The following is a 113,363-nucleotide window of genomic DNA, read 5'->3' as shown; positions in this document are numbered from 1 at the left end:
GATATTCTTCAACATCTGGGCCAGGATCTTCATGTCGCCCTTGTGGACCATGCACGATCCGATGAAGCCCAGATCCACCTTCTTGGTGCCGCCATAATAGGAAACCGGGCGGATGGTGTCATGGGTGTAGCGCTTCGACACGTCGGCATTGTTGACGTCCGGGTCGGCGATCATCGGTTCGTCGATCTGGTCGAGGTCGACGACGACTTCGGCATAATATTTGGCGTTGGCGTCGGGCGACAAAGCGGGCTTCTCGCCCGAGCGGATCTCGGCGATGCGCTTGTCGGCGAGGGCGATCAGGCCCTTGAGCGTGCCGGCGGCATTTTCCATGCCCTTGTCGATCATGATCTGGATGCGCGACTTGGCGATTTCCAGCGACTCGATCAGCGTTTCGTCCTGCGAGATGCAGATCGACGCCTTCGCCTTCATCTCGGCGGTCCAGTCGGTGAAGGTGAAGGCCTGGTCGGCCAGCAGCGTGCCGATATGGACTTCGATGATGCGGCCCTGGAACACATTCTCGCCAGCGAACTGGTGGAGCATCTGCGCCTGGGTGGCGTGGACGACGTCGCGGAAGTCCATATAGGGCGCCATCTGGCCCTTGAAGGTGACCTTGACCGACTGCGGGATCGGCATGGTGGCTTCACCGGTGGCCAGCGCCAGCGCAACCGTGCCCGAGTCCGCGCCGAAGGCGACGCCCTTCGACATGCGGGTGTGGCTGTCGCCGCCGATGATGATCGCCCAGTCGTCCACCGTGATGTCGTTCAGCACCTTGTGGATGACGTCGGTCATCGCGTGATAGACGCCCTTGGGGTCGCGCGCGGTGATCAGGCCGAAATTGTTCATGAAGCTCATGAGCTTGGGAATGTTGGCCTGGGCCTTCTTGTCCCACACCGACGCGGTGTGGCAGCCCGACTGATAGGCGCCATCGACCAGCGGCGAGATGACGGTGGCGGCCATCGCCTCCAGTTCCTGCGCGGTCATGAGGCCGGTGGTGTCCTGCGAGCCGACGATGTTGACCTTCACGCGCACGTCCGAACCGGCATGCAGCACCTTGCCCGGCGTCACGCCCACGGCGTTGCGGTTGAAGATCTTCTCCACGGCGGTCAGGCCCTGGTCGTCGACCGTGATTTCCTTGTTCGGCGCGAACACCTTGGGTGCTTCGATGCCCAGCGTTTCGGCGGCGAAGGTCTGGAGCTTCTTGCCGAAGACGATGGCGTAGCTGCTGCCCGCCTTCATGAATTCCATCTTCTGGGGCGTGAAGGCGGCGGCGACGTCGACCAGTTCCTTGCCGGCCTCGTCGGTCAGCTTCTTGTTCTTGACGTCGATCTTCAGCACCGTGCCGGTCGCGACCGAGAAGGCCTCCTCCAGCACCGGATTGCCGTCATTGTTGATGATCGCCTTGCCCTCGCCATCGGTCTTCTTGACCCAGTTCTTGAGGTTGAGGCCGATGCCGCCGGTCACGTCCACGGTGGTCGCGAAGATCGGCGAGATGCCGTTGGTGCCGGCGACCACGGGCGCATAGTTGACGAAGGGGACATAGGGGCTCTGCTGCTTGCCGGCCCACAGCGCCACATTGTTGACGCCCGACATGCGCGAGGAGCCGACGCCCATCGTGCCCTTTTCGGCGATCAGCATGACGCGCGCGTCGGGATGCTGGGCCTTCAGGGCAACGATTTCCTGCTGCGCTTCGGGCGAGATCATGCACAGGCCGTGCAGTTCGCGGTCCGAACGCGAGTGCGCCTGGTTGCCCGGCGAGAGAAGGTCGGTCGAGATATCGCCTTCGCCGGCGATGAAGGTCACGACCTTGATCTCGTCCTCGACCTCGGGAAGCTTGGTGAAGAATTCGGCCTTGGCATAGCTTTCCAGCACGTCCTTGGCGACGGCATTGCCGGCGGCGAAGGCGTCGCGCAGGCGGAACATGTCGGCGTCGTAGAGGAAGACCTGGGTTTTCAGGACGTCGCCCGCCTGAACCGCCAGCGCGGCGTCATCGCCGAGCGCGATGTCGAGCAGCACGGCGATCGAGGGGCCGCCCTTCATGTGGCTGAGCAGTTCCAGCGCGAAAGCGGAGGTGATTTCCGCGACGGTGACGTCGCCCAGCACGATCTTCTTGAGGAAGTCGGCCTTCACGCCGGCGGCGCTGGTGGTGCCGGGCAGGGTGTTATAGATGAAGAATTTGAGCGCATCGGCGCGATGTTCGCTGCCGGCATCCTGGATCAGGGTGATGAGTTCGGCGACGAGGGCGCCGTCGTCGATCGGCTTGGGTGCGAGCCCCTGGACTTTCCTGCTGTCGATTTCGGCCAGATAATCCAGGTAGATGCTCATTATAAATCCAATGCCATAAAGTGTATGAATCCGGGCGTGGCACCACCGGACGGCTTTATGGACCGACCTGGGGCGGTGACGGGTCGCGCGTAGGCCAAGATCGCCCGGCTTGCAAGCTGCCCGATAGGCCCGGATGCACCGATCCGGATCGCCCCGGCGCTCGCTGCGCGGGGAGCGGCGGCGATCCGTAGCGGCGGACGAGTGTCGAAGCGGATATTGGGTGCCACCATGATGTCTGCAACCCTTCCTATGTTGCCCAGGCGGCTCCAACATGTCCCGTAAAGAAAAGGCCTGCGCTCCGCCGGTGTCGCGATTGTGAGAAATTGTTGCGCAGGCGGCTGGGCATATCATCATTGATTGACCGCCACCTTCTTCCTCCACATCAGCCCGTGAAATTCTAATGCGACTAAGTCGCACTATTATTTCAATGGGGGTCTGAAATGCCATTTCCTGCAATCTTCTCGCCGCGTGCCCATCTGCTGGCGGGCGCTGCCCTGATCGGTGCGCTCGCACTGCCCGTCGCCGCCCAGGCGCAGGCGCCCGATGCCGACGCCGATGCGCAGTCGAGCGCGATCGTCGTCACCGCGGCCGGCTATGAACAGAATATCATCGAGGCGCCGGCCAGCATCACCGTGCTGGGCCGCGAGGAATTGCAGGAAAAGCGGTTCGGCAGCCTGGCCGAAGCACTGCAGGATGTGCAGGGCGTCGATGTCGGCGGCGAAGCGGGCAAGACCGGCGGCCTCAACATCTCGATCCGCGGCATGCCCAGCGACTATACGCTGGTGCTGATCGACGGCCGGCGCCAGAATGCGCCCGGCGGCGTCACGCCCAACGGCTTTGGCGAAACCTCCACCAGCTTCTTGCCACCCTTCTCCGCGATCGACCGGATCGAGGTGGTGCGCGGCCCGATGTCCACCCTCTACGGCTCGGATGCGATGGGCGGCGTCGTCAACATCATCACCCGCAAGGTCGGCGATCGCTGGGTCGGCACCGCCAGCGCCGAAAGCACGATCCAGGGCGATGATCGCTTCGGCAATATCCAGTCGGTCAACGGCTTTGCCCAGGGGCCGATCATCAAGGGGCTGGCCGGCCTGACCCTGCGTGGCAGCGTCTTCCACCGCGCCGGCTCCGATATCGAGATCCCCGGCGATCCGGCGCTGACCTTGGGCCGCAACCCGGTGGAATCGGACATCTATAATTATGGCGGCCGGCTGACGCTGACGCCCCATGCCGATCATGACCTGTGGTTCGAATATGATCGCAACGAACAAAGCTATGACAATAGCCGGGGCCAATTGGGCACGCTGGGATCGGGCGGCTATGCCCCCGAACAGCGGTTCAATCGCAGCAATTATGTGATCGCGCACAGCTGGCGCATGGGCTTCGGCCAGCTCGACACCACCCTGACCCGCAACGAGACCGAGACGATCGGCCGCCTGATCCCCAATGGCACGCCGGGCGCGGTGCCGGGCAGCCCGCGCACGCTGGAGGCGCGCAACGACATCATCGATTCCCGCTTTGCCGGCAAGGCGGGCGCGCTGGCCTTCACCGTCGGCGGCCAATATTGGAAGGCGCGGATGGTCGAGGGCGTGGCCCCCGAGCCGTTCAAGTTCACCCAATGGGCGGGCTTTGCCGAAGCGACGCTGACCGTCGTCGACGGCTTCAACATCACCGGCGGCGCGCGCTACGACAATCACTCGACCTTCGGCGACAAATGGTCGCCGCGCGCCTATGCGGTGTGGAACATCAATGATGTGCTGACCCTGAAGGGCGGTGTCAGCCGCGGTTTCAAGACGCCACGCGTCGAACAGATTGCCGAGGGCATCATCGGCTTCGGCAGTCAGGGGCGGGTGCCGCTGCTGGGATCGCCGGGCCTGACGCCGGAAACCAGCACCAGCTATGAAGCGGGCCTCTATTATGACGGCGACGGCTTCTTCAGCGGCAATGTCACCCTGTTCAACAATGACTTCACCGACAAGATCGCCAGCGGGCCGGGGGTGCCCAATTGCCAGTTCTCGGCCGCGCCCAACCTGCCGGGCTGCGTCGATGTCGGCAATTTCCCCAATGTCGAGATGTTCAGCCAGTCGATCAACATCGACAAGGCCCGCACCCGCGGCGTCGAGGTGGCAACCCGTTTCGCCCTGACCTCCACCCTGTCGCTGACGGCCAACTATACCTATACCGAGACCGAGCAGCTGAGCGGCGCGGAAGAGGGGCTGCCGCTGATCGGCATGCCCAAGCATATGCTGAACGGCAATCTGCGCTGGAAGCTGGGCGACAAGACCAGCGTCTGGGCACGGGCGGAAGTGCGGTCGAGCCGTTATCGCGGCGCCAATGTCCAGCAGACGGCCGTGGGCGACTTCCGCAGCTATGAAGTCTTCCACCTGGGCGGTTCCTACCAGATCGCGCCGGCCTTCCGCCTGTCGGCGACGCTCTACAACATCCTCGACACCGACTATGCGGTCTATGTGCCCTATCAGACTGCGGCCAATGTGACCGCCTGGACCCCGGCCTATTCGATCAACCAGGAAGGGCGCCGCCTCTGGCTCTCGGCCACGGTCGACTTCTGACGGGAGAAGGGCCCCGCCCTGCGCACCAGGCGCGGGGCGGTGTCATAGTTGCCTTGCGGGGCGGACGTTGCGAACGCCCACCCCGCTGGCGGCAAATCACTCAGCGCGGCTGAAATATGTGCGCCGCCTGGGGCATCGCCTTCAGCCCCAGGGGCGTTCGCGATACCATTTGGTGATGACATGCTTGACGCCGCTGCGGACCTTCATGCCGTGGTGGAGGCTGGCGGGGTTGAAGCGATCCGGGGTGATGCGGTTGTTCCAGGCGAGCAGCTTGCCGGTTTCGGGCTGCACCGTCTTGCCGATCTTCGTGAAGCGGGTGGCGCCACCGGCGGCCGGTTCGTTGAGATAGACCATCAAGGTCCAGGTGCGGTTACCCGCGACCGCGCAGAATCTGTCATAGTCCGCGCCCTTGGGTTCGAAATAATCGGTATGCGCCTTGAATTCCTGGCCGACGCCATAGCGCTGGCCCTGGATCGGTTCGCCATATTGGGTGGCGATGCCGGCAAAACCGTCGAGGCGGGCGTTGATGGCGGCGACGAACGGGTCGCCATGGTCGAGGTCGCAGGTCTCGCTGGTGCGGAAATAGCCGTCACCATTGGCGTCGGCGATGGTCGAGGGGCGACGGTCCGCATCGATCCGCGCGATCACCTGCGCGCATTCGTCAAGACTCAGGAAATCACGCTGGATGAAGAGGGTGAGATCCTTGCTGGGCACCCGCTGGACGCGCGGATGGCTGGCGATCCAGGCCGGATCGGCGTCGGGTGCGGCGGGCGGTGACAGGATCGGGTCGGACAAGGTCATGGGCATTTCCGCGAATGACGGCGCTGCAGGCCGGTTTCCGTGGCCCTAGCTATCGTTGACCCTGCGAAATGCAAGCATCGTCGCGGCCCCATTGCTACCTGTCATATTATGGTAACATAAACGTCATCTGGCAGTAAGAAGAGTTGCCTAGCAGGCGGGCGAACCAAGGGGGACATTTCGGCTCATGCGTGTGCCGTTCGGCGACAAGTTGCAAGGGTGGCGGCGCTATGCGCGGCCGGTCGACTGGCTGGGGCTGGTCGAGAAGCTGTTGCTGGCAGTGCTGGCATTGCAGCTCGCCCGGCTGGTGTGGGTGTTGCTGACGCCGGTCGGCGCCTTCGGCCCCTGGGAAGGGCGCCAGGCGCAGGTGCTTTCCGCCAGTGCGCGGCAGGCGCTGTTCGCCAGTTTCGATCCCTTTTTCCGCACCGGCGCGCAGCAGGCGGGCAATGGCGTCGTCACTTCGCTGGCGCTGACGCTCTATGGCGTGCGGCTGAACGAGGGGACGGGGCAGGGATCGGCGATCCTGGCGACGCCCGACGGCATCCAGAACAGCTATGCCGTGGGCGACGAGATCATGCCCGGCGTGGTGCTCAAGGCGGTATTGTTCGACCATGTGACGATCGATCGCGGCGGGGCGGAGGAGCAGGTGTTCCTCGACCAGTCCCAGCCGGCGTCAGCGGCCGGTGGGCCGGCCGGTGGACCGGGCGGCGCGCCCGAGGGGGATATGGCGCCGGGCGAAGGCGCGCCCTCGCCGGTGCCGGGCCGCGATGCGCCGAGCGCCGATGCGGTGAAGCGCGACATCGGCTTTTCCCCGCGCACCCAGAATGGCCGGGTGACGGGGCTGGTGCTGAGCCCCAAGGGGCCGGGCTTTCAGAATGCCGGTTTCCAGGCCGGCGACATCGTGACCCAGATCAACGGCCAGCCGATCGGATCGGCCGGTGACCTGGCATCATTGCAGAACCAGATCGTGCCCGGCGCACGCCTGTCCCTGACCGTGGAGCGCGGCGCCGTCACCGTGCCGATCAACCTGATATTGCAAGGCCAATGACCAGACATATCCTCAAATATTCCGCCGCGCTCGCGCTGGTCCTGGCTGCCCCGGTCCCCGGTTATGCGCAGCAGACGCTGAATGTGCGCGATGCCGATATCCGCGCCTTCATCCAGGATGCCGCGCGCGTCACCGGCCGCACCTTCATCATCGACAACCGGGTGCAGGGCAAGGTGTCGGTGGTGACCGACCGGCCGCTGTCCAAGTCGGAATATTTCGAGATCGTGCTGTCGACGCTGCGCGCCAATGGCCTGGTCGCGGTGCCGGCGCCCGGTGGCGCCTATCGCATCCAGCCGGCGGACGGCGCGGCCGGCCAGCCCAGCGCGGTGGGCCGGGCAGCGACCCGCAACAGCTTCGTCACAGAAGTCTTCCGCCTGCGCTCAGTCGACGCGGCGAGCGTGCTGGAAACGCTGCGCCCGCTGATCAGCAAGGAAGGCACGGTCACGGCCAATCGCGCCGGCAACAGCATCGTCGTCGCCGACTATGCCGACAATGTCGCGCGCATCCGTCAGGTGATTGCGCGGGTCGATCGCGACACCAGCTCGACCCAGATGGTGATGCTGAAAAATGCCGGCGCGCGCGAGATCGCGACATCGCTGCAGGCGCTGGTGCAAAGTGGCGGCGGCGAGAATGGCGCGCCGGCGGCCGCCAGCGTGGTGCCGATCGACAGCAGCAATGCGATCGCCATTCGCGGCGATGTGAACACCGTCACGCGCCTGGCCAATATGGCGCGCGAGCTGGATCGTCAGGCGGCGAGCGGCACGGAAATCCGCGTTTACTGGCTGGAACATGCCGATGCGGAGAAGCTGTTGCCAGTGTTGCAGCAGCTGATCGGCCAGTCGAGCAGCTCGCCCGTTACCTCGTCGGTCCCGGCGGCTGGTGCCAGCGGCGGTGCTGGCGGCGGTGCGGCCCCGGCCAGCGCGGCGGCGGCGCCGGTCGCGGCAGCCTCGACCGGATCAAGCGGCAGCGGCATTTCGACCCGCGGCCCGGCGATCGTCACCCGCTATGAAGGCGCCAATGCGATCATCGTTGCCGCCAACAGCGACGTGCAGCGCATGCTGGGCGAGACCATCCGCCAGATCGACACCCGCCGCGAGCAGGTGCTGGTGGAGGCGATCATCGTCGAGATCAGCGATGCGGCGGCCAAGAAGCTGGGCGTGCAGTTCCTGCTCGGCAGCACATCGACCGGCTTTGCCGCGACCAATTACAGCAATGCCTCGCCCAGCCTGATCACCATTGCCGGTGCCTATGGCGCGACCAAGCTGGGCACCACCAAGACGACGGTGGTGGCGGCCGACGGCACGACCACGACGACCGAAACGCAGACCAACAGCGACCTGGCCAGCAGCCTGACCCAGGCGGCAGTCGACAGCCTGGCCAGCGCGACCGGCATCGTCGGGGGCCTGGGCACGCAGATCGGCAAGAACGGCATTTTCGGCGCGATCATCAATGCGGTGAAGTCGGATACCGAGAGCAACCTGCTGTCGACGCCTTCGGTGATGACGCTGGACAATCAGAAGGCGTCGATCCTGGTCGGCCAGCAGGTGCCGGTGACCACCGGCGAGGCACTGAGCCAGAATTTCGACAACCAGTTCCGCACCGTCCAGCGCCAGGATGTCGGCATCAAGCTAGAGGTGAAGCCGCAGATCAACACCGGCGGGGCGATCAAGCTGTTCCTGAAGCAGGAAGTGTCGAGCGTGGCCGGCCCGGTCAGCAATTCGAGCAGCGACCTGATCATCAACAAGCGCGAGATCGAGACCACGGTCACGGTCGATGACGGCGAAATCCTGGCGCTGGGCGGCCTGCTGGACGATAATGAGCGCAAGACGATCGAGCGCATCCCGCTGCTGTCCGACATTCCGGGCATTGGCGAGCTGTTCAAGTCGCGCAGCAAGAGCCGGACCAAGACCAACCTCATGGTCTTCATCCGGCCGACCATCCTGCGCACCAAGGAAGATGCGCAACGCCTGACCCAGCAGCGCTATGGCTATGTGCGCGGCATGCAGTTGCAGCGCAGCCCCGACAGCGAGCCGACCATCGACGAGCTGGTGCGCGACTATATGGGCGCGCAGCCGCCGATCGCGCCGCAGCCCGGCGACATGCTGGTCGAGCCGCAGGCCGGTGCCGCCGCGCCGGCGACATCGCCGGCACCGGGACAGGTCCAGGTCATCGAACCCACGGTGCGGCAGTCGAGCGGCGTCGTCCGCCCGGTCGACCTGCCGCCAAGCGGAGAGCAGAAGTGAGCGAACAGGAGCATGTGACGGTAATGCCGTCGGTTCTTCCGCCACGGCCCGTCGATATCCCCTATGGCTTTGCCCGCAAGCATGGCGTGGTGATGTTGCCGCAGGATGGCGAGCGACTGTCGATCGCGGTGCGCGAGGGCAGTGATCCGCGCGTGCTGCTGGAGGTGCGCCGTCATCTCGCCCGCAGCTTCGACGTGCGCTTCGTCGAAGCGCCGCAGTTCGACCGGCATCTGTCCGATCATTATGCGATGGAGGGCAGCGCCGCCGCCATGGCCGGGTCGATCGACGTCGGCGCGGACGAGCTGGACATATTGGCCGCCGACATTCCGACCGCCGACGATCTGCTCGATAGCGCAGACGACGCGCCGGCGATCCGCCTGATCAATGGCATCATTGCCGAGGCCGCGCGCCAGGGCGTGTCGGACATTCATATCGAACCCTATGAGACGGGCCTGATCGTGCGGATGCGCGTGGACGGCGTGCTGCGTGAGACGCTGCGCATGCCGCCGCATGTCGCGCCGGTGGTGGTCAGCCGCATCAAGGTGATGGCGCGGCTCGACATTGCCGAACGGCGCGTGCCGCAGGATGGCCGTATCGGCCTGACCTTGGGCGGCAAGCTGCTCGACGTGCGCGTATCGACCCTGCCGAGCCGGGCGGGCGAGCGGGTGGTGCTGCGTATCCTGGACAAGGAAAATGCCGGCATCACGCTCGACCTGCTGGGCATGACCGGCGCGCCCGACCGCATCTTCCGCGAGGGGCTGAGCGAGCCCAACGGCATCATCCTGGTCACCGGGCCGACCGGTTCGGGCAAGACCACGACGCTCTATGCCGGCCTGCGCAATCTGAACGATGGCAGCCGCAATATCCTGACCGTCGAAGACCCGGTCGAATATGCGATGGAGGGCGTGGGCCAGACCCAGGTCAATGCCAAGGTCGGGCTGACCTTTGCCGCCGGCTTGCGCGCGATTTTGCGGCAGGATCCGGACGTGGTGATGGTGGGCGAAATCCGTGACCGCGAGACCGCCGAGATCGCGGTGCAGGCCTCGCTGACCGGTCATCTCGTGCTGTCCACCGTCCACACCAATGACGCGGTCGGCGCGATCACCCGTATGCGCGACATGCGGGTCGAACCCTTCCTGCTTGCCTCGACGCTGCGCGCCGTCGTCGCCCAGCGGCTGGTGCGGCGGCTGTGCCAGCATTGCCGCGAGCCGGTGCAGGCCGACAAGTCGGCAAGCGCGCTGCTGGGCTTTGACCCCGGCACGATCATCTACCGGGCGCGTGGCTGCGACGAATGCAATGGCACCGGCTATAAGGGCCGGATCGGCGTGTTCGAGGCGATCCGCGTCGACGACACGATCCGCCGCCTGATCAACGATGGCGGCGACGAGTCGCTGATCGCCCGTCATGCCTTCCTGAACGCGCCGAACCTGGGGTCGGCCGCGCGCGCGCTGGTGCGCGACGGCCAGACCACGGCCGAGGAAGCGATCCGCGTGTCGCGCCGCGATGCGACCGAGGTGGAAACCATTGCCGATGGCTGATTTCGACTATGTCGCGATCGACCCGGCGGGCAAGGAACGCAAGGGCAGCGTCAAAGCGGACAGCCTGGACGAGGCGCGGGTCAAGCTGGATGCGCGCAAGCTGTTCGTCGTCCGGCTGGAGCCGGGCGCGGTGTCAGTCGCGCGCAAGCGGGCCGGCCTGTCGCTGCGCGCGCCCAAGCTGTCGGCCAAGGAACTGACGCTCTTCACCCGGCAGTTGTCGACCCTGATCCAGGTGAGCCCGCTGGAGGAATCGCTGCGCACGATCAGCCGGCAGAGCGAGCAGGATCATGTCCGCGCGATCGTCGGCAAGGTCCATTCGGGCGTGCTGGAGGGACGGCGGCTGGCCGATGCGCTGGGCGCGGAGCCGAAAAGCTTTCCCGCCCTCTATCGTGCGATGGTGTCGGCCGGCGAAAGCTCGGGTAGCCTGCCGACCATCATGGAGCGTCTGTCGGAACTGATGGAGCGGCAGGCGATCATGCGCTCCAAGGTGCTGACCGCGATCGCCTATCCTTCCGTGCTGGCGACCTTTGCCGTGTTCGTGGTCGCGGCGCTGATGATCTTCGTCGTGCCCAAGGTGGTTGAGCAGTTCGACACGGTGGGGCAGCAATTGCCGTTGCTCACGCGCATGGTGATGGGCATTTCCGCCTTTCTGGCGGGCTATTGGTGGTTGTTGCTGATCCTGATCGGGCTTGGCGCCTTCGGCTTCTGGCGCGCGCTCAAGATCGACAGCTTCCGCTTTCGCTTCGACGCGATGCTGCTGGGCCTGCCGGTGCTGGGCCGGCTGATCCGCGACCTGCACGCCGCGCGGATGGCGCGCACGCTCTCGACCATGGTGGCGAGCCGGCTGCCGCTGATGGAGGGGCTGTCGCTGACCGCCAACACGGTGCATAATCGGGTGCTGCGCAAGGCGTCGGACGAGATTGTCGAGGCGATCCGGGGCGGTGGCAGCCTGTCGGCGGCGTTGAAGCGGGCAGGGGTGTTTCCCCCGTTGCTGGTCTATCTGGCGGCGAGCGGCGAGAGTGCCGGGCGGCTCGACACGATGCTGGAACGCGCGGCCGATTATCTGGAGCGCGAGTTCGACGCCTTCACCTCGGCCGCGCTCGCCATGCTGGAGCCGATCATCATCATATTGATGGGCGGCATCGTCGCCGTCATCATCCTGTCCATCCTGCTGCCGATCCTGCAGCTGCAAAGCCTGACCGGGGCTTGAAGGAGTAGAATATGCTGAAGTTGAACAAGATCCGGGCCGCGCTGATCGAACGGGAGGCGCAGCTTGCCGCCCGCCGTTCCGCCGAACACGGCTTCACGCTGGTCGAACTGATGGTCGTCATCGTCATCATCGGCCTGCTGGCGACGATCGTGGCGATCAACGTCATCCCCGCGACCGATACCGCCCGCGTCGAAAAGGCCAAGGCGGATATTTCGACCATCGAGCAGGCGCTGGAGCAATATCGCCTCGACAACCTGACCTATCCGGCCGCGTCGGACGGGCTGCAGGCGCTGCTCAACCCGCCCGCCTCGCTGGCGCAGCCGCAGCGCTACCGCCGGGGCGGCTATATCAAGAAGCTGCCGCAGGACCCGTGGGGCCGCGCCTATATCTACACCGTGCCGGGCAAGAAGGGCGCGTTCGACATCAGCTCGCTGGGCGCCGATGGCCAGCCGGGCGGCGAGAATGAGAATGCGGACATCTATTCCAGCGAAATGTGATGCCGCACGTCGAGCGGAGCGAGGTGCCTCGCTCTGCTCGGCAGGGGGCTTCGACAGGCTCAGCCCGAACGGTGGTGGGGCATCGGCTCCGCCACGCAACGGCTTTACGCCTTTGTCGCGTTCCGCCCAACAGGGCTTTACCCTCATAGAGCTGATGGTCGTGCTGACGATCATCGGCTTCATTTCGGCTGCCGTGGTGATCGCCATTCCCGATCCGCGCGGCCGGATCGTTGACGATGCCGACCGCTTTGCCGCGCGCGTTGCCGCCGCGCGCGACGAAGCGGTCGTCACCGCGCGCCCGATGGGCGTGTGGGTCTCCGCCTCGGGCTATGGGTTCCAGCGCCGTGAGGGCAGCCAGTGGGTGCCGATGGAGGAAAAGCCCTTCGTCAGCGCCAACTGGAAGACCGGCACGCGCGCATTGGTGGGGCAGGACGGCCGACAACAGATCGCCTTTGACGGCACCGGCCTGCCCACCGATCCGCTGACCATCACTCTGGCGCGCGAGGCGGAGCGGGTGCAGGTGAGCGTCGACATGGCCGGAAAGGTCGTGGTCGGTGGCTGATCGGCGGTCCTTTTCTTCCGTCATCCTGACGAAAGTCAGGATCCATTCGGCGCTGCGCTTTGAAGCGTTCCACCCAACAGGGCTTCACCTCTTCTATGGCTTCCGCCCAACAGGGCTCCACGCCCGGCGATGGAGTGCCGAATGGATCCCGGATCAAGTCCGGGATGACGGCAGTGAGAGGGGCAGGCGTTCCGCCCCGCAGGGCTTCACGCCTTTGAAGCGTTCCGCTGAAATCGGCTTCATGTCTTCGTCGCGTTCCGCCCAACAGGGCTTTACGCTGCTCGAAATGCTGGTCGCGCTGGCGGTGTTCAGCCTGGCGGCACTGGCGCTGGTGCGGTTGCAGGGGGTGACGCTGCGCACCGCCGCGGATCTCGACAGCAAGGCGCTGGGCCAGATCGTCGCTCGCAACCTGATGGTCGAGGTGCAGAGCGATGTCGCCCCGCCCTCGGTCGGCGAGGAGGATGGCGAGGTCGAGAATGGCGGCCGCCGCTGGCACTGGACCCGCACCGTCAAGGCGACCGAGGACAAGCGCCTGTTGCAGGTCGATCTGGTGGTCGACGGCCAGCCGGGCGCCTCGCCGGTGGTGCTCAGCTTCCTGCGGGAGATGGAGTGATGAGGCCAGAGAAGCCGGAAGGCGGACGGGGTGAACAAGGTTTTACCCTCATCGAGCTGCTCGTCGCGCTGATGATCTTTGCGATGCTGGCGGCGGCGGGCGTGCTGTTGCTGGGCAACAGCGTGTCGGCGCAGGCGCAGGTCAAGGCGCGGCTGGATGACATGGCGGCGATCCAGCGGGCCGCGGGCGCGTTGTCGGCCGATCTTGGCCAGGCGGTGCCGCGCATCAGCCGCACCGAGGCGGGGACGCTGGCGCCAGCCTTCTGGGCGCATCGCGACGGCGAGGAACAGCCGGTGATGCAGTTCGTGCGCGGCGGATGGGATAATCTGGGCGACCTGCCCCGGCCGTCCTTGCAGAAGGTGGAATATTGGGTGCGGCAGGGCCGGCTGGAACGGCGCGGCTATGCCCAGATCGACGGCGCGGCGGGCGATGAGCCGGCGGCGCTGCTCGACCATGTCGAGGAGGTGACGCTGCGCTTCCGCGACATTCAGGGCGAGTGGCGCGAGGAGTGGACGCCAGGCCAGCCCGACCTGATGCCGCGCGCGGTGGAGATGGTGGTCAAGCGCACCGGCGAGCCGCCGGTCACGCTGCGCTTCCTGGTGGCGCCCGGTCCCAAGGAAGCGCCGCTTGACGATCAGGAGGCGTCCAATGCGGCAGCCTGATCCCAACCGGCCCGAAGAGCGCGGCGCCGCGCTGCTGACCGTATTGCTGCTGGTCGCGGTGATGGCGGTGGTGGCGGCCACGGCGCTGGAACGGGTAGCGCTGGCGACGCGGATGACCGGCAATGGCGGCGCGGTCGATCAGGGGCGGGCCTTCGCCGATGCCGGCATGGTGATCGCGCGCCTCAAGATCGGCGATCTGGTCGCGGCCAGTCCCGGCAAGACGACCCTGGCGGGCAACTGGATGGGCACGCCGCAGGCGATCCCGGTGCCCGGCGGTATGGCGACGGCGCGGGTGACCGATGGCAGCAACTGCTTCAATCTCAACAGCGTGGTCGCCGGCAATAATGAGAACAGCCTGAAGGTCCGGCCAGTGGCGGTGTCGCAGTTCCAGGCGTTGTTGCAGGCGCTGGGCGTCGATGTGCGCCAGGCGCAGGTCGCCGCCGCCTCGCTTGCCGACTGGATCGACACCGACAGCGTGCCCCAACCGGCTGGGGCGGAGGACGAGACCTATGCCCGCGCGGCGCGGCCCTATCGCACCGCCAACCGCTTCATGGTCGACGCCAGCGAGCTGCGGGCGGTGAACGGCATCACGCCGGCGGTCTATGATCTGGTCCGGCCCTGGGTCTGCGCGCTGCCGGTGTCGGACATGTCGCCGATCAATATCAATACCTTGCTGCCCGATCAGGCGCCTCTGTTCGCTATGCTGCTGCCGGGGCAACTGAGCGTGGCGCAGGCACGGCAATTGCTGGCGCAACGGCCGGCGGAAGGCTACGGCAGCATACCGCAATTCTGGCAGGCACCCTCTCTGGTCGGGCTCAGCCCGCTCACCGAGGTGGCCGAGCAGGTCAAGTTGACGACGGGATTTTTCAGAGTGGACGTGTCGGTGAATGTAGGGGGAACGCAAGTGGTGGAGCGCGGGCTGATCGATGCCCGGCAACCGCCGATCCGGCTGGTGCGGCGCGATTGGGGGGCGGGCGCATGAGCGCAGCCGATGCCCTGATCATTGCCCTGCCCGAGGGGGCGGAGGACGCGCCGACATGGATGCGCGTGGTGGATGGCGCGGTCGTCCAGACCGGCGCAGGCGCCAACTGGCTGGCCGCCTGTGGCCTGGCCGCGCTGCCCGACAAGGCGCGGGTGATGCTGGTGCCGCCGGCCGCGCTGGTGGCGCTGCACTGGGTGTCGCATCCCGACCTGCCGGCGCGGCAGGGGCGCGCAGCGGCGCGGCTGGGCGCGCTGGCCGGCGCCATCCTGCCGTCCGACCAGTTGTTCGCCGCCGCTGACGAGAATGACGATCCCGCCCGCCTGCATATCGTGGCGGTCGCGGCGCGCAGTGACATGCAGCATTGGTTGCTCTGGGCGCAGCATCATGGGCTGGACCCCGACATCATCGTGCCGGCGGCGCTGCTGTTGCCGGAAAGCGATGATGGTTTCGTATCCGGAATGATTTGTGGGGCGTCCGTATTGCGCGGCCCTGACATGGCGCTGACCGCCGATATGGCGCTGCCTGAACTGATCGGCGATGCGCCGGTGCGGGAGGTTGGGGCGGACGAGATCGAAGCGCGGCTCGTTGCCGCACTCGATGCGCCGCCGATCGACCTGCGCCAGGGTGATTTCGCCAAGCGGGTGCGGCGGCAGATCGATACGCGGGCGCTGGGCCGGATCGTGATCTGGTGCGGCCTGATCCTGCTGGCCAGCCTGCTCATCAGCCTGGTGACCCTGGTGCGGCAGAATGTCGCCGCCAGCCAGGTCGATGGCGAGAGCCTGGCGCTGGCACGGCAGGTGCTGCCGGAGGCGAGTGACGTGATGCAGGTCGAAGCGGAGATGGACCGGCAACTCGCCGCGCGCGGGGCCGGAGCCTATGCCTTCACCGCGCCGGTTGCCGGCCTGATGAGCGCGATGCAGGATGCGCCGGGCGTGTCGCTGACGGCGCTGTCGCGCGACCCCGACGGGATGCTGCGGGCTACGCTGGCCGCCGCCAAGGCGGATGACATCAACATCGTGCTGCTGGCGCTGCAGGCGGCCGGTTACACGATCACGGCGACCCCGTCCCAGGATCCGGGCGGGCGCACGCTGGCAGATATTACGGTGCGGTCATGATGGACAGGATGAAGGCCTATTGGATCGAACGGTCGCCGCGCGAGCAATGGATGCTGGGCGTGATGTTCGCGCTGCTGGCGGTGGTCATATTATGGCTGGGCGTGGCCCGGCCGCTGACCCATGCGCAGCGTTCCGCCCGCGATGCCCTGCGCGAAGCGACCGATCGCAACGCGGCGATCCGCGCCAAGGTGAAGCTGCTGAAGCATCTGCCGCGCAGGCCCGTGCCGACCGGCCCGGCCGTCCCGATCGAACAATTTGTCGGCCAGAGTGCCGGTGAGGCCGGGCTGACGCTGGAACGGGCGCAGCCGCAGGGCAATGACCGGATGGAGATCGCCATCGCCTCGGTCCGACCGGTGGCGATGATGAGCTGGATCGCGGGGCTGGAGGCGCAGGGGATTCGCGTCGAGACGATGAGCGCGCGGCCTTCGCCGACGGCGGGCAGCGTGTCGGTGCAGGCGGTGCTGGTGCGGGGAGGTGGCCAGTGAAAGGGCTGATCCTGTCGCGTCGGATGCGCATCATCCTGATTGCGCTGTTCGTGTTTGGCCTGATCCTCTTCATTCCGATGCGGGTGGCGCTGGGGCTGGCGCAGCTCGACCGGCTGGGTCTGGCCGCGCGCGAGATACGCGGCAGCGTGTGGAGCGGGCGGATCGACCAGCTGATGCTGGGCGAGATGCCGATGGGGTCTGTGCGCGCCGGCCTGTCGCCGCTATCGCTGCTGGTCGGCCGGGCGCGGTTCGACATCGCCCGACATCGCGGCCAGCCGGACGACATCCAAGGGGCGCTGACCGTCGGGCTCGACCGGATCGGCATCGATGATGTGACCGGTTCGGTGCCGTTGGGTCGCACCTTCGCGCCGCTGCCGGTCAGCGGGCTGATGATGGAGGATGTCAGCGGCTATTATCGCGGTGATGTCTGCGGCCATGCCGAAGGCCGGGTGCGGGCGCGGATGGCGACGCAGATTGCCGGGCTGAACCTGTCGCAGGGGCTGTCGGGCACGGTCGCCTGTGATGGTGATGCGCTGCTGCTGCCGCTGGTCAGCCAGTCGGGGATGGAAAAGATCAATCTGCGTATCTGGCGGTCGGGCCGCTATACCGCCGAAATGCGGATGGAAACCGCCGACCCGGCGCTGGCCGGGACGCTGGGGCAGGCGGGCTTTGCCACCGTCGGCAACGCCTATGTGCTGAAGGTCGAAGGGACGTTGTGATCGATCCCTGGGCGGCCCTGGTCGGCGCGGTCGCGGGTGCGATCGCGGGCAGTTTCCTTGCCACCCTGATCCTGCGCTGGCCGCAGGGGCGTGGCGTGATGCGCGGCCGGTCGGCCTGCGACGGTTGTGGCCGGCTACTGGGGCCGATCGACCTGGTCCCGATGCTGAGCGCGCTGGTGCAGCGCGGCCGATGCCGAACCTGCGGCGCGGCGATCGATCCGCTCCATGGCCGGGTGGAGGCGGGCTGCGCGATCATCGGCGCGCTGGCGCTGGGCTTCGTGCCGGATCTGGGCGGGATCGGCTGGGCGCTGCTCGGCTGGCTGCTGCTGACCCTAGCGGCGCTGGACTGGCGCCATTTCTGGCTGCCCGATGCGCTGACCCTGCCGCTGGCCTTCTTCGGCTTCACGCTGGGGCTGTGGACCACCGATGTTGCGTTGATCGATCGGGTGATCGGCGCGGCGGCGGGCTATCTGGGGCTGCTGGCGATCGCGCTTGGCTATCGCGCGCTGCGCGGGCGTGAAGGGCTGGGGCTGGGCGACGCCAAGCTGCTCGGCGCGATCGGCGCCTGGCTGGGCTGGCAGGCGCTGCCCTTCATCCTGCTGATCGCGGCGTCGCTGGGGCTGGTAGGGGCGCTGATCGCGCTGGCGCTGGGCCGGGCGGTGCAGGGGCAGAGCCGGGTGCCATTGGGGACGTTGCTGGCGATCGCGACGCTGCCGGGCTGGATCGTGCGAGGGCTGATCTAGCGGGGCCGTGAGGGCAAATTTGGGCGGGCAGGAAGCGACCAGAAGTGGACATTCCTCCCCGGCACGGGGAGGTGGCAGCGCGAAGCGCTGACGGAGGGGCAGGTGCCTCTTAGCGCTGCGCTATCCGGCCTGTGCCCCTCCACCACTCGCTACGCGAGCGGTCCCCCTCCCCGTGACGGGGAGGAATGTCTTGTTCCCACCCCTTTCGTCCATTTGACAGGCACCCGATTTTCCCCTGCGGCCTATTCCTCCAACTGCCTGGCCACCAATGGTGCGACCTTGGCGGTGATGCGCTGGACGCCTTGCGGGTTGGGGTGGATGCCGTCGGGCAGCAGCAAGCTGCGCTCGCCGATCACGCCGTCGAGGAAGAAGGGGTAGAGCGGCACGCCGTGCTTCTTCGCCAGGTCGGGGTAGATGGGGTTGAAGGCTGCGGCATAGTCCGGCCCCATGTTGGGCGAGGCCATCATGCCGGTCAGCATCGCGGGAATGCCGCGCTTGGCGAGCTCGGTCAGGATGGCGTCGATATTGGTCCGGGTCGCCTGCGGACTGAGGCCACGCAACATGTCGTTGCCGCCAAGGCCGACGAGGACCAGGTCGGGCTTGCGCGGCAGGCCGTCGAGACCGAAGGCGAGGCGGGCGAGGCCGTCGGCGCTGGTGTCGCCCGACACGCCGGCATTGACGACATGGGCCTTGATCTCCTGTTTTGACAGGGCTTGTTCAAGGATGGGTGCAAAGCCCTGATCCTGCTGCAGATTATAGCCGGCATAGAGGCTGTCGCCGAACACGACGACCAGCTTGCCATCGGCGATTGGCTGTGTCGCCTTCGCTGTCATGTTCGCGGCGCCATTGTCAGCGGCGGGAAGCGCTTGCTCCTTCGTTGGGGAACAGGCGGCGAGCAGTTGGACAAGCAGCAGCGAGAACCCATATAGCCGGAAACCGTTCGCCAAGGAGCCTTCCTTCTTCATGCATGCGACCATCGATGCCCCCCATATCGCGATCCAGGCGCGCAATGTCACCCTCTCGCTCGGCAACACGCAGATATTGAAGGGCATCGACCTGGATATTCGTCGCGGCGAGAGCCTGGCGATCTTGGGGGCGTCGGGATCGGGCAAGTCATCGCTGATGGCGATCCTGTCCGGGCTGGAACAGGCGAGCGGCGGCACGGTCAGCGTGGCGGGCGTCAATTATCGCGCGCTCGACGAGGATGGGCTGGCGCGGGCGCGACGCGGGCGGATCGGCATCATCCTGCAATCCTTTCACCTGTTGCCGACGATGACGGCGCTGGAAAATGTCGCCGTGCCGCTGGAACTGGCGGGGCTGGCCGATCCGTTCGGGCGGGCAGCGCAGGAATTGAAGGCGGTGGGCCTGGGCCATCGCCTGTCCCATTATCCCGCCCAGCTATCGGGTGGCGAGCAGCAGCGTGTGGCGATCGCGCGGGCCATGGCGCCCGATCCGGCGATATTGTTCGCGGATGAACCCACCGGCAATCTGGACCAGTCGACCGGCACGGCGATCATCGACCTGCTGTTCGCCCGGCAGCAGGCGAGCGGCGCGACCCTGCTGATCATCACCCATGATCCGGCGCTGGCGGCGCGGTGCGACCGGACCGTCGAGATGCGGGACGGCCAGTTGAGCGGCGAGGTCGCCGCGTGACGACATTGGGGTGGGGGGCAAGCTGGCGGATCGCGCGGCGCGACCTGCATGCCGGATTCCGCGGCTTGCGGCTGCTGTTCGTCTGCCTGTTCCTGGGCGTGATGACGCTGGCGGCGATCGGCAGCCTGACCAGCGCGATCACCGGCGAGATTTCGGCGCGGGGGCAGATGATCCTGGGCGGCGATGTCGAGATAGCCATGACCCAGCGGGTGATGGACGCGCGCGACCAGCAGGCGATCGCGCGGCTGGGCCGGATGAGCGAGACGGTGCGGCTGCGCGCGATGGTCCACAAAAGCGGCGCGGGCGCGGCGGCGCCGCTGCTGACCGAGCTGAAAGGCGTGGACGATGCCTATCCGCTCTATGGCACGCTGGCGCTGCAGCATGGCCGCTATGCGCCGCTGGCCGCCGACAGCATCCTGATCAGCCCGGCCCTGGCCGAGCGGATGGCGATCGGCGTCGGTGACGCGCTGCGCTATGGCACGGCCGATTTCACCGTCGCCGCCATCATCGCCGACGAGCCGGACCGGGTGGGCGAGGGCTTTACCCTGGGCCCGGTGGCGATCGTGTCGATGGACGGGCTGGACCGCACCGGACTGATCCAGCCGGGCAGTCTCTACCGCGCCAAATATCGGCTGCGCCTGCCCGCCGGGGCGGATGCGCAGGCGCTGCGCGAGCGGCTGGAGAAGCGCTATGTCGAGCAGGGCTGGGAATTTAAGGACCGTGAACGGGCGGCGCCGGGCACCAACCGCTTCATCGAGAATATGGGCCAGTTCCTGTCGCTGATCGGCCTCGCCGCGCTGGTGATTGCCGGGATCGGCGTCAGCAATGGCGTCGCGTCCTATCTGGCGATCAAGCGCGGCGCGCTGGCGACCTTCAAGGTGCTGGGGGCGACGTCGGCCGATATCCAGCGCATCTATCTGCTCCAGATCGGGGTGGTTGCGGGGCTGGCCATATTGGCCGGGCTGGTGGCGGGCGCGCTGTCGCCGCCAGTGCTGGTCTGGGCTGCAAGCGACATGCTGCCGGTGGCGCCGGGCTTCCATCTCTATCCGCTGCCGCTGGCGACGAGTGCGGCCTATGGCCTGCTGATCGCGCTGATCTTCACCCTGCCGCCGCTGGCCCGTGCGCGGACCGAGCCGGTGGCGGCGATCCTGCGCACTCTGGTCGACGGGCGGCGGCGGATCGACCGGCGCACACTGGCGCTTGTTGGCGGGGCGATCGCGCTGCTGGTTGCGGTCGTGCTGCTGACGGCGCGTACGCCGATGTTCGCAGCGGCGATGCTGGGCGCCATTACGGCGACCCTGTTGCTGCTGCTGGCGATGGGGCAGGGGATCAGACTGCTGGCGCGGCGCATGCCCCATGCGCGGCGGCCGCTGCTGCGGCTGGCGCTCGCCAACCTGCATCGGCCCGGCGCGCAGACGGCGGCGCTGACCGTGGCATTGGGGCTGGCGCTGACCCTGTTCGTCACGCTGGCGGCGATCCAGACCAGCATCCAGGCGGAGATCGGCCGGACCGTGCCGAAACAGGCGCCCAACCTGTTCATACTCGACATGCCGGCTGGGGCGGAGGCGCAGTTTCGCGCTTTGATGGCCAGGCGCGTGCCGGCGGCGAAGCTGAATGTCGTGCCGATCCTGCGTGGCACGGTGACCGGCTATTCGGGCAAGCGCGTCGCCGACCTGAAGGAAAAGCCCGAAGGGGCGTGGATCCTGCGCGGCGAGCGCGGCGTCACCTATAGCGCGACCCTGCCGGAAGGCAGCGAGATCGTCGAGGGACGCTGGTGGCCGCGCGATTATGTCGGGCCGCCGCTGGTGTCGCTGGACGCCGACCAGGCCAGGGCGCTGGACATCTGGGTCGGCGATCGCATTACCGTGTCAATCCTGGGCCGCGAGATCGAGGCGCGTGTCGCGTCGCTGCGCAAGATCAACTGGGACACGATGGGCTTCAACTATGTGATGGTCTTTTCGCCCAGCACGCTGGCGTCGGCGCCGCACAGCCTGACCGCGACGATCAGCCTGCCCGACAAGACCCAGGAGCAGGCCGTGACGAGCGCTTTGCTGGCGACTTTCCCCGGCGCGTCGGTGATCGAGGTGGGGCAGGTGATCAGCCAGGTGTCTGGCCTGCTGGACCAGATGTCGGGCGCGATCCTGGCGGCGGCATCGGTGACTGTGCTGGCGGGGGTCGCGGTGCTGATCGGGGCGATCGCGGCCGGGCGGCAGAGCCGCAGCTATGACAGCGTGGTGCTGAAGCTGCTGGGCGCCACGCGCGGCCAGATATTGGGCGCGCAGGCGCTGGAATATGGCGTGCTGGCCGGACTACTGGCGCTGGTGGCGCTGCTGCTGGGCGGGGCGGCCGCCTGGTATGTGGTGGTGCAGCTGTTCAGCTTTGGCTGGGTGCCGGACTGGGGTGTGGTGCTGGCGACGCTGGCGGGCGGAGCGGTGCTGACGCTGGGGATCGGCCTCGCCGGATCGATCCCGCTGATGTCGGTGCGGCCCGCGCAGGCGCTACGCCAGCTATAGGCGAAGATGCCCCGGCGCTATTGCGGGGGCATTTTCATGTAGAGCGGCAGGGTGAGGCTGAGGAAGAATGCCTCGCCCTTCAGCCGGTTGGTGGCGTCGAGTTCCTTGAAGGCGCGCAGGCGGAAGGTCGCGGGCGAGCGGCCCATCACGACGTTGAGCGCGGCCGTGCCGCCGACGCCGACCACCTCGCCCCGAAAGGCACCGAGCAGGGCGCCGCTGCTCTTGTCGTCGCTGATCTGCTTCAGCCAATAGCCCTGTGCACCGATGGAGAATTTCTTCGACAGCGCCTTTTCCACCGATCCTTCGAGATGGAATTCGTTGCCGCTGTCATATTCCGTATAGTCATTCTTGCCATTGAAGGTGACGCCGGCCTTGCCGGTCAGATCCCAGCCGCTCTCATCATCATGCAGGCTGAGCGCGAGCGAGGTATCGACCGCCCAGCGATGCAGCGCCAGATTGGCCAGTTGGTCCTCGCGATAATGGCCGACCGGGATGTTGACCATGCTACTCGCCTGGATGTGGAGCTTGCCCGCCTTCCAGCCGAGCATGGTGTTGAACACAGGATCGCCGACCACCAGCGCGGAATCATGGACGTTGAGGCTGCGCAGATTGCCGAACGGGCCGGTGACGACGGCATTGGCGTCGAGCATCGGCGCGCCGACCGGCAGGGTGACGCCCATGGACAATGTTCCGCCGAGGAAGTTGGTGGAGGGCACGACCAGGGTGGTCAGGAAATCGGCGACGATCGTCGCGTCGAGGCCGGCGACGACATTGCCGCCGACGACGAATTCCTTGCTGGCGCTGGCGCTGCCATTGTAGATGTAGATGGTGTCATCGAAATAGACACCCTCCAGCGGCGGCATCACGGCGGTCGCGGGGCCGCCGGTGCCCGGAACATAGAGACTGGCGGCGCCCTCGACCGCCTGGGCCGGGGTGCTGATGGCGGCGGCCAGTGGCAGGATGGCGCCCAGCAGGCAGGTCTTCATGTTACGCATCATTCGTCCCCATTGTCCCTGAAGGGCGGAAAGCCCGGCGCCATCATCCATCGACGCGTCGGGTGGGGCCATCGGGATAATCCCCGAGCCGATTGGGGAAGGCTTGCATCGCCGGAAACCCTGTACTTGGCGCTAAGATAACGAAAAGGCGTGATATTTGCGCTTTGCTCTCGCCAAGAGTGACAGGGCATGGCAGATTTCGATCCGCTATCGATCGTCCCGGAGAGGGCGAGGGGGCGGATATGCGGTCGCTTTGTGCGTGGTCAGGGCAATATCGGCCGATGCGGGGGAAAACCCTCATTGTTTCGGGCCGCCATGCCGCAATGATAGATAGGCTCATCATGGGCGCCATCGGGAGTGGACAGGGGTAAGGGATGAGCAAGCCATTGACGCGGATATTGATTGCCGACGATCATCAGGCCTTGCGCCAGGGGGGTCGGACTTTCCTCGAAACCCAGGATCGCTGGCAGATCGTCGCCGAGGCGTCGGACGGGCATGACGCGCTGAAGGCGGCGCGCGAGACCCAGCCGGACATCGCGATCCTGGATTATTCGCTGCCGCTGATGAACGGGCTGGAGCTGACCCGCGCGCTCAAGCAGGAATTCCCGCGGATCGAGATTTTGATCTACACCATGCATGATCGGGAGGATCTGCTGGTCGAGGTGCTGCGCGCGGGCGCGCGTGGCTATGTGCTCAAGTCCGACAGCGGCCAGCATCTGCAGTCGGCGGTCGAGGCGCTGTCGCTGCGCAAGCCCTATTTCTCGGCGGCGATCTCCGAAACATTGCTCGACCATTATGTGAAAAGCAGCGTGGCCGGCAGCAATGTCGCCACGCTGACCCCGCGCGAGCGCGAGATCGTCCAGTTGATCGCGGAGGGGAAGATCAACAAGCAGATTGCCCATCTGCTCGATATCAGCGTGAAGACGGTCGAAACCCACCGTGCGGCGGCGATGCACAAGCTGAAGCTGGGAACGACGGCGGAACTGGTGCGCTATGCGGTGCGCAATAATATCGTCGAACCCTGATCGGCGGGCGATCGGCGGGCGGGCCTGATCCTGCGTCGCCGATCAGGCGAGGTCAGTCGGTCTGGCGGCGGCGCGGTATGGTCGCGGTGACGAGCGTTCCGGCGCCGGTGCGGCGGACTTCCAACTGGCCGGCGAGGGCCGCGACCCGCTCCCGCATTCCCGACAGGCCGACGCCGACGATGTCGCGGCCCTGGCCGTTGAGGATATGTTCGGGCACGCCCCGGCCATCATCCTCTATTTCCAGGGTGAAGCTGGTCTGGGTCCGTCGCAGGCGGACGACGGCGTGGCGGGCATCGGCATGTTTGTAGACATTGGCCAGTGCTTCCTGCGCGACGCGATAGAAGGCGATCTCCATGTCCGGGTCGCGCTTGATCGGTCCCGAAAGGCAGCGAAATTCGACCTGGAGCCCGGACCGGCGGGCGAAGCCGCGGGTGAAATGGGCGAGGGCCGCCTCGATACCATCCTCCGCCAGTTCGGGCGGATGGAGCAGATAGCTGAGCGTCCGCACCTGGTCCTGGATCGCCTTGAGCGCGCTTTCCATGGCCTGATAGGCGTCGTTGGCCTGGGGGCTCATGTCGCTGTTGCGCAGCGTCATGAGGTTGAACTGCATCAGGGCCAGTTGCTGCGCCGTTTCGTCATGCAGTTCACGGGCGATCCGCTTGCGCTCCTCTTCCTCCGCCTGCAGCATCGAGAGGTGGTAGCGACGGGGATTGGCGGTTTCGCTTTCCGGATCTTCATCGTCGAGATGGCTGAGGATGAACAGATCCTCGGCGCCCGGCAGGCGTTCGCCATGGACGACCATGCGGATGTCCTGCCCGGCGAGCGGGAAGCTGAGGGTCTGGCTGAAGGGCGTGCTGTGCTGGCAGAGGGCGGCGACATGTTCGCTTACGCTGCGGGCATCCTGCGGCGGCGCGGCGAAACGCGCCTTGACGGCATAGTAGCTCTGGCCTGCCACGAGATGCAGGTCGAGGCCAACGGCGCGGAGATAGGGCTGGCAGGCGCCATTGATGGCCACGATGCAGGCATCGCGATCCACCACCACGATCTTGACCGGAATGCTGTTGATCAGGCGCTGCAGCTCTGCACGGGATGTTGTATGGGACGGACTCGGCGGAACCAGATAGATCGGCACGGGAACTGTGGCACTGCCACGTTCGTCACCGAAAAACTCCGGATAATAGGGTGCCCCCGCTTGATGTAGTTCGAGCATGACGTCTCCCTCACCAGCTAAAAATGCCCTGTATCATTCGACCGGGGCGAAAGTCCCGGCGCGTAAAGATTATCTGCGCGGCAAATGCCGCGTGAAAATGGACTAACTAACGAGCGACCCTGTTATCGGTAAGTATACCGGTGGTGATTCTATGTAGCAATGGTCAAGCCTGTGTAAAAAGCAGAGTTTTTCCTGGCCTTTCGACGCTTTCTGCATTGATGGATGTTTGACCGGTTGCTGCCACGAAACCTATGTGAAATGGGCGTTTAACAGCGTTAATGGACCAAAGTATGACATTGTATACTTTGAAGAAATGTGGGTTTTATGTATAATTTTAGGTCTAAGGAAATATACCTAGCGTGGCGCGCCGAAGTTGGTCGGCAGCCTGCTCGCCGCTCCTGAGTCGCGCATGCCGGATGGATGGTTGAGAGGCCCGATCTGATGACCGGGTATTTACCCGGAGAGGGGGGATCGGCCTGCACGACATTTTCCGGCCGCATTACAGGCCAATGGTGATGACGGCATCGGGTTTACCCCGGCAACATTCTCCGCGCTCCTAGGCAATGACCCCGATGCCCAAGCTCTACGCAAGGGCGCACAAGGGGGCAGGCGGCATGGTCACCGTATCTAATGAGCGGCCGCCGGCCGAAGGGAGGACGAAATGGCGCGTCACAGCATCAGGCTTGGCGGCATTTGTGTCGTGATGATGGGTACGGTTGCAGCGCCCGCGCATGCGCAATCGCTCGACGACAAATATTGGGTCGAAGTGGGGGCCTATTGGCCGTCGGTCAGTTCCCATGTCCGGGTCGCGCCAGCCTCCAACCCGGATGGCGGCACGAATATCGACCTGGAATCCGACCTCGATCTCGACAAGCGCAAGGTGCTGCCGCAGGTCGCGGCGGGAATAAGATTGGGCGACAACTGGTCGGTGATGGGCGAATATTATTCGCTGAGCCGCAACGGGTCCAAGACGGTGGCGCGCGATATCACATTTGACGATGTTACCTATCCGGCCGGAGTGCGGGTGGAGAGCGGCTTCGATAGCGATGTCTACCGGCTGACCTTCGGCTATGCGTTCGTGAGCACGCCCGACACGCGGGTCGGCGCGGCGCTGGGGCTGCATGCGACCGATTTCACCCTGACGCTCAAGGGCGACGCGAGATTGGGCGAAACGCAGGTGAGCGGGACGCAACGTCGTCGCAAGGCGCTGGCCCCGCTGCCGACCGTGGGGCTGTTTGCGACGCAGCGGATCGCCACCGACCTGACGCTGAGCGCGCGGGCGGATTATCTGTCGCTCAAGATCGACGATTATAAGGGGCGGCTGCTGAACACTGAAGCCGCCATGACCTGGCGCTTTGCCAAGAATGTCGGGATCGGCGCGATGTGGCGCTACGTCAATTATCGGGTCGATGTCGACAAGGACAATTGGGCCGGGCGGATGAAATATCGGTTCAGCGGCCCGGCGGTCTTCATGCAGGTCGGTTTCTGAGAAGAAAGGGGCGTCGTGCGGATCGGCGCGACGTCCTTTTTGCCTGTCAGGCCGCGCGGATCACGCAGCGGAAGCCGATATGGCTGGTCGAGGAGTCGATCGCCTGGGCATGGCGCGCGGCTGGGCGATAGCGCCGGCAATAGCTGGGGGCGCAGAGGTGCGAGCCCCCTTTAAGGACACGGCGCGGAATGAGGATGTGCGGCTGCTGCGGGTCATAGCTGGCCTCGCGCGCCTGGTTGAGCGGGTTGCGCGGCGCGCAGCAGGGGCGCGAGGGATCGGCCTGGTGCCGGGCGGCGTAGAAATCCTCAGTCCATTCCCAGACATTGCCGATCATGTCCGACAGGCCATAGCCATTGGCGGGGAAGCTGCCGACTGGTGAGGTGCGCTCATAACCGTCGATCAGCAGATTTTCGGACGGGAAATTGCCCTGCCAGAAATTGGCCATCGCCTTGCCATCGGGCAACAGTTCGTCGCCCCAGGCAAATTCCTGGCCATCGATGCCGCCGCGCGCGGCAAATTCCCATTCCGCTTCCGTGGGCAGCGCCTTGCCGGCCCAGGCGGCATAGGCAGCGGCATCGTCATAGGTGACATGGACCACCGGATGGTCGTCGAGATCATCGATCGAGGAGTCCGGGCCGAGCGGATGGCGCCAGTCGGCGTCGAAGACATAGCGCCACCACTGGCTCCAGTCATGCAGCGGCACCGGGCGTTCGGTCGGCGTGAACACCAAAGAGGCGGGGCGCAGCATGTCCGGCTGGGCGCCGGGGTAATCGTCCGGATTGGGTGCGATCTCCGCCGTGGTGCGATGGCCGGTTGCCTCGACGAAGCGGCGGAAGTCGCGATTGGTGACGGGGGTGGCATCGATCCAGAAGGCATCGACCTCGACCGGATGGGCCGGGGCTTCCTCGGGATAATGATGGTCCGATCCCATGATGAAGCGGCCGCCGGGAATATGGATCATGTTGTCCGGCGCAGTGGCCGCAGGGGCGAGGGGGGATGGCACGGTCAACCGATACTCCTTGTCTGTCGATCCTGTTGATGCGCCTATACGGCGCGCGTCGCAATGGCCGCGAACAGAGCAATGCCGGCCACGCACATGATCAGCGCCATGACCAGCACCGGCCGGCCCAGATGAAACTGGTTGGTCTGCTTGAGGTCGGACAGCGTCATCCAGTAGCCCCATGTGCCAAGCAGGATGGCCAGCGTGCCCATGCCGGCGAGGAACAGGCCGATATGCTGCGGGCTCTGGGAATCGCCATGGCCCGTCTTCTCCGTCGCGGCGTCGAGAAATTTGTAGATGGTGAAGCCGAAGCTGAGCATCGAAAGCGAGGTGCGGATCCAGGCCATCAAGGTGCGATCGGCGGCCATGACGGTGCGCTTTGCACCCAGATCGGCTGGCAGATTGGGAATGTCTTCCGTCATGATTGCCGCTCCGTCAGCGAGAAATCTTGCGGTGATCCTAGGCGTGCCGTCGGGGATTGGCGATCATGATAAACCCTGGGACGGCACAGTGAGGATCTGTTGCCGGTGCGCGGGCGCAAAGGGGCGCGGAGCGTTGGATAGCAGCATGTTACGATCGCGCCGAATGACGGGCCTCGGCGCAAAAGGCCGATCAGGGCAAATCCCGACTTGGCCGGCCCCGGCGGCGCTCTAGCTTGATAGCGACAGGACAAGGCCGGGATGGTGCGGAAATGACCACCCGGCAGCAGGGATCGGCCGGGACTACCGGCCCATGAAATGACTGCCACCCATCCCCCCGGGTGTGGTCATGCATCAGGCGGGAAGAAGGACTGCACTTTCCGCCTGATGCTCCGTCAGGCTCAGGGGTTGCTCGGAAAGAAATGCGGCCAAATCGGCAATTATCCCGATGGGCCGTATCGGCGGAACAGCGATAGTCGGCCGCAGCAAGGGAGATGGCGTCCAATGGCCGCATCGCGCATCTCGCCGCGCGTCCGATCCGGGCAGAAGGAGCTTGTGATGAGGTCAAGGATAAAATGTGTCTGTGTGCCGCTGGCTTTGCTGGGCGCATCCACTGTCCATGCGCAGACTGCTGCGCCGGCGGCGGGCGTGGTCGAGCCGGCGGCGATGGACGCCATGGACAAGATGAGCGCCAAGCTGATCGCGCTGCCCGGCTTCGCGCTGAAGGCCGATGTGACGACCGAAGTGGTGCTGGATACCGGGCAGAAGCTGCAGTTCACCGGTGCGCTGGACATTCAGGTCCACAAGCCCGACGCGTTCAAGATCGTCGCCACATCCGACATTCAGAATCGGGAATATTATTTCGGCGGCGGCAAGTTCACGGTGCTGGCGCCGCGCCTGAACTATTATGCCAGCGTGCCGGTGACCGGTTCGATCGGCCAGTCGCTCGACAGCCTGCGCACCACCTATGGTATCGAACTGCCGCTGGCCGACCTGTTCACCTGGGGCACGGACCAGACGCTGCGCAGCCGCATAAAGTCGGGCTATGTCATCCGCCCAGAGACGATCGACGGCCGTACCTGTACCCATTATGCCTTCCGCCAGGAAAAGGTCGACTGGCAGATATGGATCGAGGATAGCAGCCAGTTGCCCTGCAAGATGGTGATCACCGACACGAATGATCCGTCGATGCCGCAATATAGCGCGCTGATGCGCTGGGACGGCAGCGCGCGACCGTCGGCGGCTGACCTCGCCTTCACCGCGCCGGCCGGCGCCAATCCGATCCGCATGGTCGACCTGAGCAAGGGAGAGGCGAAATGAGCATGGAGGCAAAACGGGGCCTGGCCATCATCGCATCGCTTGCCCTGATGGCCGAACCGGTCGTCATCGGTCGGGTCATGCTGTCATCGGCGGCGCTGGTGCTGGGCATGGCCGCATCGACGGCGGAGGCGGCGCCGCCCCGGAAGCGTGGTAATCGCGGCGGTGGCGGGCGTGCGCGACCGGCACGACCATCAGGTGGCGGCCATGCGGCGCGGCCGGGCAAGTCCCATCCGGGCGGGCGGCCGGGCGTGCGCGGCGGATCGATCAACAATGTCAATCACAACCGGCATCACAACACGGTCAATAATGTGCATGTGAATGTCGATCATGGCGGTGGGCATCATGGGGGCGGTCCGGGCCGCTACGACCATTATGATCATCATCGCCATGACCGGTGGGATGATGATTGGGACGATCACTGGCATCCGGTGGCGACCGCGGCCGCGGTGACGCTGACAGCGGCGGCGATCGGGTCGATCGTGCGCAGCGTACCGCCAGATTGTTCGACCGTGGTCGTCAATGGCATCAGCTATTCGCAGTGCGGCAATAACTGGTATCAGCCGCAATATGTCGGATCGTCGGTGCAATATGTGGTGGTCAATCCGCCACGCTGAGGCGCCGGTCGATCAAGGAAAAAAAGCGGCCGTCCGAAAGGGCGGCCGCTTTTTTTGTGGTGCAGGTGCCGGACAGGCGAGGAGGCCCATCCGGCAGCTCGATCAGAACTTGACCGAGGCGTTCACGAAGAAGGCGCGGCCATAGACGTCGTAGGTCGACGGATAGGTATTCGACTGCTGCTGGTTGTCGCCCATGATCGGCGGCTTCTTGTTGAACATGTTGTTCATGCCCAGCGACCAGCCGAAGGTTTCCGTCGCCTGCACCTGGAGGCCGAGGTCGAACAGGTTGTAGGCCTTGATCTTCTCGACGCTATAGGTGGTCGTATCGTCGTCGTCGCGGACGCTCGACAGATAGCGATGGGTCAGGCCCAGGGTGATCGGGCCGCTGCTCCAGGTGATGCGGTTGTTGAGCCGCAGCTTGGAATAAGGATCGCCGCAATAGACGCCGAAGCGACCGGCGCAGCTCTGGTTCAGTTCCGGGATCGCCGCGACCGGGTTCAGGTCGTAACGGATCAGGCGGGTGCCCGCGACGCGGAAGCTGAGCTTGCCGGTCTTGGCGCCGAACACGCCGAAGTTGAGCGGCAGGCTGTAGTTCATCTCGAAGTCCACGCCCTCGGTCTTGAGACCACCAGTGTTGGACAGGAGATTTTCCGCGCCCTCGATCGCATAGCTGTTCTCGTTGCGCGGCAGCAGCGAGCAATAGCTGCTGTCATAGGGCGTCCAGCCATTGGACTGATCGCCATAGCAGGCCTTGATGATGTTCGCGGTGCCCGGCGTCGAAATGTAATTGTCGATCTTGATATGATAATAATCGACCGTCAGGCTGAAGCGCGGCAGGAAGCTGGGCTGGAGCACGACGCCTGCGGTCCAGGTGTCCGATTTTTCCTCACGCAGGTTCGGGTTGCCGCCGGTGATCGAGTCGATCTGCGAGCTGCCACCGTTGATGTCGGTGCCGAGCGCGCTCGACGGCACGCCAGTCGCGACGCAGCTGGCCGCCAGGCTGGCATTGGTGGTCGCGTCCTCGGTCGAGCAGGGATCGTTCGCGGTCGGGAAGTCCTGCGACTGGCCCGAATAGAGATCCGCGACGGTGGGCGCACGCACCGCCCGGCTATATTGGCCGCGGAAGGTGACGTCCTTGATCGGCGCGTAGATGAGGCCGGCCGAGAAGGTGCCGACATTCTTGGCTGCGGTCGAGTAATGCGAGAAGCGGTAGGCGCCGTTGAAGTCGAGCTTGTGGACCAGCGGCAGATCGGCGAGCAGCGGCACGTCGATTTCGGCGAACAGCTCTTTCACATTATAGCCGCCCGACAGGCCTTCACCGGCGTTGAAGCCGACGACGTCGCCCGAGGACAGGGCATAGTCCGGATCATAGCTGCCATGTTCGGAGCGATATTCGGCGCCGAAGGCAATACCGGCCGGGCCGGCGCCCAGGTCGAACAGATTGCCGTTGGTGACGGCGAAGCTGGCGACCTGTTCGGTCACGGTGCTGACATTCTTGACCGGGATCGAGATGAAGGCGGCGGCTTCGCTGCTGATATTGCCTTCGCCGAAGATGTTCAGCGGGACGCAGCCATTGCTGGTGTCCGAACAGACCAGATTGCCGTCGCTGTCATAGGTGGTCTTGAGCGCCTGCTCCACGCGGCTGCGCGATACGTTGCCGGTCTGGGTTTCGACCTGCTTGGTGCGCGAATAGCTGTAATAGCCGTCATAGTTCCAGTCGCCGGCAATCTGGCCCTTGGCACCGATCAGGGTGCGATAGGCGGTGTTGTCGACATTGGAGATGCGGGCGCCGACCTCGTTGAGGCGGCGATAGATGGCGGCAGTGGCATAGCCATCGCCATCGGTGTCCGCTGCCGACAGCAGCGCCTGGGATTCCGGGGAAAGGAAGGAGGAGTCGACGTCGAGCGAGACCGAACCGGTGAACGGCGTGGACGCCAGGCGGTTCTTCACCCGGTTGTTGATGAACTGACCCTCGGCATAGACGGTCAGGTGATCGTTGACGTCATAATGGGTCTGGGCGCTCAGCAGGATGCGCTTCTGGGGCACCTGCAGATAATTGTCCGGCGCATAGTTGTAGGCGTCGGTCGTCGCGTCATAGGCCGAATAGCTGCCGTCCTGGTTGAACTTATACTGGGTGCCGGCCAGGGCGAAGCGGGTGCCGGGGATCGAGCCCGAGCCGCCGGCGGCCAGGCCGCCATCGCCGTCATCGGTATAGGCCTGCTTGGTGTAGCTGCGGGCCGACTGCTGGACGGCGTCGCGCTTGGTATAGTCGATATAGAAGGTGGCGTTGCCGCGACCGTCGGCGAAATTGCCACCCATCAGCAGGTTGGTGTTGAAAGTGCCGCCGTCGCCCGCCTGGTTGATGCGATAATTGGCGTTTGCTTCCACGCCGGAAAAGTCGCGCTTGGTCACGAAGTTGATGACGCCGGCGATCGCATCCGAACCATAGACGGCGGACCGGCCGCCCGACACGACCTCGACATGGTCGATCAGGCCCGCCGGAACGGTGTTGAGATCGACGATCTGGTTGGAGTCATAGGAGACGTAGCGACGCCCATCGACCAGCACCAGGGTGCGGTTGGCACCCAGGCCGCGCAGGTCGGCCGTCGATACGCCGCCGCCCGGATTATTGGATGCCGCCGTCGTGCTGGGGATCAGCTGGGGCAGGTCATTGATGATCGATTCGACGTTGACCTTGCCGCTGAGCTTCAATTCCTGCGCGCTGACGATCGCGATCGGCGATGCCTGCTGCAGGTCGGGGCGGGCGATGCGCGAACCGGTGACGACGATGGTGTCGCTGGTCGCGCCATCATCCGCCGCGCTGGTCTGCGCGAAGGCCGGGGTCGCCAGGCCGAGCAGGATGGTCGACGCCGAAAGGCGCCGCATGATGTGAGACGGCATGAAAATAATCTCCCTTGGGATATTTTATCCCGGCCCGCGCCCTGTTGGTTCTGTCTTTGGGGTGACGCGAGCCGATGGAGAGATTTGTATGCGTGCGACGAAGTGCGTCAACGCGATTTGCCGTGTTTCACAAAGGTTTAACAAAGCTGTTGCCAATAAAAAACAGATATGACGATAGTTTTGATTATGTTGTGAAATGTTGCGTATGTTTCACGTAATTTCATAATTTATGAAATGTCGTAATTATATTTGATTTATGACGAAAAAACCCCACATATTTTCATATGCGGGGTAATGAATCTGATTTTTATTGCGGTCAGTTGGCGGCGTTGCCAGCCGTGACGGGGTGGACGAAGATATAGCCTTCGTTGCGCACGGTGCGGATCGTCTGCCCCTTGAGCCCGCCGGCCGACAATTTGCGACGCAGACGGCACAGCTGGACATCGATGGCGCGGTCATAATGGTCGCTCGACGCGCCATAGACCTGATCGAGCAACTGGTGGCGGTTGAGCACCTGGCGCGCATTGGCCACGAAGACGCGCAGCAACTGATATTCGCCCTCGGACAGCGAGATGGTGCCGCCGCTCGGATCGAACAACTGGCGGGTGGTAAGGTCGAAGCGCCAGCCCTGGAAGGCGACCCAGCTATTGTCGCGCGGTGCCGTAGCCATGGTGCCGGCATCGGCCTGGCGGCGACGGGCGCGCAGGGCCGCATTGGCGCGGGCGAGCAGTTCGCGGGCGTTGCAGGGCTTGGTCAGATAATCTTCCGCGCCCATTTCCAGGCCCAGGATGCGATCGATGTCGCTGCTGGCGCGGCTGTGGATGATGACCGGGATGCGCCGTTCGAACGCGAATTCGCGTAGCAGGCCGGCAGTATGCTGGCCCGGCATCATCGGTTCGGCGATCAACAGGTCATAATGACCCTCTTCCGAAAGGCGGCGCATATCGGCGAGATTGGCGGCGGTGTCGACGTCGAAGCCATAGCGGCCGAAATAGTCCGACAGCGACGTCAGCAGTGCTGCGTCATCGTCGGCAAGGAGGATGTGGCTGTTCTGCATGATCGAGCATAGGACGGCGCCGTCGCGGCCATCCCGTCGCGTGATTTCGCGTCGCGGCATGTCTGTTGTTCCAGTCGGTCGGCAATGGCGGCCTCGCCATGCCGATAATAGTCGTTGAAATGGGCGATGGCGCCCTCGCCCAATATGTCGCGCATGCGCAGCGGACGGCCGAAGCGGCCCGAGGCATTGGCGCGGCGGAGCAGTTTGCGGCTGAGCCCATACCAGCCGGGCAGATGGAGCAGGCAGTCCTTGTCCGCGACGGCGCGCCGGGTGAAGAGATTGGCCGCGCGAAAGGCCCAGAGCAGAAGCCGGCCGGGGGAGGGGTTGCGTGTGCCCCAGTCCAGCCGGTCGAGCGTGACGTCCAGCCCGAAACGGGCGGCATAGGCGGCGGCGAAGCCGCGCGGATCGGCGCGAAAATCCTCATAGCGGAAGACATGGACATTGTCCGCGCCGAACAGCCGATCATAATGAGCGATCAGCCGGGCATAGTCGAAATGTTCACGGCGGAAGCCGGGCGCCTCGTCCCGCTCCGGCGCCACCGGGCCGAGCCGGTCACGACCGAACAGATAGCGATGGATGCCGAAAGTGCCGCCGCCCTTCACATATTGGAGATAGGCCGACGCGATGGCCGAGCAGGGATCGCGCACGAAGATGACGATCTGCGCGTCGGGCAGCGTATCGCGGATGCGGCCGGCGACATCCTTGGAAAGATTGCCGGCCAGCCCGCCATTATGCAGCCCGCCGCTCAGATTTTCCTCGCACAGGATGATGTCGTCGCGGTCCTGGCCCAGCTCGTGGCGGGCCTGGTCAGGTTCGAAATGGAGCGCGCCGGCCTCCAGGAAGGCGGCCCGTGCCACAGCGCGGGGCAGGTAGCGACGATTGCGGACGGCGGGATAGAAAATATCCTGGAACCAGGTGGTTCCGGTCTTGTGATAGCCGATATGGATGATGGGGCCCCTGTAGTTGCGCATCCTATCCTCCTTCGGTGAGTGCGGGCGTGCTGCGAGACGGGGCGGGGCGACGGGGCGGCAGTTCGTGCAGGATCAGGCGGCAATGCCGTTCCCACGACAGGTTGTTCGCGGCCCAGATCCGCGCCTGATCGCCCAGCCGGCGGCAGAGCGCGGGATCGCGCGCCAGCAGCGCGAGCGCCGCGCGCAATGCGCCGAGGGAATTGCCGTCGACGACCAGGCCGGTGACGCCGTCGCGGACCAGTTCGGCCGGGCCGCCATCCGCGCCGACGATGCAGGCCAGCCCCTGTGCCATGGCATCGGCGACGCTGAGGCCGAAGCCCTCCACCTCGGCGCCATCCTCCAGCGCGATCTGGGGGTGGAGGAAGATGTCGGCGTCGCGATATTGCTCGGCCAGTTCCGCGTCGGAGACATAGCCGGCCAGCCGGACATGATCCTCCAACTGGTGGCGGCGCACGGTCTGCTGGATGCGGATGCCGTCCACGCCGCGGCCGACGATGGTGTAGCGCAGCGAGGCCTCCTCGCGCAGGCAGGCAGCGGCGGCGTCGATCGCGGCCGGAATATTCTTGCGCGCGACGAGGCGGCAGACGGTGAGAACCTGGGCGGGTGCATCGCCATTCTGGAACGCGGTGGTAGGGCGGTCGGCCGGCATGCGGACGCCGTTCCAGGCGACGATGGTGCGCGCGGCGAGATCGGGCAGGCGCTGTATCAGCAGGTCGCGGGTGACGGCGCTGACCGCGACGATGCGCCGGGCGCGGCGCAGCACCAGCCGCAGCAGGGCGAAGGCACCACCGGCCGGGCGACCGACTTCCCGGCCATGGATGGTCACGATGAGGGGGCGGGGAAAGGCGAGGGCAGGCAGGGCTGCGCGCCAGGTGCAGGCATGGATCGCCTGTGGGCGCTCACCACGCAGCCAGGCGCCGGCCATGGCGCGGAACAGCCGGCCATAGACCCGCATGCGCGAAGTCGGGCCGACATCGATCAGTTCGACGCCGTCGCTGCTGACCCGGCGCGGACCGGCCGAGGATTTGGCGAACAGGGTGACGCGCCAGCCCAGCGCGGCATAGGCGCGGGCGGTTTCGGCCACATAGGTCTGGACCCCGCCCTCATCGGGGGCATGGACGCGGGCGACGAGCCAGAGGCGACGATCGGCATCAGCCATGGCGCAGCGCCTCCCGCAGCGGATAGAGTGTCGGAACGGGTCTCGCTGCCGGTGCGCCGCGCGTCAGATAATCCGCAACGGCCCTGGCCGCGCGCGCCGAAGCGGGGGCGCCGCCGCTGGCGAAGGTATCGGACAGGCCGCGTCGCTGGGCGGCGTCATACATGCCATGGGCGGCCATGGCGGCGGCGACCTTGTCCGGGATGCGATCGGCGGATTCATGGACCGGGCCATAATGCCAATGAGCATAGTTGGGATCGTCGCGCCATTGCGCGCGATGGCCGTTGAGGAAGAGGCAGGGGCGCGGCGTGGCGATGAATTCGTAGATCTGGCTCGACACGTCGCCGATATAGGCGGCGGCAAGCTGGACATAGCTCATGTCAACGCTCGCCCGGCTGCCGAGGTCGACATGGACATGCGGCAGGGCGGCAAATTCAGCCAGCATGCGCTCGGCCGCGGCGCGCTTGCGGCGATTGTCGAACAGGCGGACATGGGGCGCGACGATCAGATTAAAGCGATCATCGGCCGCGAACTGGCGCAGCACATCCATTCCCATTGCCTGCCAGGAGGAGAGGCGCGGCGAGAAATGCGGGTTGTAGAGGATGATCGGGCGATTGTCGGTAAAGGGGCTGGCCGGGCGTTGGCCCTGGGTCAGGTCGAACTTGCCATAGCCGGCAATGGCGTAATGATCCTCGCGGATCAGGCCCTGCGCCAGCATCCGGCGGCGCTGCTTCTCGCCCGCCAGCAGGACGAAGTCGAACAGCGCGATGCGCGGATCATAGCCGACCGCGCGGTCGCCCGCGCCATGACAGGTATGGATGAAGCGGCTGTCCGCCAGCCCGAGACGGCGCAGCAGCAGCGAGGTGCGTTCGGGCACGACGATCGCGTCATAGCGCGCGAGGCGGCGGCGCGCGACGAGGAGGGTAGCGAGCTTGGGCGGGCTGGCGTGGCCCGACAGATGGGACAGGCTGCGCAGCCAGATATTGTCGAGATGGATGAAGTTCAGCCGGCCGCCGCCATGACGGGCTGCTAGGTCGCGGGCCAGCGCAATATGATCGGCGCCGGCCGCGATGATATCGACGCGAAAGCGCGGATCATGCGACAATTCCAGTGCCAGCGGCATGGCGTGCAGAAGATGATGGATCTGCGCGTTGAAGAAGAAGCAGATCGACTGCGTCTTCCTGTCTGTCTTTTCGGTCCGGGCCGGGAAATTGATCGGCTGTTGTATCACGCTGCACTCCGCGTCTGACGCTGGTCAGGCGAAGTGTCTGCGTGTGATTTTGCCCGGCGATTTCAGATTGCGGCGATGTCTGTAACATTGTGCGCCGGGTTCGGCATTTCCATGTCAGCCCTGCCCGGCGGCGAACTGCCCTATTTCCGGACGACGGCGGCGTTGAGGAACGGATCATTGCCAATGAACATCGGCGTGCTGTCGAACAGCGAGATGCGCCATTCGCCGTCCGCATCCCGGCGGAATTCCATGCGGCAATCGGCGACGATGGTCGGGCCGACCAGGTTCAGGATCGGCGCCTTGCCCTCACCCGAATAATTGACCAGCATGAACTGCGCGCTGCCATGGTCGGCGGCCGGGAATTGAATGCGCATGTTGGTGATGGTGTGCCGCTGGGTGCGGACGCCATCCTTTTGCTGGGTGGCGACGCGCTCGTTGCGGGCGGTGTAGAAGGCGGTGATGGGGCCATGGCCCTGATGCAGCGTGCCGCCGACCAGATAATGGCAATCGTCGGTGCAGAGCGGCGCGACGTTCATGCCGCCGTTGAGGTCGAGATCATAGCCCCAGTCGATCACCAGTTGCTCGATCTCCAGCGCGGCAATGGCGGTTTCGGCGGTGAAGCGGGGCATTATCCTCATCCTTTCCTGTGGCATGCTGCTCTTTCCGACAGTTTGTGCGCATGGGGATGGACGCCCGCAAGCATAGAGGGCTCCGCCGTGGCGATGCTTGGTGATCGAACGGTCAGGGCTGGGGGGCGACGGCGTCCATGATCGTGAGCTTCTCGCCGGTGGAGGCGCCGACACTGGAATCCGTGACGAGGATGGTGGTGCCCGGCTTCAACTGGCTGCGGATCTTGTCATAGAAGCCGCGCGGCAGACGCACTCGGTTCAGCACCGCTTCGTCCACGACATTCTCGACATCATTTTCATGGCCCGGCAAGCCGACATAGAGCCAGTGGGTCTTGCCATCCTTCCCCATGGTGAGGGTGATGACATGGGAGCCGGGATCGCCATCCTTGATCTCGGCGACGCTGCGGCCGATTTCCGTGCCGTTGCGCAGCACGACGATCCGCTGCTCCTTCTTAGAGACGATGATGGTCAGCGGGCCGCTGGTCGCCAGTTCAGGCTGCCAGCGATATTCCTCGCCCTTGAGCGGGCGATATTCGACCTGCTCGCCCTTGTCGTTGATCGGCGACAAGAGGCTTGCCTGGCTGGTGCGCATATGGGTGGCGGCATTGCCCTGAACCACCACGGTCGCGCCCAGGCTGGTGATGGCGAACAGTTCCTGCGAGAATTTATAGGGCAGGTGGATGCAGCCATGGCTTTCGGGATAGCCCGGCAGACCGCCGGCATGGAGCGCGACCCCGTCCCAGGTCAGGCGCTGCTGATAGGGCATGGGCGCGTTATTATAGGTGCTGGACCGATGGTCCTTGTCCTTTTGCAGGATGGTGAAGACGCCGGTGGGTGTTGCATGGCCTTCCTTGCCCGAGGAGATGGTGGACACGGCGATGCGCACGCCGTTGCGATAGACGGTCGCGATCTGGCGCGAGAGATCGACATAGACGAGCAGCGGCCCGGTCGGCGATACCTGTGGCGCCCAGACCCATTGGCCCGGCTTCAGATTGTCGGCGCGGCGGGCAAATTCGGGCGGCGATGTGGCGCGATCGCCTTGGGCAAGGGCGGGGTGGGGGAGCAGCAGCGTCAATGGCAGAATGGTGGCAAAGCGAACAGCGTAATCGCGCAAGGCGCCCATGATCCGATCCCCCCGATTGTCCGGGATTAAGCCTATCTAGGATCAAGATGGCACGCCATAGGGGAAGCACCCGATGAGCGGCGTTATAAATAGGGATGTCGAGAGATTTTCTGGTGACCCCGTGGACGCTGAAAGTTTAGGATAGTTGAAATTTGACAACAGTATAATTGATTCCTGATGGGCGATTTTGAATGGTCATGGACCATCAGTTTTTCGACCGATGTGCAATCCGGTCCCGGACCGCAGTTTGTTTTTCGGCTAGCGCGGATCGACATTCAGCGTAACCAGATCATGGCGGCGGCGAGGTTTGTGAAGCTGGCGAAGTGGATGGTGCGGCGATCGTAGCGTGTTGCGAAGCGGCGGAAGTGTTTGAGCCTGCCGAGACATCGTTCGATACGATTGCGGTGTTTGTAGATCAGCGCGTCATGCGGGATGGCGATCTTACGGCAGCGGTTTGAAGGTATGAGCGCTTCGGCGCCCATTTTCGCGATGATTGTCCGTAAAGCATTACTGTCATAAGCTTTGTCGGCGAGCACGACGACGGCTTCCTGTCCGTGCAGCAGGGCCGGCGCCTGAGTAACGTCGCCAGTCTGGCCGGGCGTGATGATGAAGCGCAGCGGCCGGCCGAGCGGGTCCGCAAGCATGTGTATCTTGGTGGTCAGTCCGCCTCGGGAACGCCCCAGCGCCTGATCGCACGCCCCCCTTTTCCGGTCGCCGCCTGCTGGTGCGTGCGAACGATGGCGCTGTCGATCATCAAATACTGGTTGTCCCGGTCGGCCGTCAGTGCGTCGAACACCCGTTACCAGGCACCCGCATGGCACCAACGGCTGAAGCGGCGATGCACCGTCTTCCGCTTGCCATAGCGCTCCGGCAGATCGCACCAATGCGCTCCTGACCGCAGCACCCACAAACATCCGTTCACGAACAGGCGGTTATCCGTTCCCGACCGCCCCGGATCGGTCGCTTTGCCCAGTAGCAACGGCGCAATCCTCTCCCATTGCACCTCGTTCAACTCGTACCGCTTCGCCGCCATCATCCACTCCGCGCATCAACACGGCGTCCTATGAATCAGCGATCATCCGCTTTGGGAATCCCGAATGTCGATCCGCCCTAGTGCGGTCACGATCGAGATCCGCTCGACGGATCGCCGAATCCGGTTGTTGAAAGGCGAGGCGCTGTTCACGGTTGCGCCCGATCGTTCCCGCCCCTTCACCGTCCAGGCAGCAATCGGTGAAACGATGGCGCTGGGCACGCAATTCTCGGTCCGCCGGACGGGCGCCGACACTGAGGTTACCGCGACAGAGCACAGCGTGATGCTCGTCAGCGGAGAGGGCAAGGGGGCCAGCCTCATTCTGCGGGAAGGCCAGTCCATCCGCTATGGCGCCGATGGCCGTATCGATGCTCCTCGTTCCATCAATACGGAAGCGGCCACCGCCTGGACGGACGGCGTGCTCGTATTCAAGGATGCGCCGCTATGTCAGGTCGTGGCCGAGATCGGCCGCTATCATCCCGGCTACATGACTATAGTGGGCGACGCATCATCCCTGCACGTCTGTGGCGTATTTCGCATCGACGATCCGGTTGCAGCCATATCCCGGCTTCAGAAATCTCTCGGCCTGCGATCCGTGCAATTGTCCCGTAGTCTGATCGTGATTTTCGCCTGAAATTATTTTTCTGAAATTCGACCTCTCGTTTGACCGCATGCGAACGTATGAATTGCAAGGTATTCTCAATAGCAGGTGCGCCTCCATCCCGAATGTCGAATGGAGGGAGTTAGAAGTGCTGAATTCAAAGGGCCTCGAACAAGGCAAGGTTTCCGTGCGGTCGATCTCCGTGTCGCTCGCCACTGCGAGTGTGGTGAGTGGGCCAGCAATAATCTCGACGCCTGCAATGGCGCAGGAAACGGTTTGCCGCATCCGATGGACAATCAATTTATGCGCCGGACCGACCCGTATCATCTAGAGACGGTTGAACCAATTGTGCGTCACGACCGAGGCAGTGATAGTCAGCCTTTGCTTCAGGATCGATATGCAGGTCATGACATCGAGAGGGCAATCGCGTTCAGTCAATATCGGGACGCCCAGATGACTGGCGAATGGGTTTTCCAAAAACGACAATGAGCCCGGCCAACGGCAGGATACAGAAGAACCAGAGCAGCGAAGCGATCAGGTTGGTCGTGGCCAGTTGCGCGACGGGAAGGATCGCCAGAACCAGCGATGCGGCTCCGCCCGCGCGCCAGGCGGCTCGATAGACGATGTGTCTTCGGGATGTGCCGCGCCGGATGGCATCGAAGCCGGCCACCGCAAGGACCAGGGATAGGGCCAGGTTCACGATCACTGCGCAGCGCCTCCGGCCGGCCTGCGAGCGATCCTGCCTGCTGCGATCCACAAGATGACGCCCATCGCCAGCGCCGTCAGGTCTGCGCCTGAGCGGATACCATCGCCATGAGCCAGCGTTGACGTCAGCGGCGTTCCCGCCAGAGCCGTGCTCACGGGAATAGTCAGGCAGAGCAACGCCGCCGCACGCAACTGCTCTGGCCACGCGCTGGACCAAGGCCGCGCACCGGCAGGGATGAGGCTCAGCAGCCAGGCCAGGAAGTAGATAGATGCGGCCATACTGCGCCGGTCTTCGATGCCGGAAGGCAGCAACTGCTCACCGTGCAGGTACGCCGCACAGGCGATCATGTTTCCAGCCACAGCGGCGATGGTGATCCGGCCTGCCATGGCGTGAAATGCCGATCCGCCCCGGCGCGCCCGCTTTTCGGTAAAGAGGACAAGGCCAGCCCCGACCATCGCGGTGCTGGCGAGCCCGGTCAGGAAATAGAGCCAGCGGGCAGCGATTCCGCCCCATTCGATGAAGTGCAGTCCGGCAAGGAAGGCCTGGGTCTCGCGGGCCGGGGAGCGCTTCACCAGAACGCGCAGCAACCGGCCGTCGGCGCCTGCGAAGTCGACGCGATCGGGGAAGTTGGCGATGCGATCGTCGCGCTGTCGCCAGATCTCGACTGCGGCATTGGCACGATCGGGATGGCTCACATAGATGTTGACGGCCGCTCCGCCACCCCATGCGCGCTCGGCGCGCGCCACCAGCGGCATCAGCGCAACCGTGGCCTGTGGCGATCCGGCGGGTGTCTCCACATCGATGTAGCGCGATTGCGCAGCCGCAGTCTGATAGGCTTTGACGTCGCCGCCGTTCAGCGTCGCGACGCCGGCGGGGATATAGGCGTAATAGATCAGGACGAGGCCGGTATAGGCCATCATCATGTGGAACGGCAGCGGCAGCACCGAGAGAAGGTTGTGCGCATCCATCCACGCCCGCTGGCGCGAGGCCCAGGGGCGGAAGATGAAGAAATCGCGGAATATGCGCTTGTGAATGATGACACCGCTGATCGATGCGGCCAGCATGGCAAGGCCTGCCGCGCCCACGATCAGGAAGCCGATGGGGCTGGACTTGCGATCGATCCCCAGCGTGTAATGATAGCGCATGAAGAAGAAGCCGGCGTCCATGTCGCGCGGGATGCGGACGCCGGTCTGCGGATCGAGGCGGTGGGTGGTGGCCTTGCCCGCTTCGTCGGTCCACACCAGCCGCAGCACAGGTTCGCGCGAAGTGGGGATGACGATACGCCATTGCCTGGCATCCGGAGCGATGCGGGTGAGATAATCCCGTCCCATCGCTACGGCTCGTCCCCGGTCGATGGCCACCGGAGAGCGCAGTTCGGGCGTGGTCCAGAGGTTGATCTCGGTATAGAACACCGCCAGCGATCCGGTCAGCAGGATGCCAAACAAAACCCAGCCGAACAGCAGCCCACACCATGTATGGAACCAGCCCATGGATTGGCGCAGGCTATCCTTCATCTGGCGACCCCCAGCATCAGGGCGAAGGGGAGGGCCGTGCCCACCAGCAGTTCGCCCCAGATCCGCGTGACGCTGCGCACCGCGAAGGCGCGAAGGATCACCGCAACGAACAATATGAAGGCGAGGCAGGTCGCAAGGATGTTGGCGTCAACCGCATCCATCGGCAGCAGGCGTACCGCCGCGCAAATCCACGCATAACACAGACCATAGGTGCCGACCGTCGATGCCAGCACGCGCGGCGCGATGGTGCGCCAGCCCGGCTCCTGCCTCGCCGGCACGATCAGAACCGCTGCTCGAACGTCACCGCGACGCTGCGCGGCTCACCCAGCACCCACTGCGAGGTGGAATAGCTGTTCTGGACGTAGATCCGGTCGAAGACATTGCGCAGGTTGAGCGTCACGCTCGTCTTCTTTCCCAGGTCGTAGCGCGCCGAAGCATCGACGAGCGTATAGGCCGGAATGCGACGGGTATTGGCGGCGTCCGAATAGCGCTTGCCGACATGGCGCAGGCCGGTGTCGAGGTGCAGCGGTTGCACCGGCCGCCAAGAAAGCCACAGATTGGCTGCCTTTTCGGCAACGCCGATCGGCATGTTGCCGTTGCGGCTGACAAGCTCCGTGCCGACAAGTTCGTCGAAGTCGTCATATTGCGCGTTCAGGATCGTGCCGTTGGCCAGGATGCTGAAGGACTTGGTCACGGCCAGTCCGAACGATGCCTCGACGCCGTAGGACGATTGCTGGCCGACCTGCACAGACACCGTGGGATCATTGGCGGAGCGGGTCAGGATCTTCTTCTTGACGATGCGATAGCCCGACAGCGTGAATTCGCCGCGCCCGTCGAGGAAGGTTGCCTTGGCACCCGCTTCCCATTGCCGCCCGGTGGATACATCGAAGCTGGTTTGTGCCAGCGTCGCGGTGAGGAACGCCGTCACCGGATCGGCGGCCGCGGAATATTGCGCGTAAAGCGAGATCGTGTCCGTGGGATTGTAGACCAGCCCCGCACGCCAACTGGTACTGGGATAGCGCGCGGTGTAGTCGGCGGTCGGATCGAGCGCATCGTGGCGCTCGGTCTTCGGGCGATCGTAGCGCAGGCCCGTCACCAGCGACAGTCGATCCGACAGCGAGAGGCGGCTTTCGCCGAACAGCGCCCATTGCTGCACATCTGTCTTATACTTGTACCGGGTGCCGAAGGCGCCATCCAGAAACGTGCCGGGCGCGTAGTCGTAGGGATCCACCAGGTCGGATCGGGAATTGGGCGAACTGTCGGTGCGCAGCAGCGATCCGCTGTTATACTCTCCGCCCAGGCTCAGGCGGTGGTCCATGCCCAGCAATGTGTGGTCGAAAACCGCGTTGAAGCGGTCGCCCCACTGCTTGGTCTTGTAGAAGATTTCCAGATAGCTCGACCGGCGGATCTGATCGCCGGACCAGGCATAGCCTTCTGCATTGCGCCAGTGCTTGAAGCCGGTGAGGTAATAGGCGACGTTGGTGATCGTCACCCCGTCTGAAGGCGTCCATTCCGCCTTGGCCTGGGTCCAGGCATCGTCGAAGCGCAGCGAGCGGTCGGCGATATTGTAGTTCTTCTTGCGGATTTTGCGCACCAGCTTGCCATCACGCAGCGGCGTGCCGTACCAGATCGTCGGATCTAGATCGGCGCGATCATGCGTCAGGGTCAGCACCAGATCGTCACTGGCCTGGTAGCGCAGCGCGGCCGACAGGGCGAGACTACGGGAGCGTCCGCGCTCCATCCAGCCGTCCGACCGGTTGTAGCTGAGATCCACGCGGTAGGACAGCTTGTCCCCGATTGGCCCGCCGATCCCGCCGGCCGCTGCATATGTATCGAAAGAGCCGCCGCTGAGGCGTAGTTCACCTTCGAACTCTTCGGTGTTGGGCTTTTTGCGCACAACGTTGATGGCGCCGCCGATGCCGCCTTCGCCATAGAGCACGGACGCTGCGCCGCGCAGCACCTCGATGCGCTCGGCCATCCAGGGATCGGCGGGGAAGGTCTGCGTGGTCGTCGTATAGACCCGCATACCGTCATAGAGCTGCATCACCGAGGTGTAGCCGGTGAACCCGCGCGAACTCAGGGAATAGCCGAATGCCGAGGAATTGTTGATCAGGCCCGGCGCGCGCGCCGCCGCCGCAACGACCGTGCGGTCACCAAGACTGCGGATCATCTCCTTGGTGATGACATCGACGCTTGCGGGCGTCTGCATAGGCGTCAGGCCAAGGCGGCTGGAGGCATCGGCCTGCTGGCCAAGTTGCAGGACGCCGGCCTTGCGCGCCGTGACGACGATGTTCTCCGTGCCATCGGGCGCGGCGTCGGCGGTCTCCTGAGCATGCGTTGCGGTGACACTTGCCGCCAGTGCGCAACATGATGCGCCGGAACGGATCAGGCCGGAAAGAAGCGATCGTGTATTCATGTGTAACCCCCGTTGCGTTTTCCAGTCGAACGGACAGGTTCCCGCGCAGGAGGACGTCTCCTCGCACGGGCGCAGCGGTGGAGACCGGGCGCAAACGAGCGACCGGCGGAACCCACCGTTGCGGCCTGGCCGCAAGTTCGTCGCTCAGACGGAGTACACCGTGCCGCGGCCATCCCCTGGACCAAGGCAAGAGCGACCGGACGCTGGCAGGTCTCCTGGCTCACGGGTCATCGCACGATGCACGGCCTTCCCAGGCCTCGCAGGAGTTAGCGTCCGGCCCAGTGGCTGCGACAGGCATCCTTGGCCTGCCGCGATATGCATCGCGCTATCCGCTTACAGTTGCAGGGACAGCCTCGGCTTCAGGGGCAGTGCCCCTCCACCGCGTTCCCTTTTAAGCCTCTTTCGAAGCACCAACGCGATCTTGCCCCCCGTTAGGGGACGGGCTGGGAACTATGGGCTATCGAACAGGATAGCAAGAAATTCGTGGAATGTGGAATTTGGTCATGCCTGGACGGCCGGTATGCGGCTGTCCCTGACGCTCAGGTGCTGAACACACCGCCCCGATAGCAGTCATGAACAAGCGGCACATGAGTTGTTGCGAACGATTATCAATGCACGTAATGCGTCGGCAGATAGCGATGCTCAACAACGCCGCCGCCCTTACGGATCATGCGCCGGCGAACGGTTGCTACCTCGCCTTCGGCTCTCCGAATCTGCCGAACCGCAGCCTGTCACCCAGGCCGTTCATCAGCTGGGTAGCGTCGCGACAGACATTCCTAGACCAGCGATAGTTTTTGAAATTCGAGTACATTCAGGAGGGCAGCGAGCGGGCAACCATTGCTTGAGATCGGATGGCTAGAGTTACCCTCGTTTCAGCCTTATTTATACTGATCCATGGCAAGGATCGTCCGACGGCGTCCACAGATGATCACTGAGTGTGAGGAAAAGAATCGCTTATTGGAGAATTGGCGATCTCGGCGTTCTTCAATGCCAACTAAGTCATTGATTTTGCTGGTGACCCCTACGGGAATCGAACCCGTGTTTCAGCCGTGAGAGGGCCGCGTCCTAACCGCTAGACGAAGGGGCCGTATGTCGCATGGGCGACAGGCAGGGGCGTGCCTTTAGGCAGGGGAGGCGATGGCGTCAAGCGAAAGCGGTGAAAAGTTTTCGCGGCCCCTACGTCGACTGCGGCCCATAAAAAACCACCCCATGCGATGCACGGGGTGGCCAGGTTCAGGGAGGAGACGCCTCCAAGGGGGAGGCGCCCTATACGACACACCCGAAAGGGGGGCAGGTGCATCGCATGCAATAGAAATAGGGCAGGGCGAGGCTGCTTTCAAGAGCAAGCCCCGCCCTATACCGATATATTTGCGATTAACGGAGTTAATCGGGCTTTCAGGCTTCCACGGCCACCGGCGCGGCCGGTACGGCGATCGGACCCTTGCCCTGGTTGACCTGGCCTTCAAAGATCTCGCGCATCAACTGCAGCGAGAAGAGATGGGCGTGAATCAGCGGCAGCAGGCCGTTCTGGTTGATCTTGCGCAGCTGGTCACCGCGCAGGTCGCGCAGCTTTTCCTCGTTCACCATGCGGAAGCCGCGATAGACGAAGGGCTGCTCGTTGTTCGGGGTCTGGATCGCGACTTCGCCGTCCATCAGCAGGTCCATCTCGGCCAGATCCTTCATGAACTGGCCGGTGCGGGCGGCTGCCTGCTCGAAATCCTCGCAGAACTTCAGGATGCCCTTGGTCACGTCGGTCGGCTGGCCATTTTCGAACAGGACCGGGCCGTCGCCTTCGGTGCCGATCGCCTTGCTGGTCGGGTCGAAGCAGAGCGAGAGTTCGTCGCTGTCGGGACGCAGCTTGGCCAGCATCCAGGGGTAACGGCGGACATAGGCCGGGATATAGGCCGGGCCGCGCAGCTTGCCTTCGTCATCGACGAAGACGTTCACGCCTTCGTTGAGGCCCATCAGCGCGAGCGGCACCGAATCCTGGCCCGCCGAGAAGATGATGGGCACGAAACGCTGGGCCGAGACGAATTCGTCGATGGTCAGCGGCACGGCGTGCTGGGTTACCAGGAACGGAGCGGCATCGACCGGCTGGGTGCGATAATCGGCATGATCGACGGTGCTGAGCGGGATCAGGTCGTTGTAGAAGATGGGAAGGCTGTTCGCGGGCGCGCTGGCCATGATGTTGTTCCGTCCTGTTAGAAAGCGCGCAAGGCTTGCGTCGCTGATCCGAATATGGGTGTGACGGGATAATCGGAGCTATCCCGCTAGGCAATCGCTTTGTGGATATGCTGCGCTCAACCCTCGTCGGGGCGAGGGATGAGCTTGTCGGGGTTCATGATGCCGCCCGGATCGAAGGCTGTCTTTATCGCGCGCAGGGCATGGATGCGGGCCGGGCTGGCGAGGCGTCCGAGTTCGGCGCGCTTCATCTGGCCAATGCCATGCTCGGCCGAGATGGAACCGCCCGCGGCGACCACCGCGTCATGGACGAAGGCGTTGATCGCCTGGCCCTGCGCCGCGATCCAGGCCGGACCGTCGCTGGTGCCCCTGGGCGCGCGGACATGGAAATGGACATTGCCATCGCCCAGATGACCGAAGGAAGAGGCGGTCGTGCCGGGGAAGGCTGCTTCGGCGGCGGCGGCAGCCTCCAGCATGAAGGCTGGCATGCGCGGCACCGGCACGCTGATGTCATATTGCAGCGCGGGCCCCTGCGCCTTTTCGGATTCCGACAGGGATTCGCGGATGCGCCAGAAGGCCTCCGCCTGCGCTTCGCTGGCGGCAATGGCGGCGTCGATCGCGATGCCGCGTTCCAGCGCCAGGCCGAGCGCGCCTTCCAGTCGCTCGGTCGGGCCGGGCTCGCGCATGTCGCCATGGTCGACTTCAATCAGCACATGCCAGGGCGTGCGGGTCTCGATCGGGCAGCGTGTGCCGGGAATATGGGACAGGACATGGCCAAGGCCATCGTCGGCAATCACCTCGAACCCCTCGACGCTGTCACCCAGTTCGCCTTCGACCAGGCGCAGCAGGGCGAGGGCGTCGGCGGGCGTCTTTACGCCGACCCAGCCGACCGCGCGGGCGGCGATGCCGGGCACCAGCCGCAGGGCGGCCGCGGTGATGACGCCCAGCGTGCCTTCCGCGCCGATCAGCAACTGCTTGATGTCATATCCGCGATTATCCTTCTTGAGTGCGTCCAGCCCGTCGAAGATGCTGCCGTCGGGCAGCACCGCCTCGATCCCCTCGACCAGCGCGCGCATCGTGCCGTGGCGCAGCACCTGGGTGCCGCCGGCATTGGTCGAAGTGAGGCCGCCGATCGTGGCTGATCCCTTGGCACCCAGGCTGAGCGGAAAGCGACGGCCGGCCGCTTCGGCAGCGTCGTGCAGGTTGGAAAGGATGACCCCGGCCTCGCACACTGCCAGATTGTCGTCGGCTGACAGGCTGCGGATCTGGTTCATGCGGCGCAGTGACAGGATCAGCGCCGATCCATCGGCTGGCGGTGTCGCGCCGCCGACCATCGACGTGTTTCCGCCCTGGGGGACGAGGGCAATGCCCAGTTCCGCTGCCAGCGCCACGCAGCCGGCCACTTCGCGTGTCGTGGCCGGGGACAAGATCGCGCGGGCCGTTCCATGATAGCGGCCGCGCCAGTCGCTGACCCAGGGGGCGATATCGTCGGCATCGGTAATGACGCCCTTGGGGCCGAGCAGGGCGACGAAGCGATCGATGGCATCCTGTGCGATTATGGCTTGTTCTGTCATGGGACATGCTATGCCCCGGAATTCATCGACGGTTCAACCGTTGGCCGATAGCTTGCCACTCCCAAAAGGGGTTCCGCTTGGTTCATACCATCCTGATGCTGCTTGCAGCGCCTGCTGCCGACCCGGTGCAATGGGCGCAACTGACGATCGAGCAGCGCGTGATCATTCGTGTTCCGATGGCCAAGGGGCGGGCGCCGACGCGAGTCGTGCCCAAGAGCGACGAGCGCTGGGAAGAGAAGAAGGGGCCGCGCTGTGTGGCGCTGCGATCGATTCGCGGGGCCAGCATCGTGGTGTCCAACGGGGTCGACCTGATCCTGGCGGACAAGCATCGCTACCGCGCGCGGCTGGAGCGGGGATGTGATTCCGCCAGCTTCTATTCGGGCTTCTATGTCGAGCCGGACGAGGATGGATCGCTCTGTTCGGGGCGGGACGAGTTGCAGGCCCGCAGTGGCGCGAGCTGCGGGATCGACAGCTTCAGGCGGCTGGTGGAAGCGGACGCCGAAGATTGATCGGCAGAAAAACGGCTGGTTTGGCCAGCATGCTGCGCGATTTCCTTGACAAGATGGCGATATTTTCGCAAGTCGCGCGCGATTTCCGTCGTGCGGACGCGCAGGACGGCCAACCTCCTGTCCCGGACATTTGAATGACTTTTGCCGATCTCGGCCTCTCCGACGAATTGCTCAAGGCCGTAACCGAGGCGGGTTACGACACGCCCACGCCGATCCAGGCGCAGGCGATCCCGCCGGTGTTGATGATGAAGGACATCATCGGCATCGCGCAGACGGGCACGGGCAAGACCGCCAGCTTCGTGCTGCCGATGATCGACATCCTGGCGCATGGCCGCGCCCGTGCGCTGATGCCACGCAGCCTGATCCTGGAGCCGACCCGCGAACTCGCCGCCCAGGTGGCCGAAAATTTCGAGAAATACGGCAAATATCACAAGCTCTCCATGGCGCTGCTGATCGGCGGCGTGCAGATGGGCGACCAGATCAAGGCGCTGGAAAAGGGCGTCGACGTTCTAATCGCGACGCCGGGCCGCCTGATGGACCTGTTCCAGCGCGGCAAGATCCTGCTCAATGGCTGCAACATGCTGGTCATCGACGAAGCCGACCGTATGCTCGACATGGGCTTCATCCCGGATATCGAGGAAATCTGCACCAAGCTGCCGGCGCAGCGCCAGACACTTCTCTTCTCTGCCACCATGCCGCCGGTCATCAAGAAGCTGGCCGATCGTTTCCTGGACAATCCCAAGTCGATCGAGGTGGCGCGCCCGGCAACGGCGTCGACCAACATCACCCAGCGACTGGTGAAGGTTGATTCGCGCAAGAAGCGTGAAGCGCTGCGCGCGATGCTGGAAGCAGAAGACGTGCAGAGCGCGGTGATCTTCTGCAACCGCAAGACGACGGTGCGCGAACTGAATAAGAGCCTGCAGCGCCACGGCTTCAAGTCGGGCGAGATCCATGGTGATATCGACCAGGCATCGCGTATCGCCGAACTGGAGCGGTTCCGCGATGGCAGCGTGAACATCCTGGTGGCGTCGGACGTCGCGGCCCGCGGCCTCGACATCAAGGGCGTCAGCCACGTCTTCAATTTCGACGCACCCTGGCATCCCGATGACTATGTCCACCGCATCGGCCGTACCGGTCGCGCGGGGGCCAAGGGCGTTGCCTATACCTTCGTCGCGGCCGAGGATGCCGAGGCGATCGACAATATCCAGAAGCTGATCGGCACCAAGATCGATTATGTCGAAACGCCGGTAGCGGCTGCGCCTGCGCCGCGCACCAAGGAAGAGCCGCGCAAGGCCGATCGCGAGGAGCGCGACAATGAGCGTTCCGGTGGCCGCGACGCGCGCCGCAAGCCCGAGCGCAAGGATGACCGGCGCAGCGACAAGCGGGATGATCGTCGTGACGACCGCCGCGATGCGCCGGCTGCACGCCCAGCGCCGCATGGCCGCCGTCAGGAACCCGATGATGGTCCGGACGATGGCTGGAACGGTCCGGTGCCCGAATTCCTGAATTTCGGTTTTGGCGGCTGAACGGCCCCACGCTGATTGAGAAAGGCCCCCGTCACGCGCAGGCATGGCGGGGGCTTTTTTGTTATGTGGCCATGACGGCGCAACGGGAGGGTAAGGCCATGTCCGCAATTCCAGGCGTCGGCGCTTTCGCGATCGTGCCCAGCAATGACGTCGCCATTGCCCTGGCCTTCTGGGAAAGGCTGGGCTTCACGCGGATCGGCGGCGATCACCATTATCATATCATGGAAGGGTGGGGGTGCGAGGTGCATCTGACCCAGGCTGGCGCGCCGCCCTGGGATGTGCCGGCGCATAATCCCTTTGGCGTCTATCTGCGCACGCCCGATGTGGCGGCGATAGCGGCGCGGGTCGATGATCTGGTCATCCGGCCGGGAGGCATTTTGCGCCATCGCGAATGGGGGCTGTATGAGGTCGGGATCAACGGGCCGGATGGACTGCTGGTGCGGATCGGCTGGCCGTCCGAACTGATCGAAAACGCCTGACGCTATAACAGTCCCTGCGCGCGGAGGCTGCTATGCCCCTGCGCACCGATGATGATATGGTCGTGGACGCTGATGCCCAGCCGCTTGCCGGCCTCGACAATCTGGCGGGTGATCTCGATATCCTGCTTGCTGGGCGACGGATCGCCCGACGGATGATTGTGCACCAGGATCAGGGCTGCCGATCCCAGTTCCATGGCCCGCTTGATAACCTCGCGCGTATATATGGCCGCCTGGTCGATCGATCCGTCGCCCATATTCTCGTCCCGGATCAGCATGTTGCGGCTGTTGAGATGCAGCACCCGCACGCGTTCGACATGGAGATAGGCCATGTCGGCGCGCAGATAGTCGAGCAGCGCCTGCCAACTGCCCAGCACCGGTCGTTCCGCCACATCGTTGCGCAGCATCCGCAGCGCGGTTGCCTGAACGATCTTGATCGCGGCGACGCTGGTATCGCCCATGCCGGGCACCCGTGCGATTGCCTGCCAATCGGCCGCCATCAATCCGCCGATCCCGCCAAATTCGCGCAGCAGCAGCCGGGCCAGCGGCTTGGTGTCGCGGCGGGGGATGGCGAGGGCGAGCAGATATTCGATCAGTTCATGGTCGAGCAGCCCGTCGCCGCCTTCGGCCAGGCGTTGGCGTAGGCGGGCGCGATGACCGGCGCCATCCTGGCTCGCGCGTTGGTCTTTTTCGGTCATGCTGGCGATCCCCCATTCCCCGGCAAATAAAGGCTAGGCTTTGCGGATTTCGCGGGCAAGGCTATTTCAGGGGTGGATATTTCCAATGGGTCGGACGTTATGGATGCGTTACGGACCTGAAGTGCGAGCGAAAGTCGGGGTTGGCCAGGCAGATGGAAGACGAGAACGGCGAAGCCGAAATTCGCCGGGGCTGGCTGCGCTGGCTGGGTGTCGGGACGGGTTCGCTCGGCCTGGTGCTGGTCGCGCTGTGGACGCAGCGCGCGCCGATTGCCGAGAATTTCGTCAACCGCGAACTGAACCGGCGCGGGGTTCAGGCCAATTATGACCTGACGCAGGTGGGCCTGCGCACCCAGCGGATCGAGAATGTCGTGCTGGGCGATCCGGCACGGCCGGACCTGACCGCCCGCTGGGTGGAGGTCGACATCGCCTTTTCCGGCGTGACGCCGCAGGTGGCGGCGGTTCGCGCCGGTGGTGTGCGGATGCGCGGCGCCTATCGCGACGGCGTGCTGACGCTGGGCGAACTGGACAAGTTTCGCGATCCTGATTCGACCGCGCCCTTCGCCATGCCTGACCTGCTGCTTCATCTGCGCGACGCGCAGTTGCGGCTGGATACCGATGCGGGTGCGGTCGGCATGCAGATCGATGGCAATGGCAATCTGAAATCGGGTTTCCGCGGCAAGCTGGCCGCTGCCATGCCCAGGGCACGGATGGCCGGCTGTGGCGTGGCCAGGGCCAGCGCCTGGCTGGATGTGGCGATGGTGGACGGCCGGCCGCACCTGCGCGGGCCGATCAAGGGCGATGCGCTCGCCTGCGCGGACATGGCGATGGCTGCGCCGACGGCCGAGATCGATCTGTGGCTGGGCCAGGGGCTGGACCGCTGGAACGGATCGGCCCAGCTGGCGGGCGAGGCGCTCAAGGCGCAGGGCATGTTGCTGGCGGCCCCTGTCGGTCGGATTGAGTTCGACGGTTCGGCCCAGGCCATGGCCGGACGGGCGCGGATCGGCGCGCGCGCCTTTTCCGGTGCCGGCGTGCTGGCGGGGCCAACCGAACTGGCCGGTGACTGGACGCTGCGCGGCGGTGATGCGACCTTTAGCGGTGATCTGACCGCGCGGAACGGGCGGATGGCCGGGCGTGATCCGCTGGCGGCTTTGCGCACGTCGACGGCTGGCACGCCGGTGGCGCCGCTGGCCCTGCGGTTGGCGGATGCAGCCCGGCGGGCCGGGGCGGATAATCTGCTGCGGGCGCGGGTGGCGCTGGCGCAGAAGGGCGATGCCGGCAGTCTGGTCCTGACCGATACCGAATTTGCAGCGCGCAGCGGCGCGCAGGTGGCCGTGGCGCGCGATGGTCGGTTGACGCTGGCCTGGCCGGGCAAGGGCGGCGCAGCGATCGATTGGGCGCTGGACGGCGCGATCACGTCGCAGGGCGGCGGCTTGCCCAAGGCGGCGCTCCGGCTGGCCCGCCGCGCCGGCGGCGGCTTTGGCGGGCAGTTGTTCATCGATCCCTATACGGCCGACGGCGCCCGGCTGGCGTTCGAGCCTGTCCGATTCGTTGCCGGGCCGAAGGGCGACACGCGCTTCACGACCGCGTTGCGGCTGGATGGGCCGCTGCCCGATGGGGCTGTTCGCGGTCTTGGCCTGCCGATCGATGGCCGGCTGGCGTCTAATGGCGCGATCGCGATCAACGAACATTGCGCGCCACTGACCTTGCTGGAAGCGCGCTATGGCAGCTTCGCGCTGGGGCAGACCCGGCAGACACTCTGCCCGCTGCCCAATTCGGCGCTCTTCGCCATGGGGGCGGGTGGCATGAAGGGCGGTGCGGAGCTTCGCAATGTGGCGCTGAACGGGCGAAGCGGTGACAGCCCGATGCGGCTCAGGGCGGACAACGCCCGTCTGATATTGGGCCAGACCGGTTTCACCCTGGGCAACGCCGATTTCGCCATCAGCCCGGAGGATGCGCCGGTGCGCCTGTCTGCAACGAGCGTCACCGGTGCGGCGACGAAGGATGGCTTTGCCGGCGACATCAAGGGCGCGGGCGGACGGATCGGCACCGTGCCGCTGATCGTCGAGCAGGGTGCGGGCGGCTGGGCCTTTGCCAAGGGTGCGCTGTCGCTCAAGGCGGCGATGCAGGTGCGCGATGCGCAGCCTTCGGTGCGCTTTAACCCGCTGTCCGTGCCTGACTTTGCTCTGGCGATGAAGGATGGCCGAATCACCGCGACCGGCACGCTGCAGGTGCCGGGCAAGGGTGCCACGGTGGCACGCGCCGATATTGCGCACGACCTAGGCAGCGGGAAGGGGCATGCCGACCTGACCGTGCCGGACCTTGGCTTCGGGCCGGGATTACAGCCGGAGGAACTGACGCCGTTGACGCTCGGCGTGATCGCCAATGTCGCTGGCCGCGTAACCGGCGAGGGGCATATCCGCTGGACCGGTTCCGATGTCAGCAGCGATGGTGTCTTCCGGACCGATCGGCTGGATCTGGCGGCGGCATTCGGCCCGGTCGAGGGACTGTCCGGCGAGATCCGCTTCTCCGACCTGCTCAACATGGTGACGCCCACCGGACAGGAGGCGCGAATCGCGCTGGTCAATCCGGGGGTCGAGGCACGCAATGGTACGGTGCGTTATCGCCTGGGTGCCGGTCAGAAGGTGCATATCGAGGGTGGCGGCTTTCCCTTTTCGGGCGGTGAACTGGTGCTTCTGCCCACGACCATGGACTTTGGTGCCGATGTCGACCGCTATCTGACCTTCCGGGTCATCGGCCTCGACGCCGGCGCCTTCATCCAGGCGATGGACCTCAAGAACGTGTCGGCGACCGGCACGTTCGACGGCATCATGCCGTTGATCTTCAATGCGCAGGGCGGGCGGGTTGCCGGTGGCGTGCTGGTCGCGCGGCAACAGGGCATGGCGCCGCTGATCATGCCCGAGGGCGTGCTGCCTAGCATCCCCTGCGATCCAACGCGCCAGTCCGGCGTGCTGTCCTATGTGGGGCCGGTGTCGAACGAACAAGTCGGAGTTATGGGCAAGGTCGCCTTCGATGCGCTGAAGGATCTGCAATATAAATGCCTCACCATCCTGATGGATGGCGCGCTGGATGGCGAGATGGTGACCAATGTGGTGTTCAACGGCGTCAACCGGGGCCAATTGGGCGGTGCGCCGCAGGGGATAGCGAAAAGCTTCGTCGGCCTGCCCTTCATCTTCAACGTGCGGATTTCCGCGCCTTTCCGCGGCCTGATGAAATCCGCCCAATCCTATGTCGATCCGTCGCAGGTGATCCGCGACCAGATTGGCGAGGATGCCCAGCAGAAGATGCGCGCACAAAGCGCTGCCGATCTACAATCTGGTCTTGCGGTTCAGCCTGCGGCAAGCGAGACTGTGTCAAATACGGAGCCGAAATGAAGATAGCAGCAATCATGATGGCCGGTCTGGCCGCTTCGGCCCTTGGAGGATGCATCCAGGTCAAGGCCCCGGACAAGCCGATCGAGATCAATCTGAACGTGAAGGTCCAGCAGGAGGTCGTCGTTCGTTTGGAGAAGGACGCCAAGGATCTGATCAACAATAACCCGGAGTTGTTCCCGCAATGACACGCAAGTTCATGCTGGCCGCCGCTGTGCTGGGCGGCCTAGTTCTGGCCGGCGCCGCGCAGGCCCAGGGTGGTGCGGCCGCCGCGATCGCCGCCGGCACGGTGGGCGAGCAGGCCGATGGCTATCTGGGTATCGCCGGCACGGTGGGCGCGGATGTGCGGGCCGAGGTCGAATCGATCAACATCAAGCGCCGCGCCGTTTATACCGATCTGGCCGGCAAGCGCGGCGTGACGGTGCAGGATGTGGCGGCCGCAACCGGTTGCCAGACGCTCAGCAGCCGGGTGAAGCCGGGGCAGGTCTATCGCGTCGGCGGTGGTGCCTGGCAGACCAAGGGCGCCGGGGCGATCTCTTTGCCGGCCTATTGCGCCACCGCCGGCCAGTAAAACGCGCGTGGCTGGCGGACTTTGACCGCCAGTTCGTCTGGGCAGGATAATCTCCTGCCCAAGTATAGTTGACTATCCGTCATCCCCTTTCTAAACGGGCCGCGCCTTGACGGGTGCAGCCGCAAGCGCCATGCCGCCTGCCATTGGGTTTCAGCCTGATGGAAGGATTGGCAATGGTTGCGGGTGAATCCGGGCAGGACCCGGCGGGGGAAGATGCGCGGATCGCTTCACTGGAAGCGAGAATTGCGCAGGCGGAACATGCCGAGCAGGTCAGACAGGGGACGAAGGTGCAGCAGGCGGACGATGGTTCGCGTCTGGGCAACAGGGTTCTCGCAGAGCTGATCGGTGGTCTTGTCGGTGGTGCGTTGATCGGCTGGGTTCTCGACCGGCTGCTCGGCACATCCCCATGGCTCCTGCTTGTCTTCCTCGGTCTCGGGATCGTGGCGGCGTTCAGGAACATCATCAGATTGACGACGACGAAGCGTTCCGATCAATAGGGGCGCTTTTGTCTTAGTCCGAATATTAGACGGTACAGGGGTCCAAGTGGCAGAATCCGGCAAAATCGATCCGATGCATCAGTTTGCGATCGAACCGCTGTTCGGTACCGATCACCTGTCCATCGGCGGCTTCAACATCGCCTTCACCAACAGCGCGCTCTATATGGTCGCCGCTGCGGTGGTGCTGTGGATCTTCGTGATCGGCGGCATGAAGCGCGAACTGGTGCCCGGTCGTTGGCAGATGGCGGTCGAATATTTCACCGGCTTCATCAAGAACCTGCTGATCTCGAACGTGGGCGAGGGCGGCAAGAAGTACATTCCTTATGTCTTCTCGCTCTTCATGTTCATCCTGATGGCCAACCTTCTGGGTCTGCTGCCGCTGGGTCTGGTCGGGGTCCACCCCTTCACCTTCACCAGCCACTTCACCGCCACCGGCGTGCTGGCGATCATGAGCTTCTCGATCGTGCTGATCGTCGGCTTCTGGAAGCATGGGCTGCACTTCTTCTCCCTGTTCGTGCCGCACGGCACGCCCCTGCCGATGATCCCGGTCATTTTCCCGATCGAGCTGATCTCGTTCATGGTGCGTCCGTTCAGCCTGGGCCTGCGACTGTTCGTGGCGATGACCGCCGGACACGTGCTGCTCAAGGTGCTGGCCGGCTTCGTCATCAACAGCTCGAATGCTGGCCCCGGTTTCGGTCTGACCGTCGGTGCCGCCAGCTTCGTGCTGATGGTCGGTATCAGCGCACTCGAAGTGCTGGTCGCCGTGATCCAGGCCTATGTGTTCGCGCTGCTGACCTCGGTCTACATCAACGACGCCGAAAACCTGCACTGAGTTTTCGTACATTCTTCAACGCTTAATTGGTTTAGAAAAAGGAGTTTAGAACATGGACGCAGAAGCCGCAAAGCTGCTCGGTGCTGGCCTGGCCGCGATCGGTGCGGGCATTGCCGCCCTCGGTGTGGGCAACGTCTTCAGCTCGTTCCTCGAAGGCGCGCTGCGCAATCCGGGTGCCGCTGACGGCCAGCAGGGTCGCCTGTTCATCGGCTTCGCCGCCGCCGAACTTCTGGGTCTGCTGGCGTTCGTTATCGCCATGATCCTGGTCTTCGTGGCCTAAAGATCGACGGGGCGGGCAGCCTGGCTGCCTGCCCCTTGACGACCGCCCCCTTTTCGGACGGATAAAAATGCCTCAAATCGCGCAAATCGCCGATACCTATGCTTCCCAGATCTTCTGGCTGCTGCTGACGTTCGGCTTCGTCTTCTTCGTCATCGGCCGCGGCATGGTGCCCAAGGTGCAGGCGACGGCCGACGCGCGCGACGCGAAGATTTCGGGTGATCTCGATGCTGCCAAGGCAGCCTTCGCCCGCGCCGACGAAGCGGAAGCGGACTATCGCGTCCGTGATGCCGAAAGCCGCACCGCCGCCCAGGCGACGCTGGCCAAGGCGAAGGCGGATGCCGCCAAGGCTTCGGAAGCGAAGCTGGCCGCCGCCGATGCGGAGATCCAGGACAAGATCGGCGCTGCCGAAGCCCGGATCAAGACCGCCACGGATGCCGCCATGGCACAGATTGAAACCGTCGCCGCCGATGCGGCGCGCGACATGGTCGTCCGGATTTCCGGCGTGGAAGCGTCGGACGAAGCGGCCCGCAACGCAGTAAAGGCGGCACTGGCTCATGGCTGAGGCAGCAGTAGAGCATAGCGAGGCGCAGGCCCCGCACCTCAATCAGGCAATCCACGCCGAAGGCATGGAGCCGGTTGGCACCGTGGCGCATGAAGGCGTCGCGCCGCATACCGATCCCAAGGCGGTCGGCATGGACGCGACCGCCTGGGTCAGCCTGGCGATGGCGGTGTTCATCGTCATCCTGCTGATCAAGAAGGTGCCCAGCCTGATCGGCGGCGTGCTGGATGGCCGGATCGCCCAGATCAAGGAACAGCTGGCCGAAGCATCGAAGCTTCGTGCCGAAGCCGAAGCGCTCAAGGGCGAATATGAAGCCAAGCTGGCCGCTGCGGCCGGCGAAGCCGACGCCATGCGCAAGTCGGCCGAGCATGAAGCCGAAACGCTTCTGTCCGATGCCAAGGTGCAGGCTGCCGATCTGGTCGCCCGTCGCCAGAAGATGGCGGAAGACAAGATCGGTGCGGCTGAGCGCAGCGCACTGGCCGATATTCGTGCCAAGGCGGTGAAGGCCGCTACCGGCGCTGCCGCCGCCCTGATTGCCGAAGGCCATGATGCCAAGGCGGACAAGGCGCTGGTCGATGATGCGATCAAGGGTCTTGGCCCGGTCGCCTGATCGAAACAGGCAGAATTAGCAAAAGGGTCGGCACCGAAAGGCGCCGGCCCTTTTTGTTTGGGTTCAGGCTGGCGTGCCGTCGGTCCATTCGGATCGCAGCATTCGCATGATCGCGGTATCCCATCGCGCATCGCCGACCCGGACGGAGGACAGGCGGACGCCTTCGGTCACGAAGCCCAGCCGTTCATAGCTGCGGATGGCGGGGCGGTTCCAGGCATAGACATTGAGTTCCAGCCGCTCGACGGCGTCGAAGGCAAAGGCGCTGGCGAGCGCAAGGCGCAGCATCGGCACCGCCAGACCCCGGCCCCGCGCATCGGGCGCGATCGCGACCCGGCCCAGCGTGGCATTGCCGTTGCGCCAGTCGAAGGCGATCTGGACATGGCCGACCAGTCGATCGCCGTCCTGCGCCATCCAGCACAGGCGCGCGGGCGGATTGCTGCGGCCTTCGTCCAGCATCGCCGTCATCTGTTCGTCGGACAGCGGGAAATGGACATAGGGCCCGCCCCACTGAACGACATCCGCGTCGCTGCCAAACCAGCCCGACAGGGTGGGGAAATGATCGGGGGTGAAGGGAAGGAGGGCCAGCATCGGGTCGGGATAGAGCGGCGGCTGGCGAACGCCACGGCCGATCGCGGCAAAGTGGCGCCATATAGGGAAAAGGGCGACCTTTCGGCCGCCCTTCCTTGATACGATCAGGCCGCCAGCGTGGCGTTGTCGATCACGAAGCGATATTTGACGTCGCTCTTCTGCATGCGGGCATAGGCGTCTTCGATGTCCTGGATGCGGATCATCTCGATATCGGCGACGATGCCCTTCTCGGCGCAGAAGTCGAGCATCTCCTGGGTCTCGGCGATGCCGCCGATCAGCGAGCCGGCGATGCTGCGGCGCTTGAAGATCAGCGCGCCGACATTGGGCGAAGGGTGGGCATGTTCGGGCACGCCGACCAGCGTCATCGTCCCGTCGCGCTTCAGCAGGGTGGTGAAGGCGTCGAGATTATGGCTTGCCGCAACCGTGTTCAGGATGAAGTCGAAGCTGTTGGCATGGGCCTGCATCTCTTCGGCATTGCGCGAGACGACGACTTCGTCCGCGCCCAGGTCCAGCGCGTCCTGGCGCTTGGATTCCGAGGTGGTGAAGGCGACCACCTTGGCGCCCATGGCATGGGCCAGCTTGATGCCCATATGGCCCAGGCCGCCGATTCCGACGATGCCGACCTTCTGGCCGGGGCCGACCTTCCAGTGGCGCAGCGGCGAATAGGTGGTGATGCCCGCGCACAGCAGCGGCGCTACGGCAGCGAGCTGATCGGCGGGGTGGCTGATCTTCAGGACGAACTTGTCCTTCACCACGATATTCTGCGAATAGCCGCCCAGCGTGTGGCCCGGCGCATCATCGGTCTTGCCATTATAGGTGCCGACAAAGCCGCTCTCGCAATATTGTTCCAGCCCATCGTCGCAGGAGGGACAGCCCTGGCAGCTGTCGACCATGCAGCCAACGCCGACCGTGTCGCCGACCTTGAAGGCGCTGACATGATCGCCAACGGCGGTCACATGACCGACGATCTCATGGCCGGGAACGCAGGGATAGAGGGTGCCGTCCCATTCGGAACGGACCTGGTGCAGGTCCGAATGGCAGACGCCGCAATAGGCGATATCGATCGCGACATCATGCGGACCGACGGCGCGGCGTTCGATGTCGAGGGCTTCGAGCGGCTTGTCGGCGGCGTTGGCGCCATAGGCTTTGGTGGCCATGGGGATCCCTTTGCTTGAGGTTTGCGGTGTGCAGGGCCGATATGCCCCTCCGCTGCTATTCTTGGATGGGCGCGGGCCGTGGGACGGCCTGTGCATGCCCCATGTAGGAAGTCGACAGGCTGTTGATTAGGCCGGCTTTCGGTAAAACAGCCATGAATAGCAATCATGAATGGGGGTGTTGGCCGCCCTTTGTTCCACACCGCCATTGCGATCCGCGCCGGTGCCGCTATCTCTGCGGCCATGTCGCAGCCGCAATCCCCCGACCGTTTCAACGAAGACAAGGCGACCTATACCGTCACCGGCAGCCAGCCCGATATCGATGCGGGGGTGGAGGCGATCCGCACGACGCTCAAGACCTTGCCGACCCGGCCCGGCGTTTATCGGATGCAGGATGCGCGTGGCGATGTCCTCTATGTCGGCAAGGCGCGGGCGCTGAAGAACCGGGTCGCCAATTATACCCAGGTCGACCGGCTGCCCAACCGGCTGCGGCGCATGGTAGCGCAGACGCGCAGCATGACCATCGTCACCACCAACAGCGAGGCGGAAGCGCTGCTGCTGGAGGCGCAGCTCATCAAGCGCTATCGCCCGCCCTATAATGTCCTGCTGCGCGACGACAAAAGCTTCCCCTTCATCCTGTTGCGCGAGGATCATGCCTTTCCCCGCGTGCAGAAGCATCGCGGCGCGCGCAAATATAAGGGGCGCTATTATGGCCCCTTCGCCAGCGCTGGATCGGTGACGCGGACGATCAACGCGCTGCAAAAGCTGTTCCTGCTGCGGTCCTGTACCGACAGCTTCTTCGCCAATCGCTCGCGGCCCTGCCTGCTGTACCAGATCAAGCGCTGCTCGGCGCCCTGCGTCGATCGCATCGACACGGCCGGCTATGCTGAACTGGTGCAGGACGCGCAGGATTTCCTGGGTGGCAAGTCGACCGCCGTGCAGCAGAAGCTGGGCGCGGCGATGGAGGCAGCGGCCGAGGCGTTGGATTTCGAGCAGGCGGCGATGATCCGCGACCGGCTTAAGGCGCTGACCTTCATCCAGGGATCGCAGGCGATCAACGCCGAGGGGCTGGGCGACGCCGATATCTTCGCCCTGGCGGAGAAGGGCGGATCGATGTGCATCCAGGCCTTCTTCATTCGCGGCGGCCAGAATTGGGGGCATCGCAGCTTCTTCCCGGTCCACACCAATGACGTGGCGACCGAAGAGGTGCTGGAAAGCTTCATGGCGCAATTCTACGAGGAAGTGCCGCCGCCCAAGCTGATCCTGACCGATCGCGAGCCGGCCGAATGCGAACTGATGGGGCTGGCGCTGAGCGAAAGGCTGGGCAGCAAGGTTCGGATCGAGGTACCCCAGCGCGGCGAGCGCACGCGGCTTATCAAGCAGGCGCAGCGCAACGCGGTGGAGGCGCTCGACCGACGTCTGGCCGAGACGACGACCCAAGCCAAGATATTGGACGAGATGGTCGAGGCTTTCGGGCTGGACGGCGTGCCCGATCGGATCGAGATTTACGACAATAGCCATATCCAGGGCGCCCATGCGCTGGGGGCAATGGTGGTCGCCGGGCCGGAGGGCTTCCGCAAGAACGCCTATCGCAAGTTCAACATGAAGAACCCGGACATCTCGAACGACGATTTCGCGATGATGCGCGAGATGTTCGAGCGGCGCTTCGGCCGGGCGGCGCGCGAAGACCCTGATCGCGACGGCGGAGAATGGCCCGATCTGGTGCTGATCGACGGCGGCAAGGGGCAGTTGTCGGCGGCGCGGGCGATGCTGGAGGATATGGGCATCGAGGATGTCTGCATGATCGGCATCGCCAAGGGGCCGCATCATGGCCGCGACGGGCGCGAGGTTTTCCACCTGATGGATGGCCGGGAGGTGAGTTTTCCGATCAACCATCCGCTGCTCTTCTACATGCAGCGCCTGCGCGATGAAGCGCATCGCTTTGCCATCGGCGCGCATCGGGCGAAGCGCAGCAAGGCGATCACCGTGTCGTCGCTCGACGAGGTGCCTGGCATCGGCCCGGCCCGGAAAAAGGCGCTTTTGATGCATTTTGGCACGGCGCGGGCGGTGCGCGATGCGGCGCTGGAGGATCTGCAACGCGCACCCGGCGTGTCGAACGCGGTGGCCCAGCAGGTCTATGATTATTTCCACGGCTGAAAAATGTGACGATAACGCAATGATTTTTGCTGGCTCATAAGTGTCGCGTTAACAATTGCTGGCGATGTTTCTCCGGCCGATCGGCGGGGGAGACAAGAGTGGGGAACAGGTGGGGGCTTGCGGCTGCGCAATTGGCGACAGTCGGTTTTATGATGGTGGCGGGCGTTTTCGTGCCGCCGGCGCGGGGCGACATGCTCGCCATTCCCCTGACGACGACCAGCGGCCATGGATTGGCGGCGGGGTTGATTGCAGTCGGCGCGATCCCGGTCGGCAAGGGGCAGTTCGAGGGGGCATTGGTGGTGCGGGGCGACCGCGACCGCCTGGCCTGGCCGATGCTGGCGCGCGGCGTATTGCTGCTGGCGGCGCCCGATTTCCTCTGCGCTGGCAAGGGAGGGCGGGCATGAACGTCGAACGCCCGATGGAAAGCATCCGCCTGGCCGGCGCGCGCATGCTGATGTGGCTATTCTGGCTGAATGTGCCGGCGCTCATGCTGATCGGCTGGTGGCTGAAGGCGCCCGACGCGGAGATCGGCGCGCTGGCTGCCGCGCTGCTGGCGTTGCTGCCGACCCATATGGTCCGGCGGCGCGATATTTCGGGGCCGGCGCGCATGACGCTGGCGGTGACATCGGTGGCGATCCCGGCGCTCTATGTCTTCCTGCTGCGCGGCCATGGCTGGCAGATGGATATGCATATGGGCTTCTTTGCGGCGCTGGCAGCGCAGACCGTGCTGCTCGATCGGCGGGCGTTGCTGGTCGCGGCCGGCGTGACGGCGCTCCATCATCTCATCCTCAACTATAGCTATCCCGCCTGGGTGTTCGCCAGCGAGGGCGATCTGCCGCGTGTATTGGTGCATGCGCTGATCGTGGTGATCCAGACCCTGATGCTGTGGTGGATCGTGTCGCTGCTGACCCAGACCATCCGCCTGCAGACCGAGGAGCGGCAGCGGAGCGAAGGTCTGCGCAAGGAAGCCGATGCGGCGAAGGAGCGGGCCGAGGTAGCGCTGGCCGAACTGGAGCGGGCGCAGACGATTGCCACCCGGCAGCGCGCGATCGAGGAGGCGGCGCGGCGGGCCGAAGAGGCAAGCGAGCGGCGTCGGCTGGTGGCCGATGCGCTGGAGGCGCGATTGGGCGCGGTGGTCGGCGATCTGGGCCAACTGGCGGGGCAATTGTCGGCCAGCAAGCAATGGCTGTTCGATCTGCTCGATCGGACGACCCAGCGCTCGGCCGAATTGCGCAAGGCCCATGCCCGCGCCGATGGCGATGTCCGCGCGGTGGCGCAGGATACGGAAAAGCTGGCCATTTCGATCAATGGCGTGGGCGGCAGCGCCAGCCACACCCGCGACAATGCGTTGCGTGGCGCGATGGCAACCCGTGCGCTGACGCCGGAGGTCGACATGCTGTCGGCGACGGTCGATTCCGCCAGTTCGATCGTCGCGCTGATTTCCCAGATCGCGGCGCAGAGCCGAACCCTGTCGCTCAATGCCGGGATCGAGGCGGCACGCAGCGGCAGCGAAGTGCGCGGTTTTGCCGTCGTGGCATCGGAGATGAAGAGCCTGGCCGCGCAGACGGCCGAGGCGACCCGCCAGATCGACATCTATCTGCAGGATATACGGCGCGCGGCCGACAGCGTGTCGGGCGCGATCGATGTCGCGACCCAATCGGCCGACACGATCGACCGGTCGACCGCCGGCATCGTCGATGATGTGGCGGAACAGATACGCGCCACTGGCGAGATCGCGGCCGCGACCGAGGAAATGGCCCGCCATATCGCCGAAGCGGCGTCCCAGGCCGAAGCGCTGAGCCTGGCGCTGGCGGAGGCGCAATCGGCCATGGGTGAAACCGACGCGGCGGCGACGGCCTTGTCCAGTCGTTCGCAGGAATTGCAGGAAACGGTGCGTAACGTGCTGGAGGAACTGCGCGCCGCCTAGCGCTGGGGCGGGTCGCCGGGGAAATTCGCCTTCAGGAAATCGAGCACCAGCCGGGCGCGGGCGGGCAGGCGCTTCAGCGCGGGATGCACCGCCAATATGTCGATTGGGTCGATCTGGCTGGCGGGGAGGACGCGCACGAGGCGCCCCGCCTCCAGATCGTCCGCCACCCGCACGGCGGGCAGCATCGCGATGCCGAGGCCGGCGAGCGCGGCGCGATGCACCGCCTCGCTATTGTCGCTGCGGAACGGGCCGCTGATCAACTGGTCGCGACCGTCAACCGTCCATTTGGCGGGCAGGTCGCCATAGCCATAGGCGATACAGCGATGGCTGGGCAGATCGTCGGCGCTGGCTGGCAGGCCATGGCGCGCGACATAGTCGGGATGGGCGACCAGCATGCGGGGCAGGGCACCGAGCCGATGGACGACCAGCATATCGTCCCCGACCGGGCCCACACGCAGGGCCAGATCGAGCCGGTCTTGGACCAGATCGCGCTGCCAGTCGGTCATCGCCATGTCGATCCGCAGGCCGGGATGCTGATCGCTCAACAGGCTCAGCAGGCCCAGATAATAGAGGCCCAGCGCAGTGGTGACGCCGATCCGCACCGTGCCGCTGACATCGCCCTGGACCGGGCGCAATTCCTGTTCGGCCACTTCCAGCGCGTCGACCAGCGTGCGGGCATGGACCAGCAACTGGTCGGCTTCGGGCGTCGGGACCAGCCGGCGCGTGGTGCGATGAAACAGCACGGTGCCAAAATGGGCTTCCACCTGATCGAGCCGTCGCGCTATGGTGGTGTGGCTCGCATGCATTTCGGCGGCGACGCGCGTGAAACTGGGCTTTTCACATAGCCGTATGAAGGTGCGGATCGAAAGAAGCAGGTCGCTCATTTGAACATGTCCTGCACAGATATTGTGCCGGGAATCCCTATTGTGCGGAGAACGGAAAAGCCAGACCTAAGCGCCGGCGCAGGGACGCCAGTCAGACATTTAATGGAGACGAGAGGATGGCATCGGATCGTATCGGTCATGCAGGGTTCGCGGCAAAAAGACGCAGCGCGCAGGACGCAGCTGCCCTGATTGCCGACGGCATGACCGTGGGCATGAGCGGCTTCACCGGATCAGGCTATCCCAAGGCAGTTCCTCTGGCCCTCGCCGACCGAATCACCGCCGCCCATTCGGCCGGCGATCCGTTCCGGGTGAAGGTGTGGACCGGCGCGTCGACCGGGCCGGAACTGGACGGTGCGCTCGCGAAGGCCGACGGCGTCGAATTTCGTCTTCCCTATAATAGCGATCCGATCGCCCGCGAGCGGATCAACCGCGGCGAGATGCAATATTTCGACATGCATCTGAGCCAGGTCGCGCCGATGGCGTGGCAGGGCTTTTTGGGCGAACTGGATGTCGCCGTGGTCGAAGTGACCGGCATCACCCCCGACGGCCTGCTGATCCCGTCCGCTTCGGTCGGCAACAACAAGACCTGGCTCGATCGTGCCAAGGGCATCATCCTGGAGGTCAATAGCTGGCAGAATGCCGCGCTCGAAGGGATGCATGACATTTATTACGGCACCGCGCTGCCGCCCAGCCGCGTGCCGATCCCACTGACCCGCGCGGACGATCGCATCGGCGAACCCTATTTCCGCGTCGATCCCGCCAAGGTGCTGGCGGTGGTCGAAACCGACTCGCCCGATCGCAACGCGCCCTTCACCCCGCCCGATGACAGTGCGCGGGCGATTGCCGGCCATCTGCTCGAATTTCTGGGTCATGAAGTGAAGATGGGCCGCATCCCGGCGTCGCTGCTGCCGCTCCAGTCGGGCGTCGGCAATATCGCCAATGCCGTGCTGACCGGCCTGATCGACGCGCCGTTCGACAATATGGTCTCCTACACGGAGGTCATTCAGGACGGCATGCTCGACCTGCTGGAATCCGGCAAGCTGCGCATGGCGAGCGCCACCGCCTTCTCGCTCAGCCCCGAGGCGGCGGCGCGGCTCAATGCCGACATGGCCCGTTTCCGCAACAAGATGATCCTGCGCCCGCAGGAAATCAGCAACCATCCCGAGCTGGTTCGCCGCCTGGGCTGTATCGCCATGAACGGCCTCATCGAGGCGGATATCTATGGCAATGTGAACTCAACCCATGTCATGGGATCGCGTATCCAGAACGGCATCGGTGGATCGGGCGACTTTGCTCGTAACGCCTATCTGTCGATCTTCATGACGCCCTCGACCGCCAAGCAGGGCAAGATTTCGGCGATCGTGCCGCATGCCAGCCATGTCGACCATATCAATCAGGACGTGCAGGTGATCGTCACCGAACAGGGGCTGGCCGACCTGCGCGGGCTGGCGCCGCGCCAGCGGGCCGAACTGATCATCAACAATTGCGCCCATCCCGATTATCGTCCGATGCTGAAGGATTATTTCAGGCGGGCGATGCAGGGCAGCTATGGCCTGCAGTCGCCGATGCTGCCGGCCGAGGCCTTCGCCTGGCACCAGCGCTTCATCGATACCGGCACGATGATGCCGGGCTGATCATCAATGGCCCGGTGCAGCCTGACCTGCGCCGGGCCACTGATCATTGCTGTTCGATTGCCGCTTTCCGACATATTCCCGCTGAGGGAACCGGGAGCCATGCCGTCCGCTTGACCTGCATCTTTGCAGCACGGACCCATCATGGATTTCCTGACGACCGACTTTCTCGACAAGCCCATCTGGATGTGGGCGCTCTTCCTGACGATCATCATCGCATTGCTGGCGCTGGATCTGGGCGTGCTGCATCGCAAGCAGCGCGAGATCGGCGTGCGCGAGAGCGTGAAGCTGGCCGGTTTCTACATCGCCATCGGCCTTGCCTTTGGCGGCTGGATCGCCTGGCAGATGGGGCAGGAGGCGGCGGTCGCCTATCTCACCGGTTTCGTCGTCGAAAAATCGCTCGCGCTCGACAATGTCTTCGTCATCGCGATGATCTTCTCCTTCTTTCATGTGCCGCGCCGCTATCAGCATGAGGTGCTGTTCTGGGGCATCATCGGCGTGATCGTCCTGCGCGCGATCATGATCGGTCTGGGTGCGGCGCTGGTCCAGAATGTCTCCTGGGCGCTCTATTTCTTCGCGGCGATCCTGATCTTTACCGGCATCCGCATGTTGTGGACGGTCAGCAAGGAACAGACGATGGAGGGCAACCGGCTGCTCGGTTTCCTGCGCCGTCACATGCGCGTGACCGACCGGGTGGAGGGCGACCATTTCTTCGTGCGCCAGCCGGCCGAGCCGGGCGGCAAGCCGCTGCTCCATGCGACGCCGCTGTTCCTGGCGCTGGTGATGATCGAGATTGCCGATGTCATCTTCGCGGTGGATTCGGTGCCGGCGATCTTCGCCATCACCACCGATCCCTATCTGGTCTATACCTCCAACATCTTCGCGATCCTGGGGCTGCGTGCGCTCTATTTCGCGCTCGCGGCGGCGGTCCACCGCTTCCATTATCTCAAATATGCGCTGTCGGTGGTGCTGATCTTCATCGGTGCCAAGATCTTCCTGGCCGATGCACTGGGGCTGGAGAAGATCCCGCCTGCCTTTTCCCTGCTGGTGACCGCCGGGGTGCTGGGCGCAGGTATCGGCCTGTCGCTGTGGCGCACCCGTGGCGAGGCGCAGCCGCAACATTAGATTTGGCACGGATGCCGGATCGTCGATAGGAAGGCGCCATGCCCGTCCTCATCACATCCGGTATCGTCTGCGCGCTGCGTGCCCATGGCGAACATAGCGCGGTCGCGCGGCTGTTGACGCCCGATCATGGCCTGGTCGCGGGCTATGTGCGCGGCGGGCGGTCGCGGGCGCTGCGCCCGGTGCTGCTGCCGGGCAATGCGGTGAAGGCCGAGTTTCGCGTCCGTACCGAAGATCAGCTCGCGAGCCTGACCATCGAACTGGAGCATAGCCGCGCGCCGCTGCTGGGCGAGCCATTGCCGGCCGCAGCGATCGACTGGGCCTGCGCGCTGACGGCAGCCGCTTTGCCGGAGGGAACGCCCTATCCGACGCTCTACGAGGCGCTGGACGGCGTGCTTGGCGCAGTCGAGGCGGCGCCGGCGGCGCGCGGCTGGGCGGCGGCTTTGGTCCGCTACGAATTGCTGTTGCTGGCGGAGCTGGGTTTCGGCCTTGATCTGAGCCGTTGCGCCGCCACCGGAACTGCCGACGACCTGGCCTTTGTCAGCCCGCGCAGCGCGGCGGCAGTCAGCCGGGCCGGGGCGGAGGGCTATGAGGCGCGCCTGCTGCCGCTGCCGCCTTTCCTGTTGCAGGGCGGGGCCGGAGACTGGCCGCAGATCATGGATGGATTGCGCCTGACCGGCTTCTTCCTGGAGCGGTCGGTGCTGACCGAAAGGCGGGCCGATGTGCTGGCCGCGCGTGAAAGACTGGTCGACCGGCTGAAAAGAGCGGTTGCGTAACGCGCGCAGTTTTTGCAAGGGCGGGCGCGCCGTTTCCGCATTCTCCGTTCGCCCGCCGGGCAGCGGCGGCCATTTTCTTTCGCGGAACCGTGCCGGCAGAGATTTAGAAAGAGGTTTCCCATGTTGATCGCCCTGTTCCCTGGAGATGGTATCGGCCCCGAGATCGTCACGCAGGCGAAGCGCGTGCTTGATGCGCTGGCGATCGACGGCCTCACCTATGAAGAGGGGCTGGTTGGCGGTTCGGCCTATAAGGCGGTCGGCCATCCGCTGCCGCCCGAGACGCTGGACATCGCCAAGCGCGCCGACGCCATCCTATTCGGCGCGGTCGGTGATCCCGACTGCGACTCGCTGGAACGCCATCTGCGTCCGGAGCAGGCGATCCTGGGCCTGCGCAAGGAACTGGGCCTGTTCTCGAACCTGCGCCCGGCCAAGGTCTTTCCCGAACTGGCGCATGAAAGCGCGCTGAAGCCCGAAGTGGCCGGCTCGATCGACCTGCTGATCGTGCGCGAGACCAATGGCGACGTCTATTTCGGCGAAAAGGGCATGCGCACCACCACTGATGGCCTGCGCGAAGGCTATGACATCATGTCCTATAACGAGGCCGAGGTGCGCCGCATCGCCCATGCCGGCTTCCAGGCGGCCCGTGCCCGTCGCGGCAAGCTCTGCTCGGTCGACAAGGCCAATGTGCTGGAAACCAGCCAGCTGTGGCGCGACGTGGTGATCGAGGTGTCGGCCGAATATCCCGACGTCGCCTTGACCCACATGTATGTCGACAATGCCGCGATGCAGCTGGTCCGCAATCCCGGCCAGTTCGATGTCATCGTCACCGGCAACATGTTCGGCGATATCCTGTCGGATCAGGCGAGCATGTGCGTCGGCTCGATCGGCATGCTGGCATCGGCGACGCTGAACGGCAGCGGCCAGGGCCTTTATGAACCGATCCACGGTTCGGCGCCCGACATTGCTGGCCAGGGCAAGGCCAATCCGCTGGCGACCATCCTGTCGGCGGCGATGATGCTGCGTTATTCGCTGAACCTGCCCGAGCCGGCCGACCGGATCGAGGCGGCGGTGGCCAAGGCGCTCGCCGACGGCGCGCGTTCGCCGGATCTGGGCGGCACGATGAACACGGTGGAGATGGGCGACGCGGTCCTCGCGGCGCTCTGATCCGACTTCGGTTCGTCGCATTTGCGTGACGCGAACGTAAAGTTTCTTCGTTTCCGGTCGATATGAGCGGTGAATGGGGACGCAAATGCCGACTGAACTGATTGAAGACCATCATGTCCTGCGGGGCATGATGCGGGATTTTGCCAGCATGATGGACGATGACGTTCGCGACATGGCACTTCTGACCCGCTGGCGCATTCGCTTCGCTCAGCTGTTCCGCGACCATATGGGGCGTGAGGACATGTTGGCGCGAGGCTTGCGCCAGGGGCCGCTGGCGATGGAGGCCGAGCCGGTCGTGCATCAGCATGGCCGTACCATGGTGGCCCTGTTCCTGCGCTACAGCGACCATATCAAGCAATGGACCCCGGCCCAGATCGCCGCCGACTGGGGCAATTACAAGCGGGCGACGCTGGCGCTGCAGGATTCCCTCTATGACCATATGGAGTGGGAAGAAGCGCATCTGCATCCGCTGATCGAGGGTAGGGTGCGGAGGGCCGCCTAGACCTTGATCGCTTCAGGCTGAATCTGCCTGAAGCGTGAATCAAGGTCTAGCATCCAAGAATAGAGCCTGATTCACGCTATCGGTGGAAGCGCAAGGCGCTTCCGCCTCAAACGATCAGGCTCCTAGGCGGTGTGGACACTTACCTGAGCCATAGGACGGTAGCGGCGAGAGTGACGACAGCGAGATAGTTTCGAGCGGTTTTCTCGAATCGTGTGGCGACACGCCGGAACTGCTTGAGTTTGCTGAAGCAGCATTCAACGAGATGGCGCTGGGCGTAGAGATGCTTGTCGAGGGGATGTTTGCGAGCGCGCGACGGGTTGCTGGGAATGACAGCGACAGCACCCTTTGCGGCGATGGCCTGACGGAAGTGATCGGCATCGTAGGCGGTATCGGCCATGATCACCTTGGCTGGCAGTCCATCGATCAGCGGCGCGGCCTGCTGCACATCGCCGCGATGACCCGCGGTGAGAGCGAACCGGACCGGGCAGCCCAGCCCGCGAACCGCAAGGTGGATCTTGGTACTCAGGCCACCGCGGGAACGGCCAATGGCTTGATCTTCAGTCCCCCTTTTTTGGCCCCTGCCGCATGTTGATGGGCACGAACCACGGTAGAATCGACGATCAGATATTCGAAGTCCGGATCATCGGACATCGCCTCGAATATCCGCCACCATACACCCTTCGCGCTCCATCGGCTGAAACGCCGGAAAACGCTGTTCCAGTCCCCAAACACTTCGGGAAGGTCACGCCAGGGGGAACCCGTCCGCACGATCCAGAGCACAGCCTCAACGAACATCCGATTGTCCCGGCCCGTCGAACCCTTCTGTTCAGGGCGCCCGATGATCAGCGGCGCCATCCGCTCCCACGACGCATCGCTCAGCACCAATCGATCCATCACACCCAAAACCGCCTCCAAAAGACAGCCTTGAATCAGACTTCTCCGTAAATGGGAATCCTTAGAGTCCACACCACCTAGGGGGCCAATTCGCGCATATCGGTCCTGTCGGCTCTTCCACGCGCCAGCTAGGCAGCGGCATGGACGACTTTTCCCTGCCCAGCCTTCGTGCCGCCGCCGCCATGGTTCATGACCAGGTGCCGCCGACCCCGCAATATGCCTGGCCGCTGCTGGCCGGGCGGATCGGCGTTGAAACCTGGGTCAAGCATGAGAACCATACGCCGACCGGCGCCTTCAAGGTGCGTGGCGCCATCACCTATATCGACTGGCTGCGCCGCACCCATCCCGAGGTGACAGGCATCATCACTGCGACCCGCGGCAATCATGGCCAGGCGCAGGTGCGCGCGGCCCGCGCCGCCGGGTTGCAGGCGACGATCGTCGTTCCCCATGGCAATGCGCTGGAGAAGAATGCCGCGATGCGGGCATTCGGTGCCACCCTGATCGAGCATGGCCATGATTTCGACAGTGCCAAGGCGGAGGCTGTGCGCCTGGCCGCCGAGCAGGGGCTGTTCATGGTCCCGGCCTATCATGCGCAACTGGTGCGCGGTGTCGCCAGCTATGGGCTGGAACTGTTCGATGCGGTGCCGGACCTCGACACCGTCTATGTCCCCGTCGGTTGCGGATCGGGCCTGTGCGCCACGATCGCGGCGCGTGATGCGCTGGGCCTCAAGACCAAGGTCGTCGGCGTCGTGTCCGCCCATGTCGATGCGGCCAAGCGCTCGTTCGAGGCAGGGCAATTGCTGACCAGCCCGACCGCCTATACCTTTGCCGATGGCGTCGCCGTCTGCACCCCGGTTCAGGCTGCGCTCGACTATTTTGGGCCGCGGGCCGACCGCTTCGTCGGCGTCACCGATGACGAGGTGGCGGACGCCATCCGCATCTACTGGCAGGACACCCATAATCTGGCCGAGGGCGCCGGTGCGGTGGCGCTGGCTGCGTTGATCCAGGAAAAGGAGCAGATGCGCGGCAAGAAGGTTGCGGTTATCCTCTCGGGCGGTAATGGCGACATGAGCCAGATGGCACAGATATTGGGCGGCGAAACGCCGCGCGTCACGACGGATATGCGGAAGGCGATATGAAGCGGAAGAGCGGGCAGAACCCTGAGATCACCAAGAACTGGAAGCCGGCGACGCTGGCCATCCGGGGCGGCACCGCGCGCACCGAATATGGCGAGACGTCTGAGGCCCTGTTCCTGTCCAGCGGCTATTGCTACGACCGGGCCGAGGATGCCGCTGCGCGCTTCGCCGGCGAACAGCAGGGCATGACCTATAGCCGGCTGCAGAACCCGACCGTCGAGATGCTGGAGCAGCGCATCGCCCTGCTGGAAGGCGCCGAAGCCTGCCGCGCGACCGCGACCGGCATGGCGGCCATGACCGCTGCCCTGCTGTGCCAGCTGTCGGCCGGCGACCATGTCGTCGCGGCCAAGGCGGCCTTTGGTTCCTGCCGCTGGCTGGTCGACACGCTGCTGCCCAAGTTCGGCATCGCGACGACGACGATCGACGGCAGCGACGTTGCGGCCTGGGAAGCGGCGGCACAGCCCAATACCAAGGTCTTCTTCTTCGAGACGCCGGCCAACCCGACCATGGACGTGGTCGACATCGCCGCCGTCTGCGCGATCGCCAGGGCACGCGGCATCACCACCGTTGTCGACAATGCCTTCGCCTCGCCCGCATTGCAGCGGCCGATGGAGTTCGGCGCCGATGTCGTCGCCTACAGCGCGACCAAGATGATGGACGGGCAGGGCCGCGTGCTGGCCGGCGCCATCTGTGGCAGCCGCGACTGGATCGACAATGTGCTGCTGCCCTTCCACCGCAACACCGGCCCGACGCTCAGCGCGTTCAACGCCTGGGTGGTGTTGAAGGGGCTGGAGACGCTGGACCTGCGCATTCGCCGCCAGAGCGAGAATGCGCTCAAGGTTGCGCAATTCCTCGAAACCCGCCTGCCCAAGGTCAATTATCCGGGGCTGGAGAGCCATCCGCAGCATGCGCTGGCGATGCGGCAGATGGAAGCGGCCGGGCCGATCTTTTCCATCTATACCGGCGGTGGCCGGGCCGAGGCGCATGGCCTGCTCAATGCGCTGGAACTGGTCGACATCAGCAACAATATCGGCGATTCGCGCTCGCTGATGACCCATCCGGCATCGACCACCCATTTCGGCATGGCCGAAGAGGCGCGACTTGAAGTCGGCATCACCGAGGATATGCTGCGCCTGAACGTCGGCCTGGAAGATCCGGACGATGTGATCGCGGACTTCGACCAGGCGCTCAAGACGATAGGGCGTTGACGGAACCGGGCAGGGAGGCGCATGCGGGAAATATGAACGCATTGTTCCCCCTGCACGCGACGACGCGGGACATCATCGTCCATGTCGCCGTGACTTTCCTGCCCGAACAGTCGGAGCCGGACCGGGGGCGCTGGTTCTGGGCCTATCATATCCGGATCGAAAATCAGGGCGAACAGCCGGTGCAACTGCTGAGCCGTCACTGGATCATCACCGATGGGCGGGGCATTCAGCAGGAATTGGAGGGTGAAGGCGTGATCGGGGAACAGCCGGTGGTGCAACCGGGCAAAAGCTATGACTATGTGTCGGGCTACCCGCTCAACACGGCGACGGGGTCGATGCGCGGCGCCTATACGATGATCGGTTCCGATGGCGAGACGTTCGAGGTGACCATTCCCCATTTCGCGCTGATCGCGCCGGCGGTGGCCGAATGAAGCGGACCCATTTGCCGCTCAACGGCCTGCGCGTGCTGGATGCCGCCGCGCGTCACCTGTCCTTCACCCGCGCGGCCGACGAACTGGCGGTTACGCCGGCGGCGGTCGGCCAGCAGATCCGCGCGCTGGAGGATATGCTGGGCGTGGTGCTGTTTCGCCGCACGCCCAAGGGGCTGGAGCTGACGCCCGAGACCGAAGCGGGCCTTGAAGCGCTGCGCGCCGGTTTCCTGGAGTTCGAGGAAGCGGTACGGGCGATGCAGGCGGGCCAGTCCAGTTCGTCGCTGACGATCGCGGCGCCGCGCGACATCACCGCCAAATGGCTGCAGCCGCGCCTGGCCGCCTATGCCGCGAGCCAGCCTGGCCTGACCTTCTCCTTGGTCGCCGCCGACGAGGCGCTGGACTTTACCGAAGCCAATCTGGACCTGGCGCTGCGCCTGACCGATGGCGCGGGCGAGCATGAGGGCATCAAGATCGGCGAAACCGCCTTCGTTACCGTGGAAGCGGCGGCGGGCGGGCCGGAGCAGCGGATCGAATGGCCCGGCTGCCCCTCGGGCGACCTGCCGGCCGCGATCCGGGTCGCGGATGCGGGCCTTGCGATCGAGGCGGCGGCGAACGGCTTTGGCCGGGCGAGTGTGCCGCTGTTGCTGGCGCAGGCGGATATCGAGAATGGACGGGTGCGCAAGGTGGGCGATGCCCTGCCGACAATGCTCAGCTACTGGCTGATCGCGCCGTTGCCGCAATGGCGCCAGAAGAAGGTCAAGGCGCTGGTCGAGGCGCTCACGGCCTGACCCGGCGGGGGCAGGAAAATAGGATTTGGTCCGCTTAACTTCGCATATTTCCCGCGCATTTTGACATTAAATGTCCAACTGGTGATGGATTGTTGCGAGCGTCGTCCATGTCCCATCGGGCATGTATAGAGGATCGGCGGCGTGTAGGACAGGCGCCGGACCGGGCGATCAGTCGGCGAGCAGGTTGAGCGCGCGCGTCATCAGCATGACGAAGCGGCCTTCGTCGACGCGGGCGACCGGATCGTTCCAGGCGCCGCTGACCGCGTAATATTGGCCGTCCTGCGCCTGCACCAGGAAGTTCATGGCAATGACGCCGGGTTCGCTGCCGCCCTTATAGCCGAAATAGCGCCAGCGTTTCGCGTTGGCGGGGGCGATGCCCGGATTGACCGCCATGATCGAGAGGGCGTCGCCGCCGTTGCGGCGCAGCCAGTCGAGCTGGGCGATTTCCTCCTGCGGGCTGGCGAACCATTCGAGCGTTTCGATCGCCACCGGATTTTCCGACACGGTGCCGACATCGACATGGGCGGCGGTCAGCCGGGCGGCGGCATCCCGCAGCAGGGCGCGGCGATCGGCGATGGTCCCGGCCTCATAGCGGCGGCGCAGTTCGGCATTGGCCGGCATCTTCAGGGCAAAGGCCTCTGCCGTGGTCAGCATCGGCAGGCTGCGGGGATCGGCGATGCCGAAGCGTTGGCGCATGGCATCGACCTTGTCGCGGCCGAGGCCCAGCAGCAACGTGTCCGACGCGCTATTGTCACTTTCGGCGATCATCGCGGTCGCCAGGCTGTACAGCGTCATCGGCGCATGATCGGGCCATGCCATCAGCCGGCCGGAAAAGCTTTTCGGGCCGAGCGGCATGACATCGCTCCAGCGCCGCTCACCGGCCTGCACCGCACGCGCCAGTTCGGCCAGCACGGTCAACTTGAAGGAGGAGCCGGTGGCCATCGGCTGGTTGGGACGGTGCGACTGGAGCAGGACGGGACCGGCATCGGTCAGCCGGGCGATGGCGAAGCTGCTGCGACCGGGCAGGGCGGCAATGTCGCGCAGCACCGCGGCCATACTGTCATCGGCCTGGCGGCTGCCGATGATGCGCAGGCCGACGACGCGGTTGGGCGGGTCGGGGGCGATCACCAGCGTGATGGCGACGATCGCCCGTTCGTAGCGGACCTCCATCTGCCCGGCGGTTGCGCTTTGCTGGGTGACGGCGCCAAGCGCGATCGGACGGCCATGCTGCCGGCGCAGGTCGGCGGCGAGCGCGCGCCAGCGGTCGACCGGGATCGCGTCGATGAAGACGGGGGAGAAGAAGTCGGCTTCGTTGCCGGGGCCGGCGAGGATGGCCACCAGTTGCGTGGCGCGCGCGCGAAAGGCAGGGGCAGGATCAGCCATGGCGCGGCCCGGCAGCAGCGCCATCCCGATGAGGACAAGCGCGGCCGCCAGCAGCCTCATGCGTCAATCGCTTCCTCATCGACCGCCGCCGCATTTTCCTGGATGAAGGCGAAGCGATGGGCCGGGTTGGTGCCCATCAGCCGCTCGACCAGATCGCGCACCTGCTGCCGGTCCTCGATATCGTCGGGCAGGGTGATGCGGATCAGGCTGCGGGTCTTGTGGTCCATGGTGGTTTCGCGCAGCTGCATCGGGTTCATCTCGCCCAGCCCCTTGAAGCGGCTGATCTCGACCTTCTTGCCCTTGAACTCCTTGGCCAGCATCGCCTCGCGCTGGGCATCGTCCATCGCATAGAGGCTCTTGCCGCCGGCGGTCAGGCGATAGAGCGGAGGTTGCGCCAGATAGAGATGGCCGCGCCGCACCAGCTCGGGCATTTCCTGGAAGAAGAAGGTCATCAGCAGGGTGGCGATATGGGCGCCGTCGACATCGGCATCGGTCATGATGACGATGCGTTCGTAGCGCAGATTGTCGGGGTTGCAATCCTTGCGCGTGCCGCAGCCCAGCGCCAGGATCATGTCAGCAATTTCCTGGTTTGCCAATATCTTGGCGGTGTTTGCTGAGGCGACGTTGAGGATCTTGCCGCGCAGGGGCAGGATCGCCTGCGTCTTGCGGTCGCGGGCCTGCTTGGCCGATCCGCCGGCCGAGTCGCCTTCGACCAGAAAGATTTCAGCACCTTCCGGGTCATCGTTCGAACAATCTGTGAGCTTGCCGGGCAGGCGCAGCTTGCGCGCGCTGGTGGCGGTCTTGCGCTTGACCTCCTTTTCCTGCTTGCGCTTCAGCCGCTCGTCCATGCGGTCGATGACATAGGCGAGCAGCGCCTTGCCCCGGTCCATATGGTCGGTCAGGAAATGGTCGAAATGGTCGCGCACGGCATTTTCGACCAGACGCGCGGCGTCGGGGCTGGTCAGACGATCCTTGGTCTGGCTCTGGAACTGGGGATCGCGGATGAAGACCGACAGCATGATTTCCGATGACGTCATGATGTCATCGGCGGTGATGTCCTTCGCCTTCTTCTGCCCCACCAGTTCGCCAAAGGCGCGGATGCCCTTCACCAGCGCGGCGCGCAGGCCGTTTTCATGGGTACCGCCATCGGGGGTCGGGATGGTGTTGCAATACCAGCTATAGCTGCCGTCGGACCAGAGCGGCCAGGCGACCGCCCATTCGACCCGGCCGGCTTCGCCCGGAAAATCCTGATTGCCCGAGAAGAATTGGGTGGTGGCGCATTCGCGGTCGCCCAGTTGCTCTTTCAGATGATCGGCCAGGCCGCCGGGGAACTGGAACACCGCTTCGGGCGGGGTGTCGTCACCGATCAGTTCGGGCGCGCATTTCCAGCGTATCTCGACCCCGGCGAACAGATAGGCCTTGGACCGGGCGAGGCGATAGAGCTTGGCCGGCTTGAACTTCTGCTCGCCGAAAATCTCGCTGTCGGGGATGAAGCTGACCGCGGTGCCGCGCCGGTTGGGGGCGGCGCCAACCTTTTCCAGGCCGCTGGTGGGCAGGCCTTGGCTGAAGCTCTGGCGGAACAGTTCCTTGTTGCGTGCGACTTCGACCACCGTCCTGATCGACAGGGCGTTGACGACGCTGATGCCGACGCCATGCAGGCCGCCCGAGGTGGCATAGGCCTTGCCCTCGAACTTGCCGCCCGAATGGAGCGTGGTGAGGATGACTTCCAGCGCCGACTTGCCGGGGAATTTGGGGTGGTCATCCACCGGAATGCCGCGACCATTGTCGGTGATGGTCAGCTTGTTGCCCGGTTCCAGGCTGATCTCGATCCGGGTGGCATGACCGGCCACCGCTTCGTCCATGCTGTTGTCGAGCACTTCGGAGGCGAGATGGTGAAAGGCGCGCTCGTCGATGCCGCCAATATACATGCCCGGACGCCGCCGGACCGGCTCCAGCCCTTCGAGCACTTCGATGGTGGAGGCGTCATAGCCCGGCGAGGTGGTGGACTGGGCGGAGGCGAACAGGTCTTCGGACATTCCGCCAAGCTATAGGCAGCCGGGCGTCGGGCGCAAGCGCTGCGCGCACGCGATCGTCAGCAATCAATTGTTACAAGCCGTGGTGCAACAAATCGGCCGTCCGGTCCGTTGCCTCCATCAGGGTATATTCCCAAGGTCAGGCTGGAGAAATTCATGACATTCAAGCATTTTGCGCCGATCGGCGCCACGCTGGCGCTCGCCCTGGCGACGCCGGCAATGGCGCAGCAGGACAGCGGCAAGGTCGACTGGACCGGCCCCTATGTCGGCGGTTCCTTCGGCTATAACTGGTCGAAGGGCGATGGCGGCGAACATCTGCGCTTCGACACGGACGGGGACGGCAATTATGACAATGTCGTCACCACAGCGGCCGGGGCCAATGCCTTTTCGCCCGGCACCTGCGGCGGTTCGGCACGGGGCGCGACGCCGGCCAGCGGCTGCAATGGCGACAAGGATGCGATCGGGTGGATGGGCCATGTCGGCTATGACCGGCAGTTCGGCAATATCGTCGCGGGCATCGTCGGCGAAGCGGGTAAGGCCTATGTCAGCGACAGCGTGACCGAATATTCGAGCACGCCGGCCAGCTATACCATGACCCGGCGGATCGGCTGGAACGCCAATCTGCGCGCGCGGCTGGGCTATAGCACCGATGGCGGGTTCATGCCCTATATCACTGGCGGCCTGGCCTATGCGAAGGTGAAGAATCATTTCGACACCAGCAACACCGCCAACAGCTTCGCCGAATATGACCGCAAGGAAGATGCCTGGGGCTACACCATGGGCGGCGGCATTGAGGCGAAGGTCGCGCAGAATTTCTCGATCGGCGCGCGCTATCTTTGGACCCGTTATAACACGGGCGACTATCGCGTCGATGTGGGGCAGGGCAGCGCGCCCGCGACCAACCCCTTCATCATCACGCCATCCGGCGGCACCAGCATCAACCGTGGCGACAAGTTCGACAATCAGAGCCTGATGGCGACCGCCAGCTTCCGCTTCTGATCCGCCGCAATGAAGGGGCCGGGACGATGTTCCGGCCCTTTCCTCTTGTGATCTTTACCTGATCCCGCGCCCGACATAGCTTTCCGCCGACAGGATATGGCGGGAGGTCGAGAATATGGCGGCAGGTTTCAACCCCGATGCGGCGACCGCCGCCTATCTGGCGACGCTGTCGCCGGCCCAGCATGAACGGGCGATCGCCTATACCCAGGGCGGGCATTGGCTGCTCCTGTGGGGCATGCTGGTGACACTGGTCGCCATGGCGCTGATCTGGCGCAGCGGCCTGCTGGTGCGGTTGGGGCGGCGGGTGCATGTGCGGCGCCCCAATCTGGCGGTGTTCCTGTCCGCCTTGCTCTTCTTCCTGCTCGACTGGCTGATCGAACTGCCCTGGTCCATCTATGCCAATTGGGCGCGCGAGCGCAGCTATGGGCTGACCAGTCAGGGTTTTGGCGGCTGGCTGGGCGAGGACATATTGTCGGGCGCGATCAGCATTCCGTTGGTGGCGCTGCTGGCGGTCGCCATCTATGCGCTGATGCGCCGCACGCCGCGCTGGTGGTGGGCCTGGTCGGGGCTGGTGGTCGTGCTGGGCATCATCCTGATGGTGGTGATCGCGCCGGTGGCGATCGAGCCGCTGTTCAATAACTATACGCCAGCGCCCGCCGGGCCGACCCGCGATGCGGTGGTCGAACTGGCCCATCGTGCCGGCGTGCCGGGCGACAAAATCTATATCTATGACGGGTCGAAGCAGTCCGAACGCTATACCGCCAATGTCTCCGGCCTGTTCGGCACGGCGCGGGTGGCGATGAGCGACACCATGTTCAAGCGCGGCGCCGACCTGGCCGAGGTGCGCGGCGTGGTGGGCCATGAAATGGGCCATTATGCCGAACATCATGTGCTGTGGCTGGCGGGCGGCATGAGCCTGCTGGCGATGCTGCTCTTCTTCCTGGTCGACCGGCTCTATCCGGTTGCGGCGCGCTGGTTCGGCGCGGGAAGCGCGATCAGCGATCCGGCGCATATGCCAGTCGCCTGGGCGGTGGCGGCGGTGGTCGGGATATTCCTGGTGCCGCTGATGAACAGCATCAGCCGCTATGACGAGAATGCCGCCGACCGTTTCTCGCTCAAGGTCGCGCATGAGCCCGATGGCCTTGCCAAGGCGCTGGTCAAGACGATCGAATATCGCGCCTCATCGCCCTCGCGGCTGGAGGAAATCCTGTTCTACGACCATCCCAGCGTCGAACGGCGCATCCATGCCGCGATGGTCTGGAAGGCGGAAAATCCGCAACTGGTCGGTAAATAGGGGCAAAAGAAAAGGCCGCCCGGTGGGGCGGCCTTCCTTGTCTCGTTTCGCTCAGCGGACCCGCGGGCCGCCAAAGGGCAGCGGCGGGGGCGGGCGGCGCGTGCCGCGCGGCAACTGCGCCTGATAGGCGCGGCCGCAATGTTCCACGCAATAGGGGAAGCCAGGGTTCACCGCTTCGCCGCAGAAATGGAAGTCCGGCTCGCCCGGATGGCCCATCGGCCACTTGCAGATCCGCTCGGTCAGGTCGAGCAGGCTGGTCTTGCCGGCAATTTCGGCGCTCGGCTTGGCGGGCACCAGACGGCGCGGCGGCGCCGGCGGGATCGGCGCCTGCTGGTCACCGGGGCCCTGGCGCAGGAAGCCGCCGGGGCCGACCGACACGATGCGCGGCTGCGGCGCGGCAGGCGCGTCGCTGGGGGCAGCGGCAGCAGCCGGTGCGGCAGGCGCAGCCGGTGCGGCGACCGGGGCCGGACGCGGCGGCGGCGGCGGGGCGGCCACGGGCGCGGCAGCGCGGGGCGCTTCGGCTTCCGGGGCAGGGGCTGCCGGCTTGCGGGCGGGCGCGGCCTTCTTGGGCGCCTCGTTGGCCTTCACCGGGGACGGGCGCGACTGCAGGCCAAGGCGATGCGCCTTGCCGATCACCGCGTTACGGCTGACGCCGCCCAGTTCGTCCGCGATCTGGCTCGCGGTCAGGCCCTTTTCCCACATCGCCTTGAGCTGGTCGATACGTTCGTCGGTCCAGGACAATGAAAACTCCTCACAATCTGTGCTATGCGCCCTATATGGGGCATGCAGGCGCGACTTCCAACCGCGCAGAACGCCCTTGCGGCATAACGGACCAGCCGATAGTCGATCCCATCATGAACGACCAGCCCAAAATTGCAGCCGCCCATCCCGCACCCGTTCCCTTCCATGAACCGGGGGAGTTGGTGATCCGCAACGTCAACTGGGCCGGCATGCGCGCGCTCTACCGCAAGGAAGTGCGGCGCTTCATGAAGGTGCAGCTCCAGACGATCTGGGCGCCGGCCGTTACCACGCTGATGTTCCTGGTGATTTTCACCATCGCGCTGGGCGGGGCGAACCGCCAGGTGCTGGGCGTGCCCTTTGCCGATTTCATCGCGCCGGGCCTGATGATGATGGGCATGATGAACAATGCCTTTGCCAACAGCAGCTTCTCGCTGCTGGCGGGCAAGATGCAGGGGACGCTGATCGACTATCTGATGCCGCCGCTGTCGGTGGGCGAATTGCTGCTGGCGCTGGTCGGCGCGGCAGTGACGCGCGCGGTTGCGGTCGGTCTGGCGCTGTGGGGGGCGATGGCGCTGTGGCCGGGCGTGCATGTGACGCCGACGCATCTGTGGGCGGTGATCTGGTTCGGCCTGATGGGCGCCAGCCTGACCGCCTTCATCGGCGTGATGACGTCGATCTGGGCGGAAAAATTCGATCATGCCGCCGCGATCACCAATTTCGTGATCGGGCCGATGACGCTGCTGTCGGGCACCTTCTATTCGATCGACCGCCTGTCGCCGCTCTTCCGCGCGATCAGCCACGCCAACCCCTTCTTCTACGCCATTTCCGGTTTCCGCTATGGCTTCGTCGCGGCGGCGGACGGCAATGTGCTGGTCGGCAGCGTCGTGCTGCTGGCGCTCAATGCCGGGCTGGCGCTGCTCTGCTATGTGCTGCTGCGCAAGGGCTGGAAGCTCAAGGCCTGACGGCGTCAGGTGAGCGCGGCGAAGATCGGCACGGCCAGCATCGCGCCCAGGATCAGCATGGCGGCCAGCAGCCAGTGGCGCAGTTGGGGGAGGGCGCTGACGCCCTCCTCTTCCCATGGCCACATCAGGCGGCGCTGCCCTTTCCACCCACGCGGGTGACGGTGAAGCCGGCGGCTTCCGCTTCCGCGACCGGATAGATGTTGCGCAGATCGACCAGTACCGGCGCGCTCATCGAGCTGGCCAGGCGCTTGAGATCCAGCGCGCGGAAGGCGTCCCATTCGGTCACCAGTACCAGCGCGTCGGCGCCGGAAGCGGCCTCATAGGCCGAACCGGCCATGGTGACGCCGGGCATCATCGGCGCGGCGACGTCCATGCCCTCGGGATCATAGGCGACGACCTTCGCGCCGGCATCCTCCAGCGCCTGCACGATCGCCAGGCTGGGCGCGTCGCGCATGTCGTCGGTATTGGGCTTGAAGGTGACGCCCAGCAGGGCGACGGTCTTGCCGCGCGCTTCACCGCCCAGCGCCTTCACGATCTTGCGGCCCATGGCGCGCTTGCGCAGGTCGTTCACCTGCACCACGGTTTCGACGATGCGGATCGGCGCGTCATAATCCTGCCCGGTCTTGACCAGGGCCAGCGTATCCTTGGGGAAGCAGGAGCCGCCATAGCCCGGACCGGCATGCAGGAACTTGCTGCCGATCCGCTTGTCGAGGCCGATGCCGCGCGACACGTCCTGCACTTCGGCGCCGACCGCCTCGCACAGGTCCGCCATCTCGTTGATGAAGGTGATCTTGGTCGCCAGGAAGGCGTTGGCGGCATATTTGATCAGTTCGGCCGTGCGACGGCCGGTGAACATCAGCGGCGCCTGGTTGAGGTTCAGCGGGCGATAGACCTGGCTCATCACCGAAATGGCGCGTTCCGATCCGGTGGTGCCCACGACGACGCGGTCAGGGCGCTTGAAGTCGCCGATCGCCGCGCCTTCGCGCAGGAATTCGGGGTTCGACACGACCTGGATGTCGAGGTCCGGGCGCAGTTCGCGCGCGATCCGCTCGACCTCGTCGCCGGTGCCGACGGGCACGGTCGACTTGGTGACGATGACCGCAGGGCCATCAAGGGATTCGACGATCTCCTTGGCGGCGGCATAGACATAGCTGAGGTCGGCATGGCCATCGCCGCGCCGCGAGGGCGTGCCGACGGCGATGAAGATGGCGTCGGCGCCCTTCACGCCTTCGGGCAGGTCGGTGGTGAAGGTCAGGCGACCGGCGGCGGCGTTGGTGCCGACCAGCTGGTCAAGGCCGGGTTCGTAGATCGGCATCGTGCCGGCCTCGATCGCGGCGATCTTGCCCGCATCCTTGTCGACGCAGGCGACATCATGGCCGAAATCCGCAAAGCAGGCCCCGGAGACGAGGCCGACATAGCCGGTGCCGATCATGGTGATTTTCATGAGTTGGTGGAACTCCAAACGGGAAGTGATTGGTTTGAGGCTCTAGCATAGTCATAACGCAATACAATTCGCGCCTTTGCGTAATTACCATGCTACCGTTTAGCGGCTGGTTACCCTTTTTTGCCAGGGAAGGCGCATCCGAACGAAAGGGCACAGAGTGAAAGTAGCGCTGGTATTTGGGACACGGCCGGAAGCGATCAAGCTGTTTCCGGTGATCCACGCGCTCAAGGCGCGTGCCGATATCGACACCCGCGTGATCGTGACGGCGCAGCATCGCGGCCTGCTGGACCAGGTGCTGGAGATTGCCGGTATCGTGCCCGACATCGATCTGGACGTCATGACGCCCAACCAGACGCTGGACGGGCTGACCGCCAAGTTGATCGTCGCGCTGGGCGAGGCGTTCGACGCGGAAAAGCCCGATCGGGTGGTGGTGCATGGCGACACGCTGACGACGATGGTGGCGAGCCTGGCGGCCTATTATCGCAAGATCCCGGTCGCCCATGTCGAGGCCGGCCTGCGCAGCGGCGACATCCATCATCCCTGGCCCGAGGAGGTCAATCGCCGCGTCGTGGCGTGCATTGCCGACATGAATTTCGCGCCGACCCAGGCGGCGGCCGATGCGCTGCTGCGGGAAAATCGCGACGCGGCCGGCATTCATGTCACGGGAAATACCGTGATCGACGCGCTGTTGGCGACGGTCGATCGGGTCAATGGCGAACCGGCACTGGCCAGCGGCCTTGATGATCTGGCGGCGCGTTTCGCGGGCAAGCGGATCGTTGCCGTCACCAGCCACCGTCGCGAGAATTTCGGCGGCGGGATGGAGGCGATCGCGCGCTCCATCGCCGATATCGCCGCGCGGCCCGATGTCGCGGTGATCTTCCCCGTCCATCCCAATCCCAATGTCCGTCCGGTCATGGATGCGGTGTTGGGCGACCTGCCCAATGTCGCGATGATCGAACCACTCGACTATCCGCATTTCGTCCGCCTGCTCGACCTGTGCCATCTGGTGCTCACCGACAGCGGCGGCGTGCAGGAAGAGGCGCCCTCGCTCGGCAAGCCGGTGCTGGTGATGCGCGAGACCACCGAACGGCCCGAAGGGGTGCAGGCTGGCACGGCGAAGCTGGTCGGCGCGGACCGGAACCGGATCGTGCGCGAGGTGCTGGCGCTGCTCGACGATGATGCCGCCTATCAGGCGATGGCCCGTGCCCATAACCCGTTCGGCGACGGCAAGGCGGCCGAGCGGATCGCGGAGATTATTGCCGATGGCGCCTGACGAGGACCAGCTCGACCGGCTGTTCGCGGATGAAGCCGCCGATCAGGCGGAGGCCGTCGATCTCGAGGAATTTGGCAGCTATGGGCCGGTGGTTGCCTGCGCGGTCGTCATGGCTTTCATCGTCCTGGCAATCGTCCAGATGCTGCTGTTCAGCTTTGGCGCGCCGAGTTGGGTTGGTCGGGTATTGATGCTGCTCTACGTCACGCTGCCGCAGGGCGCGGTGCTGGTCTGGGCATGGGGAAAGCCAGCCGTTCGGTTGCCGTCAGGCATGGTCCTTCCGCAACGACGGATACGGCTCTATATTGGCATGGTCTGGGTTGCATCGATCTTGCTGATCGGTTTGCAAATGGCGCGGCACTGACACTCGATCCTGTCCATTACCGGAATCTTCAGTATTTTCGGGCAGGAACAGGCTGAACAGATCAAAAAGGATTTGAAATATCCATGCCCGTCGACAGCAAGCAGAAGGTTTCCGTCATTGGCCTGGGCTATATCGGCCTGCCGACTGCGGCGCTGATCGCGCGCGGCGGGGCACAGGTCGTCGGTGTCGATGTCAGCGCCCATGTGGTCGAGACGGTCAATTCGGGGCGGGTCCATATTGAGGAAGTCGATCTGGACGGCCTGGTGCAGGGCGTGGTGGCACGCGGCAATCTGCGCGCCTCGCTCAGCGTAGAGGCCAGTGACGTCTTCATCATTGCGGTGCCGACCCCGGTGGCCGAGGACCGCGCGCCCGACATCTCCTATGTGCTGCAGGCGGCGCGGACCGTCGCGCCGGTGCTGAAGAACGGCGATACGGTGATCCTGGAATCTACCTCGCCGGTCGGCACGACCGAGGCTATGCGCGACCTGATCGCCGAACTGCGCCCCGACCTCAAGATGCCGGCGCCGGGCGTCGCGGGCGACATCGCCATCGCCTATTGCCCCGAGCGGGTGCTGCCCGGCCGCATCCTGGTCGAGCTGATCGACAATGATCGCTGCATCGGCGGCATCACGCCGCGCTGCGCGCGCAAGGCGCTGGGCTTCTATCGCCAGTTCGTGCGCGGAGCCTGCATCACCACCACGGCGCGGGCGGCCGAAATGGTGAAGCTGGTCGAAAACAGCTTCCGCGATGTCAACATCGCCTTTGCCAATGAATTGTCGGTGATTGCCGACCGTATGGACATCGACGTGTGGGAAGTGATCCGCCTCGCCAACCGCCATCCGCGCGTCAACATATTGCAGCCGGGGCCGGGCGTTGGCGGTCATTGCATCGCCGTCGATCCCTGGTTCATCGTCCATGGCGACCCGGAAAATGCCCGCATCATCCGCACCGCGCGCGAGGTGAACGACGGCAAGACCGATTATGTCGTGGCCAAATCGTCGGACATGATAGACGCCTTTGCCGGCGAGGATGTCGCCTGCCTCGGCCTTGCCTTCAAGCCGAACATCGACGATTTCCGTGAAAGCCCGGCAGTCAAGGTCGCCAGCCGGCTCGCCCGCCGCTACGGCAAGCGGGTCAAGCTCGTCGAACCCTATGCCCAGGATCTGCCGATGGAGTTCGCCGGCACCGGTGCCGAACTGATCGATCTCGATACGGCTCTGGAACAATGCGGCGTGTTCATCATTCTTGTCGATCATGACATGTTCAAATCCGTTCCCGTCGACGAACGTGCCGGCAAGGCCGTCTATGATACGCGCGGCATCTGGCCCGACCAGCCGCGTCGTCAGCCCGAGCCGGCCGCGCAGCGCATCGCGGTCTGATCGTCGGCCGGGCGGTTCGTCCTGCCCCCCGCGCGGTTGCCATGACGGTGCCGCGTCGCTAACCCCCGAGCCGAGCGGCCCTTTTGCGGGCCGCACCCGGTTCGCAATGGGGTGTTGATGCGCATGAAGCGCCAGATTTTGGGGCACTATGGCAAGGGCATGAAGGGCGGCGCCGTCGCGGCAGCGGCGATGCTGCTCGCCGGCTGCTCGACTGTAGAGGATGCCCCGCGCGGCGAGGCCGCCTATGCGCTGATGCCCGCGCCCGCCGCGGTGGGCCGCGACTATGTCATCAGTCCCGACGATGTGCTGCGTATCCAGGTCTATCATGAGCCCGACCTGTCGCTGGAGGATGCGCGGGTCAGCGCGGCCGGCATGGTCCGCATGCCGCTGGTCGGCGATGTGTCGATCGGCGGGCTGACCGCCGGCGAGGCGTCGGACGTGATCGCCGGTAGGCTTGGCGAGCGCTATCTGGTGTCGCCGCAGGTCACGGTGTTCGTGAAGCAGGCGGTCGGCCGCCGCATCACCGTCGATGGCGAGGTGCGCGAGCCCGGCCTGTTCCCGATCGAAGGCCGGATCGGCCTCATCCAGGCGGTGGCGCTGGCCCATGGCACGACCCGACTGGCGAGCCTGGGGCAGGTGGTGGTGGTCCGCACCGTCGAGGGGCAGCGCCAGGCTGCGACCTTCGACCTGGGCGCCATCCGCAAGGGCGAAGCGCCCGATCCTGAAATATTGCCCGGCGATCTGGTGATCGTCGGTCTGTCGCGCGCCAAGGCTATCCTTGGCGGCGCGCTGATCGCCATTCCTGCCGTCGCGACCGGCTTCATCGCCATAGACGGAGGCAATTGATGGTGTCCCGGATCATCGAACTGGAACAGCGTCAGGCTGGCGAGGAGGATCGCACCACCCGCTTTGTCGAAAGCGCGCGCGGCACATGGACCGTGGTGCGGCGGCACCGGGTGATCCTGTTCGTTACCATGGCGCTCTGCGTGCTGGCGGGCGTCATCTATATCCTGCTGTCGACGCCAGATTATCGCGCGACCGCCTCGGTCGAGGTGGAGGACGTGCCGGCGGGGGCCGCCGGCGCCGGCGCGATGCAGAAGCCGGTCAGCGCGGCCGACACGGAAAGCATGATGCAGACCGAGCTGGAAGTGCTGCGCAGCCGGGCACTGGCCGAGGATGTCGCGCGCGATCTGGCGCTGGTCGGCAGCCCGGTCTTCTTCCAGGGCATGGATGCGCGCCGCCCGGCACAGGGGCAGGGCAGCCTGACCCAGCGCCAGGTCGAGCATGAGCAGGTCATCAAGCTGCTGCGCGACAATTTGCAGGTCGAACTGCCGGGCAAGTCGCGGGTGCTGCGCATCAGCTTCGTCAGCGCCGATCCGGCCTTGTCGGCGCGGGTGGCGAACAGCTATGCCGACAGCCTGATCCGGGCGGACCTGAAGCGCGGCTTTGAGTCCGGCGTGCAGGCGCGTCGTTTCCTGCTGGGCGAGCTGGATGGGGCACGCAAGGATCTGGAACGGGCCGAACGCGATCTGGCGGTCTATGCCTCGCGCACCGGCGCGATGCCGGTCGAGGCGACCACGGGCGAGGAAAAGAAGAGCGACGGCAAGGACGCAAAGCCGGACGCCGCGCCGGTGCCGGAAGGATCGACCGCGGCGCGTCTGGCGCAGCTCAACGCCTTCCGCGCGCAGGCGGTCGCGGACCGTATCGCCGCGCAGAAGCGCTGGGAAAGCGCGAAGGCGGCGAGCGCCGAGACGCTGCCCGAGGTGCTGGGTAACGGCGCCATGCAGCAGTTGATGGCGGAGCGGGCGCAGGCGCGCGCGGCGCTGGTCGAGGAACGGCAGTTCCGCAAGGATGCCCACCCCGAAATGCGCGAGGCGCGGGCACGGCTGGCGGCACTGGACGACCAGGCCGAGAGCATGGCGAACACGATCCGGGCGTCGCTGCGCCAGGAATATGAGGTGGCGGCGCATGGCGAGAAGCAGATCGCTTCGGAAATCGCCGCGCTGGAAGGCGATGCGCGGGTCGAGCGCGGCCGCGACATGCAGATGAGCATGATGAGCCGGTCGGTCGAAACCTATCGCCTGCTGCATGACAGCCTGTTGCAGCGTTATCGCGACATGGCGTCGCAGGCGGGCTTTCAGGCCGGCCGTATCCAGCCGCTCGACCGGGCGGCGGTGCCGACCACGCCCTTTGCCCCCCATGCCGGCCAGATCATGCTGGTCGCGCTGCTCGGCGGCATGCTGCTGGGCCTGCTGCTGATCGCGGCGCGGCACATGTTCGACGATGCGGTGACGTCGGCCGATACGCTGGCGGAGCGGGTCGACCTGCCGCTGCTGGGCGCAGTACCGACCACCGGCGACCAGCCGAGCGCGCCCGACATCTTCGCGCCGATCGCGGCGTCGCTGCAACTGGCATCGGTTGCCGGCCTGCCGCGCTCCATCCTGGTTACCAGCGCGCAGGAGGAGGAAGGCAAGTCGCTGACCGTCAACGCGCTGGCCCGCGCGTTGGCGCGGCTGGACAAGAAGGTGCTGGTGATCGACGCCGACATGCGCCGGCCGGTGCAGCACAGCCTGTTCCGGGTGACCGCGACGCGCGGCATCAGCGAGGTGCTGACGGGCCAAGGCAAGGTCGAGGATCTGATCCTCGACAGCGGTGTCGCGGGCGTATCTCTGCTGCCCTGTGGCGCGGTGCCGCCCAATCCGGCGGAATTGCTTTCCACCCCGGCGCTCGACGCACTGCTGGGCGCGGTGCGCGACCGCTATGACACGGTGCTGATCGACGCGCCGCCGATCCTGGGCATGTCGGACGCGCAACTGCTCGCCGCCAAGGTGCAGGTCACGCTGCTGGTGGTCGAATGGGGCCGCAACCATCATGGCGGCCTGCGGGTTGCGGTGGAACGACTGCGCCGGGCCGGCGGCTCGATCGTCGGAGCCGTGCTGACCAAGGCGCATGGCCGGGCCTATGATTACGACTATCACCGGGGCGGCTGACCGCTGAGACACCGACCTGAGCACAAAAAAAAGCCCGCCGCGCTGATGCGTGGCGGGCTTTTGCAATTTCGATCCGGTGATCAGGCGCGGGCGAGAAGGCCCTCGACCAGGCCGGCGAACAGGCGCTGGCCGTCGGTGTTGCCGTGGGCCGGTTCGATCACGCGCTCGGGGTGGGGCATCATGCCCAGTACATTGCCGGCTTCGTTGAGGACGCCGGCGATGTTGCGGGCCGAACCGTTGATGTTCTGGGCGTAGCGCAGCGCGACGCGGCCTTCGCCTTCCAGCCGATCGAGCGTGGCGTCGTCGGCGAAATAATTGCCGTCATGATGGGCGACCGGGAAGCTGATCGCTTCGCCGGCGGCATAGCGGCTGGTGAAGGCGCTCTGGGCGTTCTCGACGGTCAGGGCGACGTCGCGGCAGACGAAATGGCCGCCAGCGTTGCGCAGCAGCGCGCCGGGCAGCAGACCGCTTTCGGTCAGCACCTGGAAGCCGTTGCAGATGCCCAGGACAAAGGCGCCACGGTCGGCGGCGCGGGCGACGGCCTGCATCACCGGCGAGCGGGCGGCCATCGCGCCGGAGCGCAGATAGTCGCCATAGGAAAAGCCGCCGGGCACGCCGATCAGGTCGATGTCGTCGGGCAGTTCGGTATCGCGATGCCACACCATGGTGGGCTTGGAACCGATCGCAGCCTCGAACGCCACCGCCAGGTCGCGGTCGCAATTGCTGCCCGGAAAGACGATGACGGCGCTCTTCATGGCTCAGGCCACCTTTTCGATGCGGTAGTTTTCGATAACCGTGTTGGCCAGCAGCTTGCGGCACATGGCGTCGATATCCTCGTCGCTGGTGCCATCGGCCAGGTCCAGCTCGATGAGCTTGCCGGCGCGCACGTCGTTGACGCCGCCAAAGCCCAGGCCTTCGAGCGCGTGATGGATCGCACGGCCCTGCGGATCGAGGACGCCGCCCTTGAGAGTGACGAAGATGCGGGCTTTCATGAGGTGCAAACTCCTTGGCATGCCGCCCGCCGATGCGGGGGGATGAACTTTGCCGCTCCCCCTAGGCGCGGCGCGGCGCGCAGGCAAGAGATTATGACTTTCTTAGGAAGCTGAGGATAATCTGAGGCCGGAGTTTTTACAGGGATATGGGGCATGTCCGGTCTGGCACTGGCGATGTTTGTGGGACTTTTTGCCTGGGGGCAGCAGATTGTCGGCTATGACGACCCGCATGGCCGGGTCCAGTTGGCGCTGCTGGCGACCTTCTGCTTCGGCTTGCTGATCGGCTATCGGGCCAAGTCCGCCTGATCCTTTAGGGGCGATAGCGGCTGGGCGAGACTCCCAGCGCCCGCTTGAACATGGTCGAGAAATTGGCCGGCCCGTCATAGCCCAGGTCCAGCGCGATCGTCGTGATCGGTTCGCCCGCCGCCAGCCGGGGCAGGGCCGCCGACAGGCAGGCCTGTTGCCGCCATTGCGCGAAGCTCATGCCCGTTTCCTGGCGGAACAGCCGGGTGAAGCGGCGCCGGTTCATCGCCAGCGCGTCGGCCCATTGGTCGATCGTTACATGCGCCTGTGGCTGTTCGACAAAGGCGTGGCAACGGGTCGCAAGCGCGGGATGGCGCGGGAAGGGCACGGCGAGCGGGATCAGAGGCGCCCGCTCGATCTCAGCCACCAGCAGCCGCATGACGAGGCCATCACGCGCCGCTTCCTCATATTCGATCGGAACATGGGCGGCCTCCACCAGCAACTGGCGCAGCAGCGGTGATACGCCGAGCACCCGGCAGGACCGGGCCAGGCCGGGATAGACGGCCTGGTCGACCAGCACGCTGCGCGTCTGCACGGCGCCCACCATCCGCACCGAATGGGGCGTGCCGCCCGGAATCCAGACGGCCCGTTCGGGTGGGGCCACCCAGGCGCCCTGCGGGGTGCTCACCGCGACCACGCCGGACGCCGCATAGAGCAATTGCCCGCGCCGATGCTGATGCTCGGCCAGTTCGAAGGAGGGCGGATAATCATTGCCGATGCCGACCACGGGCCGGGGCACATTCTCATGATCGTCAGGGTGCCGGTGATCCATGATTGTCCCGCTTGCAAAAGAGATTGGCCCATATGCGGAAGCGGGACGAGAAGGGAAGCGCTAATCGGTCCGGCCTCAGAAAGGAACGGGCAATGAAAGAGATAAGGATAGAAAAGGCAGGCGCACAATTGGCAGCGGGCGGCACGGCATTTGGCGTGATCGTGGCAATCAGCTTCTGCCATCTGCTCAACGACATGATGCAGTCGCTGCTTCCCGCCATCTATCCGGGCCTCAAGAGCGAGCTACATCTGAGCTTCGGCCAGATCGGCATGGTGACCTTGGTCTATCAAATCACGGCGTCGATCCTGCAGCCGATGATCGGCCTCTATGCCGACAAGCGACCGACGCCGATGGCGCTGCCGGGTGGCACGCTCTTCTCGCTGGCGGGCCTGACCGTGCTGTCGATCGCGCACAGCTATGGACTGGTGCTGGTCGGCGCGGCGCTGCTGGGCGTCGGATCCTCGGTCTTCCACCCCGAATCCTCGCGCGTGGCGCGGATGGCGGCCGGCGGTCGCCATGGCCTAGCCCAGTCGCTGTTCCAGGTCGGTGGCAATGCGGGGCAGGCGCTGGGGCCGCTGGCGGCCGCGCTGGTCGTGGTGCGCTGGGGCCAGTCAAGCCTGGCCTTCTTCGCGCTGCTGGCGCTGCTGTCGGGCGCGGTGCTGTGGAATGTCGCCAACTGGTATCGCCATCATGGCCTCAGTCGGCTGCAGGTCGGTGGCGCCGGCGCGCTGCATATCGAACTGCCGCGTGGGCAGGCGGCGCGGGGCATCGCGATCCTGCTGGCGCTGATCTTCTCCAAATATGTCTATCTCGCCAGCCTGACGAGCTATTACACCTTCTACCTGATCCAGCGGTTCGACCTGTCGGTACAGAATGCGCAGCTCCATCTGTTCGCCTTCCTGGCGGCGGTGGCGGTCGGCACGGTCGCGGGCGGGCCGCTGGGCGACCGGTTCGGGCGCAAATATGTGATCTGGTTCTCGATCCTGGGGGCGCTGCCCTTCACCTTGGCGCTGCCCTATGCCGGGCTGTTCTGGAGCGGGCCGCTGACCGTCATCATAGGCCTGATCCTCGCCTCCGCCTTTCCCGCGATCGTCGTCTTCGCGCAGGAACTGGTGCCCGGCAAGGTCGGCATGATCTCCGGCCTGTTCTTCGGCTTCTCCTTCGGCATGGGCGGGCTGGGCGCGGCCGGGCTGGGCTGGCTGGCCGACCATAGCAGCATCGAGATGGTGTTCCGTGTCTGCGCCTTCCTGCCGGCGATCGGCCTGCTCACCGCCTTCCTGCCCAATCTGGGACGCGAACGGAACTGAATGTCACGGGCGGGGCGGCTCAGGTCGCCCCGCTTATTCTCTTTGCCGGCAACTGCTTATAAGGCTGGGGCATGAGTCCCGACCTTCTCTATCTCGCCTGTGCCATCATCGCCGTCATCATATCGGGGCTCGCCAAGGGCGGCTTTGCCGGTGTCGGGGCGCTGGCCATGCCGATCATGGCGCTGGGCGTCGATCCGGTGCGCGGCGCGGCGATCCTGCTGCCGATCCTGATCCTGCAGGATGCGGTCAGCGTCTGGGCCTTCCGCCGCAGCTGGGACGGACATATCCTGGCGGTGATGCTGCCCGGCATGGCGATCGGCGTCGGGCTGGGCTACTGGTTCGCGGCGCAGGTTTCCGAAACTGCGGTGCTGGGCGCGCTCGGCGCCATTTCCACCTTGTTCGGGTTACAGCGGCTCTGGGTCGAGCGGGGCGGGGCGATCGTCCTGCCCTCGACCTCGCCGGGCTGGGTCGGCACCCTCTTCGGTATCGCGAGCGGCTTCACCAGCCAGATCGCCCATGCCGGATCGCCGCCCTTCCAGATGTGGGTGCTGCCGAAAAAGCTGCCGCGCGACATGCTGGTCGGCACCACGGCTGTCGCCTTCGCTGTCATGAACTGGATGAAGGTGCCCGCCTATGCCGCGCTCGGCCAGTTCACCCATGCCAATCTGATGGCGACGGCGCTGCTGGTGCCGGTGGCGGTGGTCTCGACCTTTGCCGGCGTCTGGCTGGTCCGGCGGGTCGACGCCGCGCGCTTCTATACGCTCATCTATGTGCTGATGGTGCTGCTGGGGCTCAAGCTGATGGCGGATGCCATCCTCGCCTAAGAGCTGAAAGAAAAAGGCCGGCGCTGAGGCCGGCCTTTTCGTAGATCAGTCCTTCTCGCGCTTCTTGCGATGCGTGTCGAGGTCGAGGACGGTGGTGTCCAGCCCTTCGGGCAGCAGGCCCAGGCGGCGCGCCACTTCCTGATAGGCTTCGACTTCGCCGCCGAGGTCGCGACGGAAGCGATCCTTGTCCAGCTTCTCGTTGGTCGCCATGTCCCACAGGCGGCAGCCATCGGGGCTGATCTCGTCGGCCAGGATGATGCGGCTGTAATCGCCGTCATAGAGGCGGCCGAATTCCAGCTTGAAGTCGATCAGGCGGATGCCGATGCCGGCGAACAGGCCGCACATGAAGTCGTTGATGCGGATCGCCATGTCGGCGATGTCGTGCATCTCCTCCTGCGTGGCCCAGCCGAAGCAGGCAATATGCTCTTCGGAGATCAGCGGGTCGCCCAGCGCATCATCCTTGTAGCAATATTCGATCAGTGTGCGGGGCAGCTGGGTGCCTTCCTCGATGCCGAGCTTCTTCGACAGCGAACCGGCGGCGACGTTGCGCACCACGACCTCGATCGGCACGATCTCGACCTGGCGGACGAGCTGTTCGCGCATGTTGAGGCGGCGGATGAAGTGGGTCGGCACGCCGATCTGGCCGAGCAGGGTGAAGATATGCTCGGAGATACGGTTATTGAGCACGCCCTTGCCCGAAATCGTGCCCTTCTTCTGGGCATTGAAGGCGGTCGCATCATCCTTGAAATATTGGATGATCGTGCCGGGCTCGGGGCCTTCGTAAAGGATCTTTGCCTTGCCTTCGTAGATCTGGCGGCGACGGGCCATGCGCGTTCCTGTCTTTTTCTTACAAAAGATTTTGCCCCGGCAAACGCGAATCGGAAAGGATCAGCGGGTGCCGGGGCTGCTTGGGGTGGCCCATAGAGCAATATAGGCGGGGGTGCAATTGTGGCGGCTACGCCCCCTTCATCTTCCGATATTCATCGAACAGGCCAAGGAAGCGGTCGATGTCCGACTTGCTCAGGAAATAGGGGGTGGCGAGGCGCAGCTTGCTGGGGTTGCCGCCGCGAATGCGCACCTTGTGATTTTTCCAGAGCCAGTCCTGCAATTCCATCCGCTGCACCGGCGGCACATTGACGGTCGCGATCGCGCAGCGCAGCGCCGGATCGGGCGAGGTCCAGTCCTCCGCGCCGCGCTTCACCATTTCGGCATGGATATAGTCGGCAAGCATGCGGTTGCGCGCCTCGATCCGCTCCATGCCGATGCTGTCGGCGAAGCTGATCGCGGCATTCAGGCCCATCAAGGTCGGGATGCAGGAGGAGCCGATCTGCATATAACGGTCCGCCATGCGGGTCGGGTCGTCATAGCCGCCGGTCGCGATCGTATTCCAGACCCGGTCCATCACGCTCTTGTCGCGCAGATAGAGGAAACCCGTACCCTTCGTCGCGAACAGCCATTTGTGCATTGACCCGGTATAGAGGTCGCAGCCGATATCGTTGAGGTCGACCTTCATCATGCCCGGCGCGTGGGCGCCGTCGAAGGCGGAGATGATCCCCTTCGACCGGGCGAGCGCGGCAATCTCCTTCGCCGGCAGCACCACGCCGGTCGAGGTGCTGATATGGCTGACGAAGATGATCCGCGTCTCCGGCGTGATCGCGTCGCTGATGCGGTTGAGGATTTCGGCTGCGTTCTTCGGCGGCTTGGGCATGGCGAATTTCTTGACCACCACGCCATAGCGGCGCGACCGCAGCATCCAGGGCATTTCGCCCGATCCATGTTCCTCGTCGCTGATCAGCACTTCGTCGCCCGGCTTCATGTCGAAGCCATTGGCGATGTAGCTGTTGGCCTCGGTACAGTTGCGCAGGATCGCCATCTGCTCGACCTTCGCGCCCATGAAGTCGGCAAAGGGCTTGCGATACTGGTCCCAGGCGCCATAGCCCCAGATCGGATAATCCTCCGACCGTTGCTGGGTCATCTGCTCGGTCGTCTCGAACCCGTCGAAGATCGCCTTCAATACCGGACGCGGCGAAGAGCCGACGGTGCCGACATTGAGGTTCACGACATCGGCCGGGATCAGGAACTGTTTGCGCAGCGCCGCCCAATAGGCATCTTCATTTTTCGCATGGAGATCAGCGGCCGGCAGCGGCACGCTGGTCAGCGCTTGCGCCCCGATCGGCGCGGCGAGCGAGGCGGCAGCGGCGCTGCCGAGGAAGGAACGGCGATCGAGCATGGACATCCCCCATTTGGCGCTCCCGAAGCCGGAGCGGCATCATGTCTGCCGCTGGTTCAACGAGGCGCAAGGGGAAATCCGCAGCAGGCAGCTTACAGCACGTCGCCGAACATGAACCAGATCAGCGCCAGCCAGGCGATCAGGCCGATGCTGCCAATGATCACGCCGGATTTGGCGCTGATGGCGGCCCACAGGCCGCGCGGTTCGTCATCATCTTCGCTATGCATGGCACCGGCCTAGCGGGACCGGTGCCTGATCTCAATCATTCGGTCGCCGGTTCCGGCTCGGCCTCCGGCTCTTCCTGGCGGGTGGCCGCCAGCCGATCGGTGAACGCGCTGCGCCACCAGCTGATATCCTGTTGCTCGACGCTGTCCATCATCGCCCGCCAGCGCCGCTTGCGCTCGTCGAGTGGCATGGCCAGCGCCCGGTCGATCGCGTCGGACATCTCTTCCGGGCTATAGGGGTTGATGAGCAGCGCGTCCTTGAGCTGCATCGCCGCGCCGGCGAAGCGGGACAGGATCAGGACGCCGGGATCGTCCGGGTTCTGGGCCGCGACATATTCCTTGGCGACCAGGTTCATGCCGTCGCGCAGCGGCGTCACCAGCCCGATCCGGGCGGAGCGATAGATGCCGGCCAGCTTGTCGCGCGGATAGCCCTGGTTGACGTATCGGATCGGGGTCCAGTCGACATCGCTATATTCGCCGTTGATGCGGCCGGCGAGCGAGTCCAGCGTGGCGCGGATCTGCTGATAGCTTTCCACCTCGCCGCGCGAGGGCGGTGCGATTTGCGCCAGCACGACCCGGCGATGATGTTCGGCATGATCCTTCAGGAAGCGGGCATAGCCGTTGAACCGTTCTTCCAGGCCCTTGCTATAGTCGAGCCGGTCGACGCCGACGATTAGCGAGCGATCCTGCAGCGAGGCGCGGACCTGGCGGTGCATCTCCACCGCCGCGTCGCTGGCGGCGGCCTGCTTGAACTCTTCGGCATTGATGCCGATCGGGCAGGCGACGGCCTGGATGGTGCGACCGCCGACGGTGACGAAATCGCCATCCACGGTGCCGCCCATCTCGCGCTCGACATAATGGCGGAAGGATTCCAGCCATTCCTCGGTATGGAAGCCGATGACGTCATAGGCGAAGAGGGTGCTGACCAGCTTGGTATGGTGGGGCAGGGATACCAGCAGGCGGGTCGGCGGCCAGGGAATGTGCAGGAAGAAGCCCATCCGGTTCTGATGGCCCCGGTCGCGCAGCATCTGGCCGAGCGGGATCATGTGATAATCCTGCACCCAGATGATGTCTTCCGGTTCGATCAGCGGGCTGGCGGTGTCGGCGAAGCGCTGGTTGACGCGATTGTACCCGCCCTCGAAATCGCGGGCATATTCGGCCAGGTCGATGCGGTAATGGAACAGCGGCCACAGCGTCTTGTTGGCATAGCCATTATAATATTCGTCGACATCCTGTTCTTCCAGGTCGATCGTCGCGGTCTTCACCCCGTCATCATCGGCAAAGCCGATATGGCCGGTGAAATTGTCGGTCGTGCCGCCCGACCAGCCGACCCAGATGCCGCGGCTTTCGCGCAGCGCCTGCGCCAGCGCCACGGCAAGGCCACCCTGATTGGCGGCGCCATTTGGGCGACTGACCCGGTTGGAAATGACTATCAGACGGCTCATCGCATCACGCTCCACGGTTTGCTCAGCAAGACGGCGCAGTTGATGATGCCGACCAACGAATAGGTTTGCGGGTAATTTCCCCAGAGTTCCCCATTATGGGGATCGATATCTTCGGACAGCAGGCCGGCGGCGGTGCGGCGGGACAGCATCTCCTCGAACAGTTCGCGTGCCTCCTCGGTCCGGCCGGTGCGGTGCAGCGCCTCGATCAGCCAGAAGGTGCAGACATTGAAGGCGGTCACCGGCTCGCCGAAATCGTCCGGCGCGCTGTAGCGCAGCATGTCGTTGCCGCGGCGCAGGTCCTTTTCCAGCGCTTCGAGCGTGCCGGTGAACATCGGATCATCAGCGGTCAGGAAGCGCAGGTCGAGCAGTTGCAGCAGCGACGCGTCGCGCGCGTCATCCTCGAAATTGGCGGAGATCGCCTTGCTGTCGGCGCGCCAGGCGGATTCGATGATGCGGGCGCGCATGGTTTCGGCGCGGTTTTCCCAATGGGCGGCGCGCAGGGGCAGGTCGAGCGCGGTGGCGGCATGCGCCAGACGATCGCAGGCGGCCCAGCACATCACCGCGCTGTAGCTGTGGACATGGGCGCGGGTGCGCAATTCCCACAGGCCCGCGTCGGGCTGATCGTAGACCTGCCAGGCGCGTTCGCCCACCGCCTCCAGCGCCTCGAAATCGGCATGGCCGGCCATGCGCAGCAGGCGCCGGTCGATGAAGCCCTGGACCGAGGACAGGACGATCTGGCCATAGGCGTCGTGCTGGATCTGTTCATAGGCGGCATTGCCGACCCGCACCGGCCCCATGCCGCGATAGCCGGGCAGATGCGCGGCCTCCCATTCATGCAGCGTGGCATTGCCGCGCACGTCGTAGAGCGGCTGGATATGGCCGCCCTTGGCGCCGTCGACGATATTGCGAAGGTAGACGAGATAGGTTTCCAGCACGTCGAGGGCGCCGAGCCGGTTCAGTGCCTCGACCGTATAATAGGCGTCGCGCACCCAGCAGTAGCGATAGTCCCAGTTGCGGCCGCTGTCGGCATGTTCGGGGATCGAGGTGGTGAGCGCGGCGACGATCGCGCCGGTTTCCTCATGCTGGCAGAGCTTGAGGGTGATGGCGGAGCGGATCACCGCCTCCTGCCATTCGGGCGGGATGGCGAGGCCACGCACCCAGAGCTGCCATTCCAGGATGGTGTCGTCCAGCATCCGTTCGATCGCCGGGCGCAGCGCGTCGGAAAAACCTTCGTCCGGCCCCATGAAGAAATGCATGTCCGATTCCAGCCGGAACCAGCTTTCCTGGGAAATGAGGCCGATCGGCGCGTTGGTCGATATCCGCATCGCCATGTAGGACAGGACCATGCGGATATGGTTGGAGCCGTAGGTGACCGGGACATTTTCCTTGCCCCAGCTTGTCGTGGGGCGCAGGCGGACGCGGATGCGCGGGCTGCCGGCAGCGGGGCGCACGATGCGCGCGAAGGCGACCGGGCGATACATGCGGCCCTTATGCTTGTGGCGCGGGCAGAAATCGAAAATCTCGATCGCATTGCCCTGGCCGTCGCTCTGGCGGGTGACCAGGATCGGCGTGTTGCGGATATAATGCTGTTCGACAGCGGCGCAATTTTCCAGCTCGATCGCCCAGAAGCCGCGCGCTTCCTTGCTGTCCCAATGCTTGTTGTCGAGCAGGGCGGAAAAGACGGGGTCGCCGTCGACCCGCGGCACGCAGGCCCAGACCATGCGCCCGGCGCGGTCGATCAGGGCGGATGCCTGGCAGTTTCCGATCGGCCAGAGGTCGAGATCACGCTCGTTTCCGGCCAGGATATGGTCGCTGGTATCGATGATGTTCGGCCCCCTTCGTTCATGCGAATGGTGGCCGCCGGTCAGATGATCGCGGCGACCCCCTGCGCCAGATAATGCCTGACGGCGGCAACCTGTTCCAAGCCGAAGGCCGCGTGCGTGTGCCGCGCGGGCCCGACCAATATGCCATGGCCGCCCAATTGCGCGGCGGCGGCGAAACCTTCCTCGTCCGTGACATCGTCGCCGATGAAGATCGGCGTGCCGCCGGCCATCGGCGCCTGCTGCATCAAGCGGGTGAGCGCGCTGCCCTTGTCGGCGCCGCCGGGGCGCAGTTCGAACAGCATCTTGCCGGCCTGCACGGCCAGGCCATGTTCCTCTGCAAGCTGATGGGCAAGCAGGCCGGCGGCCTCGCCACAATCGGGGGCGCCACGGAAATGGAGGCCGACGCTGATCGACTTGCGTTCGACCAGCACGCCGGGACGGGTATCGGCAAAGATGTGAAAGGCCCGTTCGACCGCATCGATGGCGGGCAGGCGGGGCGGCGCATCCGGCGCCTCGCCGGGCGCGGCAAATTCAAGGCCGTGGGTGCCGGCGAGCAGGAAATCCTCAAAGCCGAATTCGCGCAGCGTGGCGATCGACCGGCCGCTGACGATGGCGAGGCGCCCGTCCAGCTTGCTCCGCAGCGCCGCCAGCAGGGCGAGCAGATCATCATCGACATGCACCCCGTCGGGCGTGTCCGCGATCGGCGCCAATGTCCCGTCGAAATCGAGGAACAGGGCGGCGCCGGTCAGCAGCGCGGGCGGGGGAGCGGGAAGATCGGGCAGAGGGGGAAGAGCGGTTTCGGGCACGGCCTAAAGGTGGCGCCTGTACCGGAAACCGCAACCCCTGTTTTGCCCCTTGCCGGGATTTTCACGATTGGCAGGGGCGCTTGCATTGGCGTTCATCGGCCCAGGGCGCGCTCCATTCGATGCGGTGAAGCACCCGAAATGCCTGCATCACGCGATGCAGGAAATGGTCGGCACTCTTGCTGATTTCTTCATGGCTGTCGTTCCACAGCCGGGCGTCATATTGATCGCGCATCACTGTTCCTTCCGTCCATGATCATTGCCGGGCGCGGAGGGCCGCCGGCACCGCTGTCTCTGCCCGAACGGCACCCTTGGCGCCAACAAAAGCATGGACAGTATAGATAAGCCTGGCTTATCGAATGGCGCATGTCCCCGCTGCCGCCCCTGTCCGCCATTCGCGTGTTCGAGGCCGCCGCGCGGCTGGAGAATTTCACGGCCGCCGCGCAGGAACTGGGGATGACCCAGGCGGCGGTCAGCTATCAGGTGAAATTGCTGGAGGAGCGTCTGGGCATCAGCCTGTTCCAGCGAACCGGGCGCAAGGTGGCGCTGACCGAGAAGGGGCGCGAGATCGCGCCGATCCTGACCCGTGCCTTCGACCAGATGCGGCAGGGTTTTGCCGCACTGACCCAGGATCATTCGGCGGTGCTGAGCATAAGCTGTACCAACAGTTTCGCGCATCTCTGGCTGGCGCCGCGGATCGGCGCCTTCCAGATGCGCCATCCGAACCTCGCCGTGCGGATCATGGCGGATGACGCGGTGGTCGATCTGGCGCGCGACGGCATCGATCTTGCGGTGCGCGGTGGCAAGGGTGAATGGCCGGGGCTGGAGGCGAAGCTGCTGACCCATAACCGGCTGGTGCCGATGTGCAGCCCGGCCTGGCGCGACCGGCACGGGCCGATCGCCGATGCGCAGGCGCTTCATGCCCTGCCGCGCCTGTCGCCCGACGACATGTGGTGGCATGAATGGTTCGCGGCGATGGGCGTGGAGGCCGACCCGGCCGATGGCCCGCCCGGCATCGCGCTCGACAGCCAGGTGATGGAGGGGCGCGCCGCGATCGCCGGGCAGGGGGTTGCGATCCTCAACCATTTCCTCTGGAAGGCAGAGGTGGAAGCGGGGCAACTGGTGGAGGCGGTGCCTTCCTATGTCCGCGAAATCGCCAGCTACTGGCTGGTCTATCCGCCCCACGCCCGCAACACGCCCAAGATCAAGGCTTTTCGCGACTGGATCAGCGCCGAATTTGCCATTGCCATCGCCGCCGATCCGGACGCTCGTTTCTTGCCGCGTTAATCCATGGCATGATATCGTCCTGCAAAAGGTGATTGGCCAATGGATGACGATGAGTTCGCGGCAAGCCGGGCGCGGGTCGAAGCCGCGCGAGAGCGAAACCTGATTGCTGCTGCCGAAGAACTGGGGATGGATCTCAGTCTACGGTCCGAGCCCGGTTTCGTGGAGGAAGTCCGCCATCGCTGGATGGAAGCCAATAGGGGCGCGATGGAAAGTTGGAACGCCTATGTCGAGAAGCATGGCCTCCCGCTCGACAAATATCGAAATTTTTGATCGTGGCGCCCAGTCTTCGGGGTGCATAATTCTCGTTTCCGTTCACGTTCCGTCCTGCTAAGCCACTCCCGATGACCGATTTTCGCGACCCGTTCGACGCTATCAAGGACCATCCTTTCGACGCGGCGCTCTCGCAGCGCTATCTGGTCTATGCGCTCTCCACCATCACCGCTCGTTCGCTACCGGACCTGCGCGACGGGCTGAAGCCGGTGCATCGGCGCCTGCTCTGGGCGATGCGGCTGCTGCGGATGGAGCCGGGCGGCGCGAACCCGGACGTGCTGGTCGCCAATCCGGCGCGCAACACCACCAGCTACAAGAAATGCGCCCGCGTCGTCGGCGATGTCATCGGTAAATATCACCCGCATGGCGACGCGTCGGTCTATGACGCGATGGTGCGCCTGGCGCAGGATTTCTCGCTGCGCACCCCGCTGGTCGATGGCCAGGGCAATTTCGGCAATATCGACGGCGATAATGCGGCGGCCATGCGCTATACCGAGGCGCGTCTGACCCAGGCGGCGGCCGACCTGATGGCGGGGCTGGACGAAGGCACGGTCGATTTCCGTCCGACCTATAATGGCGAGGATGAGGAGCCGGAGGTTTTTCCCGGCCTCTTCCCCAATCTGCTGGCCAATGGTGCCAGCGGCATCGCTGTCGGCATGGCGACCAGCATCCCGCCGCACAATGTCGGCGAACTGCTGGATGCCGCCACCCTGTTGATCGACAGCCCGGAGGCGGACGACGCCGCGCTGATGGAGATCGTCAAGGGACCAGACTTTCCGACCGGCGGCGTGCTGGTCGATAATCAGGCGATCATTTCCGAAGCCTATCGCACCGGGCGCGGTTCCTTCCGCACCCGTGCCCGCTTCTCCACCGGCCGCAACGAGGATGGCAGCTGGGAAGCGGAGGGGATCGAGAAGCTGGCCGGGGGCACCTGGCAGCTGGTGATTTCCGAAATCCCCTATCAGGTGCAGAAGTCCAAGCTGATCGAGCAGATTGCGGCGCTGATCAACGACAAGAAGCTGCCGATCCTGGAAGATGTGCGCGACGAGAGCGACGAGGCGATCCGCATCGTCATCGTCCCCAAGAGCCGCAACGTCCCGGTCGATGTGCTTAAGGACAGCCTGTTCCGGCTGACCGATCTGGAAAATCGTTTTCCGCTCAACCTCAACGTGCTCGACGCTAGCCACACGCCGCGCGTGCTGGGGCTGCGCGCGGTGCTGGTCGAATGGCTCAAGCACCAGATCGAGGTGCTGGTCCGCCGGGCGCAGCACCGGCTGGAGAAGATTGCCGCGCGGCTGGAGCTGCTCGACGGCTATATCATCGCCTATCTCAACCTCGACCGGGTGATCGAGATCATCCGCACCGAGGATGAGCCGAAAGAAGTGATGATGGCCGAATTCAGCCTGACCGACCGTCAGGCCGAGGCGATCCTCAACATGCGGCTGCGCAGCTTGCGCAAGCTGGAGGAAATGGAGCTGCGGCGCGAACATGCCGAGCTGGTCAAGGAACAGGCGGAGCTGGAAAAGGTGGTCGAGAGCCCGGCCCGGCAGCGCACCCGGCTGAAGCGCGACATTGCCGACCTGCGCAAGCGCTATGGCCCCGATACGGTGATCGGCCGGCGCCGCACGCTGGTCGAGGAAGCCGGCCCGGCGCGTGAGATCCCGCTGGAGGCGATGATCGAGCGCGAGCCGGTGACGGTGATCCTGTCCGAACGCGGCTGGATCCGCGCGATGAGCGGGCATCGCGACCTGGCCGCGGCCGATACGCTGAAGTTCAAGGAAGGCGACGGGCCGCAATTCGCCTTCCACGCCTATACCACCGACAAGCTGCTGATGGCGACGTCGAGCGGGCGCATCTACACGCTGGGGGCGGACAAGCTGCCGGGCGGGCGCGGCTTTGGCGATCCGGTGCGGATGATGGTCGACATGGACGATCAGGGCGGCATCGTCGCGCTGATGCCGGCCAGGACGGGTGGGCAATTGCTGCTGGCCTCCTCCGACGGGCGCGGCTTCCTCGCTGATGTGGCAGATATCCTGGCGGAGACGCGCAAGGGCAAGCAGGTGGTCAATGTCCGCACGGGCGCGAAGCTTGCCGTGGTGCATGCGGTCGATCCGGAGGCGGACAGCATTGCCGTCATCGGCGAGAACCGGAAGCTGCTGGTCTATTCGATCATCGAAATGCCCAAGATGGCGCGCGGGCAGGGTGTGCAGATGCAGCGCTATCGCGACGGGGGGCTGTCCGACGCGATCGCCTTCCGCCTGAGCGACGGGATCAGCTGGGCTATGGGCGGCGAGACGGGCCGGACCCGGACCGAGGCCGACATGACGCCATGGCGGGTAGCCCGCGGTGCCGCCGGTCGCATGCCACCGACAGGCTTCCCGCGCGACAACAAGTTCTGACGCAAATTCAGCACCATCGGCAGATGTTCGTTTCCCGAATATTTACCCTTGGCGGATAAGGCAGAGGCATGAAAGCCATGTCGGTGCGTAGCTGGCCCCCTGAACAGACCAGTGGCCTCCCCTTGCCCGGGGGTGATGACACGCATCTGCCGCACATGATCGGAGCGAGCGAATGGCTCACCGCCCTGTCGCAGGCTGCGGCAATTTTATCGTGTGAAAACAATGCAATAAACATTATCGAAGCGAATGAGCCGTTCCTCAAGGCGTTCCGGGAACATCGCGAACGGACGGCCGCAACGGCGCAGGCATCGGCCGAATGGCGCGCGCGCGTCACTGGTTTCGCCCAGTCGGATCGCGATTCGGAAAGTTTCGAAATCCGCCGCGACGGCAAGCTTGGCCCTGAATATTTTCTCTGCACGCTCGGACGGCTGCGCGCCACCGGCGCGCGCGCCGAACAATTTCTCTTCACCGCGATCGATCGCACCAGCGAGCGGACGATGGAGAAGAATTTGCGGCGCGAGCTGCTTTCCGACGGCCTCACCGCGCTGCCCAACCGCACCGGCTTCGGCGAGGAGATTGACGATCGGCTCGCCAATGGCAGCTGGCCGGACAATGCGCAGTTCGGCATCATCGCGATCGACCTCAGCCGGTTCAGCCGGGTGAATGAATCGCTTGGCCCGATGGCTGGTGATGAACTGTTGATCACGGTCGCCAAGCGGCTCAAATCCTGTCTGCGTCAGGGCGATGTGCTGGCCCGCATCGGCGGTAATGACTTTGCTATTTTTGCGCGCTTGAACAATGGCTTGTCCGATTCTCTTCAGATCGTTCAGAGGATCAGGGAGGCGCTGAGTTCGCCGATCCGGCTGTCCGACCTCCAGATCCGCGTCGATTGCGCCATCGGCTGTGCCCTGTCGACGCATCTGGAGGATGATCCGGACGATGTCGTCCGCAAGGCGCAGGCGGCGGTCAAGATCGCCAAGCGCACCGGCAAGGTCGAGATTTACCGCAATGGCGTACTCAAGGAAGCGCAGCGCCGCTTCTCGATCGAGAGCCGGCTGCGTGATGCGCTCGCCCATGGCGGGCTGACCCTGGCCTATCAGCCGCTGATCCATCTCCAGACCGGCGAAATTACCGGTTTCGAGGCGCTGGCGCGTTGGGACGACCCGGAACTGGGCCATGTCTCGCCGGTGGAGTTCGTGCCGGTCGCGGAAGAGAGCGGTCTCATCACCCCGCTCGGTCGCTGGGCCGCCTATGAAGCGGCGCAGGCGCTGAGCCGCTGGGACGCGAAATTCGGCCAGGCCCTGCCGGTCGGCGTCAACGTCAACCTGTCGCCAATCCAGATGGCGCGCGACGATGTCGCATCAATGTTCGAGGAAGCGCTGCGCTATTCGGGCATTGGCGGCCATCGCCTGACCGCCGAACTGACCGAAAGCGCGATCATCGCCGATCCGGACAAGGCGCGCAAATTGCTGTTCGCGCTCAAGGATCTTCAGATGCCGATCGCGATGGACGATTTCGGCACCGGCTTCTCTAACCTGGCGAGCCTGCACAGCCTGCCGATCGACATCCTAAAAATCGATCGAAGTTTCGTGTCTAACATGCTGGAAGATCACGATAAAGCTGTGATCGTTCGGACCATATTGTCATTGGCGGAATCGCTCAACCTGCGGGTCACGGCCGAGGGTATCGAAACCCAGGAACTGGCCGACATGCTGCAGAAGATGGGCTGCTGGCAGGGGCAGGGCTATTATTTCGCCCGCCCGATGAGCGAAGCCGATGCCTTCGACTATTGGCGCGTGCGCTGGAATTTCGAGACGATCTGATCGGCGATTTCGCCGACCCGGTCGGCGTCGGGGAAATCCTCCGCCACCCATGATTTCTGCACTTCCTGCAAGGCACGGGCGACGTCCGGGCCGGGCTGAAGGCCGCGCGCGATCAGCGCGCCGCCGCCGATCGGCAGGCTGGGCGGAGTCCAGCCGTCGAGCAGGGCCAGTGCCGACAAGGAGGCGGCAGGATCGAGCAAGATGCGGTCGATCGCGCCTTCCACGCCGACCCGGTGCGCCAGCGCGCGCGGGCCTTCGGATGCAGAGGCGGTTTCGAGCGCGGTGATCAGTCGCTTGCGCGCCTTGTTGGACAGTTTCAGCCGCGCGCCGATCTGGTCGGCGATCGCCGCGTCGGCCGGCACCAGCGCGGCCAGCCGGCGCAGTGCCGACGGCACCATGCTCGCCTCATTCTCCCGTGCGATCAGTTTCGCCAGCCGGTCGATGCCTTCGTGCGTGATTTCGGGCAGCACCGGCAGCCAGATCCCGCCGTCCACCATCATGCGCAGCGCCGGCACGGGATCGCGCACCACCAGCAATTTGAGCAGTTCGTCGGCGATCCGCTCGCGCGACAGGGCCATCAGGCTGTTGGCCGCGGCGACGCAGGCATCATAGGCCGATGCGTCAACTTCGTTGTCACCATAGCGGGCCAGGAAACGGAAATAGCGCAGGATGCGCAGATGATCCTCGGCGATCCGCGCGCTGGCGTCGCCGATGAAGCGCAGGTGCCGGGCGTCGAGATCGGCCACGCCGCCGAAATAGTCGCTGATCGCGCCGGTCAGGGGATCGGCATAGAGGGCGTTGAAAGTGAAATCGCGGCGGGCGGCATCCTGCTGCCAGTCGTCGGTATAGGCGATGGTGGCGCGGCGGCCGTCGGTGCTGACGTCGCGGCGCAGCGTGGTGATTTCGACCGGCCCGTCGGGCAGCACGGCGGTGATCGTGCCATGCTCGATCCCGGTCGGCACCGCCTTGATCCCGGCCGCCTTCAGCCGATCGACCACATCCTGCGGCATCAGGCTGGTGGCGATGTCGAGATCATTGACCGGCAGGCCAAGCAGCCCGTCGCGCACCGCGCCACCGACATAGCGGGCACGGCCCTGGTCGGCGTCGAGTGCGGCGAGAAGGCCGGATAGGCCGGAGCGGTGGCGCCACGGGGCGTCAGGAAGAATGCGGGTCATGGCCGAGCCTGCGGGAAAGATTGGCGAGGATGGCAGCGGTCACGCCCCAGATGCGGCGGCCCTGCCAGTCGATTTCATAATATTGCCGCTCGATGCCTTCGAACATCAGGCTGCGGCGCACCCGATTGGCCGGATCGAGCGCATAGTCAAGCGGCAGTTCGAACCAGTCGGCCACTTCGCCCGGTTGGGCGCGCAGCGGCAGGTCGGGCGGGATGACGCCCAGGACCGGCACGATGTCGAAGCCGGTGAAGGTATGATAGCGGTCCGACGTGCCGATGATGTCGACCCGGTTGGAGGGGAGGGCGATTTCCTCGCGGGCTTCGCGCAGGGCACCGGCAATCTCGTTGGCATCGTCGGGATCGACTCGGCCGCCGGGGAAGGCGACTTGCCCCGCATGCTTGCGCAGCTTTTCCGAACGCTGGGTTAGGATAAGGCCGGGATTGGCCCGGTCGGTGATCGCGACCAGCACCGCGGCGGGTGCCAGGGCCATGTCGCCGACGATGCGCGGATCGCGGGTTTCGGACGGAAGCAACTGGATGTCGCGGCTATGCCCGTCGATCAGGGCGGCGCGCAGCCGCTCGGCCAGCGTCATGCCGCGCCGTCCAACGGAAAGAAGCGGCCTTCGCTCCACAGGCCGACACGCTCGCCTTTTTCGTCCAGGGCCAGGTTCATCAGTTCATAATAGACGCTGCGCACGATCAGCGCGTCGAGCCCGGCACGGACATGGAGATAGGGATGGGGGCCATCATCCTTTTCGCGCAGGGTCAGCGCATGGTCGGGGCCGGCTGGTACCAGTTCGCCGGTGTTGAGCCGGAAGGCGAGGTTCCGGCTGGCGCCTTCGCCCTCGCTCTTGAGTTCGACCGCAACGAAGGGGGCATCCTCGACCGCGATGCTCAGCTTCTCGACCGGGGTGACGAGCACATAGGAGCCGTCGCCCTCGCGCCGCAATATGGTGGAAAAGAGCCGCACCATCGTTTCGCGCCCGATCGGCGATCCCTGATGGAACCAGGTGCCGTCGCGCGCGATCCGCATCTCGCTGTCGCCGCAATGGTCGGGATTCCATTTCTCGACCGGCGGCAGGCGCTTTTCGGCGGCTAGGCGGGCAATGTCGGCGAGCGACAGGTCGGCGAGGTCGGGCAGGGGCTCCATCGGCATGGAAAGCAGATAGGAGCGGCCGGCTCGCTTGGCAAAGGTCTTTCGGTCGGGTCAGGCGGTAACGGTGATTCGCGGCGACAGCATGCCGGTTCCGCCGACCGGGCGGCCATCGACCGACAAGGCAAGCAGGCGCCGGGCCTCGAACGGGCCGGGGCAATCCCAACCGGCGGTGCCGTCGGCGGTGAAGCCCCAGAAGCGGCCATAATATTCCGGATCGCCGATCATCATCAGCGGTTCGCAGGCCTGGGCGCGGGCGGCGGCGACCACTGCATCCATCATCGCGCGACCATGGCCGCCCTTCTGATGCGCCGGCGCAACCGCGACCGGGCCGACCATGATCAGCGGCAATTGGCTGCCATCCTCGTGGGTTAGCGCCACCGGCCAGCTTTGCAGCGATCCAATCAGTTCACCCTTTTCGTCCAGCACCGCGAAGGACAGGGCAGGCAGCCAGGGCATGCCATCGCGGATCAGATAGGCGGTGCGGCCGTGCCGGTCAGGACCGAAGGCGGCGTCCAGCAGACCCTCGATCGCGTCGGCGGGCTGGCTGTCGAGGGGAAGAATTGCTGACATGTCTTGCCGATCCGCCATCAATGGCGCATGGACCGCGCCGGAAGCGGCGGGCCTATAGCGTCCATGCCGCAAAAGGAAAGATCAAACTGGACCCGCGCCCTTCGCGCGACCGGACATGGCGAGCTATGGACAGCATTTTTGACGATTATCTGACGCTGGAGGTCAACAACCTGCACGTCGACGTATTGACCGGCATCTATTCGGAAGAGACGCATCTGCCCCAGCCGCTGCGCATCTCGATCCGGGCCAAGCTGCGGATTGCGGACCATTATGATCCCGATACGCCGCTCAGCGAGTCGAAAAACTACATGGACCTCAAGCATGCCGCGTCGACCGCGCTGCCCGAGGGGCTGCACTTCACCCTGATCGAGGGCGTGGCCGACCATATCATCGAGACCATCTTCCTGCAGGACGACAAGGTCCGCCATGTCGAGGTGAAGATCGTCAAGCTGGCGCTGAGCGAACGGGGCGAGGAAATCGGCATCACCCTCGGCCGCAGCCGGAAATAAGCGCCGGTTGCGCTGAGAATGAAAGGCTCGCCGCTGCCGGATGCAGCGGCGGGCCTTTTCTTACGCCTTCTTGATCAGGCCGATCTCGATCAGGCGCTCGGTCAGATAATCATGCGCGCTGATCGGTTCCTCGCGGCGCGGATTGTCGGGCGTCACGCATTGCGGCAGCGCGTCAATCATGAAGTCCGGGCGCAGATGCAGGAAGAAGGGCATGGAATAGCGCGAATGGCCGCGCCGTTCGGGCGGCGGATTGACGACGCGGTGGCTGGTCGAGGGCAGCACATGATTGGTCAGCCGCTGCAGCATGTCGCCGACATTGATCGCGAGTGCGCCCGGCGGGGGCACCACCGGCAGCCAGTTGCCGTCGCGGTCCTTTAGCTCCAGCCCGCCTTCTTCGGCGCCCAGCAACAGGGTGATGAGGTTGATATCCTCATGCGCGCCGGCGCGGATGCCCGGCGCCTCGGGCGACACAGGCGGATAATGGAGCAGGCGCAGGATCGAGTTGCCATCCTTGATCGGGCCGTCGAACCAGCGTTCGGGCAGGCCCAGATAGAGGGCGATCGCCGACAGCAGTTCCGCGCCGACCCGGTCGAACTCGGCATAGAGCGGCGCGAACACGTCGCGGAACGCCGGCATCTCGGTCGGCCAGACATTGGGCGGCATGGTTTCGGCAAGCGGATCGCCGGGCGCAAGGTCGCGGCCGACATGCCAGAATTCCTTGAGGTCATTCTCGCTCGCGCCCTTGGCGATTTCCACGCCAAAGGCGGTGTAGCCACGCTGGCCGCCATTGAACTTGGCATCATAGGCGCGCTTCATCTCGACCGGCTGGGCGAAGAATTCGCGTGCCAGCGCCCATCCCTTGTCGACCAGCGCCTGGTCCATGCCATGGTCCTTGACCATGGCGAAGCCGAAGCGTTGGAAGGAACCACCGAAGGCGGCGGCGAAATCGCCCTTGCTCATCTCTGCCATGGACAGGACGGGCACCTGGTCCAGCACGGATTGCGACACGTATATTCTCCAGATCGATTTGGCTTGCGGATGATATAGCGATCAGCCGCCATGGTTCCCATCCTTGATCGTCCTTGGCGCCTGATGCAAGGATGCGGCATGAACTACTGGCTGATGAAATCGGAACCCGACGTCTTTTCCTATGCCGACCTGGTCAAGAAGGGGAAGGCGGAATGGGACGGGGTGCGCAACCATGCCGCCCAGTTGCACATGAAGGCGATGCGCAAGGGTGACCTGGCCTTCTTCTATCACAGCAATATCGGCGTCGAGGCGGTCGGCATCATGGAGATTGTCGAGGAAGCGGCGCCGGACAGCACCGACGAGACCGGCAAGTGGATCGCGGTCCATGTTGCGCCGCACAAGAAACTGGATCGCCCGGTGACGCTGAAGACGATGAAGGCGGACCCGGCATTGGCCGACATGGTGATGTTGCGGCAATCGCGCCTGTCCGTCGCGCCGCTGACGCCGCAGCAGTTCGAGCATATCGTCGCCTTATCAAAGGCTTAGAAAAACGAGACTGCCTCGATTGCGTTCCGCGCAACTGGAACGCCGGTTTTTGCGATTGTATGAGTTTTTGCGCTGCAACATATGGGTGGCAACAGAACAGAATGTCCAAGAGGTGTTTGAGGGCATTCACAAGGAGCACACCCATGCGAATGCTGTCCAAGTTTGTTGTCGCCGGCGCCCTGAGCGCCATCGTTGCCGTCGCCGCCCCCGCCAATGCGCAGGACGCCGCCAAGCAGCGCTTCACCCACGAAGGCTACACCTACGTCTATGACGTCAAGGATACCAAGACCGGCAAGGTGATCTCGGGCCGTCGTTACCCCGACGCCGTTGCCTTCAACCTGCAGGTCAAGGGTGACAAGGTTTCGGGCGTCTCGGGCGGCCAGACCGTGTCGTTCAAGGTCGATGACGCGCGCGGCGCGGCTTCGGGCGCGACCAACTAAGCCATTTGGCCTCGGCCATCAAAAAGGGCGGCTTCCCAATGGGAAGCCGCCCTTTTTCGTTGTCCTTGACGACGGGATCAGCGGCAGCGGCGCTTGCTGTCGATTTCCTTTCCGAGCAGTGCGCCGCCAGCAGCGCCCAGGATGGTGCCGGTCGCACGGTCGCCGCGGGTGTCGATCGCACGGCCGACCAGCGCGCCGCCGACGCCGCCGATGATCAGGCCGGTCGTGCCGTCGGACTTGCGGCAATAGGTGCGCCCGTCGCGACCGCGCCATTCCTTGTAGCGATAATGTTTGCGGGCCTGTGCGCCGTCCGTGGGAACGGCCATCGACACGGGAATGGCCAGCGACAGGGCGGCCATGGCCATCAGGGCGTTACGCATAATATCTCCTCCGAATTGCGTTGTCAGCCGATTGAACCCCTGCCTATTGACCTAGGTTGCATGAACCTCTGACAACGGCATAAGTTTTTGTTTCAGCAGAAATTAAATTTGAGGTGAAGCGATGAACGCAGGCGACGGGCAGGATGCTGCCGGACTGATCCGGGCGCTCGACCTGGCCCCGCATCCCGAAGGCGGCTGGTATCGCGAAACCTGGCGCGCAAAGGCGGCTGTGGGCCAGAGGGCGGCCGGCACGGCGATCCTGTTCCTGCTGGAGGCGCATCAGCGATCACACTGGCATAGGGTCGATGCTGACGAGATGTGGTTCTGGCATGCGGGGGCGCCGATCGTCCTGGGCATCGCTCCGCCGCAGGGGCCTGGCGTCGATCATCACCTCGGCCCGGATATCGCCGCGGGACAGATGCCGCAGCGCCTGGTCCCGGCGCATCATTGGCAGGCGGCACGGCCGGTTGGCGGATGGGCGCTCGTCAGCTGCACGGTCACGCCGGGCTTCGAC

General features: G+C 64.9%; 108 protein-coding genes, 1 tRNA gene, 1 pseudogene and 1 riboswitch (2 of these 111 running past the window's edge). Of the genes and pseudogenes, 63 read left to right on the top strand and 47 right to left on the bottom strand.

Annotated elements, in window-relative coordinates; translation table 11 throughout:
- A protein-coding gene (locus HH800_RS11125) for a bifunctional aconitate hydratase 2/2-methylisocitrate dehydratase (RefSeq protein WP_169861100.1) crosses the window boundary here: on the bottom strand, positions 1-2,322 show its 5' portion. The gene continues 444 nt to the left of window position 1, outside the view; the window shows 2,322 of its 2,766 coding nt (coding positions 1-2,322); it begins with the start codon at positions 2,320-2,322; its stop codon lies off the left edge, out of view.
- 440 nt (positions 2,323-2,762) lie between these two features.
- Between HH800_RS11125 and HH800_RS11120 the strand changes: the two genes are divergently transcribed.
- On the top strand, positions 2,763-4,892 hold the full coding sequence (locus HH800_RS11120) for a TonB-dependent receptor domain-containing protein (protein WP_169861099.1): 2,130 nt from the start codon (positions 2,763-2,765) through the stop codon (positions 4,890-4,892).
- A 141-nt stretch (positions 4,893-5,033) separates the two neighbouring features.
- Here the strand turns inward: HH800_RS11120 and HH800_RS11115 are convergent, their stop codons facing one another.
- Positions 5,034-5,693, bottom strand: coding sequence for a prolyl hydroxylase family protein (locus tag HH800_RS11115; protein WP_169861098.1), 660 nt, complete (start codon positions 5,691-5,693; stop codon positions 5,034-5,036).
- A 184-nt stretch (positions 5,694-5,877) separates the two neighbouring features.
- Here HH800_RS11115 and HH800_RS11110 point away from each other — a divergent pair, with 184 nt between their 5' ends.
- The 13 genes from HH800_RS11110 (at position 5,878) to HH800_RS11050 (ending at position 18,107) form a co-directional block, all read left to right on the top strand.
- The gene (locus HH800_RS11110) at positions 5,878-6,738 is read left to right on the top strand and encodes a type II secretion system protein N (RefSeq protein WP_169861097.1); all 861 of its coding nucleotides are present in this window, start codon (positions 5,878-5,880) and stop codon (positions 6,736-6,738) included.
- Positions 6,735-8,981, top strand: a complete 2,247-nt coding sequence (gene gspD / locus HH800_RS11105; RefSeq protein ID WP_169861096.1) for a type II secretion system secretin GspD — start codon at positions 6,735-6,737, stop codon at positions 8,979-8,981. The genes HH800_RS11110 and gspD overlap by 4 nt, the downstream gene beginning before the upstream one ends.
- Before the next feature lie 23 nt (positions 8,982-9,004).
- Complete coding sequence (gene gspE, locus HH800_RS11100; protein ID WP_010336568.1) at positions 9,005-10,519, top strand: type II secretion system ATPase GspE; 1,515 nt, start codon at positions 9,005-9,007, stop codon at positions 10,517-10,519.
- The gene (gene gspF, locus HH800_RS11095) at positions 10,512-11,729 is read left to right on the top strand and encodes a type II secretion system inner membrane protein GspF (protein WP_069338210.1); all 1,218 of its coding nucleotides are present in this window, start codon (positions 10,512-10,514) and stop codon (positions 11,727-11,729) included. The genes gspE and gspF overlap by 8 nt, the downstream gene beginning before the upstream one ends.
- Before the next feature lie 11 nt (positions 11,730-11,740).
- Positions 11,741-12,226: a type II secretion system major pseudopilin GspG gene (gene gspG, locus HH800_RS11090; protein ID WP_069338209.1), complete on the top strand. Its 486-nt coding sequence runs from the start codon at positions 11,741-11,743 to the stop codon at positions 12,224-12,226.
- A 112-nt stretch (positions 12,227-12,338) separates the two neighbouring features.
- Complete coding sequence (locus tag HH800_RS11085; protein ID WP_169861095.1) at positions 12,339-12,788, top strand: GspH/FimT family pseudopilin; 450 nt, start codon at positions 12,339-12,341, stop codon at positions 12,786-12,788.
- 241 nt (positions 12,789-13,029) lie between these two features.
- Positions 13,030-13,401 carry a type II secretion system minor pseudopilin GspI gene (gspI, locus tag HH800_RS11080; protein ID WP_169861094.1) on the top strand — a complete coding sequence of 124 codons (372 nt, stop codon included), beginning with the start codon at positions 13,030-13,032 and terminating at the stop codon, positions 13,399-13,401.
- Positions 13,401-14,063 (top strand): type II secretion system minor pseudopilin GspJ, encoded by a 663-nt coding sequence (gene gspJ / locus HH800_RS11075; protein ID WP_169861093.1) that lies wholly within the window; start codon positions 13,401-13,403, stop codon positions 14,061-14,063. Before gspI ends, gspJ begins: the two co-directional genes overlap by 1 nt.
- Positions 14,050-15,045: a type II secretion system minor pseudopilin GspK gene (gene gspK / locus HH800_RS11070; RefSeq protein ID WP_169861092.1), complete on the top strand. Its 996-nt coding sequence runs from the start codon at positions 14,050-14,052 to the stop codon at positions 15,043-15,045. The genes gspJ and gspK overlap by 14 nt, the downstream gene beginning before the upstream one ends.
- Complete coding sequence (gene gspL, locus HH800_RS11065) at positions 15,042-16,160, top strand: type II secretion system protein GspL (RefSeq protein WP_169861091.1); 1,119 nt, start codon at positions 15,042-15,044, stop codon at positions 16,158-16,160. Before gspK ends, gspL begins: the two co-directional genes overlap by 4 nt.
- Entirely contained in the window at positions 16,157-16,645 is a 489-nt protein-coding gene (gene gspM, locus HH800_RS11060; RefSeq protein ID WP_169861090.1) for a type II secretion system protein GspM, read from the top strand. The genes gspL and gspM overlap by 4 nt, the downstream gene beginning before the upstream one ends.
- Complete coding sequence (gene gspN / locus HH800_RS11055) at positions 16,642-17,364, top strand: type II secretion system protein N (protein ID WP_169861089.1); 723 nt, start codon at positions 16,642-16,644, stop codon at positions 17,362-17,364. Before gspM ends, gspN begins: the two co-directional genes overlap by 4 nt.
- On the top strand, positions 17,361-18,107 hold the full coding sequence (locus tag HH800_RS11050) for a prepilin peptidase (protein WP_169861088.1): 747 nt from the start codon (positions 17,361-17,363) through the stop codon (positions 18,105-18,107). Before gspN ends, HH800_RS11050 begins: the two co-directional genes overlap by 4 nt.
- A 242-nt stretch (positions 18,108-18,349) precedes the next feature.
- Here the strand turns inward: HH800_RS11050 and HH800_RS11045 are convergent, their stop codons facing one another.
- The gene (locus HH800_RS11045) at positions 18,350-19,072 is read right to left on the bottom strand and encodes an arylesterase (protein WP_169861087.1); all 723 of its coding nucleotides are present in this window, start codon (positions 19,070-19,072) and stop codon (positions 18,350-18,352) included.
- Here HH800_RS11045 and HH800_RS11040 point away from each other — a divergent pair.
- Positions 19,071-19,760, top strand: a complete 690-nt coding sequence (locus HH800_RS11040) for an ABC transporter ATP-binding protein (protein ID WP_169861086.1) — start codon at positions 19,071-19,073, stop codon at positions 19,758-19,760. The two genes, HH800_RS11045 and HH800_RS11040, sit on opposite strands and share 2 nt — an antisense overlap.
- Positions 19,757-22,273, top strand: coding sequence for an ABC transporter permease (locus HH800_RS11035; protein ID WP_169861085.1), 2,517 nt, complete (start codon positions 19,757-19,759; stop codon positions 22,271-22,273). Before HH800_RS11040 ends, HH800_RS11035 begins: the two co-directional genes overlap by 4 nt.
- Positions 22,274-22,290: 17 nt before the next feature.
- Here HH800_RS11035 and HH800_RS11030 read toward each other — a convergent pair whose 3' ends face one another.
- Positions 22,291-23,340, bottom strand: coding sequence for a SphA family protein (locus tag HH800_RS11030; RefSeq protein WP_169861084.1), 1,050 nt, complete (start codon positions 23,338-23,340; stop codon positions 22,291-22,293).
- A gap of 302 nt (positions 23,341-23,642) precedes the next feature.
- On the opposite strand from HH800_RS11030, the gene HH800_RS11025 reads away from it, so the two are divergent.
- Positions 23,643-24,293: a response regulator gene (locus HH800_RS11025; RefSeq protein ID WP_169861083.1), complete on the top strand. Its 651-nt coding sequence runs from the start codon at positions 23,643-23,645 to the stop codon at positions 24,291-24,293.
- 52 nt (positions 24,294-24,345) lie between these two features.
- On the opposite strand, the gene HH800_RS11020 is transcribed toward HH800_RS11025, so the two are convergent.
- A complete protein-coding gene (locus HH800_RS11020) occupies positions 24,346-25,503 on the bottom strand; it encodes an ATP-binding protein (protein WP_169861082.1) in 1,158 nt (385 codons plus the stop codon).
- Between the two features lie 661 nt (positions 25,504-26,164).
- On the opposite strand from HH800_RS11020, the gene HH800_RS11015 reads away from it, so the two are divergent.
- Positions 26,165-26,992: an outer membrane beta-barrel protein gene (locus HH800_RS11015; RefSeq protein WP_169861081.1), complete on the top strand. Its 828-nt coding sequence runs from the start codon at positions 26,165-26,167 to the stop codon at positions 26,990-26,992.
- 46 nt (positions 26,993-27,038) lie between these two features.
- Here the strand turns inward: HH800_RS11015 and HH800_RS11010 are convergent, their stop codons facing one another.
- Together HH800_RS11010 and HH800_RS11005 are read right to left on the bottom strand one after the other, a co-directional pair.
- Positions 27,039-27,953: a formylglycine-generating enzyme family protein gene (locus HH800_RS11010; RefSeq protein ID WP_169863300.1), complete on the bottom strand. Its 915-nt coding sequence runs from the start codon at positions 27,951-27,953 to the stop codon at positions 27,039-27,041.
- An 83-nt stretch (positions 27,954-28,036) separates the two neighbouring features.
- Positions 28,037-28,414, bottom strand: coding sequence for a YidH family protein (locus HH800_RS11005; protein WP_004207429.1), 378 nt, complete (start codon positions 28,412-28,414; stop codon positions 28,037-28,039).
- A 582-nt stretch (positions 28,415-28,996) separates the two neighbouring features.
- Between HH800_RS11005 and HH800_RS11000 the strand changes: the two genes are divergently transcribed.
- Entirely contained in the window at positions 28,997-29,731 is a 735-nt protein-coding gene (locus tag HH800_RS11000; protein ID WP_235682089.1) for a DUF2092 domain-containing protein, read from the top strand.
- Positions 29,728-30,345 carry a hypothetical protein gene (locus HH800_RS10995; RefSeq protein WP_069336000.1) on the top strand — a complete coding sequence of 206 codons (618 nt, stop codon included), beginning with the start codon at positions 29,728-29,730 and terminating at the stop codon, positions 30,343-30,345. Before HH800_RS11000 ends, HH800_RS10995 begins: the two co-directional genes overlap by 4 nt.
- Positions 30,346-30,447: 102 nt before the next feature.
- Here the strand turns inward: HH800_RS10995 and HH800_RS10990 are convergent, their stop codons facing one another.
- The 8 genes and pseudogenes from HH800_RS10990 to HH800_RS10955 all read right to left on the bottom strand — a co-directional run bounded on the left by HH800_RS10990 (position 30,448) and on the right by HH800_RS10955 (position 40,446).
- Complete coding sequence (locus HH800_RS10990; protein ID WP_169861079.1) at positions 30,448-33,246, bottom strand: TonB-dependent receptor; 2,799 nt, start codon at positions 33,244-33,246, stop codon at positions 30,448-30,450.
- Between the two features lie 316 nt (positions 33,247-33,562).
- Positions 33,563-34,303 carry a winged helix-turn-helix domain-containing protein gene (locus HH800_RS10985; RefSeq protein ID WP_026109479.1) on the bottom strand — a complete coding sequence of 247 codons (741 nt, stop codon included), beginning with the start codon at positions 34,301-34,303 and terminating at the stop codon, positions 33,563-33,565.
- The gene (locus HH800_RS10980; protein WP_169861078.1) at positions 34,255-35,274 is read right to left on the bottom strand and encodes a sulfotransferase; all 1,020 of its coding nucleotides are present in this window, start codon (positions 35,272-35,274) and stop codon (positions 34,255-34,257) included. Before HH800_RS10980 ends, HH800_RS10985 begins: the two co-directional genes overlap by 49 nt.
- 1 nt (position 35,275) lies before the next feature.
- Positions 35,276-36,433 carry a glycosyltransferase family 4 protein gene (locus tag HH800_RS10975; RefSeq protein ID WP_169861077.1) on the bottom strand — a complete coding sequence of 386 codons (1,158 nt, stop codon included), beginning with the start codon at positions 36,431-36,433 and terminating at the stop codon, positions 35,276-35,278.
- A complete protein-coding gene (locus tag HH800_RS10970) occupies positions 36,426-37,661 on the bottom strand; it encodes a glycosyl transferase (RefSeq protein WP_169861076.1) in 1,236 nt (411 codons plus the stop codon). Before HH800_RS10970 ends, HH800_RS10975 begins: the two co-directional genes overlap by 8 nt.
- 140 nt (positions 37,662-37,801) lie before the next feature.
- Positions 37,802-38,290, bottom strand: coding sequence for a nuclear transport factor 2 family protein (locus HH800_RS10965; protein WP_017502601.1), 489 nt, complete (start codon positions 38,288-38,290; stop codon positions 37,802-37,804).
- A gap of 112 nt (positions 38,291-38,402) precedes the next feature.
- The gene (locus HH800_RS10960) at positions 38,403-39,413 is read right to left on the bottom strand and encodes a L,D-transpeptidase (protein WP_169861075.1); all 1,011 of its coding nucleotides are present in this window, start codon (positions 39,411-39,413) and stop codon (positions 38,403-38,405) included.
- 275 nt (positions 39,414-39,688) lie between these two features.
- Positions 39,689-40,446: pseudogene (locus HH800_RS10955) on the bottom strand (IS5 family transposase).
- Positions 40,447-40,510: 64 nt separating this feature from the next.
- Here HH800_RS10955 and HH800_RS10950 point away from each other — a divergent pair.
- Positions 40,511-41,077: a FecR family protein gene (locus HH800_RS10950; RefSeq protein ID WP_169861074.1), complete on the top strand. Its 567-nt coding sequence runs from the start codon at positions 40,511-40,513 to the stop codon at positions 41,075-41,077.
- Between the two features lie 397 nt (positions 41,078-41,474).
- Here the strand turns inward: HH800_RS10950 and HH800_RS10945 are convergent, their stop codons facing one another.
- The 7 genes from HH800_RS10945 to HH800_RS10915 form a co-directional block, all read right to left on the bottom strand.
- On the bottom strand, positions 41,475-41,750 hold the full coding sequence (locus HH800_RS10945) for a hypothetical protein (RefSeq protein WP_169861073.1): 276 nt from the start codon (positions 41,748-41,750) through the stop codon (positions 41,475-41,477).
- Positions 41,747-43,264 carry a PepSY-associated TM helix domain-containing protein gene (locus HH800_RS10940; protein WP_169861072.1) on the bottom strand — a complete coding sequence of 506 codons (1,518 nt, stop codon included), beginning with the start codon at positions 43,262-43,264 and terminating at the stop codon, positions 41,747-41,749. Before HH800_RS10940 ends, HH800_RS10945 begins: the two co-directional genes overlap by 4 nt.
- Positions 43,261-43,542: an iron transporter gene (locus HH800_RS10935; RefSeq protein ID WP_169861071.1), complete on the bottom strand. Its 282-nt coding sequence runs from the start codon at positions 43,540-43,542 to the stop codon at positions 43,261-43,263. The genes HH800_RS10940 and HH800_RS10935 overlap by 4 nt, the downstream gene beginning before the upstream one ends.
- A 2-nt stretch (positions 43,543-43,544) precedes the next feature.
- Complete coding sequence (locus tag HH800_RS10930; RefSeq protein WP_169861070.1) at positions 43,545-45,680, bottom strand: TonB-dependent receptor; 2,136 nt, start codon at positions 45,678-45,680, stop codon at positions 43,545-43,547.
- A 187-nt stretch (positions 45,681-45,867) separates the two neighbouring features.
- A riboswitch (cobalamin riboswitch) is annotated at positions 45,868-46,110 on the bottom strand.
- A gap of 582 nt (positions 46,111-46,692) precedes the next feature.
- A tRNA-Glu gene (locus HH800_RS10925) sits at positions 46,693-46,767 on the bottom strand.
- 308 nt (positions 46,768-47,075) lie between these two features.
- Complete coding sequence (locus HH800_RS10920; RefSeq protein WP_169861069.1) at positions 47,076-47,864, bottom strand: SapC family protein; 789 nt, start codon at positions 47,862-47,864, stop codon at positions 47,076-47,078.
- A 116-nt stretch (positions 47,865-47,980) separates the two neighbouring features.
- Entirely contained in the window at positions 47,981-49,435 is a 1,455-nt protein-coding gene (locus tag HH800_RS10915; protein ID WP_169861068.1) for an FAD-binding oxidoreductase, read from the bottom strand.
- Positions 49,436-49,512: 77 nt separating this feature from the next.
- Between HH800_RS10915 and HH800_RS10910 the strand changes: the two genes are divergently transcribed.
- From HH800_RS10910 to HH800_RS10900, 3 genes are all read left to right on the top strand, one after another.
- Entirely contained in the window at positions 49,513-49,944 is a 432-nt protein-coding gene (locus HH800_RS10910) for a hypothetical protein (protein ID WP_004207401.1), read from the top strand.
- A 134-nt stretch (positions 49,945-50,078) separates the two neighbouring features.
- Positions 50,079-51,470, top strand: a complete 1,392-nt coding sequence (locus HH800_RS10905; protein ID WP_169861067.1) for a DEAD/DEAH box helicase — start codon at positions 50,079-50,081, stop codon at positions 51,468-51,470.
- A 98-nt stretch (positions 51,471-51,568) separates the two neighbouring features.
- Positions 51,569-51,949 carry a VOC family protein gene (locus HH800_RS10900; RefSeq protein WP_169861066.1) on the top strand — a complete coding sequence of 127 codons (381 nt, stop codon included), beginning with the start codon at positions 51,569-51,571 and terminating at the stop codon, positions 51,947-51,949.
- 2 nt (positions 51,950-51,951) lie between these two features.
- Here HH800_RS10900 and radC read toward each other — a convergent pair whose 3' ends face one another.
- On the bottom strand, positions 51,952-52,644 hold the full coding sequence (gene radC / locus HH800_RS10895) for a RadC family protein (protein WP_169861065.1): 693 nt from the start codon (positions 52,642-52,644) through the stop codon (positions 51,952-51,954).
- A 152-nt stretch (positions 52,645-52,796) separates the two neighbouring features.
- Here radC and HH800_RS10890 point away from each other — a divergent pair, with 152 nt between their 5' ends.
- The 8 genes from HH800_RS10890 (at position 52,797) to HH800_RS10855 (ending at position 59,382) form a co-directional block, all read left to right on the top strand.
- Entirely contained in the window at positions 52,797-56,036 is a 3,240-nt protein-coding gene (locus tag HH800_RS10890; RefSeq protein ID WP_169861064.1) for an intermembrane phospholipid transport protein YdbH family protein, read from the top strand.
- Positions 56,033-56,221: a YnbE family lipoprotein gene (locus HH800_RS10885; protein ID WP_004207396.1), complete on the top strand. Its 189-nt coding sequence runs from the start codon at positions 56,033-56,035 to the stop codon at positions 56,219-56,221. Before HH800_RS10890 ends, HH800_RS10885 begins: the two co-directional genes overlap by 4 nt.
- The gene (locus tag HH800_RS10880) at positions 56,218-56,604 is read left to right on the top strand and encodes a YdbL family protein (RefSeq protein WP_004207395.1); all 387 of its coding nucleotides are present in this window, start codon (positions 56,218-56,220) and stop codon (positions 56,602-56,604) included. The genes HH800_RS10885 and HH800_RS10880 overlap by 4 nt, the downstream gene beginning before the upstream one ends.
- Positions 56,605-56,777: 173 nt before the next feature.
- The gene (locus HH800_RS10875; RefSeq protein ID WP_004207394.1) at positions 56,778-57,101 is read left to right on the top strand and encodes an AtpZ/AtpI family protein; all 324 of its coding nucleotides are present in this window, start codon (positions 56,778-56,780) and stop codon (positions 57,099-57,101) included.
- A gap of 46 nt (positions 57,102-57,147) precedes the next feature.
- A complete protein-coding gene (locus tag HH800_RS10870) occupies positions 57,148-57,933 on the top strand; it encodes a F0F1 ATP synthase subunit A (protein WP_017503282.1) in 786 nt (261 codons plus the stop codon).
- A gap of 52 nt (positions 57,934-57,985) precedes the next feature.
- Complete coding sequence (locus tag HH800_RS10865) at positions 57,986-58,213, top strand: F0F1 ATP synthase subunit C (RefSeq protein ID WP_004207392.1); 228 nt, start codon at positions 57,986-57,988, stop codon at positions 58,211-58,213.
- 67 nt (positions 58,214-58,280) lie between these two features.
- A complete protein-coding gene (locus tag HH800_RS10860) occupies positions 58,281-58,775 on the top strand; it encodes a hypothetical protein (RefSeq protein ID WP_004207391.1) in 495 nt (164 codons plus the stop codon).
- Entirely contained in the window at positions 58,768-59,382 is a 615-nt protein-coding gene (locus HH800_RS10855) for an ATP synthase subunit B (RefSeq protein ID WP_004207390.1), read from the top strand. Before HH800_RS10860 ends, HH800_RS10855 begins: the two co-directional genes overlap by 8 nt.
- Before the next feature lie 63 nt (positions 59,383-59,445).
- Here HH800_RS10855 and HH800_RS10850 read toward each other — a convergent pair whose 3' ends face one another.
- Positions 59,446-59,970 (bottom strand): GNAT family N-acetyltransferase, encoded by a 525-nt coding sequence (locus HH800_RS10850; protein ID WP_169861063.1) that lies wholly within the window; start codon positions 59,968-59,970, stop codon positions 59,446-59,448.
- 104 nt (positions 59,971-60,074) lie between these two features.
- Positions 60,075-61,127 (bottom strand): NAD(P)-dependent alcohol dehydrogenase, encoded by a 1,053-nt coding sequence (locus HH800_RS10845; protein WP_169861062.1) that lies wholly within the window; start codon positions 61,125-61,127, stop codon positions 60,075-60,077.
- A gap of 240 nt (positions 61,128-61,367) precedes the next feature.
- Between HH800_RS10845 and uvrC the strand changes: the two genes are divergently transcribed.
- The 3 genes from uvrC (at position 61,368) to HH800_RS10830 (ending at position 65,208) form a co-directional block, all read left to right on the top strand.
- On the top strand, positions 61,368-63,281 hold the full coding sequence (uvrC, locus tag HH800_RS10840; protein ID WP_169861061.1) for an excinuclease ABC subunit UvrC: 1,914 nt from the start codon (positions 61,368-61,370) through the stop codon (positions 63,279-63,281).
- Positions 63,282-63,430: 149 nt separating this feature from the next.
- Positions 63,431-63,685, top strand: coding sequence for a hypothetical protein (locus HH800_RS10835; RefSeq protein ID WP_235682088.1), 255 nt, complete (start codon positions 63,431-63,433; stop codon positions 63,683-63,685).
- Positions 63,682-65,208 (top strand): methyl-accepting chemotaxis protein, encoded by a 1,527-nt coding sequence (locus tag HH800_RS10830; RefSeq protein WP_169861060.1) that lies wholly within the window; start codon positions 63,682-63,684, stop codon positions 65,206-65,208. The genes HH800_RS10835 and HH800_RS10830 overlap by 4 nt, the downstream gene beginning before the upstream one ends.
- Here HH800_RS10830 and HH800_RS10825 read toward each other — a convergent pair.
- Complete coding sequence (locus HH800_RS10825; protein WP_169861059.1) at positions 65,205-66,092, bottom strand: LysR substrate-binding domain-containing protein; 888 nt, start codon at positions 66,090-66,092, stop codon at positions 65,205-65,207. The genes HH800_RS10830 and HH800_RS10825 overlap by 4 nt on opposite strands.
- A 116-nt stretch (positions 66,093-66,208) precedes the next feature.
- Here HH800_RS10825 and HH800_RS10820 point away from each other — a divergent pair, with 116 nt between their 5' ends.
- The 5 genes from HH800_RS10820 to HH800_RS10800 all read left to right on the top strand — a co-directional run bounded on the left by HH800_RS10820 (position 66,209) and on the right by HH800_RS10800 (position 71,287).
- Positions 66,209-67,726: an acetyl-CoA hydrolase/transferase family protein gene (locus HH800_RS10820; protein ID WP_069338457.1), complete on the top strand. Its 1,518-nt coding sequence runs from the start codon at positions 66,209-66,211 to the stop codon at positions 67,724-67,726.
- Between the two features lie 141 nt (positions 67,727-67,867).
- The gene (locus HH800_RS10815; RefSeq protein ID WP_169861058.1) at positions 67,868-68,848 is read left to right on the top strand and encodes a TerC family protein; all 981 of its coding nucleotides are present in this window, start codon (positions 67,868-67,870) and stop codon (positions 68,846-68,848) included.
- 38 nt (positions 68,849-68,886) lie between these two features.
- Positions 68,887-69,621: a DNA repair protein RecO gene (gene recO / locus HH800_RS10810; RefSeq protein WP_169861057.1), complete on the top strand. Its 735-nt coding sequence runs from the start codon at positions 68,887-68,889 to the stop codon at positions 69,619-69,621.
- A gap of 120 nt (positions 69,622-69,741) precedes the next feature.
- Positions 69,742-70,785 carry a 3-isopropylmalate dehydrogenase gene (gene leuB / locus HH800_RS10805; RefSeq protein WP_169861056.1) on the top strand — a complete coding sequence of 348 codons (1,044 nt, stop codon included), beginning with the start codon at positions 69,742-69,744 and terminating at the stop codon, positions 70,783-70,785.
- Between the two features lie 85 nt (positions 70,786-70,870).
- Positions 70,871-71,287, top strand: a complete 417-nt coding sequence (locus HH800_RS10800) for a hypothetical protein (protein WP_010337728.1) — start codon at positions 70,871-70,873, stop codon at positions 71,285-71,287.
- 139 nt (positions 71,288-71,426) lie between these two features.
- Here HH800_RS10800 and HH800_RS10795 read toward each other — a convergent pair.
- Positions 71,427-72,181 (bottom strand): IS5 family transposase gene (locus HH800_RS10795; protein WP_235682087.1). Its coding sequence is split into 2 segments (ribosomal slippage): positions 71,427-71,848 and positions 71,848-72,181, totalling 756 coding nucleotides; the frame shifts between segments, so codons are not numbered across the junction.
- Positions 72,182-72,321: 140 nt separating this feature from the next.
- On the opposite strand from HH800_RS10795, the gene HH800_RS10790 reads away from it, so the two are divergent.
- The 4 genes from HH800_RS10790 to HH800_RS10775 are packed head-to-tail and all read left to right on the top strand — an operon-like array spanning position 72,322 to position 75,744.
- Positions 72,322-73,320 (top strand): threonine dehydratase, encoded by a 999-nt coding sequence (locus HH800_RS10790; protein WP_004207377.1) that lies wholly within the window; start codon positions 72,322-72,324, stop codon positions 73,318-73,320.
- On the top strand, positions 73,317-74,525 hold the full coding sequence (locus HH800_RS10785) for a trans-sulfuration enzyme family protein (protein WP_169861055.1): 1,209 nt from the start codon (positions 73,317-73,319) through the stop codon (positions 74,523-74,525). Before HH800_RS10790 ends, HH800_RS10785 begins: the two co-directional genes overlap by 4 nt.
- Before the next feature lie 32 nt (positions 74,526-74,557).
- On the top strand, positions 74,558-74,956 hold the full coding sequence (gene apaG, locus HH800_RS10780; protein WP_169861054.1) for a Co2+/Mg2+ efflux protein ApaG: 399 nt from the start codon (positions 74,558-74,560) through the stop codon (positions 74,954-74,956).
- Positions 74,953-75,744, top strand: a complete 792-nt coding sequence (locus tag HH800_RS10775) for a LysR family transcriptional regulator (protein WP_004207374.1) — start codon at positions 74,953-74,955, stop codon at positions 75,742-75,744. Before apaG ends, HH800_RS10775 begins: the two co-directional genes overlap by 4 nt.
- A gap of 168 nt (positions 75,745-75,912) precedes the next feature.
- Here the strand turns inward: HH800_RS10775 and HH800_RS10770 are convergent, their stop codons facing one another.
- Both HH800_RS10770 and parE read right to left on the bottom strand, forming a co-directional pair.
- Positions 75,913-77,187: a serine hydrolase gene (locus HH800_RS10770; protein ID WP_169861053.1), complete on the bottom strand. Its 1,275-nt coding sequence runs from the start codon at positions 77,185-77,187 to the stop codon at positions 75,913-75,915.
- Positions 77,184-79,163 (bottom strand): DNA topoisomerase IV subunit B, encoded by a 1,980-nt coding sequence (gene parE, locus HH800_RS10765; protein ID WP_169861052.1) that lies wholly within the window; start codon positions 79,161-79,163, stop codon positions 77,184-77,186. Before parE ends, HH800_RS10770 begins: the two co-directional genes overlap by 4 nt.
- Before the next feature lie 153 nt (positions 79,164-79,316).
- On the opposite strand from parE, the gene HH800_RS10760 reads away from it, so the two are divergent.
- Entirely contained in the window at positions 79,317-80,159 is an 843-nt protein-coding gene (locus tag HH800_RS10760) for an outer membrane protein (RefSeq protein WP_169861051.1), read from the top strand.
- A 115-nt stretch (positions 80,160-80,274) separates the two neighbouring features.
- A complete protein-coding gene (locus HH800_RS10755) occupies positions 80,275-81,453 on the top strand; it encodes a M48 family metalloprotease (RefSeq protein WP_169861050.1) in 1,179 nt (392 codons plus the stop codon).
- Positions 81,454-81,504: 51 nt separating this feature from the next.
- Here the strand turns inward: HH800_RS10755 and HH800_RS10750 are convergent, their stop codons facing one another.
- Positions 81,505-82,194, bottom strand: coding sequence for a GcrA family cell cycle regulator (locus tag HH800_RS10750; RefSeq protein ID WP_037519632.1), 690 nt, complete (start codon positions 82,192-82,194; stop codon positions 81,505-81,507).
- Positions 82,195-82,307: 113 nt separating this feature from the next.
- On the opposite strand from HH800_RS10750, the gene HH800_RS10745 reads away from it, so the two are divergent.
- The gene (locus HH800_RS10745; protein WP_004207367.1) at positions 82,308-83,156 is read left to right on the top strand and encodes an ABC transporter permease; all 849 of its coding nucleotides are present in this window, start codon (positions 82,308-82,310) and stop codon (positions 83,154-83,156) included.
- A 124-nt stretch (positions 83,157-83,280) separates the two neighbouring features.
- On the opposite strand, the gene HH800_RS10740 is transcribed toward HH800_RS10745, so the two are convergent.
- Entirely contained in the window at positions 83,281-84,600 is a 1,320-nt protein-coding gene (locus tag HH800_RS10740; protein WP_169861049.1) for a UDP-glucose dehydrogenase family protein, read from the bottom strand.
- Positions 84,601-84,757: 157 nt separating this feature from the next.
- Here HH800_RS10740 and wecB point away from each other — a divergent pair, with 157 nt between their 5' ends.
- The 5 genes from wecB (at position 84,758) to HH800_RS10715 (ending at position 90,603) form a co-directional block, all read left to right on the top strand.
- Positions 84,758-85,873, top strand: a complete 1,116-nt coding sequence (gene wecB, locus HH800_RS10735) for a non-hydrolyzing UDP-N-acetylglucosamine 2-epimerase (protein WP_169861048.1) — start codon at positions 84,758-84,760, stop codon at positions 85,871-85,873.
- A complete protein-coding gene (locus HH800_RS10730) occupies positions 85,863-86,234 on the top strand; it encodes a hypothetical protein (RefSeq protein WP_169861047.1) in 372 nt (123 codons plus the stop codon). The genes wecB and HH800_RS10730 overlap by 11 nt, the downstream gene beginning before the upstream one ends.
- 83 nt (positions 86,235-86,317) lie before the next feature.
- Positions 86,318-87,613 carry a UDP-N-acetyl-D-mannosamine dehydrogenase gene (gene wecC, locus HH800_RS10725; RefSeq protein ID WP_069338254.1) on the top strand — a complete coding sequence of 432 codons (1,296 nt, stop codon included), beginning with the start codon at positions 86,318-86,320 and terminating at the stop codon, positions 87,611-87,613.
- 117 nt (positions 87,614-87,730) lie between these two features.
- A complete protein-coding gene (locus HH800_RS10720) occupies positions 87,731-88,459 on the top strand; it encodes a polysaccharide biosynthesis/export family protein (protein WP_097383435.1) in 729 nt (242 codons plus the stop codon).
- Positions 88,459-90,603, top strand: a complete 2,145-nt coding sequence (locus tag HH800_RS10715) for a GumC family protein (RefSeq protein ID WP_169861046.1) — start codon at positions 88,459-88,461, stop codon at positions 90,601-90,603. The genes HH800_RS10720 and HH800_RS10715 overlap by 1 nt, the downstream gene beginning before the upstream one ends.
- Before the next feature lie 80 nt (positions 90,604-90,683).
- On the opposite strand, the gene purQ is transcribed toward HH800_RS10715, so the two are convergent.
- Both purQ and purS read right to left on the bottom strand, forming a co-directional pair.
- The gene (gene purQ, locus HH800_RS10710) at positions 90,684-91,358 is read right to left on the bottom strand and encodes a phosphoribosylformylglycinamidine synthase subunit PurQ (protein WP_169861045.1); all 675 of its coding nucleotides are present in this window, start codon (positions 91,356-91,358) and stop codon (positions 90,684-90,686) included.
- 3 nt (positions 91,359-91,361) lie between these two features.
- Complete coding sequence (purS, locus tag HH800_RS10705) at positions 91,362-91,595, bottom strand: phosphoribosylformylglycinamidine synthase subunit PurS (protein ID WP_004207358.1); 234 nt, start codon at positions 91,593-91,595, stop codon at positions 91,362-91,364.
- Positions 91,596-91,748: 153 nt separating this feature from the next.
- Here purS and HH800_RS10700 point away from each other — a divergent pair, with 153 nt between their 5' ends.
- The gene (locus HH800_RS10700) at positions 91,749-91,901 is read left to right on the top strand and encodes a hypothetical protein (protein WP_017499503.1); all 153 of its coding nucleotides are present in this window, start codon (positions 91,749-91,751) and stop codon (positions 91,899-91,901) included.
- Between the two features lie 4 nt (positions 91,902-91,905).
- Here HH800_RS10700 and HH800_RS10695 read toward each other — a convergent pair whose 3' ends face one another.
- Positions 91,906-92,670: an AraC family transcriptional regulator gene (locus tag HH800_RS10695; protein ID WP_037519643.1), complete on the bottom strand. Its 765-nt coding sequence runs from the start codon at positions 92,668-92,670 to the stop codon at positions 91,906-91,908.
- 92 nt (positions 92,671-92,762) lie between these two features.
- Between HH800_RS10695 and HH800_RS10690 the strand changes: the two genes are divergently transcribed.
- Together HH800_RS10690 and HH800_RS10685 are read left to right on the top strand one after the other, a co-directional pair.
- Positions 92,763-93,977: an MFS transporter gene (locus HH800_RS10690; RefSeq protein ID WP_169861044.1), complete on the top strand. Its 1,215-nt coding sequence runs from the start codon at positions 92,763-92,765 to the stop codon at positions 93,975-93,977.
- Positions 93,978-94,048: 71 nt separating this feature from the next.
- The gene (locus tag HH800_RS10685) at positions 94,049-94,801 is read left to right on the top strand and encodes a sulfite exporter TauE/SafE family protein (RefSeq protein ID WP_037519648.1); all 753 of its coding nucleotides are present in this window, start codon (positions 94,049-94,051) and stop codon (positions 94,799-94,801) included.
- 45 nt (positions 94,802-94,846) lie between these two features.
- On the opposite strand, the gene purC is transcribed toward HH800_RS10685, so the two are convergent.
- From purC to HH800_RS10655, 7 genes are all read right to left on the bottom strand, one after another.
- Positions 94,847-95,629, bottom strand: a complete 783-nt coding sequence (gene purC / locus HH800_RS10680; RefSeq protein ID WP_004207352.1) for a phosphoribosylaminoimidazolesuccinocarboxamide synthase — start codon at positions 95,627-95,629, stop codon at positions 94,847-94,849.
- A gap of 127 nt (positions 95,630-95,756) precedes the next feature.
- Positions 95,757-97,031, bottom strand: coding sequence for an aminotransferase class V-fold PLP-dependent enzyme (locus HH800_RS10675; RefSeq protein ID WP_169861043.1), 1,275 nt, complete (start codon positions 97,029-97,031; stop codon positions 95,757-95,759).
- A gap of 92 nt (positions 97,032-97,123) precedes the next feature.
- A complete protein-coding gene (locus tag HH800_RS29360) occupies positions 97,124-97,258 on the bottom strand; it encodes a hypothetical protein (protein ID WP_004207350.1) in 135 nt (44 codons plus the stop codon).
- Between the two features lie 35 nt (positions 97,259-97,293).
- Positions 97,294-98,700 carry an alpha,alpha-trehalose-phosphate synthase (UDP-forming) gene (otsA, locus tag HH800_RS10670; RefSeq protein ID WP_004207349.1) on the bottom strand — a complete coding sequence of 469 codons (1,407 nt, stop codon included), beginning with the start codon at positions 98,698-98,700 and terminating at the stop codon, positions 97,294-97,296.
- Entirely contained in the window at positions 98,697-100,466 is a 1,770-nt protein-coding gene (locus HH800_RS10665) for a glycoside hydrolase family 15 protein (protein ID WP_268932931.1), read from the bottom strand. Before HH800_RS10665 ends, otsA begins: the two co-directional genes overlap by 4 nt.
- Positions 100,467-100,564: 98 nt before the next feature.
- Positions 100,565-101,329 (bottom strand): trehalose-phosphatase, encoded by a 765-nt coding sequence (gene otsB / locus HH800_RS10660; RefSeq protein WP_169861041.1) that lies wholly within the window; start codon positions 101,327-101,329, stop codon positions 100,565-100,567.
- A 61-nt stretch (positions 101,330-101,390) separates the two neighbouring features.
- Positions 101,391-101,561 (bottom strand): hypothetical protein, encoded by a 171-nt coding sequence (locus HH800_RS10655; RefSeq protein ID WP_004207346.1) that lies wholly within the window; start codon positions 101,559-101,561, stop codon positions 101,391-101,393.
- 131 nt (positions 101,562-101,692) lie between these two features.
- Between HH800_RS10655 and HH800_RS10650 the strand changes: the two genes are divergently transcribed.
- From HH800_RS10650 to HH800_RS10635, 4 genes are all read left to right on the top strand, one after another.
- A complete protein-coding gene (locus tag HH800_RS10650) occupies positions 101,693-102,613 on the top strand; it encodes a LysR substrate-binding domain-containing protein (RefSeq protein ID WP_169861040.1) in 921 nt (306 codons plus the stop codon).
- A gap of 39 nt (positions 102,614-102,652) precedes the next feature.
- Positions 102,653-102,883, top strand: a complete 231-nt coding sequence (locus HH800_RS10645) for a type II toxin-antitoxin system CcdA family antitoxin (protein WP_010337751.1) — start codon at positions 102,653-102,655, stop codon at positions 102,881-102,883.
- 71 nt (positions 102,884-102,954) lie between these two features.
- Entirely contained in the window at positions 102,955-105,282 is a 2,328-nt protein-coding gene (gene parC, locus HH800_RS10640; RefSeq protein WP_169861039.1) for a DNA topoisomerase IV subunit A, read from the top strand.
- A gap of 68 nt (positions 105,283-105,350) precedes the next feature.
- Positions 105,351-107,105: a putative bifunctional diguanylate cyclase/phosphodiesterase gene (locus HH800_RS10635; protein WP_169861038.1), complete on the top strand. Its 1,755-nt coding sequence runs from the start codon at positions 105,351-105,353 to the stop codon at positions 107,103-107,105.
- Here HH800_RS10635 and HH800_RS10630 read toward each other — a convergent pair.
- From HH800_RS10630 to HH800_RS10615, 4 genes are read right to left on the bottom strand one after another with little or no spacing between them, the layout of a single operon-like run.
- Positions 107,069-108,280 carry a CCA tRNA nucleotidyltransferase gene (locus HH800_RS10630; protein WP_169861037.1) on the bottom strand — a complete coding sequence of 404 codons (1,212 nt, stop codon included), beginning with the start codon at positions 108,278-108,280 and terminating at the stop codon, positions 107,069-107,071. The genes HH800_RS10635 and HH800_RS10630 overlap by 37 nt on opposite strands.
- A complete protein-coding gene (locus HH800_RS10625; protein ID WP_169861036.1) occupies positions 108,261-108,872 on the bottom strand; it encodes a CoA pyrophosphatase in 612 nt (203 codons plus the stop codon). The genes HH800_RS10630 and HH800_RS10625 overlap by 20 nt, the downstream gene beginning before the upstream one ends.
- On the bottom strand, positions 108,869-109,435 hold the full coding sequence (locus HH800_RS10620; RefSeq protein ID WP_169861035.1) for a DUF1285 domain-containing protein: 567 nt from the start codon (positions 109,433-109,435) through the stop codon (positions 108,869-108,871). The genes HH800_RS10625 and HH800_RS10620 overlap by 4 nt, the downstream gene beginning before the upstream one ends.
- Positions 109,436-109,486: 51 nt before the next feature.
- Positions 109,487-110,005: a GNAT family N-acetyltransferase gene (locus HH800_RS10615; RefSeq protein WP_169861034.1), complete on the bottom strand. Its 519-nt coding sequence runs from the start codon at positions 110,003-110,005 to the stop codon at positions 109,487-109,489.
- Between the two features lie 125 nt (positions 110,006-110,130).
- Here HH800_RS10615 and HH800_RS10610 point away from each other — a divergent pair, with 125 nt between their 5' ends.
- The gene (locus tag HH800_RS10610; RefSeq protein WP_169861033.1) at positions 110,131-110,514 is read left to right on the top strand and encodes a dihydroneopterin aldolase; all 384 of its coding nucleotides are present in this window, start codon (positions 110,131-110,133) and stop codon (positions 110,512-110,514) included.
- 60 nt (positions 110,515-110,574) lie between these two features.
- Here the strand turns inward: HH800_RS10610 and HH800_RS10605 are convergent, their stop codons facing one another.
- Complete coding sequence (locus tag HH800_RS10605; RefSeq protein WP_004207336.1) at positions 110,575-111,522, bottom strand: isopenicillin N synthase family dioxygenase; 948 nt, start codon at positions 111,520-111,522, stop codon at positions 110,575-110,577.
- Positions 111,523-111,621: 99 nt separating this feature from the next.
- Here HH800_RS10605 and HH800_RS10600 point away from each other — a divergent pair, with 99 nt between their 5' ends.
- On the top strand, positions 111,622-112,029 hold the full coding sequence (locus tag HH800_RS10600; protein ID WP_004207335.1) for an EVE domain-containing protein: 408 nt from the start codon (positions 111,622-111,624) through the stop codon (positions 112,027-112,029).
- A gap of 149 nt (positions 112,030-112,178) precedes the next feature.
- Positions 112,179-112,469 carry a hypothetical protein gene (locus HH800_RS10595; protein ID WP_010337758.1) on the top strand — a complete coding sequence of 97 codons (291 nt, stop codon included), beginning with the start codon at positions 112,179-112,181 and terminating at the stop codon, positions 112,467-112,469.
- A gap of 77 nt (positions 112,470-112,546) precedes the next feature.
- Here the strand turns inward: HH800_RS10595 and HH800_RS10590 are convergent, their stop codons facing one another.
- A complete protein-coding gene (locus HH800_RS10590; RefSeq protein ID WP_004207333.1) occupies positions 112,547-112,849 on the bottom strand; it encodes a glycine zipper 2TM domain-containing protein in 303 nt (100 codons plus the stop codon).
- 121 nt (positions 112,850-112,970) lie between these two features.
- On the opposite strand from HH800_RS10590, the gene HH800_RS10585 reads away from it, so the two are divergent.
- Positions 112,971-113,363 carry the 5' portion of a cupin domain-containing protein gene (locus HH800_RS10585; protein WP_169861032.1) on the top strand. It continues 45 nt past the right edge of the window, so only the first 393 of its 438 coding nucleotides appear in the window; it begins with the start codon at positions 112,971-112,973; its stop codon lies beyond the right edge, outside the window.

This window comes from Sphingobium yanoikuyae, from assembly GCF_013001025.1.
Classification (GTDB): Bacteria; Pseudomonadota; Alphaproteobacteria; order Sphingomonadales; family Sphingomonadaceae; genus Sphingobium; species Sphingobium yanoikuyae_A.
The sequence above is the reverse complement of the archived record's forward strand: the minus strand, read 5'-3'. Positions and strand labels throughout refer to the sequence as shown.

Excerpts from the sequence above, each read along its gene's own strand:
- HH800_RS11120 (WP_169861099.1), top strand. The coding sequence starts at position 2,763 with ATGCCATTTCCTGCAATCTTCTCGCCGCGTGCCCATCTGCTGGCGGGC.
- HH800_RS11115 (WP_169861098.1), bottom strand. The coding sequence starts at position 5,693 with ATGACCTTGTCCGACCCGATCCTGTCACCGCCCGCCGCACCCGACGCC.
- HH800_RS11110 (WP_169861097.1), top strand. The coding sequence starts at position 5,878 with ATGCGTGTGCCGTTCGGCGACAAGTTGCAAGGGTGGCGGCGCTATGCG.
- gspD (WP_169861096.1), top strand. The coding sequence starts at position 6,735 with ATGACCAGACATATCCTCAAATATTCCGCCGCGCTCGCGCTGGTCCTG.
- gspE (WP_010336568.1), top strand. The coding sequence starts at position 9,005 with ATGCCGTCGGTTCTTCCGCCACGGCCCGTCGATATCCCCTATGGCTTT.
- gspF (WP_069338210.1), top strand. The coding sequence starts at position 10,512 with ATGGCTGATTTCGACTATGTCGCGATCGACCCGGCGGGCAAGGAACGC.
- gspG (WP_069338209.1), top strand. The coding sequence starts at position 11,741 with ATGCTGAAGTTGAACAAGATCCGGGCCGCGCTGATCGAACGGGAGGCG.
- gspI (WP_169861094.1), top strand. The coding sequence starts at position 13,030 with ATGTCTTCGTCGCGTTCCGCCCAACAGGGCTTTACGCTGCTCGAAATG.
- gspJ (WP_169861093.1), top strand. The coding sequence starts at position 13,401 with ATGAGGCCAGAGAAGCCGGAAGGCGGACGGGGTGAACAAGGTTTTACC.
- gspK (WP_169861092.1), top strand. The coding sequence starts at position 14,050 with ATGCGGCAGCCTGATCCCAACCGGCCCGAAGAGCGCGGCGCCGCGCTG.
- gspL (WP_169861091.1), top strand. The coding sequence starts at position 15,042 with ATGAGCGCAGCCGATGCCCTGATCATTGCCCTGCCCGAGGGGGCGGAG.
- gspM (WP_169861090.1), top strand. The coding sequence starts at position 16,157 with ATGATGGACAGGATGAAGGCCTATTGGATCGAACGGTCGCCGCGCGAG.
- HH800_RS11040 (WP_169861086.1), top strand. The coding sequence starts at position 19,071 with ATGCATGCGACCATCGATGCCCCCCATATCGCGATCCAGGCGCGCAAT.
- HH800_RS11045 (WP_169861087.1), bottom strand. The coding sequence starts at position 19,072 with ATGAAGAAGGAAGGCTCCTTGGCGAACGGTTTCCGGCTATATGGGTTC.
- HH800_RS11030 (WP_169861084.1), bottom strand. The coding sequence starts at position 23,340 with ATGGCCCCACCCGACGCGTCGATGGATGATGGCGCCGGGCTTTCCGCC.
- HH800_RS11025 (WP_169861083.1), top strand. The coding sequence starts at position 23,643 with ATGAGCAAGCCATTGACGCGGATATTGATTGCCGACGATCATCAGGCC.
- HH800_RS11020 (WP_169861082.1), bottom strand. The coding sequence starts at position 25,503 with ATGCTCGAACTACATCAAGCGGGGGCACCCTATTATCCGGAGTTTTTC.
- HH800_RS11015 (WP_169861081.1), top strand. The coding sequence starts at position 26,165 with ATGGCGCGTCACAGCATCAGGCTTGGCGGCATTTGTGTCGTGATGATG.
- HH800_RS11010 (WP_169863300.1), bottom strand. The coding sequence starts at position 27,953 with ATGATCCATATTCCCGGCGGCCGCTTCATCATGGGATCGGACCATCAT.
- HH800_RS11005 (WP_004207429.1), bottom strand. The coding sequence starts at position 28,414 with ATGACGGAAGACATTCCCAATCTGCCAGCCGATCTGGGTGCAAAGCGC.
- HH800_RS10995 (WP_069336000.1), top strand. The coding sequence starts at position 29,728 with ATGAGCATGGAGGCAAAACGGGGCCTGGCCATCATCGCATCGCTTGCC.
- HH800_RS10990 (WP_169861079.1), bottom strand. The coding sequence starts at position 33,246 with ATGCCGTCTCACATCATGCGGCGCCTTTCGGCGTCGACCATCCTGCTC.
- HH800_RS10985 (WP_026109479.1), bottom strand. The coding sequence starts at position 34,303 with ATGCAGAACAGCCACATCCTCCTTGCCGACGATGACGCAGCACTGCTG.
- HH800_RS10980 (WP_169861078.1), bottom strand. The coding sequence starts at position 35,274 with ATGCGCAACTACAGGGGCCCCATCATCCATATCGGCTATCACAAGACC.
- HH800_RS10975 (WP_169861077.1), bottom strand. The coding sequence starts at position 36,433 with ATGGCTGATGCCGATCGTCGCCTCTGGCTCGTCGCCCGCGTCCATGCC.
- HH800_RS10965 (WP_017502601.1), bottom strand. The coding sequence starts at position 38,290 with ATGCCCCGCTTCACCGCCGAAACCGCCATTGCCGCGCTGGAGATCGAG.
- HH800_RS10960 (WP_169861075.1), bottom strand. The coding sequence starts at position 39,413 with ATGGGCGCCTTGCGCGATTACGCTGTTCGCTTTGCCACCATTCTGCCA.
- HH800_RS10950 (WP_169861074.1), top strand. The coding sequence starts at position 40,511 with ATGTCGATCCGCCCTAGTGCGGTCACGATCGAGATCCGCTCGACGGAT.
- HH800_RS10940 (WP_169861072.1), bottom strand. The coding sequence starts at position 43,264 with ATGAAGGATAGCCTGCGCCAATCCATGGGCTGGTTCCATACATGGTGT.
- HH800_RS10930 (WP_169861070.1), bottom strand. The coding sequence starts at position 45,680 with ATGAATACACGATCGCTTCTTTCCGGCCTGATCCGTTCCGGCGCATCA.
- HH800_RS10920 (WP_169861069.1), bottom strand. The coding sequence starts at position 47,864 with ATGGCCAGCGCGCCCGCGAACAGCCTTCCCATCTTCTACAACGACCTG.
- HH800_RS10915 (WP_169861068.1), bottom strand. The coding sequence starts at position 49,435 with ATGACAGAACAAGCCATAATCGCACAGGATGCCATCGATCGCTTCGTC.
- HH800_RS10905 (WP_169861067.1), top strand. The coding sequence starts at position 50,079 with ATGACTTTTGCCGATCTCGGCCTCTCCGACGAATTGCTCAAGGCCGTA.
- HH800_RS10900 (WP_169861066.1), top strand. The coding sequence starts at position 51,569 with ATGTCCGCAATTCCAGGCGTCGGCGCTTTCGCGATCGTGCCCAGCAAT.
- radC (WP_169861065.1), bottom strand. The coding sequence starts at position 52,644 with ATGACCGAAAAAGACCAACGCGCGAGCCAGGATGGCGCCGGTCATCGC.
- HH800_RS10890 (WP_169861064.1), top strand. The coding sequence starts at position 52,797 with ATGGAAGACGAGAACGGCGAAGCCGAAATTCGCCGGGGCTGGCTGCGC.
- HH800_RS10885 (WP_004207396.1), top strand. The coding sequence starts at position 56,033 with ATGAAGATAGCAGCAATCATGATGGCCGGTCTGGCCGCTTCGGCCCTT.
- HH800_RS10880 (WP_004207395.1), top strand. The coding sequence starts at position 56,218 with ATGACACGCAAGTTCATGCTGGCCGCCGCTGTGCTGGGCGGCCTAGTT.
- HH800_RS10875 (WP_004207394.1), top strand. The coding sequence starts at position 56,778 with ATGGTTGCGGGTGAATCCGGGCAGGACCCGGCGGGGGAAGATGCGCGG.
- HH800_RS10865 (WP_004207392.1), top strand. The coding sequence starts at position 57,986 with ATGGACGCAGAAGCCGCAAAGCTGCTCGGTGCTGGCCTGGCCGCGATC.
- HH800_RS10860 (WP_004207391.1), top strand. The coding sequence starts at position 58,281 with ATGCCTCAAATCGCGCAAATCGCCGATACCTATGCTTCCCAGATCTTC.
- HH800_RS10855 (WP_004207390.1), top strand. The coding sequence starts at position 58,768 with ATGGCTGAGGCAGCAGTAGAGCATAGCGAGGCGCAGGCCCCGCACCTC.
- HH800_RS10850 (WP_169861063.1), bottom strand. The coding sequence starts at position 59,970 with ATGCTGGCCCTCCTTCCCTTCACCCCCGATCATTTCCCCACCCTGTCG.
- HH800_RS10845 (WP_169861062.1), bottom strand. The coding sequence starts at position 61,127 with ATGGCCACCAAAGCCTATGGCGCCAACGCCGCCGACAAGCCGCTCGAA.
- uvrC (WP_169861061.1), top strand. The coding sequence starts at position 61,368 with ATGTCGCAGCCGCAATCCCCCGACCGTTTCAACGAAGACAAGGCGACC.
- HH800_RS10835 (WP_235682088.1), top strand. The coding sequence starts at position 63,431 with ATGATGGTGGCGGGCGTTTTCGTGCCGCCGGCGCGGGGCGACATGCTC.
- HH800_RS10830 (WP_169861060.1), top strand. The coding sequence starts at position 63,682 with ATGAACGTCGAACGCCCGATGGAAAGCATCCGCCTGGCCGGCGCGCGC.
- HH800_RS10825 (WP_169861059.1), bottom strand. The coding sequence starts at position 66,092 with ATGAGCGACCTGCTTCTTTCGATCCGCACCTTCATACGGCTATGTGAA.
- HH800_RS10820 (WP_069338457.1), top strand. The coding sequence starts at position 66,209 with ATGGCATCGGATCGTATCGGTCATGCAGGGTTCGCGGCAAAAAGACGC.
- HH800_RS10815 (WP_169861058.1), top strand. The coding sequence starts at position 67,868 with ATGGATTTCCTGACGACCGACTTTCTCGACAAGCCCATCTGGATGTGG.
- recO (WP_169861057.1), top strand. The coding sequence starts at position 68,887 with ATGCCCGTCCTCATCACATCCGGTATCGTCTGCGCGCTGCGTGCCCAT.
- leuB (WP_169861056.1), top strand. The coding sequence starts at position 69,742 with ATGTTGATCGCCCTGTTCCCTGGAGATGGTATCGGCCCCGAGATCGTC.
- HH800_RS10800 (WP_010337728.1), top strand. The coding sequence starts at position 70,871 with ATGCCGACTGAACTGATTGAAGACCATCATGTCCTGCGGGGCATGATG.
- HH800_RS10790 (WP_004207377.1), top strand. The coding sequence starts at position 72,322 with ATGGACGACTTTTCCCTGCCCAGCCTTCGTGCCGCCGCCGCCATGGTT.
- HH800_RS10785 (WP_169861055.1), top strand. The coding sequence starts at position 73,317 with ATGAAGCGGAAGAGCGGGCAGAACCCTGAGATCACCAAGAACTGGAAG.
- apaG (WP_169861054.1), top strand. The coding sequence starts at position 74,558 with ATGAACGCATTGTTCCCCCTGCACGCGACGACGCGGGACATCATCGTC.
- HH800_RS10775 (WP_004207374.1), top strand. The coding sequence starts at position 74,953 with ATGAAGCGGACCCATTTGCCGCTCAACGGCCTGCGCGTGCTGGATGCC.
- HH800_RS10770 (WP_169861053.1), bottom strand. The coding sequence starts at position 77,187 with ATGAGGCTGCTGGCGGCCGCGCTTGTCCTCATCGGGATGGCGCTGCTG.
- parE (WP_169861052.1), bottom strand. The coding sequence starts at position 79,163 with ATGTCCGAAGACCTGTTCGCCTCCGCCCAGTCCACCACCTCGCCGGGC.
- HH800_RS10760 (WP_169861051.1), top strand. The coding sequence starts at position 79,317 with ATGACATTCAAGCATTTTGCGCCGATCGGCGCCACGCTGGCGCTCGCC.
- HH800_RS10755 (WP_169861050.1), top strand. The coding sequence starts at position 80,275 with ATGGCGGCAGGTTTCAACCCCGATGCGGCGACCGCCGCCTATCTGGCG.
- HH800_RS10745 (WP_004207367.1), top strand. The coding sequence starts at position 82,308 with ATGAACGACCAGCCCAAAATTGCAGCCGCCCATCCCGCACCCGTTCCC.
- HH800_RS10740 (WP_169861049.1), bottom strand. The coding sequence starts at position 84,600 with ATGAAAATCACCATGATCGGCACCGGCTATGTCGGCCTCGTCTCCGGG.
- HH800_RS10730 (WP_169861047.1), top strand. The coding sequence starts at position 85,863 with ATGGCGCCTGACGAGGACCAGCTCGACCGGCTGTTCGCGGATGAAGCC.
- wecC (WP_069338254.1), top strand. The coding sequence starts at position 86,318 with ATGCCCGTCGACAGCAAGCAGAAGGTTTCCGTCATTGGCCTGGGCTAT.
- HH800_RS10720 (WP_097383435.1), top strand. The coding sequence starts at position 87,731 with ATGCGCATGAAGCGCCAGATTTTGGGGCACTATGGCAAGGGCATGAAG.
- HH800_RS10715 (WP_169861046.1), top strand. The coding sequence starts at position 88,459 with ATGGTGTCCCGGATCATCGAACTGGAACAGCGTCAGGCTGGCGAGGAG.
- purQ (WP_169861045.1), bottom strand. The coding sequence starts at position 91,358 with ATGAAGAGCGCCGTCATCGTCTTTCCGGGCAGCAATTGCGACCGCGAC.
- purS (WP_004207358.1), bottom strand. The coding sequence starts at position 91,595 with ATGAAAGCCCGCATCTTCGTCACTCTCAAGGGCGGCGTCCTCGATCCG.
- HH800_RS10700 (WP_017499503.1), top strand. The coding sequence starts at position 91,749 with ATGTCCGGTCTGGCACTGGCGATGTTTGTGGGACTTTTTGCCTGGGGG.
- HH800_RS10695 (WP_037519643.1), bottom strand. The coding sequence starts at position 92,670 with ATGGATCACCGGCACCCTGACGATCATGAGAATGTGCCCCGGCCCGTG.
- HH800_RS10690 (WP_169861044.1), top strand. The coding sequence starts at position 92,763 with ATGAAAGAGATAAGGATAGAAAAGGCAGGCGCACAATTGGCAGCGGGC.
- HH800_RS10685 (WP_037519648.1), top strand. The coding sequence starts at position 94,049 with ATGAGTCCCGACCTTCTCTATCTCGCCTGTGCCATCATCGCCGTCATC.
- purC (WP_004207352.1), bottom strand. The coding sequence starts at position 95,629 with ATGGCCCGTCGCCGCCAGATCTACGAAGGCAAGGCAAAGATCCTTTAC.
- HH800_RS10675 (WP_169861043.1), bottom strand. The coding sequence starts at position 97,031 with ATGCTCGATCGCCGTTCCTTCCTCGGCAGCGCCGCTGCCGCCTCGCTC.
- HH800_RS29360 (WP_004207350.1), bottom strand. The coding sequence starts at position 97,258 with ATGCATAGCGAAGATGATGACGAACCGCGCGGCCTGTGGGCCGCCATC.
- otsA (WP_004207349.1), bottom strand. The coding sequence starts at position 98,700 with ATGAGCCGTCTGATAGTCATTTCCAACCGGGTCAGTCGCCCAAATGGC.
- HH800_RS10655 (WP_004207346.1), bottom strand. The coding sequence starts at position 101,561 with ATGCGCGATCAATATGACGCCCGGCTGTGGAACGACAGCCATGAAGAA.
- HH800_RS10650 (WP_169861040.1), top strand. The coding sequence starts at position 101,693 with ATGTCCCCGCTGCCGCCCCTGTCCGCCATTCGCGTGTTCGAGGCCGCC.
- HH800_RS10645 (WP_010337751.1), top strand. The coding sequence starts at position 102,653 with ATGGATGACGATGAGTTCGCGGCAAGCCGGGCGCGGGTCGAAGCCGCG.
- parC (WP_169861039.1), top strand. The coding sequence starts at position 102,955 with ATGACCGATTTTCGCGACCCGTTCGACGCTATCAAGGACCATCCTTTC.
- HH800_RS10635 (WP_169861038.1), top strand. The coding sequence starts at position 105,351 with ATGAAAGCCATGTCGGTGCGTAGCTGGCCCCCTGAACAGACCAGTGGC.
- HH800_RS10630 (WP_169861037.1), bottom strand. The coding sequence starts at position 108,280 with ATGACCCGCATTCTTCCTGACGCCCCGTGGCGCCACCGCTCCGGCCTA.
- HH800_RS10625 (WP_169861036.1), bottom strand. The coding sequence starts at position 108,872 with ATGACGCTGGCCGAGCGGCTGCGCGCCGCCCTGATCGACGGGCATAGC.
- HH800_RS10620 (WP_169861035.1), bottom strand. The coding sequence starts at position 109,435 with ATGCCGATGGAGCCCCTGCCCGACCTCGCCGACCTGTCGCTCGCCGAC.
- HH800_RS10615 (WP_169861034.1), bottom strand. The coding sequence starts at position 110,005 with ATGTCAGCAATTCTTCCCCTCGACAGCCAGCCCGCCGACGCGATCGAG.
- HH800_RS10610 (WP_169861033.1), top strand. The coding sequence starts at position 110,131 with ATGGACAGCATTTTTGACGATTATCTGACGCTGGAGGTCAACAACCTG.
- HH800_RS10600 (WP_004207335.1), top strand. The coding sequence starts at position 111,622 with ATGAACTACTGGCTGATGAAATCGGAACCCGACGTCTTTTCCTATGCC.
- HH800_RS10595 (WP_010337758.1), top strand. The coding sequence starts at position 112,179 with ATGCTGTCCAAGTTTGTTGTCGCCGGCGCCCTGAGCGCCATCGTTGCC.
- HH800_RS10590 (WP_004207333.1), bottom strand. The coding sequence starts at position 112,849 with ATGCGTAACGCCCTGATGGCCATGGCCGCCCTGTCGCTGGCCATTCCC.